100 protein-coding genes, 3 tRNA genes and 4 pseudogenes (2 of these 107 cut by a window edge) are annotated in these 114,343 nt (G+C 70.4%); 64 read left to right on the top strand and 43 right to left on the bottom strand.

The window, feature by feature from the left end; genetic code table 11:
- Window positions 1–415: the 3' portion of a pyridoxal phosphate-dependent aminotransferase gene (locus OG504_RS36205; protein WP_405996530.1), read on the top strand. Its footprint begins 1,196 nt before the window's first position; only the last 415 of its 1,611 coding nucleotides appear in the window; its start codon lies beyond the left edge, outside the window; the stop codon is at window positions 413–415.
- A 55-nt stretch (window positions 416–470) separates the two neighbouring features.
- Here the strand turns inward: OG504_RS36205 and OG504_RS36200 are convergent, their stop codons facing one another.
- The 4 genes from OG504_RS36200 to OG504_RS36185 form a co-directional block, all read right to left on the bottom strand.
- The gene (locus OG504_RS36200) at window positions 471–2,078 is read right to left on the bottom strand and encodes a methyltransferase (RefSeq protein ID WP_405993564.1); all 1,608 of its coding nucleotides are present in this window, start codon (window positions 2,076–2,078) and stop codon (window positions 471–473) included.
- 61 nt (window positions 2,079–2,139) lie between these two features.
- A complete protein-coding gene (locus tag OG504_RS36195; protein ID WP_405993563.1) occupies window positions 2,140–3,336 on the bottom strand; it encodes a 4-hydroxybenzoate 3-monooxygenase in 1,197 nt (398 codons plus the stop codon).
- Between the two features lie 109 nt (window positions 3,337–3,445).
- A complete protein-coding gene (locus tag OG504_RS36190) occupies window positions 3,446–4,789 on the bottom strand; it encodes a DUF3500 domain-containing protein (RefSeq protein WP_405993562.1) in 1,344 nt (447 codons plus the stop codon).
- Window positions 4,732–5,295, bottom strand: a complete 564-nt coding sequence (locus OG504_RS36185; protein WP_405993561.1) for an ATP-binding protein — start codon at window positions 5,293–5,295, stop codon at window positions 4,732–4,734. The genes OG504_RS36190 and OG504_RS36185 overlap by 58 nt, the downstream gene beginning before the upstream one ends.
- 130 nt (window positions 5,296–5,425) lie before the next feature.
- Here OG504_RS36185 and OG504_RS36180 point away from each other — a divergent pair, with 130 nt between their 5' ends.
- The gene (locus tag OG504_RS36180; RefSeq protein ID WP_405996529.1) at window positions 5,426–6,250 is read left to right on the top strand and encodes a helix-turn-helix domain-containing protein; all 825 of its coding nucleotides are present in this window, start codon (window positions 5,426–5,428) and stop codon (window positions 6,248–6,250) included.
- Complete coding sequence (locus OG504_RS36175) at window positions 6,247–6,423, top strand: DUF397 domain-containing protein (RefSeq protein WP_405993560.1); 177 nt, start codon at window positions 6,247–6,249, stop codon at window positions 6,421–6,423. Before OG504_RS36180 ends, OG504_RS36175 begins: the two co-directional genes overlap by 4 nt.
- Window position 6,424: 1 nt before the next feature.
- Here OG504_RS36175 and OG504_RS36170 read toward each other — a convergent pair whose 3' ends face one another.
- Window positions 6,425–6,796, bottom strand: coding sequence for a MerR family transcriptional regulator (locus OG504_RS36170; protein ID WP_405993559.1), 372 nt, complete (start codon window positions 6,794–6,796; stop codon window positions 6,425–6,427).
- 53 nt (window positions 6,797–6,849) lie between these two features.
- On the opposite strand from OG504_RS36170, the gene OG504_RS36165 reads away from it, so the two are divergent.
- Together OG504_RS36165 and OG504_RS36160 are read left to right on the top strand one after the other, a co-directional pair.
- The gene (locus tag OG504_RS36165; protein ID WP_405993558.1) at window positions 6,850–7,326 is read left to right on the top strand and encodes a hypothetical protein; all 477 of its coding nucleotides are present in this window, start codon (window positions 6,850–6,852) and stop codon (window positions 7,324–7,326) included.
- A gap of 98 nt (window positions 7,327–7,424) precedes the next feature.
- The gene (locus tag OG504_RS36160; protein WP_405993557.1) at window positions 7,425–8,429 is read left to right on the top strand and encodes a catalase; all 1,005 of its coding nucleotides are present in this window, start codon (window positions 7,425–7,427) and stop codon (window positions 8,427–8,429) included.
- 120 nt (window positions 8,430–8,549) lie between these two features.
- Here the strand turns inward: OG504_RS36160 and OG504_RS36155 are convergent, their stop codons facing one another.
- The 3 genes from OG504_RS36155 to OG504_RS36145 form a co-directional block, all read right to left on the bottom strand.
- Complete coding sequence (locus OG504_RS36155) at window positions 8,550–8,885, bottom strand: hypothetical protein (RefSeq protein WP_405993556.1); 336 nt, start codon at window positions 8,883–8,885, stop codon at window positions 8,550–8,552.
- Between the two features lie 113 nt (window positions 8,886–8,998).
- The gene (locus OG504_RS36150) at window positions 8,999–9,910 is read right to left on the bottom strand and encodes an NAD-dependent epimerase/dehydratase family protein (protein ID WP_405993555.1); all 912 of its coding nucleotides are present in this window, start codon (window positions 9,908–9,910) and stop codon (window positions 8,999–9,001) included.
- Between the two features lie 364 nt (window positions 9,911–10,274).
- Window positions 10,275–11,165 carry an alpha/beta fold hydrolase gene (locus OG504_RS36145; RefSeq protein ID WP_405993554.1) on the bottom strand — a complete coding sequence of 297 codons (891 nt, stop codon included), beginning with the start codon at window positions 11,163–11,165 and terminating at the stop codon, window positions 10,275–10,277.
- A 73-nt stretch (window positions 11,166–11,238) separates the two neighbouring features.
- Here OG504_RS36145 and OG504_RS36140 point away from each other — a divergent pair, with 73 nt between their 5' ends.
- Window positions 11,239–11,736 carry a MarR family winged helix-turn-helix transcriptional regulator gene (locus OG504_RS36140; RefSeq protein ID WP_405993553.1) on the top strand — a complete coding sequence of 166 codons (498 nt, stop codon included), beginning with the start codon at window positions 11,239–11,241 and terminating at the stop codon, window positions 11,734–11,736.
- 213 nt (window positions 11,737–11,949) lie between these two features.
- Window positions 11,950–12,738: an intradiol ring-cleavage dioxygenase gene (locus OG504_RS36135; protein WP_405993552.1), complete on the top strand. Its 789-nt coding sequence runs from the start codon at window positions 11,950–11,952 to the stop codon at window positions 12,736–12,738.
- 76 nt (window positions 12,739–12,814) lie between these two features.
- Here the strand turns inward: OG504_RS36135 and OG504_RS36130 are convergent, their stop codons facing one another.
- Window positions 12,815–13,468 carry a DUF4360 domain-containing protein gene (locus OG504_RS36130; RefSeq protein WP_405993551.1) on the bottom strand — a complete coding sequence of 218 codons (654 nt, stop codon included), beginning with the start codon at window positions 13,466–13,468 and terminating at the stop codon, window positions 12,815–12,817.
- Window positions 13,469–13,736: 268 nt separating this feature from the next.
- Here OG504_RS36130 and OG504_RS36125 point away from each other — a divergent pair, with 268 nt between their 5' ends.
- Entirely contained in the window at window positions 13,737–14,594 is an 858-nt protein-coding gene (locus OG504_RS36125; RefSeq protein WP_405993550.1) for an intradiol ring-cleavage dioxygenase, read from the top strand.
- A gap of 43 nt (window positions 14,595–14,637) precedes the next feature.
- On the opposite strand, the gene OG504_RS36120 is transcribed toward OG504_RS36125, so the two are convergent.
- The 3 genes from OG504_RS36120 to OG504_RS36110 form a co-directional block, all read right to left on the bottom strand.
- The gene (locus OG504_RS36120) at window positions 14,638–15,561 is read right to left on the bottom strand and encodes a sulfite exporter TauE/SafE family protein (protein ID WP_405993549.1); all 924 of its coding nucleotides are present in this window, start codon (window positions 15,559–15,561) and stop codon (window positions 14,638–14,640) included.
- A 74-nt stretch (window positions 15,562–15,635) separates the two neighbouring features.
- Window positions 15,636–16,205, bottom strand: a complete 570-nt coding sequence (locus OG504_RS36115; RefSeq protein WP_405993548.1) for a TlpA family protein disulfide reductase — start codon at window positions 16,203–16,205, stop codon at window positions 15,636–15,638.
- 44 nt (window positions 16,206–16,249) lie between these two features.
- Window positions 16,250–16,723, bottom strand: a complete 474-nt coding sequence (locus OG504_RS36110; protein WP_405993547.1) for an RrF2 family transcriptional regulator — start codon at window positions 16,721–16,723, stop codon at window positions 16,250–16,252.
- A gap of 118 nt (window positions 16,724–16,841) precedes the next feature.
- On the opposite strand from OG504_RS36110, the gene OG504_RS36105 reads away from it, so the two are divergent.
- Window positions 16,842–19,817: a glycoside hydrolase family 35 protein gene (locus tag OG504_RS36105; RefSeq protein ID WP_405993546.1), complete on the top strand. Its 2,976-nt coding sequence runs from the start codon at window positions 16,842–16,844 to the stop codon at window positions 19,815–19,817.
- A gap of 26 nt (window positions 19,818–19,843) precedes the next feature.
- On the opposite strand, the gene OG504_RS36100 is transcribed toward OG504_RS36105, so the two are convergent.
- Window positions 19,844–21,358, bottom strand: coding sequence for an alpha-N-arabinofuranosidase (locus OG504_RS36100; RefSeq protein ID WP_405993545.1), 1,515 nt, complete (start codon window positions 21,356–21,358; stop codon window positions 19,844–19,846).
- Between the two features lie 341 nt (window positions 21,359–21,699).
- On the opposite strand from OG504_RS36100, the gene OG504_RS36095 reads away from it, so the two are divergent.
- From OG504_RS36095 to OG504_RS36080, 4 genes are read left to right on the top strand one after another with little or no spacing between them, the layout of a single operon-like run.
- Complete coding sequence (locus tag OG504_RS36095; protein WP_405993544.1) at window positions 21,700–23,037, top strand: DUF6545 domain-containing protein; 1,338 nt, start codon at window positions 21,700–21,702, stop codon at window positions 23,035–23,037.
- Window positions 23,038–23,075: 38 nt separating this feature from the next.
- A complete protein-coding gene (locus tag OG504_RS36090; RefSeq protein ID WP_405993543.1) occupies window positions 23,076–23,606 on the top strand; it encodes a toxin in 531 nt (176 codons plus the stop codon).
- Window positions 23,603–24,808, top strand: a complete 1,206-nt coding sequence (locus OG504_RS36085; protein WP_405993542.1) for an MAB_1171c family putative transporter — start codon at window positions 23,603–23,605, stop codon at window positions 24,806–24,808. Before OG504_RS36090 ends, OG504_RS36085 begins: the two co-directional genes overlap by 4 nt.
- Window positions 24,805–25,992, top strand: a complete 1,188-nt coding sequence (locus tag OG504_RS36080) for an MAB_1171c family putative transporter (RefSeq protein WP_405993541.1) — start codon at window positions 24,805–24,807, stop codon at window positions 25,990–25,992. The genes OG504_RS36085 and OG504_RS36080 overlap by 4 nt, the downstream gene beginning before the upstream one ends.
- A gap of 95 nt (window positions 25,993–26,087) precedes the next feature.
- Here OG504_RS36080 and OG504_RS36075 read toward each other — a convergent pair whose 3' ends face one another.
- From OG504_RS36075 to OG504_RS36060, 4 genes are all read right to left on the bottom strand, one after another.
- Entirely contained in the window at window positions 26,088–26,930 is an 843-nt protein-coding gene (locus OG504_RS36075) for an SMP-30/gluconolactonase/LRE family protein (RefSeq protein WP_405993540.1), read from the bottom strand.
- Window positions 26,927–27,700 carry an IclR family transcriptional regulator gene (locus OG504_RS36070; RefSeq protein ID WP_405993539.1) on the bottom strand — a complete coding sequence of 258 codons (774 nt, stop codon included), beginning with the start codon at window positions 27,698–27,700 and terminating at the stop codon, window positions 26,927–26,929. The genes OG504_RS36075 and OG504_RS36070 overlap by 4 nt, the downstream gene beginning before the upstream one ends.
- 144 nt (window positions 27,701–27,844) lie before the next feature.
- Window positions 27,845–29,086, bottom strand: a complete 1,242-nt coding sequence (locus OG504_RS36065; protein ID WP_405993538.1) for a helix-turn-helix domain-containing protein — start codon at window positions 29,084–29,086, stop codon at window positions 27,845–27,847.
- A gap of 4 nt (window positions 29,087–29,090) precedes the next feature.
- Window positions 29,091–29,243 carry a hypothetical protein gene (locus tag OG504_RS36060; protein ID WP_199811161.1) on the bottom strand — a complete coding sequence of 51 codons (153 nt, stop codon included), beginning with the start codon at window positions 29,241–29,243 and terminating at the stop codon, window positions 29,091–29,093.
- A gap of 360 nt (window positions 29,244–29,603) precedes the next feature.
- Here OG504_RS36060 and OG504_RS36055 point away from each other — a divergent pair, with 360 nt between their 5' ends.
- The 10 genes from OG504_RS36055 (at window position 29,604) to OG504_RS36010 (ending at window position 41,692) form a co-directional block, all read left to right on the top strand.
- Window positions 29,604–30,599 (top strand): DUF3068 domain-containing protein, encoded by a 996-nt coding sequence (locus tag OG504_RS36055; protein ID WP_405993537.1) that lies wholly within the window; start codon window positions 29,604–29,606, stop codon window positions 30,597–30,599.
- 260 nt (window positions 30,600–30,859) lie between these two features.
- A complete protein-coding gene (locus OG504_RS36050; RefSeq protein WP_405993536.1) occupies window positions 30,860–32,011 on the top strand; it encodes a glycosyltransferase family 4 protein in 1,152 nt (383 codons plus the stop codon).
- 71 nt (window positions 32,012–32,082) lie between these two features.
- Entirely contained in the window at window positions 32,083–32,835 is a 753-nt protein-coding gene (locus OG504_RS36045; protein ID WP_405993535.1) for a class I SAM-dependent methyltransferase, read from the top strand.
- Window positions 32,832–37,100, top strand: a complete 4,269-nt coding sequence (locus tag OG504_RS36040; protein ID WP_405996528.1) for an alpha-(1->3)-arabinofuranosyltransferase family protein — start codon at window positions 32,832–32,834, stop codon at window positions 37,098–37,100. The genes OG504_RS36045 and OG504_RS36040 overlap by 4 nt, the downstream gene beginning before the upstream one ends.
- Complete coding sequence (locus tag OG504_RS36035) at window positions 37,097–38,398, top strand: condensation protein (RefSeq protein WP_405993534.1); 1,302 nt, start codon at window positions 37,097–37,099, stop codon at window positions 38,396–38,398. The genes OG504_RS36040 and OG504_RS36035 overlap by 4 nt, the downstream gene beginning before the upstream one ends.
- Window positions 38,395–39,126 carry a class I SAM-dependent methyltransferase gene (locus tag OG504_RS36030; RefSeq protein ID WP_405993533.1) on the top strand — a complete coding sequence of 244 codons (732 nt, stop codon included), beginning with the start codon at window positions 38,395–38,397 and terminating at the stop codon, window positions 39,124–39,126. The genes OG504_RS36035 and OG504_RS36030 overlap by 4 nt, the downstream gene beginning before the upstream one ends.
- A 23-nt stretch (window positions 39,127–39,149) precedes the next feature.
- The gene (locus OG504_RS36025) at window positions 39,150–40,055 is read left to right on the top strand and encodes a hypothetical protein (RefSeq protein ID WP_405996527.1); all 906 of its coding nucleotides are present in this window, start codon (window positions 39,150–39,152) and stop codon (window positions 40,053–40,055) included.
- Window positions 40,052–40,261 carry a Trm112 family protein gene (locus OG504_RS36020; protein ID WP_019060261.1) on the top strand — a complete coding sequence of 70 codons (210 nt, stop codon included), beginning with the start codon at window positions 40,052–40,054 and terminating at the stop codon, window positions 40,259–40,261. The genes OG504_RS36025 and OG504_RS36020 overlap by 4 nt, the downstream gene beginning before the upstream one ends.
- The gene (locus OG504_RS36015) at window positions 40,258–41,214 is read left to right on the top strand and encodes an FkbM family methyltransferase (RefSeq protein WP_405993532.1); all 957 of its coding nucleotides are present in this window, start codon (window positions 40,258–40,260) and stop codon (window positions 41,212–41,214) included. Before OG504_RS36020 ends, OG504_RS36015 begins: the two co-directional genes overlap by 4 nt.
- Window positions 41,102–41,692 (top strand): hypothetical protein, encoded by a 591-nt coding sequence (locus OG504_RS36010; protein WP_405993531.1) that lies wholly within the window; start codon window positions 41,102–41,104, stop codon window positions 41,690–41,692. The genes OG504_RS36015 and OG504_RS36010 overlap by 113 nt, the downstream gene beginning before the upstream one ends.
- A 3-nt stretch (window positions 41,693–41,695) precedes the next feature.
- On the opposite strand, the gene OG504_RS36005 is transcribed toward OG504_RS36010, so the two are convergent.
- Window positions 41,696–42,574 carry a RimK family alpha-L-glutamate ligase gene (locus OG504_RS36005; protein WP_405993530.1) on the bottom strand — a complete coding sequence of 293 codons (879 nt, stop codon included), beginning with the start codon at window positions 42,572–42,574 and terminating at the stop codon, window positions 41,696–41,698.
- A gap of 156 nt (window positions 42,575–42,730) precedes the next feature.
- Here OG504_RS36005 and OG504_RS36000 point away from each other — a divergent pair, with 156 nt between their 5' ends.
- Genes OG504_RS36000 through OG504_RS35990 form a run of 3 tightly spaced genes read left to right on the top strand, consistent with a single transcriptional unit; the run spans window position 42,731 to window position 46,915 of the window.
- On the top strand, window positions 42,731–43,771 hold the full coding sequence (locus OG504_RS36000) for a MerR family transcriptional regulator (RefSeq protein WP_405993529.1): 1,041 nt from the start codon (window positions 42,731–42,733) through the stop codon (window positions 43,769–43,771).
- Window positions 43,772–43,830: 59 nt separating this feature from the next.
- Window positions 43,831–45,276, top strand: coding sequence for an acyl-CoA synthetase (locus OG504_RS35995; RefSeq protein ID WP_405993528.1), 1,446 nt, complete (start codon window positions 43,831–43,833; stop codon window positions 45,274–45,276).
- Entirely contained in the window at window positions 45,269–46,915 is a 1,647-nt protein-coding gene (locus OG504_RS35990) for a carboxyl transferase domain-containing protein (RefSeq protein WP_405993527.1), read from the top strand. Before OG504_RS35995 ends, OG504_RS35990 begins: the two co-directional genes overlap by 8 nt.
- A gap of 48 nt (window positions 46,916–46,963) precedes the next feature.
- Here the strand turns inward: OG504_RS35990 and OG504_RS35985 are convergent, their stop codons facing one another.
- Complete coding sequence (locus OG504_RS35985; protein ID WP_405993526.1) at window positions 46,964–50,605, bottom strand: S8 family serine peptidase; 3,642 nt, start codon at window positions 50,603–50,605, stop codon at window positions 46,964–46,966.
- A gap of 318 nt (window positions 50,606–50,923) precedes the next feature.
- On the opposite strand from OG504_RS35985, the gene OG504_RS35980 reads away from it, so the two are divergent.
- The 3 genes from OG504_RS35980 to OG504_RS35970 all read left to right on the top strand — a co-directional run bounded on the left by OG504_RS35980 (window position 50,924) and on the right by OG504_RS35970 (window position 54,496).
- The gene (locus OG504_RS35980; RefSeq protein ID WP_262057666.1) at window positions 50,924–51,964 is read left to right on the top strand and encodes a rod shape-determining protein; all 1,041 of its coding nucleotides are present in this window, start codon (window positions 50,924–50,926) and stop codon (window positions 51,962–51,964) included.
- Window positions 51,961–53,412, top strand: a complete 1,452-nt coding sequence (locus OG504_RS35975) for a GAF domain-containing protein (RefSeq protein WP_405996526.1) — start codon at window positions 51,961–51,963, stop codon at window positions 53,410–53,412. The genes OG504_RS35980 and OG504_RS35975 overlap by 4 nt, the downstream gene beginning before the upstream one ends.
- Before the next feature lie 241 nt (window positions 53,413–53,653).
- Window positions 53,654–54,496, top strand: coding sequence for a DUF1932 domain-containing protein (locus OG504_RS35970; protein ID WP_405993525.1), 843 nt, complete (start codon window positions 53,654–53,656; stop codon window positions 54,494–54,496).
- 7 nt (window positions 54,497–54,503) lie between these two features.
- Here the strand turns inward: OG504_RS35970 and OG504_RS35965 are convergent, their stop codons facing one another.
- From OG504_RS35965 to OG504_RS35950, 4 genes and pseudogenes are all read right to left on the bottom strand, one after another.
- Window positions 54,504–54,989 (bottom strand): hypothetical protein, encoded by a 486-nt coding sequence (locus OG504_RS35965; protein WP_405993524.1) that lies wholly within the window; start codon window positions 54,987–54,989, stop codon window positions 54,504–54,506.
- 69 nt (window positions 54,990–55,058) lie between these two features.
- Window positions 55,059–55,313, bottom strand: a complete 255-nt coding sequence (locus OG504_RS35960; RefSeq protein WP_405993523.1) for a hypothetical protein — start codon at window positions 55,311–55,313, stop codon at window positions 55,059–55,061.
- Window positions 55,314–55,863: 550 nt separating this feature from the next.
- Window positions 55,864–56,268 (bottom strand): annotated as a pseudogene (locus tag OG504_RS35955) (PIN domain nuclease); the annotation flags it as partial.
- Window positions 56,265–56,462, bottom strand: coding sequence for a type II toxin-antitoxin system VapB family antitoxin (locus OG504_RS35950; protein ID WP_405996525.1), 198 nt, complete (start codon window positions 56,460–56,462; stop codon window positions 56,265–56,267). The pseudogene OG504_RS35955 and the gene OG504_RS35950, both read right to left, overlap by 4 nt.
- Window positions 56,463–56,732: 270 nt before the next feature.
- Between OG504_RS35950 and uppS the strand changes: the two genes are divergently transcribed.
- The 17 genes and pseudogenes from uppS to OG504_RS35865 all read left to right on the top strand — a co-directional run.
- On the top strand, window positions 56,733–57,446 hold the full coding sequence (uppS, locus tag OG504_RS35945; RefSeq protein WP_405993522.1) for a polyprenyl diphosphate synthase: 714 nt from the start codon (window positions 56,733–56,735) through the stop codon (window positions 57,444–57,446).
- On the top strand, window positions 57,443–58,933 hold the full coding sequence (locus tag OG504_RS35940; RefSeq protein WP_405993521.1) for an oxygenase MpaB family protein: 1,491 nt from the start codon (window positions 57,443–57,445) through the stop codon (window positions 58,931–58,933). Before uppS ends, OG504_RS35940 begins: the two co-directional genes overlap by 4 nt.
- Window positions 58,934–59,043: 110 nt before the next feature.
- Window positions 59,044–60,315, top strand: coding sequence for a cytochrome P450 (locus OG504_RS35935; RefSeq protein WP_405993520.1), 1,272 nt, complete (start codon window positions 59,044–59,046; stop codon window positions 60,313–60,315).
- A 181-nt stretch (window positions 60,316–60,496) separates the two neighbouring features.
- Window positions 60,497–61,741: a cytochrome P450 gene (locus tag OG504_RS35930; RefSeq protein ID WP_405993519.1), complete on the top strand. Its 1,245-nt coding sequence runs from the start codon at window positions 60,497–60,499 to the stop codon at window positions 61,739–61,741.
- Window positions 61,742–61,943: 202 nt separating this feature from the next.
- A complete protein-coding gene (locus tag OG504_RS35925) occupies window positions 61,944–63,080 on the top strand; it encodes an acyl-CoA dehydrogenase (protein ID WP_405993518.1) in 1,137 nt (378 codons plus the stop codon).
- Window positions 63,081–63,115: 35 nt separating this feature from the next.
- On the top strand, window positions 63,116–64,336 hold the full coding sequence (locus tag OG504_RS35920) for a GNAT family N-acetyltransferase (protein WP_405993517.1): 1,221 nt from the start codon (window positions 63,116–63,118) through the stop codon (window positions 64,334–64,336).
- Window positions 64,324–64,839, top strand: coding sequence for a type II toxin-antitoxin system RatA family toxin (locus tag OG504_RS35915; protein WP_405993516.1), 516 nt, complete (start codon window positions 64,324–64,326; stop codon window positions 64,837–64,839). The genes OG504_RS35920 and OG504_RS35915 overlap by 13 nt, the downstream gene beginning before the upstream one ends.
- A complete protein-coding gene (locus tag OG504_RS35910; protein WP_405993515.1) occupies window positions 64,836–66,095 on the top strand; it encodes an aspartate aminotransferase family protein in 1,260 nt (419 codons plus the stop codon). The genes OG504_RS35915 and OG504_RS35910 overlap by 4 nt, the downstream gene beginning before the upstream one ends.
- Window positions 66,096–66,144: 49 nt before the next feature.
- Window positions 66,145–66,450 (top strand): acyl carrier protein, encoded by a 306-nt coding sequence (locus tag OG504_RS35905; RefSeq protein WP_405993514.1) that lies wholly within the window; start codon window positions 66,145–66,147, stop codon window positions 66,448–66,450.
- On the top strand, window positions 66,447–67,706 hold the full coding sequence (locus OG504_RS35900; protein WP_405993513.1) for a beta-ketoacyl-[acyl-carrier-protein] synthase family protein: 1,260 nt from the start codon (window positions 66,447–66,449) through the stop codon (window positions 67,704–67,706). The genes OG504_RS35905 and OG504_RS35900 overlap by 4 nt, the downstream gene beginning before the upstream one ends.
- Before the next feature lie 56 nt (window positions 67,707–67,762).
- On the top strand, window positions 67,763–68,791 hold the full coding sequence (locus OG504_RS35895) for an SDR family oxidoreductase (RefSeq protein WP_405993512.1): 1,029 nt from the start codon (window positions 67,763–67,765) through the stop codon (window positions 68,789–68,791).
- Window positions 68,792–69,152: 361 nt separating this feature from the next.
- Window positions 69,153–70,250, top strand: coding sequence for an ATP-binding protein (locus tag OG504_RS35890; RefSeq protein WP_405993511.1), 1,098 nt, complete (start codon window positions 69,153–69,155; stop codon window positions 70,248–70,250).
- A 20-nt stretch (window positions 70,251–70,270) separates the two neighbouring features.
- Complete coding sequence (locus OG504_RS35885) at window positions 70,271–71,098, top strand: roadblock/LC7 domain-containing protein (protein ID WP_405996524.1); 828 nt, start codon at window positions 70,271–70,273, stop codon at window positions 71,096–71,098.
- Window positions 71,091–71,477 (top strand): DUF742 domain-containing protein, encoded by a 387-nt coding sequence (locus OG504_RS35880; RefSeq protein WP_405993510.1) that lies wholly within the window; start codon window positions 71,091–71,093, stop codon window positions 71,475–71,477. Before OG504_RS35885 ends, OG504_RS35880 begins: the two co-directional genes overlap by 8 nt.
- A 4-nt stretch (window positions 71,478–71,481) precedes the next feature.
- Window positions 71,482–72,042, top strand: coding sequence for an ATP/GTP-binding protein (locus OG504_RS35875; RefSeq protein WP_033280170.1), 561 nt, complete (start codon window positions 71,482–71,484; stop codon window positions 72,040–72,042).
- An 8-nt stretch (window positions 72,043–72,050) separates the two neighbouring features.
- Window positions 72,051–73,427: a cytochrome P450 gene (locus tag OG504_RS35870; RefSeq protein ID WP_405993509.1), complete on the top strand. Its 1,377-nt coding sequence runs from the start codon at window positions 72,051–72,053 to the stop codon at window positions 73,425–73,427.
- A gap of 267 nt (window positions 73,428–73,694) precedes the next feature.
- Window positions 73,695–74,080, top strand: a pseudogene (locus tag OG504_RS35865) (enoyl-CoA hydratase/isomerase family protein); the annotation flags it as partial.
- A gap of 617 nt (window positions 74,081–74,697) precedes the next feature.
- Here the strand turns inward: OG504_RS35865 and OG504_RS35860 are convergent.
- Window positions 74,698–75,591 (bottom strand): LysR family transcriptional regulator, encoded by an 894-nt coding sequence (locus tag OG504_RS35860; RefSeq protein ID WP_405993508.1) that lies wholly within the window; start codon window positions 75,589–75,591, stop codon window positions 74,698–74,700.
- 109 nt (window positions 75,592–75,700) lie between these two features.
- On the opposite strand from OG504_RS35860, the gene OG504_RS35855 reads away from it, so the two are divergent.
- The 3 genes from OG504_RS35855 (at window position 75,701) to OG504_RS35845 (ending at window position 78,808) form a co-directional block, all read left to right on the top strand.
- A complete protein-coding gene (locus tag OG504_RS35855; RefSeq protein ID WP_405993507.1) occupies window positions 75,701–76,681 on the top strand; it encodes an FAD-dependent oxidoreductase in 981 nt (326 codons plus the stop codon).
- Between the two features lie 193 nt (window positions 76,682–76,874).
- Window positions 76,875–77,876, top strand: a complete 1,002-nt coding sequence (locus OG504_RS35850; RefSeq protein WP_405993506.1) for a WD40 repeat domain-containing protein — start codon at window positions 76,875–76,877, stop codon at window positions 77,874–77,876.
- Between the two features lie 50 nt (window positions 77,877–77,926).
- On the top strand, window positions 77,927–78,808 hold the full coding sequence (locus OG504_RS35845) for a hypothetical protein (protein WP_405993505.1): 882 nt from the start codon (window positions 77,927–77,929) through the stop codon (window positions 78,806–78,808).
- A 185-nt stretch (window positions 78,809–78,993) separates the two neighbouring features.
- Here OG504_RS35845 and OG504_RS35840 read toward each other — a convergent pair whose 3' ends face one another.
- The 9 genes from OG504_RS35840 to OG504_RS35800 all read right to left on the bottom strand — a co-directional run bounded on the left by OG504_RS35840 (window position 78,994) and on the right by OG504_RS35800 (window position 88,065).
- A complete protein-coding gene (locus OG504_RS35840) occupies window positions 78,994–79,227 on the bottom strand; it encodes a hypothetical protein (RefSeq protein WP_405993504.1) in 234 nt (77 codons plus the stop codon).
- Window positions 79,228–79,992: 765 nt separating this feature from the next.
- Window positions 79,993–80,616, bottom strand: a complete 624-nt coding sequence (locus tag OG504_RS35835; RefSeq protein ID WP_405993503.1) for a class F sortase — start codon at window positions 80,614–80,616, stop codon at window positions 79,993–79,995.
- 101 nt (window positions 80,617–80,717) lie between these two features.
- Window positions 80,718–81,110 carry a sortase-dependent protein gene (locus OG504_RS35830; RefSeq protein ID WP_405993502.1) on the bottom strand — a complete coding sequence of 131 codons (393 nt, stop codon included), beginning with the start codon at window positions 81,108–81,110 and terminating at the stop codon, window positions 80,718–80,720.
- 123 nt (window positions 81,111–81,233) lie between these two features.
- The gene (locus tag OG504_RS35825; protein ID WP_405993501.1) at window positions 81,234–83,315 is read right to left on the bottom strand and encodes a sensor histidine kinase; all 2,082 of its coding nucleotides are present in this window, start codon (window positions 83,313–83,315) and stop codon (window positions 81,234–81,236) included.
- Window positions 83,302–84,072 carry a response regulator transcription factor gene (locus tag OG504_RS35820; RefSeq protein WP_405993500.1) on the bottom strand — a complete coding sequence of 257 codons (771 nt, stop codon included), beginning with the start codon at window positions 84,070–84,072 and terminating at the stop codon, window positions 83,302–83,304. Before OG504_RS35820 ends, OG504_RS35825 begins: the two co-directional genes overlap by 14 nt.
- A 46-nt stretch (window positions 84,073–84,118) precedes the next feature.
- Window positions 84,119–85,021 (bottom strand): glycoside hydrolase family 125 protein, encoded by a 903-nt coding sequence (locus tag OG504_RS35815; protein WP_405996523.1) that lies wholly within the window; start codon window positions 85,019–85,021, stop codon window positions 84,119–84,121.
- A gap of 280 nt (window positions 85,022–85,301) precedes the next feature.
- Entirely contained in the window at window positions 85,302–85,877 is a 576-nt protein-coding gene (locus OG504_RS35810) for a hypothetical protein (protein WP_405993499.1), read from the bottom strand.
- Window positions 85,874–87,331, bottom strand: coding sequence for an ATP-binding protein (locus OG504_RS35805; protein ID WP_405996522.1), 1,458 nt, complete (start codon window positions 87,329–87,331; stop codon window positions 85,874–85,876). The genes OG504_RS35810 and OG504_RS35805 overlap by 4 nt, the downstream gene beginning before the upstream one ends.
- A gap of 41 nt (window positions 87,332–87,372) precedes the next feature.
- The gene (locus tag OG504_RS35800) at window positions 87,373–88,065 is read right to left on the bottom strand and encodes a response regulator (RefSeq protein ID WP_405993498.1); all 693 of its coding nucleotides are present in this window, start codon (window positions 88,063–88,065) and stop codon (window positions 87,373–87,375) included.
- A gap of 168 nt (window positions 88,066–88,233) precedes the next feature.
- Here OG504_RS35800 and OG504_RS35795 point away from each other — a divergent pair, with 168 nt between their 5' ends.
- From OG504_RS35795 to OG504_RS35765, 7 genes and pseudogenes are all read left to right on the top strand, one after another.
- Window positions 88,234–89,208 carry a hypothetical protein gene (locus OG504_RS35795; protein ID WP_405993497.1) on the top strand — a complete coding sequence of 325 codons (975 nt, stop codon included), beginning with the start codon at window positions 88,234–88,236 and terminating at the stop codon, window positions 89,206–89,208.
- Window positions 89,205–90,695 (top strand): peptidoglycan-binding protein, encoded by a 1,491-nt coding sequence (locus OG504_RS35790; protein WP_405993496.1) that lies wholly within the window; start codon window positions 89,205–89,207, stop codon window positions 90,693–90,695. Before OG504_RS35795 ends, OG504_RS35790 begins: the two co-directional genes overlap by 4 nt.
- 47 nt (window positions 90,696–90,742) lie before the next feature.
- A complete protein-coding gene (locus OG504_RS35785) occupies window positions 90,743–91,450 on the top strand; it encodes an ABC transporter ATP-binding protein (protein WP_405996521.1) in 708 nt (235 codons plus the stop codon).
- A gap of 80 nt (window positions 91,451–91,530) precedes the next feature.
- The gene (locus OG504_RS35780) at window positions 91,531–92,733 is read left to right on the top strand and encodes an ABC transporter permease (protein WP_405993495.1); all 1,203 of its coding nucleotides are present in this window, start codon (window positions 91,531–91,533) and stop codon (window positions 92,731–92,733) included.
- Window positions 92,734–92,832: 99 nt separating this feature from the next.
- A complete protein-coding gene (locus OG504_RS35775; RefSeq protein WP_405993494.1) occupies window positions 92,833–92,979 on the top strand; it encodes a hypothetical protein in 147 nt (48 codons plus the stop codon).
- A 106-nt stretch (window positions 92,980–93,085) separates the two neighbouring features.
- Window positions 93,086–95,098 carry an ABC transporter ATP-binding protein gene (locus OG504_RS35770; RefSeq protein WP_405996520.1) on the top strand — a complete coding sequence of 671 codons (2,013 nt, stop codon included), beginning with the start codon at window positions 93,086–93,088 and terminating at the stop codon, window positions 95,096–95,098.
- Window positions 95,099–95,385: 287 nt separating this feature from the next.
- Window positions 95,386–95,598: pseudogene (locus OG504_RS35765) on the top strand (helix-turn-helix transcriptional regulator); the annotation flags it as partial.
- Between the two features lie 95 nt (window positions 95,599–95,693).
- On the opposite strand, the gene OG504_RS35760 reads toward OG504_RS35765, so the two are convergent.
- A complete protein-coding gene (locus tag OG504_RS35760) occupies window positions 95,694–95,822 on the bottom strand; it encodes a hypothetical protein (protein WP_263986803.1) in 129 nt (42 codons plus the stop codon).
- Here OG504_RS35760 and OG504_RS35755 point away from each other — a divergent pair.
- Window positions 95,787–96,704, top strand: a pseudogene (locus OG504_RS35755) (ISAs1 family transposase); the annotation flags it as partial. The gene OG504_RS35760 and the pseudogene OG504_RS35755 sit on opposite strands and share 36 nt — an antisense overlap.
- Window positions 96,705–97,196: 492 nt before the next feature.
- Here OG504_RS35755 and OG504_RS35750 read toward each other — a convergent pair.
- From OG504_RS35750 to OG504_RS35740, 3 genes are all read right to left on the bottom strand, one after another.
- Window positions 97,197–97,270: transfer RNA gene (locus tag OG504_RS35750), tRNA-Ile, on the bottom strand.
- 178 nt (window positions 97,271–97,448) lie between these two features.
- A tRNA-Asn gene (locus OG504_RS35745) sits at window positions 97,449–97,521 on the bottom strand.
- Between the two features lie 6 nt (window positions 97,522–97,527).
- Window positions 97,528–97,600 (bottom strand) — tRNA-Asn (locus OG504_RS35740).
- A gap of 177 nt (window positions 97,601–97,777) precedes the next feature.
- Here OG504_RS35740 and OG504_RS35735 point away from each other — a divergent pair.
- The 4 genes from OG504_RS35735 (at window position 97,778) to OG504_RS35720 (ending at window position 103,539) form a co-directional block, all read left to right on the top strand.
- Complete coding sequence (locus OG504_RS35735; protein WP_405993493.1) at window positions 97,778–98,083, top strand: YtxH domain-containing protein; 306 nt, start codon at window positions 97,778–97,780, stop codon at window positions 98,081–98,083.
- 173 nt (window positions 98,084–98,256) lie between these two features.
- Window positions 98,257–99,714: an FGGY-family carbohydrate kinase gene (locus OG504_RS35730; RefSeq protein ID WP_405993492.1), complete on the top strand. Its 1,458-nt coding sequence runs from the start codon at window positions 98,257–98,259 to the stop codon at window positions 99,712–99,714.
- Window positions 99,715–99,877: 163 nt separating this feature from the next.
- The gene (locus OG504_RS35725; protein WP_405993491.1) at window positions 99,878–101,611 is read left to right on the top strand and encodes an ABC transporter ATP-binding protein; all 1,734 of its coding nucleotides are present in this window, start codon (window positions 99,878–99,880) and stop codon (window positions 101,609–101,611) included.
- Complete coding sequence (locus tag OG504_RS35720; protein WP_405993490.1) at window positions 101,611–103,539, top strand: ABC transporter ATP-binding protein; 1,929 nt, start codon at window positions 101,611–101,613, stop codon at window positions 103,537–103,539. The genes OG504_RS35725 and OG504_RS35720 overlap by 1 nt, the downstream gene beginning before the upstream one ends.
- 184 nt (window positions 103,540–103,723) lie before the next feature.
- Here the strand turns inward: OG504_RS35720 and OG504_RS35715 are convergent, their stop codons facing one another.
- From OG504_RS35715 to OG504_RS35695, 5 genes are all read right to left on the bottom strand, one after another.
- Entirely contained in the window at window positions 103,724–105,034 is a 1,311-nt protein-coding gene (locus OG504_RS35715; RefSeq protein WP_405993489.1) for an RNA polymerase sigma factor, read from the bottom strand.
- An 81-nt stretch (window positions 105,035–105,115) separates the two neighbouring features.
- Window positions 105,116–107,020 carry a DNA primase gene (gene dnaG, locus OG504_RS35710; RefSeq protein ID WP_405993488.1) on the bottom strand — a complete coding sequence of 635 codons (1,905 nt, stop codon included), beginning with the start codon at window positions 107,018–107,020 and terminating at the stop codon, window positions 105,116–105,118.
- Window positions 107,021–107,067: 47 nt separating this feature from the next.
- Window positions 107,068–108,333, bottom strand: coding sequence for an NAD(P)/FAD-dependent oxidoreductase (locus tag OG504_RS35705; protein WP_405993487.1), 1,266 nt, complete (start codon window positions 108,331–108,333; stop codon window positions 107,068–107,070).
- 93 nt (window positions 108,334–108,426) lie between these two features.
- The gene (locus tag OG504_RS35700) at window positions 108,427–109,770 is read right to left on the bottom strand and encodes a deoxyguanosinetriphosphate triphosphohydrolase (protein WP_405993486.1); all 1,344 of its coding nucleotides are present in this window, start codon (window positions 109,768–109,770) and stop codon (window positions 108,427–108,429) included.
- Between the two features lie 148 nt (window positions 109,771–109,918).
- The gene (locus tag OG504_RS35695; RefSeq protein ID WP_405993485.1) at window positions 109,919–110,698 is read right to left on the bottom strand and encodes a sirohydrochlorin chelatase; all 780 of its coding nucleotides are present in this window, start codon (window positions 110,696–110,698) and stop codon (window positions 109,919–109,921) included.
- Between the two features lie 221 nt (window positions 110,699–110,919).
- Between OG504_RS35695 and OG504_RS35690 the strand changes: the two genes are divergently transcribed.
- Entirely contained in the window at window positions 110,920–111,606 is a 687-nt protein-coding gene (locus tag OG504_RS35690; RefSeq protein WP_405993484.1) for a vancomycin high temperature exclusion protein, read from the top strand.
- 34 nt (window positions 111,607–111,640) lie between these two features.
- On the opposite strand, the gene OG504_RS35685 is transcribed toward OG504_RS35690, so the two are convergent.
- Window positions 111,641–112,069, bottom strand: a complete 429-nt coding sequence (locus tag OG504_RS35685; RefSeq protein ID WP_405993483.1) for a gamma-glutamylcyclotransferase family protein — start codon at window positions 112,067–112,069, stop codon at window positions 111,641–111,643.
- A 131-nt stretch (window positions 112,070–112,200) separates the two neighbouring features.
- On the opposite strand from OG504_RS35685, the gene OG504_RS35680 reads away from it, so the two are divergent.
- Complete coding sequence (locus OG504_RS35680; protein ID WP_405993482.1) at window positions 112,201–113,844, top strand: M4 family metallopeptidase; 1,644 nt, start codon at window positions 112,201–112,203, stop codon at window positions 113,842–113,844.
- 112 nt (window positions 113,845–113,956) lie between these two features.
- Window positions 113,957–114,343: the beginning of an aminoglycoside phosphotransferase family protein gene (locus OG504_RS35675; protein WP_405993481.1), read on the top strand. The gene runs 519 nt beyond the window's last position; the window shows 387 of its 906 coding nt (coding positions 1–387); the start codon lies at window positions 113,957–113,959; its stop codon lies beyond the right edge, outside the window.

The following is a 114,343-nucleotide window of genomic DNA, read 5'->3' as shown; positions in this document are numbered from 1 at the left end:
GGGGGTCGGCATGCCCATGCCGGTGCCGATGCCTGCGGCGGCTCAGATGCCGATGCAGCCTCAGCCGGTGCCCATGCAGGTGCCGCAGCCGCAGCCTGTGCCTCAACCCCAACAGCCGCAGCCTCAGCCGCAGTTCGAGCCGATGGTGGCTGCCGCGCAGGTTCAGCAGATGCCGATGCAGCAGGCTCCGCCGCCGCAGATGCCCCAGCAGCCTTACGGTGTCCCCGCGCCGGCGCCCATGCCTCCGCAGGGGCCTACGCCTACCGGTGTGCCTGCGCGTAATGGGCTTACTGCGGCGCAGGTTCGGGGGGCTACCAGTCCTAATGGGATGCAGAACTTGGCGCCGGCGCCTGCGACCGGGTGGCCTAATGCGCAGAGTTGGCCCAATGCTGCGGGGATGGGGCAGGCGGGCTGAGGGGTCGTTGCCGGGTGCGGGTGCGTGGGGACTGGTCGCGCAGTTCCCCGCGCCCCTAGAGGGCATCGCTCCTTACCGCGTTTAGAAGTGAGGCTCCTAGCGGTAGCGGCCGGCAGCCCTGTACCTCGAAGCCTGCCTTCTCCAGCAGCTGCCGGTAATGATGCTCGTCGCGCTCTTGGCCGCCTACGTTGCACAGCATGTGGACGTCCCAGGCGACCGCTGTCGGTGTGGGCAACAGGCGTTCCACCAGCAGGAGTTGGGCGCCCGGGCGCATTGCCTCCGCACACCTGCTGAGGATCGTCAGGCAGCGGTCGTCGTCCCAGTCGTGCAGGACTCGGGACAGGAGGTAGACGTCTCCGCCTTCCGGTACGGAGCGGGTGAAGTCGCCGGCTACGAACGAGCAGCGTTCGGTGAGTTGGGTGCGGGCGGCTTCCAGGGCGCCGGGGCGTTCGTAGAGGACGCCCTCCAGGTGGGGGTGGGATCGGAGCAACCGGCCGAGCAGCGCGCCGTTTCCGCCGCCTACGTCCACCACTCGGCGTGCCTTCGAGAAGTCGATCAGTGTCGGTACCGGGGTGAACATCTCCGCGCTGGCCGCCATCGACCGGTGGAACAGGCTTCCCAGTTCGGGGTGTTGGGCGAAGTACGCGAAGTGGTGCTGGCCGTTGCGGTGGGCGAAGGCTTCCTCGCCGGTGCGGACCGAATGGGTCAGGCCCGCGAAGGAGTCGTAGAACGGGCCCGCGTAGAGCTTCGCCAGCGGGGCCAGTGAGAACTCCGTTGCTGTGCGCAGGGGTTGGCCTGCCGCCGTCAGGTGGTAGGTGTCGTCTGCCGCCGTCAGCAGGCCGAGCGTCGTCAGGTAGCGGAGCAGGCGGCGTAGTGCGTCCGGGTTCGTCGCGGTGAGGGTTGCCAGGCGTTCGGCGGGCATGCCGGGGTGGTCTGCCAGGTGGTCCGCGATGTTCAACTCGGCCATGGTGGCGACCGCTTGGGTGGCCCAGGCTCCGGTCATCACGGTGAGCAGGGTTGTCGTCGGGTCGGGGAGCGGGTCGTGGCGGCCGGGGAGGCGGAGTTCGAAGCGGCGGTGGGTTGTCGTGCGGTGGTAGAGGACGGTGACGTTCTCGTGGCCGTTGTAGCCGCCGCCGTCCGGGACCGCGCCGCCCCGTTCCTGGAGGAGGAGTCGTAGGCCCGCGGGGACCACCGGGCCGGGGGCCGTGACCGCGAAGGCGTGGTGGGACTCGTGGTCCGCCTCGCGTTCGTCGGCCGCCACCGCCTCCAGTGCCGAGTCGGGGGGTACGGGAAGCGCGAAGATCTCCACGCTGCGGGTGCCGACCGCCACGTGCACGATGCCCACCGGGATGTCGGCGAGTTCCGGGCCGTAGCGGCGGGTCAGGCGGTCGCGGACCACGACGCTCGGGGTGACCGGGCCCGGTTCGAGGCCCAGCCGGCGGAGTTCCTCGCAGAGGCCGTCCAGGGAATCGGGGAAGACCAGGACCGCCGTGTGGTCGAAGACCAAGTGGCGTGCCACGTCGGCCCGTTCGGCCGGTGTGAGGGCCGGGAGGAGTTCGGCCAGGACCTGGTCCGTGTCGTGGGTCGCGACGTAGGCCGCCGCGCGCTGGATGCGTGCTACGTCGGCTGCGGCGAGGCGTGCCTGTACGACGGGGAGGTTCATGAAGGGGTTCCCGGTGAATCGTGGGGACGGGAGACGGGAGACGAGCGAGCGGGACACGGGGTCAGATGCCCGTGTAGTTCTCGGCGAAGAAGTCCTGGTGCGTGCGGGATGTGCGCAGGCTGTCCAGGCGGGCGTACTGGAGCGCGCGGCCGTAGCGGGCGTGGGCCTCGACGGTGTGGTCGGCGTCCTCGGCGGACGGGCCGTGCAGCAGGCCGCTCATCCAGTGCGAGAACTCGTGGGCCCGCCAGACGCGGGGCAGGCAGTCGGCCGCGTAGCGGTCGAGGTCGCTGTCGTCGGCGTGCTTCAGGGCCAACGTCAGTGCCCGGGCGAGGCGTTCGGCCTGGAGTACGGCGAGGTTGGCGCCCTTCGCCGCGGAGGGGCTGATGAGGCCGGCCGCGTCGCCCGCCAGCCAGAGGTGGCCGGTGCCGGGGGTGTCCAGGACGTCGGAGCGCAGGTCCACGACCGCCTTCTCCAGGACCGGGCCGTCCTTGAGCTGGCCGAACTCGTCCACACGGAGCCGGGTCGCCAGCTCGGTCCAGACGCGGTCCTCGTTCCAGTCGGCGGGGTCGGTTCCGCGCGGGCACTGGAGGTAGTAGCGGGTGACGGTCGCCGTACGGGCCATGTGGCCGGCGAATCCCCGTTCGTGCAGGGCGTATCCGACGGCTTCCATGCTCGGCGGGGCCTCGACCAGGACCGCAAGCCAGCTCACGCCGTGGTCCCAGCGGGCGGTGCGCGTCCCGTGGGCGGTCATGGTCGCGCGGGCGACTCCCCGGTGTCCGTCGCACCCGGCGACGTAGCGTCCGGTGATGTCCGTGCCGTCGGACGTCCGTACCCGGCCGCCTTCGGAGATCTCCTCGGCCTCCGTGTCGAAGCGGATCTCGCCGCCGCGTCGGAGGTACTCGGCGAGGAGGTCCCGCACCAACTCCTGCTGGGGGTAGACCGTGTGGACCTCGCCGCGCCCCAACTCGCCGTAGTCGAGGGTGAATTCACCTTGCTCGCTACGGAAGAGGCAGGTCCGGTGGGTGTGACCCTTGGCCAACAGCCCGTCCGCGAGCCCGTGTCGGGTGAGGACGCGGACGGAGTGGGCGGCCAGGAATCCCGCTCTGGCCCGCCCCTCCACCGCCTCGCGTCCGCGCCGTTCCAGGATCACGCAGTCGATGCCCTGGTCCAGCAGCAGGTTCCCCAGGACGAGCCCCGCCGGGCCCGCCCCGACGATCACCACCCCGGTCCGTGCCCCGGAGTCGAATCGTTTCCCCACATCCACCCCTGATCTTGCTTTTTCGGCCAAGGGGTTTCATATCAGCCAGATCAGGGTGATGAGGAATCGAAAGCGGCTTCTTAGCCCATAAGGGCCAACTGGGCATATGTCAGTGGTCGTTGTCCAAGTGCAGCTTGAGCAGGTCCACGCCGTAATCGCCTCCGTTGGGGGTCCGGATGATGGTGTGGATGTGCTGCTGGGTCGGCGTTCCATTGGGACCCCCCATTCCACCCTTCGTGCCGTAGGCCAACGGCGACTGGGCGTCGTACTCGATGAGGACGACCGGGCTGTGCACGCGGTAGTAGAAGGCGGCGGAGTCCTTCGTCTCGCCCATCCAGTAGAAGTAGGTCGAGTCGAGGTGGTCCTCGACCTCCGACATCTTCACCTCGGCGTGGCCGTCGTTCATGTTGCCGACGTAGACGCGCACCAGGTCGAGCAGGTGCTGCTTCTGGGCGCTGGTGAACTCCTTTGCCACCAAGCCCTGATAGGCGAGCTTGGCGTTGTCCTGCCCGGCCCCGGCCTTCATGTCGTCGCCGGACTTCTTGGTGCTGGAGATCACCTTGGCGCACTGGGCGGCGGTGAGGGAGCGCAGGAGGGTGAGACCGGCCTTGGTCTCCGTCTTGAAGAGGGTGATCTTCTCGCCCTTGTAGGTGGCGGAGGTCGGCTCGGACCCCATGAAGGTCGGGGTCATCACGACCTGGTCGCCGAGTACGAAGAAGTTGATGGCCACGTGGTGACCCTCGTACTGGAAGCCCCACGGCTTGGTGGTGGACGGCGTGCCCATGAAGGTGAAGAAGTACGCGCCCTCGGTGAGCGTCTCCCGGTTGCCGCCGCTGTAGTCGCCGAGGAAGGCGTTGAGCTTCATGATGTTGCGGGTCTGGGTGAGCCCGTCGGCGGAGAGGGCGGCGCCGAGCAGCGCGTAACCGAGGTTGCGCTTCGTGGCCGTGATGTCGCCCATCCGGACACCCTTGCGCTGGTACCCGTCGACGTTGCTCCAGGCAAGCCACTCGTCGTTGTCGACGTCGAACGTGCAGGACTTGCGTTCCTTGGCGCTGAGCCCGTCGAGGAAGGCCTGCGCGGCCTTGACGATCCCGTCGGTCGACACGTCGGTGGAGTGGATCGAGTAGAGCCCGTCGGTGATCGTGCCGTTGGTGGTCACGCCTTTGAAATCGGCGTACTTGACCTCGCTCTGTCCGGGACCCATGCCGCTGCCGCCCCCTCCCCCGGGCCCGCCGGAAGGCATCGCGCCGGTGGGCATGCCACCGCCGGGGCCGCCCGAGGGGGCGCCGTTCGGGGCGCCGGAGGACGAGGACGCGGTGGCCGTGCCGGAGGCGTCCGACGAGCAGCCGGTCATGGTCGCGAAGGCGGCGACTCCGCCGGTGAGCAGCGCCGTGTTCATGAACCAGCGGCGGCTGCGGTCGGCTTCGGGGGTGCGGGGGCGGTGTCCGTGCATACCGGCCAACCTCCCGCACCAACCTGAGCCGAACCTGAAGCGTCGTCCAGCCGCCTGACCAGTGCCAACCACCTGGGCAGGTCGATTTCCGCCCTTACGGTCTTGCCCGGCGGCGGCACCCGTTCCACCACCTCCCACCGGTCCGCGAGCGCCTCCACGATCACGAGCCCCCGCCCGTTCTCGTCGAGCGGATCAGGCTGTTCTACGGCACCGGGTGCGGGTGGACGTGGTCCGGTACGGGTGTCGGTGACCTCGATGCGGACACTCCCGGTGACGAGGGAGAGCCGGAGTTCGAAGTCCCGCCCGGGTACGCGGCCGTGGGTGACGGCGTTGGCGGCGAGTTCGGCGACGATCGCGCCGGCGGTGTCGGAGGCGTCGCTGCCGTGCGGGATGCCCCAGGCGTGGAGTTGGTGCAGGGCGAGGTGCCGGGCGAGGCGGGCGCCTCGGGGGGTGGGGCTGAAGCGCTGGGTGAACGTACGTACGGTGACGGGGGGTTGGGTGGTCATGTGCCCAATGTGGCGTTCGCGAGGGCCAGTTCACCAGCACCTCGGCCCGTACGCTGCGGCAGCGTACGGGGTCACACGCTGGACAGTACGCGCTACGTTCCGTAACCATGTCCGGGGGAGGTGGGTGACCATGGTCGAGGGCAGCGGTGAGCCTGAAGTATCCGACAGCCTGCGAACGTTCGGGGCGATGTTGCAGGCCCTGCGCGAGCATGCGGGGCTGAGCCGGGAGGAGTTCGGGCGGCAGATCCAGTACTCCAAACACACCGTGGAATCGGTGGAGTTGGGGCGACGGATGCCGGACACGCTGTACGTGGAGCGGTCGGAGCCGGTGCTGGGCAACACCGGGGCGGTGCGGCGGGGTGCGGAACATCTGGAGCGGCGGCCGGGGTTGGCGGCCTGGTTCCGGCAGTGGGCGCTGAAGGAGAAGACGGCGATCACGCTGTACACGTACGAATGCCGGTTGATTCCTGGGCTGTTGCAGACGGAGGCGTACGCGCGGACGCTGTTCACTGAGCAGTTGCCGCCGTTGAACGACTCGCAGATCGAAGCGCAGTGGGTGGAACGGGAGAAGCGGCAACGGCTGCTGTGGGACCGGCCGAACACGGCGTTCAGCTTCATCCTGGAAGAGGGGCTGTTCCTGCGCCGCACAGGCGGAGTTGAGGTCACGCGGGGGCTAATCGACCATGTACTGACGATCGCCGCGTTGCGGAACGTCGAGGTCCAGATCATGTCGCAGGTCCGGCAGAGCCATGCAGGGCTGGACGGCCCCATGCAGCTACTAGAAGAGCCCAACAACCGTTGGTACGCCTACTGCGAGGGACAGGAGAGCGGGCTGCTCGTAGCTGATCGAAAAGTGGTGAGCATGCTCCAGATGCGATATGCCAGAATGCGATCGCAGGCTCTCACCATCCAAGACTCCTTGAGCCTGTTGCAGCGCATGCGAGGAGACCTATGAGCACCACTGAGCTGGCCTGGTTCAAGAGCAGCTACAGCAGCGGCGGTTCCGGTGACTGCGTCGAGGTGGCTGCCTGCCCCACCACCATCCACATCCGCGACTCCAAGAACACCCAGGGCCCCCAGCTCGCCCTCACCCCCACCACCTGGACGGAGTTCATCCGCACCGTCTGAGTCAGCTCGGGGATCGTGACCGCTGCCTGCGCAGGGGGCACTCCGTCCCGGCGCGGGCGGTCAACTCGGCGCGGAGTGCGGCCAGTTCGGCCATGCGGGTGTCGATGACGCGGATCTTGTCGGCGAAGAGCGCGGACAGCGCCTCCGCCTGGTCCGGCGCCCCGCTCAACTCCTCGCCGTGCTGCGCTATTTCGGCCAGCGAGAAGCCGAGCGCCTGCGCCGTACGGACGTATTCGAGCCAGGGCACCGCCTCCGGTGGGTACTCCCGATAACCGTTCGCCCGCCGCTCGCTGGTGAGGATCCCCACCTGCTCGTAGAACCGCAGGGCATCCCTGGTCAGCCCCACCCGCTCCGCCAACTCCCCGATACGCATGCCCTCATGATGACTTGACCTTGGACCCCACTCCACTGTTTAGCGTGAGCGGCATGACAACCAGCCCCCACCCCACCGGCCTCCCTCATCTCCGCTATCTCCGCGTCGTCCGCGCCAGCGCCTGGTACGACCTCGTCGTCACGGCGGGCTTCGCGACGCCGTGGACGTACGCGCTGGTGCACGACACTCTGTCGTCGCTGGGAAGGGCCTGGGGGCTGGGCGTACTGCCCGAACTCGACCCGATACAGACCCTGTACGCGAACCTGATGGGCTCGGTGGTGGTCGTCTGGGCCGTCCTGCGTCTGGTCCGGCCGCTGCCTCTGCACGGTCTGCTCGACGGTGTCGCCCGCACCCTGTTCACGGCCTGGCAGGCCTACGCCCTCACCCAGGGCGCCCCGCGGTTCCTCTGGCTGTTCCTGTGCGTGGAGGCGGTGTTCGGAGTCCTCCAACTGGCGCCGTGGTGCCGCCCCGGAGCCGGCCTGCCCCACGCGGCGAGGGCGGCCTGGGCCGACCGCCCGGGCGCACGGTGACGGAACCTGCCCACCTCCGCCGATGAGTCGACCGCAGACGCGACGACCGCGCATGCGCCGCTCCCGTGTGCGACACCCGCGGATGCGATGATGCGGCCATGGCACAGTCACCGCAGGAACCGCAGGACTCCTCGGTCACCGAGGACGGAATGACCGCGGCCCAGGCCGTCGACCGGATCGAGGCCGCCGCGCACCCGCGTCCGCACGATCGCCGCCTGCATGCCCGCGGGGCCGTGTACGACGCGCGGTTCGTGCCCACCGGGCGGATCGCGAAGTGGACGACGGCCGCCTGTCTCACCGCCGAGTCCGACGCGGTCATCCGGTTCTCGAACGGCTCCGGCAACTTCGCCGCCGACGACCGGGCGCGTGGCGTGCGCGGGATGGCGGTGAAGTTCCTTGCGGGCGACGGCAGTAGCGATGACACCAAGGCCGTCATGGACCTCGTCGCCGCGAACTTCCGGGTCTTCCCCAGTCACAATCCCGAGGGGTTCATCGAGCTCGTCGAGGCGCTGGGCATGGCGGGCACGGAGGGCAGGTTCGCCGACCGCGCGAAGGGGAAGCTTGCCGCCGCAGGGAAGTTCGCGACCGTCCTGGCCCAACACCCGGAAAGCCGGGGCGCGTTGAAGTCCTTCGCCGGGCAGCAAGCACCCGTCAGTTTCGCCACCACCCGCTACGACGGGCTGCACGCCTTCGTCCTCGTCGACGAGTCGGGCGTGCGCCGTCCCTTCCGCTACCGTCTCGTGCCCCAGCTCGGCGAGGTCGAGATCGATCCCGCGTACGCCGCGACCCTCGCCCCCGACTTCCTCATCGGCGACCTCGACTCCCGCCTCGAGACCGGGCCAGTCACCTTCACCGTGGTGTACCAGCTCGCGGAGCCGAACGATCTGACACATGACCCCTCCCAGGCGTGGCCGGAACACCGCCCGCTGATCCCGGCCGGCCACCTGCACGTGACGGCCCGCTCGCCGCGCGAGGACCACTGGCAGCACCAGGTCTTCGACCCCACCCGCCTCGCCCCCGGCGTCGAAGCCTCCGACGACAAGATGCTGGCCTTCCGCCGCCACGCGTACTCCGTCTCGGCGGAACGCCGACTCGCTCCCTGACTCGACCTCGAGCTGTACCCCTCTTTTCCCGTGCCCCCGAAGGACCCTCCCCGCAAAAGTGTGACACTTCAGCGAAAACTGTCACACTTCCGCGCCCCACCTCCCTCCCGCCGAGCATCCTCACTTCCCTGACAGGGCACCGGCGAGTTCCCCCACGACCGCGAGGTCATGACAGTCACCCGCGGGACCACCCCGGCACCACCACATCAGACGCCCGCTCCAGCCCTCGTCGTCCCAGTCCCAGTCAGCCGGCGTCCCCTCGGGGCGAGGATGCGTACCGAGCCTGTGGACCGGACAGACCGGCCACGCCAGCCAAAGCCGGTCGGCCATCGTCTCCTGCGCCGCGTCCACGACGGGGCCGAGGTCGTCAGGGGCGTCGTCGTCCGGTTCCTGGAGACCGTTGTGGTGCCAGGAGCCGTCGGACACGGCGACGTAGACCTGCTCCTCCCAGACCATCAGCCTGAGTGGCGGCTGGTCGGGCAGGGTTGCCGCGAAGTCGCGGTTGACCGTGTCGAGGGCGGCCTCAAGTCGCGGGTACCGGCCGGAGACCGCTTGTCCGAGTTGCCGGGTTACCGAGTGCTGACGGGCTGAGCCGCCTTCCAGGCACGGTAGTGGCGGGTCGGCGCATCGGTGAACGAGATGTGGCACGGGGTCCAGCCCAGAAGGCGGCGGGCCTTGGCGCTGGTGACCAACTCGTCCTGATCTGCGGCCAGTTGCATCATGCCGCCCGCCTCCGCGCTCTCCAGGGTGATCTCGCCGGTGTGGCCCGCGGCGCGTACGGCGGTGCGCTGCATGTCCAGGGCGGTGAGGCGCTGGTCGTCGGCGATGACGAAGGTCTCCCCGCCGACAGCGGCCGGGTTGTCGAGGATGCGGACGTAGGCGTCGGCGAGGTCGTCGACGTGCACCCAGCTCCAGCGCTTGGCGGGGTCGCCGTAGAAGACGGGGTTGCCCGCCTCGGCGGCGGCGAACCACTGGGCGGTCATGGACGTGGTCGCGGGACCGCCGTACATGAACCCCGGGCGGACCACGGTGTGAGCGAGGCCGGACGCACCCAACTCCCGTTCCAGCGCGAAGCGGAAGCCGATCGGGCTCTCGGGGTCGCCGGGGGTGTTCTCGTCCATGAGGGGCAGGCCGGTGCGGCCGTAGGAGGAGATGCCGGTGGTGTAGACGAGGTGGCGGCTGCGGCCGTCGCGCTCCTGGGCGGCGAGCAGTTCGGCGAACAGGCGCCGGTCGCCGCCGATCGGGTCGCTCATGTCCATCAACAGGTGGACGACCGCGTCAGTGCCGTCGAGGTGGTCACGCCAGCTCTCCGGCTTGCCGAAGTCGCCCTCGACCGGGGTGACTTCGTCCGCGGCGAGCGCGTGGGCCGCGGACGCGGAGGTGTCGCGGGCCAGGCCCAGGACGGTGTGCCCGGCACGGGCAAGGGCGGCCGAGACACGACGGCCGGCGTAGCCGGTGGCGCCGATGACGAGGATCTGCATGAGAAGTACTCCATGTGCTGTGTCGTGCCGCACGTCGGGCGGCGGGGTCAACTGATGGGTTCGGGTGGGGAGTTCAAGGGGGGGGTGGAGAAAAGGCGGGCGAGGCGGTCCGGCGTCCGGGCCGGGCTGCCGGCCGCAAAGGTGCGCGCGACCCCGGGGAACGATGTCGTGCCGCCCGTCAAACGGCGGGCCCAACAGGCGGGCTCGGGTGACGAGTTCAGGTAACGGGATCAGGTGGCTGGGGGTCGCGGTGAAGGACCGAGCCAGACGGCCCACCGTCCAGGCCGGACTGTCGGCCGCGAAAGTGCGCATCCCCGGGAACGGAGTCGTCGTGGACGTCAGGCCGCCAGGTCAAGTGACGGGTTCAGGCGGCCGGAGTGGTCGTGAAGAAGCGGGCCAGCCGGTCCGCCGTCCAGGCCGGGTTGTCCGCCGCGAACGTGTGCGCGGCGCCCGGGACCGTGTCGTAGGAGACGTCGGTCGCGGCTTCGCGGGCTCCGGTCAGCAACACGTCCTGGGGCAGGCCGTGTTCGCCGTTCAGGACGAGGACGGGCATGGTCAGGCGGTCGCCGGAGCCGGCCGACTTCCCGTCCTCGACGAGCGTGGCGTAGTGCTCGAAGCCGCCGCGCATCGCGTCCGGGCGGGTGTAGGCGCGCAGCAGGTCGGCGCGCTCGGTGTCGGCGATGCCGCCGCCGGTCATCATCGACCAGAAGCCGGAGAGGTACTGCTCCTCCTTGCCGGCCGTGAGCATCGCGGCCAGCTCGGTCTGGGCGTGGAAGCCGAAGTGCCAGGAGCCGCCGGTCGCGGGGTTCATGTGCTCCTCCAGTCCGTAGCCGGGCAGGAACGCCTCGCTGAGCACCAGCCGGGCCACGTCCTCGGGGTGGGTCTGGGCCCAGGCGTGCGCGGTCATCGTGCCGACGTCGGTGCCGACCACGAAGGCCCGGTCGTGACCCAGGTGCCGGAGAAGGCCGTGCAGGTCCTCGGCCTCCTCGCGCTTCGTCCAGCGGCCCGGTGGGATCTCTGAGTCGCCGGACCCTCGCAGGTCAGGCGCGATGACTGTAAAGCCGTGCGCCGCGAGCAGGGGCAGCAGCGCCCGCCACTCGATCCAGCTGAACGGCCAGCCGTGGAGGAGGACCACGGCGGGGCCGGATCCGCCGACCACGTAGTGGAGTTGGATGCCGTCGACGCCGTCGACGCCGTCGCCTACATCGGCTACGGCGTGCTCGAATCCGGCCGGTGCGGGTGCTCCGGGATGCATGCGATCACCTCATGTTTAATTAGTTAAGCAACCATTGCACCCACTTGCTTAACTAGTCAAATACAGTGGTCGCATGGAGCCCACCGCCACCGACCCCACTCCCCCCGTCGACCCCCTGGCCTCCGACGAGCTGCTGCTCTGGCAGAGCCTGGGCCGCCTCGTCCACTCCCTGCCGCGCACCCTGGAGCAGGACATGGCCCGCACCGGCGTGACCATGACCGAGTTCGCGGTCCTGCTGCTGCTCAGCGAGGCACCCGACCGCCGTATGCGCATGTCCGCGCTCGCGGCCGCGTCCGGCGTCACCGCGCCGCGCGTCACGCGCATCATCGACGGGCTCTCCCGTCACGACCTGGTGCGCAAGGAACGTCACGGCCAGGACGCGCGCGGCAGCGAGGCCGTCCTCACCGATGCCGGGCTGCGCGCCATGCACGCCGCCCAGCCCGCCCACCTCGCCAGCGCCCGGCGCCGGGTCCTCGACCACATCCCGGCCGACCTCCTGCCGGCCATCGCGGCGACCCTCGCCGAACTCGCCGAGCTCACAGAGGGCGGGCGCCGCCGGCAGTCGCCGTAACCCAGCCGGCTCCAGCCCCTGTACCGCCACCGCCACCGGCTCCAGCCCCCGCGCCCCCACCGGCCGAAGCCCCCACAACCCACCGGCCCCAGCCCGCACAACCCCACCGACCGCAGCCGCCGCAACCCACCTGTCCCGCAATGAACTTGACGGCCCGTCACTTTGCCGTTCGCACAGCCGGCCGACAGCTTCCGCTTCTACGGTGCCGTGTCCATGACAGACTCATCCTCACACGGCACAGCCGGAGTCACCCCCACCCCGATCGGGCGTCGCACCGTCCTGATCGCCACCGGCACCACGGCCGCCGTACTGGCCGTCGGGGCCGCCGCTCCCCACACCCCCACCACAGCCACCGCCGCCGACTCAACTCCCGTAGCCGCGGCGGCAGTCTGCACTCTCACCAAGGAGATGACCGAAGGCCCCTACTACCTCGACGGCGCCCTCGTCCGCGCCGACGTCACCGAAGGCAAGGCCGGTATTCCGCTCAAACTCGCCCTCACCGTCGTGAACGACAGCACCTGCGCCGTCATCCCCAGCGCGCTCGTCGAGATCTGGCACTGCGACGCGCTCGGCGAGTACTCCGGCTACGTCGGCAACAACGGCCACAGCGAACCGGACGACCGCACCTTCCTGCGCGGTGGTGTCCTCACCAACTCCGCCGGGCTCGCCAACATCACGACGATCTACCCGGGTTGGTACCGCGGGCGCTGCGTGCACATCCACGTGAAGGTGCACACCGGCGTCACGCTCACCTCGGACGGCTCGTTCACCGGCGGCCAGGAACTCCACACGGGCCAGCTCTTCATCGACGAGACCATCACCACGGCCGTCGCCAAGATCTCCCCGTACTCGACCAACACGGTCACCCGCACGACCCTCGCACAGGACTCGGTCTACGACGACGGAGGCGCCGCGTCCGGCCTCATGACCCTTACGGCGCTGGGCAGTTCGACCTCGTCCGGCTACACGGGCACGCTCACACTCGGCGTCCAGCAGAGCTGAGCCCGCCCAGCCGAAGGGGTGGCCCGCGGTGCGACACGGGCCACCCCTTCCTCAGGTCACCTCACAGCACCGCACGTCAGGAGCCCGGGCAGTGCTCCCACGCCATGTGGTAGATGGTGCTGATGTCGCCGTCCGTCGAGTCCATCGTCATGAAGCTGACCGCGCCGGGCGCCGAGGTGCCGGCGCTGACCCGCAGCTCCGTGTTGATGTTGAAGTTGCGCTGAACTCCGCAGGGCGCCCAGACCAGTTGGGCCACGTCCGTGCTGTCGTTCGCCTGCCAGTTGTCGTCGTAGGGACCGTTGAACGGATGGTTCTTGCTCGTGGTGTTCGACGAGCCCTGGAAGTAGTACGAGGCCTTCTGCGCACCGCTCGCGCCGCGCTGGAGCGAGGCGAAGCCCCGGTAGTCGGCGCTCGCGATGGCGTAGGTGAAGCCCGACGGGACGTGGACGACCAGGTTGAGCTGGCAGTTCTTGCGGAACGCCGTGGGGTCGGAGTTGCCGCCGACCTGGGCGAGGTAGGCGCTATAGGTCACCGTGAAGGCGGTGTTGTCCTCGGAGACGGCGACCGCCGTCGTGCCCTGCGGGCAGCCCGAGCCGTTCACCGTGGCGACGTTGATGACGATCTTGTCCGGGGGCGGGTCGTCGAACACGGGTGAGGACGCGTGCTGCATGGGCAGCGCGGTGGTGAGAAGAGCGGCGACGGCGCCGCTCAGGAGGAGCCCACCAGGCATGGTTTCTCCTTGGGGTTGGGGGGTGGCTGCGCCCCAAGTCTTTGAAGAACCAATGAAGTTCCTGTGAAGACCGACGGCGCGCTCGCATCGTAGGAAGCCGCACACGAAACGGTCAGGGCGAACTCAGGCCATTCACAGACGCGTCTTTCACACTCTCTCCACAGTGTGTGAACTCTGTTGAAATAAGCGGCCGTTGACCGTTCCGTCCCCAGGCCCTTCACAGCCGCACATCAAGGAATCCTTCAGGTACGGCCCTAACTTCCTTGCCATGACGGGAAATGAAGAGAACGACCGGCAACTCGACCAACGGCCCGCCCGGCACCGCCGGGACAAGGGCCTCCAGCGCCGCCGCGTGCTGATCGGCGGCGGCACCGTCGCCCTGGCGGGCGGTCTCGCGGCGGCCGGCCTCGCCTCGGCCGACACCCCCACGACCACCACCGACGCGTCGACCTCCACCGAGACGTCGACGACCACGGTGACCACCGACGCCTCCGCGTCGGCCACGAGCGGCGTCTGCACCCTCACCGCCGAGGTCACCGAGGGTCCGTACTCGCTCGACGGCGCCCTGGTCCGCGAGGACATCAGAGAGGAGAAGGAGGGCGTCGAGGTCCAGTACACCTTCACCGTCGTCGACCAGGACAACGACTGCGCGCCGCTCGCCGACGCCCTCGTGGAGCTCTGGCACTGCGACGCGCTCGGCGAGTACTCCGGGTTCGTCGGCAAGAACGGCCACACCGAGGACGACGACGGCACGTTCCTGCGCGGCGGCGTCCTCACCGACTCCGACGGCGAGGCGAAGCTCATATCCATCTGGCCGGGGCACTACGTCTCCCGCGCCGTCCACGTCCATATGCGGGTGCACACGGACGTGACGATCGCCGACGGCACGTACACCGGCGGCACGCTCGTCCACACCGGCCAGCTCTTCTTCGACGCCGACCTCAACGAGGAAGTGCAGGCCACCTCCCCGTACTCGGACAACACCACCGCCGAGACATCCCTCGGCGACGACACGATCTACGACGACGGAGGCGCCGCGTCCGGTCTGCTCACGCTGACCGCGCTCGGCTCCGACGTGTCCGACGGCTGCACGGCGACCCTGACCGTGGGCGTGAGCACGAGTTGACCAGGAGGCGGATGACCAGGACGCACTGATCGGGGATCGCCGATCACACCCCGAGCGGCTGCCGTCCTTCGGCGGACTCGGACTCGGTCCGCGTCTCCAGCGCCCTCTCCCGGCGATGGGCGCGGACCGAGTACGCCAGGGCGGCAGCCCACATCCCGTACAGCACGACGTACACCGGAGTGCTCACCGCACCCGACGCACCGATCCAGTCGCTCCTCAGCAGCGTACGGACGTTGGTCACGACGATGATCCCGCCGACGGCGGAACCCAGCACCCGCGGCGGAACCAGCCGCACCAGCCAGGCGGCGACCGGCGCGGCGACAACTCCCCCGAGCAGAAAGGCGATCACCCAGGTCCACTTGAGCCCCTGGGACCCGAGCGAGAACAGGAAGCCGAGACTCGCGGCCACCGCCACCAGGAACTCGCTCGTGTCGATCGACCCGATGACCTTGCGCGGCTCCATCCGTCCGCTGGCCAGCAGCGCGGGCGTGCCGACGGGCCCCCAGCCACCCCCGCCGGTCGCGTCCAGGAACCCGGCGACCAGCCCGAGCGGCGCCAGGAACCGCTTCCGCAACGGCTTGCCGAGCTGCCCCTTCGGCAGCCCCTTGAAGGTGAACCGGGACATGACGTACACGCCGAGTCCGAAGAGGATCAACGACATCACCGGCTCGGCGACCTCGGTGGAGAGCTTCGACAGCACGGTGGCCCCGAGGAACGACCCGATCGCGCCGGGGACCCCGATCCTCACGACAACCCTCCAGTCCACGTTCCCGAACCGCCAGTGCGAGGCGCCGGACATCAGCGTCGTACCGATCTCGGACAGGTGGACGGTGGCGGACGCGGCGGCCGGGTTCGTCCCCATGGCCAGCAGCAGCGTCGTGGACGTGACCCCGTAGGCCATGCCGAGGCTGCCGTCCACGAGCTGGGCCCCGAGGCCCGCGAGGGCGAGCAGTATCAGCGTGCGCATGGGAGGCGACGCTAGGCGGCCAATCTGAGCGGAGCCTGAGACCCGGATGAGGACGACTCACAAGGTCAGGCCCCCTACGCGAGCAGCAGCGGTTCCACGACCTTCGCGAGCTGCGTCCGCGTCACCGCTCCCATCCGGGTCGCCGCCACCTTCCCGGCTCGGTCGACGACGATCGTGAACGGCATCACCTGTGTGTTCACCAGACCGCGCGGCAGCCGCAGGGCCTGCTTCCCCGAGGGATCGTGCAGGGACGGGTAGGCCAGGTGGAAGCTCTTCTGGAAGGCGAGACCGGCGGCGCGGCTGTTGTCGTTGTCGAGCCCCAGGACGCGCAGTCCACGGTCGCCCCACGTCTCCTGGATCAACTTCAGCTGGGGCGCCTCCGCCCGGCAGGGCCCGCACCAGGACGCCCAGGCGTTGATCAGGACGACCTTCCCCCGGTAGTCCGACAGCCGGATCGCGTCCCCGTCCAAGGAGGTCCCGGCCAGATCCGCCACGGCGGGACGCTTCCCCTCCTCGAAGGTCCGGGTGAGCGGATCGCCGGGGCTGGCGTGGCTGATCGTCTCCGGGGACGAGCAGCCCGCGAGGATCACGCAGGAAGCGGCAACAGCCGCGTACGCGCGTCGAGTTGTCATCATCATCGTCATCGCGGTCATTCTCCTCACCGCGCTGCGACGACAGGACTACGGGGCTACGGGTTCTCCCAGGCCGCCGGCTCCGCGGCCAGTGCCCGTACCGGTTCCGGCAGTGCGTCTGCCGCGATGTCCGCGAGGGTGACGCCCTCCAGGATCTTGCGGACGTTGGCGCGCAGGGCGATCCAGAGAGGGAGGAGGGGTTCGGCGGTGCCGGTGTAGGCGAGGCCGGTGGGGCGTTCGCCGCGGACCGAGACGATCGGGCCGTCGACCGCGCGTATGACGTCGGCGACGGTGATCTCGGTGGCCGCGCGGGCCAGCCGGTAGCCGCCGCCCCCGCCGCGCCGGCTGTCGACGATCCCGGCGCGCCGGAGGTCGCCGAGAATTCCCTCCAGGAATTTGTGCGGGATGTCCTGCGCGGTGGCGATGGTCTCGGCCTTCACCGGACCGTCCGCCGCAGGGCCGTCGTCACCCCGTACGGCGAGCTCCAGTACCGCCCGTACCGCGTAATCCGCCCGTGCCGAGATCCTCATGCGTCCATTGTGGTCCGTTCTGGCGTAGAGAATGGCCCCGCACGACGGCCTCCTGGGACGACCACGGAAAATGGCTTCGCACGTGCCGCCGACGGACCGGACCCGGGAGGAGCTTCCAGTGGAGCTGAGCAGGCGTACCTTCAGCACCCTCGCGGGCACGGCCGCGCTCGGATTCGCGCTGGGGGGTGGCAGCGGCGGCAGCGGTGACGCGTACGCCGCGCATGTCGTACCGACCGGCCCGGCCCCCGCGCCACCGGCCGCGGACGGGCAGTCGCACACGATCGGGTACGACCGCTACTCCCTGATCGTCGACGGAAAACGCCTGGTCCTGTGGTCGGGCGAGATGCACCCCTTCCGGCTGCCGAGCCCGTCCCTGTGGCGTGACGTCCTGCAGAAGATGCGCGCCTTCGGCTACAACGCCGTCAGCATCTACGTCTCGTGGAACTACCACTCCCCCGCCCAGGGCAGCTACGACTTCACGGGCGTCCGGGACCTCGACCTGTTCCTGCGCATGGCCGCCGAGACCGGCCTGTACGTCATCCTGCGCCCGGGCCCGTACATCAACGCCGAGATCGACGCGGGCGGTTTCCCCGGCTGGCTCATCGCCACGAAGGGCACGGCCCGCACCGCCGACCCGACCTATCTCTCGCACGTCGACGAGTGGCTCACCCAGGTCGACTCCATCGTCTCCAAGCACCTGTTCACCCAGGGCACGGGCACGGTCCTGCTCTACCAGATCGAGAACGAGTACGACGGCCAGCTCACCCACGCGTCCGGCGGCGACTACATGTCCCACCTGTACAAGAAGGTGCGCGCCGACGGCATCGACGTCCCCCTGTTCCACAACGACAAGGGGCGCAACGGGTATTGGACCCCCGGGTCGTTCGACACCGGCGGGGACAAAGGTGGTTGGCTGTACGGCTTCGACGGGTATCCCTCGCCGTCCCAACTGCCGCCGGACTGGGGGCACTACGGGATCGGCGGGGCCAAGGGCGGGGCCACCGCCAGCCCCAAGACCCCTGGTTTCGTGCCGGAGTTCGGCGGGGGCTGGTTCGATCCGTGGGGCGGGTCCTGGTTCGACGGCAAGGGGTACGCGGAGTCACGCCGGACGCGTGACGCGGCGTACGAGCGGCGTTTCTATCTCACCAACCTCGCCAACGGACTCACCCTGCACAGCGTCTACATGACGTTCGGCGGCACCTCGTGGGGCTGGCTGCCCGCGCCGGTCGTCTACACGTCGTACGACTACGGCGCCGCCTTCGACGAGGGCCGCAACGCGACCGCGAAGCTCGTGCCGATGCACCAACTCGGCCATCTGCTGCGGACCGTGCCCGACTTCGCCAAGCTGGACCGCGCGGCGGACGTCAAGGCGGACGGCCTGAAGGTCTACCACCTCACCAACGCCGACACCGGCGCGCACGTCTACGTCCTGCGCAACGACGGTACGGCGGCGGTCACTTCGACGCTGCCGACCACGACCGACGACATCGAGGTCACCGTCCCTGCCCAGGACGCCCGACTCCTCCTCACCCAACTTGCCCTCGGCGGCCGTAAGTTGAGGTACTCGACGGTCACGCCGATGATGTCCCTCACCACCGGCCGGCAGGACATCGCCGTGTTCGCAGGGACGCGCGGCGAGATGGCCCACGTCGTCGTCGAGTGCCCGGAGGAACCGGTGGTGACCCGGCTCGACGCGCAGGCCGCCTGGGTCTGGGACCGCGGCCTCCTGCACGTCACCGTCCCGCTCGGCATCGGCGGCCTGACCCGCGTCCTGGTCCAGGGCGGCGGCGTCGACAACTCCCTCCTGCTCGTCTTCGCCGACGAGGCCGGCTCCGTACGCCTGTGGCCGTACGAGACCGGTTCGGGCACCGCGCTGGTCTACGGCCCGGCGCTGCTCCGCGAGGCCACGGTCAGCGGGACGACCGCCCACCTCACCGGCGACACCATCGGCGAGACCGGCCTGGAGGTGTGGGGCCCGCGCGGCATCACCGACGTCACCTGGAACGGCCGGGCCGTGCCCTCGACCGTCACCAACGCGGGCAGCCTGCGCTCGAACCCGGACGCGCTGCTGCCCGGGGTGCCCGCGGTACCGCTCCCCGCACTCGACGGCTGGCGGCGCAAGGTCGAGAACCAGGAGGCCGCGGTCGCCTTCGACGACTCCAAGTGGGCGACGGCGGACCGGACTTCGACGTTCAGTACGACGGCCGTCCCCTCCGGGCAGCCGCTGCTCTTCGCGGACGACTACGGCTTCCACTACGGGGACGTCTGGTACCGGGGGCGGTTCACGACCGGCACCACCGACGCCCTGGAGTCGGTGACCCTCGCCTACAGCACGGGTACCCAGGGGCTGCTGATGGCCTGGCTCGACGGCGAACCGCTCGGCACCCACCGGATGCCGGTGCCGACGAACAGCAGTGTGCGGCAGGGCAGTTGGGCGGCGAAGGCGACGCTCGCGATCCCCGAGAAGCAGCGCGCGGCCGGTTCGCATGTCCTGTCCGTGCTGGTGCGGCGGATGCAGCACGACCAGGACGGCAAGGCCCTCGACACGCACAAGGTAGCGCGCGGTCTGACGGCGGCGACCTTCAAGGGCGCCTCCCCGAAGGTGAGTTGGCGGCTCCAGGGTGAGACGACACCCGATCCGGTGCGAGGGCCGCAGAACAACGGCGGGCTGTACGGCGAGCGGGAGGGCTGGCACCTGCCGGGGTACGCGGACGCCGGCTGGGAGGCGGTGACACTCCCCCGCGCCGACAAGCGGCAGGGCGTGGCCTGGTACCGGACCAGCTTCAAGCTCGCCGTGGACACCGGCATCGACGCCTCGATCGGCCTCGTCCTCGACGACGACCCGACGCGCGCCTACCGGGTCCAGATCTTCCTCAACGGCTGGAACATGGGCCAGTACATCAACGACGTGGGCCCGCAGCACACCTTCGTCCTGCCGAACGGGATCCTCCGCACCCGGGGCACCAACACACTCGCCCTGGCCGTCCTGTCCGACGGCACCACTCCGGCGGGCCCGAAGGACGTACGGCTGACGCTGTTGGGGAGTGCGGCCGGAGGAGTACCGGTTTCGCCGGTGGACTCCCCCGGCCGGTAGTTCTTCACGGGACCGGTTTTGGGGATCTACGCGAGCCTGATCATGTTCCAGGACAGCGGCTCCAGTACGGCGGTCAGGATGCCGTCCTGGAGGGTGGTGCCCTCGACCTCGTGCGGGGCCACCCGCTCCGGGTCGGCCAGGGTGTTGCGGGCGTCCGGGTCCGCGTCCGCGAGGGCGCTGTGCTCGACGACCGACGTCAGGTCGAGGCCGTTCAGGCCGACTTCGAGCGGGAGCGACTCGGTGCGGCTGCGGTTGACGGCGAACACCGTGACCGAGCCGTCCTCGCCGCGCACCGCGGTGGCGTGCAGCAGGTCGGCCTCGCCGTACTTCCGCGTCTCGTGCTTCGGGGAGTCGACGCGGACGTCGAGGACCTGGCCGCGGCCGTGCTTCGAGGCCTGCGCGAAGGGGAAGAACGTCGTCTGGCGCCAGGCCGGGCCGCCCGGCTCGGTCATGATCGGCGCGATGACGTTGACGAGCTGGGCGAGGCACGCGACGGTGACGCGGTCGGCGTGCCGGAGCAGGGCGATCATGAGCGAGCCGAAGACCACCGCGTCCATGACGCTGTAGTTGTCCTCCAGCAGACGCGGCGCCTCCGGCCAGTCGGCCGGGTCGGCGTTCTTCGTCTGCTCCTCCCAGTCCGACGTGTACCAGACGTTCCACTCGTCGAAGGAGAGGTTGATCCTCTTCTTCGACTTGAGGCGGGCGCCCACGTGGTCGGCGGTCGCGACCACGTTCTCGATGAAGGACTCCATGTCGACGGCCGAGGCGATGAAGGAGTCGAGGTCGCCGTCGGTCGGCTGGTAGTAGGCGTGCAGCGAGATGTAGTCGACCAGGTCGTACGTCTCCTGGAGGACCGTCGACTCCCACTCGGCGAAGGTCGGCATGGCCTGGGAGGAGGAGCCGCAGGCGACGAGTTCGACACCGGCGTCGATCTGGCGCATCGCGCGGGCCGTCTCGGCGGCGATCCTGCCGTACTCCTCGGCGGTCTTGTGGCCCGTCTGCCAGGGGCCGTCCATCTCGTTGCCGAGACACCAGACGTTGATGCCGAAGGGGTCCTTGTCGCCGTGGGCGATCCGCTGCTCGGAGAGGGTGGTGCCGGAGGGGTGGTTGGCGTACTCCTGGAGTTCGAGGGCCTCTGCCACGCCCCGGGTGCCGAGGTTGATCGCCATCATCGGTTCCGCCTGCGGGCCGAGCTTCTTCAGGAACGCGATGTACTCGGAGAGGCCGAAGCGGTTGGACTCCGTCGAGCGCCAGGCCAGGTCGAGGCGGCGGGGACGGGTCTCCGCGGGGCCCACCGAGTCCTCCCACTTGTAGCCGGAGACGAAGTTGCCGCCGGGGTAGCGGATGGTGGTCACGCCCAGTTCGCGGACCAGGTCCAGGACGTCCTGGCGGAGGCCTTGCTCGTCCGCGGTGGGGTGGTCGGGTTCGAAGATGCCGGTGTAGACGCAGCGGCCGAGGTGTTCTACGAACGAGCCGAAGAGGCGGGGGTTGACTTCGCCGACGGTGAAGGCGGGGTCGAGGGTGAAGCGGGCGGTGCGCATGCGGGCCTTTCGGGGTTGAGTTTCGTCTGCGGGTGCGTCGTGGCTGGTCGCGCAGTTCCCCGCGCCCCTAAAGACAAAAGCCTTGGCCAGCCGGTACTGCCCAGTACTGCCTGTTCGAAATATCGTATATCGGCCGCATTCTCGAACGTGACCGTAAAATCTTGCCGCCTCCGCGTCAATGGGTTGGCCACTCTGCACTGTGCATTCTCGGGGGCGATTTCCGGACACAGCGGTCGTTCCCGGTCCCACAACGGCCACCGGATGACATGACGTTGGCAGTTGTGGGCGCGTAACCTCGGACCGGCTTGTGCAGCGGACGGCGGGAGGGGGGCGCGTACGACGTGGTGACGACCTTCCTCGGCGAGCTGTACACGTCCTTCGTGTGGGTCCCCACGGTGGTCCTCGGTGCCGCCCTCGCGCTGAAGCTGCCGGCGATCATCCGGCTGTGGCGGGACCCGCTGCTGCGGGCGGTCGGCGGGCTGCTGCTGTTCGCCTGCGCGCTGTTCGTGTCCGTGACGCCGTCGGTCATCGGCTGGATCAACCGGGTCACCGGTGTGCCCAACTTCGCGGCGCCGTGGGCGTATTCGCTGCTCACCGCGTTCAGCGGAGCCGGGTTACTGCTCATCGTGGCCTGGCGCAACGGGCTGTCCGACCGTTCGAACGCGACCCGGCGCGCCAGACGGTGGGTGATCTCCGTCTACTCGGGCGTGATCGTGGCGCTGTGGGTGCTGTTCGCCCTCGCCGACGTGCCGGTGGAGCGGGTGCGGGACCTGGACACGTACTACGCCGACACGCCCTTCATGCGTGAGGAGATCCTGCTCTATCTGCTCGCGCACACCGTGGCCGTGGTGATCACCGTGCGGCTCATCTGGAACTGGGTCCGCGCGGACGGCCTGCACGGCTGGCTGCGCTGGGGACTGACGTTCCTGGGCGCCGGTTACGCGCTGAGCCTGGTCTTCGATCTCGCCAAACTCACGGCGGTGACGGCCCGTTGGACCGGGCACGATCTCGACGCGCTCAGCACGGACGTCGCCCCGTGCGCGGCCTGTCTCGCCGCCGTCCTGACCGCCGTCGGTTTCATCCTGCCGCACACCGGCCAGTACCTGCACGGCCGCCTGCGGGTACGCCTCGCCCATCACCAACTCCGGCCGCTCTACGTCCTGATGCGCTCCGTCGACGGCGACGGCGTCCCCTTCCTGCTGTGCGCGGCACCCGAACTGCGCCTGATCCGGCGGGAGACGTACATCCGCGACGTCCTCCTGCCCCTCGCCCGCCACCTCGACGAGGACCTCCGCACCCGCGCCCACCTCGCCGCCCTCCGCCTCGGCTGGACACCGGCCCGGGCGAAGGCCCTCGCTGCGGCGGTGGCGATCCTGGACGCCATCGACTCCGGCCAGGACGATCCCAGCGGCCATCCCGACACCGCCGACCTCCTCCAGGAGATCGGGCCCGTCTCCCGCGCCCTGCGCCACCGCGACGCGATCGACGCGGTGCGGGTGGCGGTGCGGGGCGGGAGAACGAGGGCCGGCGCGGCGGAGACCGTGGGTGTCGTTCAGGCCAATTCCGCGGCTCGGGCCAACTCCGGGACGGGACCGGCAAGTTCGGCCGACCCGGTCCGCCGTACTCCCCCCGTCCATCCCGCGGAAGCGCCCCGCTTCCTGCTGCCGCGGCGACGGTGAGGTGGCTGAGTCGGCGTATGTCCTGGCATATTGCAGCGGTGCGCACGAAGAAGGAGATGCGCCGGTTCGCCGGTGCCCTCATCGATCCCATGCGCGTCCCGGTCCCGGCCGACCCCGAGGCCCTGTTCGACGCGCTGGTCGACTCCGTCACGCGCTGGCGGGGGCGTGAGGTCGTCGTCCGCCGCGAGGTGTTCCCGCCGCACACGGCCAGCGGACTGTGGCTGGAGGGCGACACCTACGACGTCATCGTCATCGACAAACGGGCCGCCGCCTGGCACCAGATCGTGATCTTCTGCCACGAGGTGTGGCACATGCACCAGCGGACCGCGCAGCCCGCGCCGACCGGCGACGGCAGCCCGCGCCCCGTCGCCGCCCGTACCGACTTCAGCCTCGCCGACGAGCAAGAGGCGGACAGGTTCGGCATGTTGATGAGCGGCCGGCTGCGGCCCTGGCTCCAGACGGCGGCCACGGCGAACCCCGCGCACGACCCCGCCGTGGCCGACGACGGCACACAGGGTGTCGCCGGGCGGATCGGCGCCGCCCTCAACTACCGCGGGACCAGAAAATGAGCAGCCTGATCGACTACCTCAGCTGCGGCCTGCTGTGGCTGGGCGTGCTGGTGAAGACCCCGGACCTGATACGCCACTGGCACGACCCCTATCTCCGGGTCATCTGCGTGTTCCTCGGCCTGGCCGGGGCCTGCTTCCTCCTCGGGGCGCCACCCACCGTCGGCGCGATCAACCACCTCAGCGGCATCCCGAACCTCGCCGCGCCCCTGACCTACGCGTCGGTCACCGCGTACGGCGCCTCGTCCCAGGTCCTGATCGTCTACTGGCGGGGCGGACCCAACGTCCACCGCACCGCCCGCCGCTGGATCGTGGCCTACGCCATCATCCTCGTCGGCATCGCCGTGACCTTCGCGCTGGGCCGCACCCCCGTGGAGCGCCGCACCGACCTGGACACCTACTACGCGACCACGCCGTTCATCGCCGAGATGATCGTGCTGTACCTGGCCGGGCACCTCGCCGCCGTCAGTGTCACCGCGGTGTCGGCGCTGCGCTGGGCGCGGCAGGTGCACGGCTGGCTCCGCGCGGGCCTGATCACGCTGGGCGTCGGCTCGCTGTGCGGCGCCGGGTACAGCCTGACCAAGTTCGCCGCGGTCATTGCCCGTTGGTGCGGCCGGGACTGGACACAGCTCGGCACGACGGTCTCGCCGGTCGCCGCGGGACTGGGCGCGGTGCTGACCGTCGTAGGGGTCCTGATCCCGCTGACCGGCCCCCGGCTGACCCAGTGGCGGCAGGCCCGGCGGGCGTACGCCGGTCTCGAACCGCTGGAGCACGAGCTGGCCGAACTCCTCACCCGCCGCGCGCTACGGCTGCCCCGGCCGCGCTGGTCCTCCCCCGCGACCCGGCTGGTGTGGCGGCAGACGAGCATCCACAACGCGCTCGGCCACCTGGACGCGTTCTTCGACCGGGCCCTGTACGAACGGACGTTGGAGGCGGCGGCCCGCACGACGGGCGACCCGGAACAGGCCGAGGCGACGGCGTGGGCGGCGGTCGTGGCGGCGGCCGTGGCCCAGGAGCGGAGGCACGACGTCGAGGAACCCGACAGCAGCCCGCACCTCGCGCCCGCCGACGAACCGGACCGGCTCCCCGACCGCGCCCCCGGCACCGCCCTCCTCGTGCCCATCGCGGACGCGCTGACCCGGTCCCCGCTCGTCGCCGCAGCCCGGGTCCGCACCGGCACGACGGAAGGGAGCACCCGGGCATGAGCCTCATGGTGTATCTCGCCGCCGCCGTCTTCGGGCTGTCCTGCACCGTGCTGCTGCGCCGCCCCTGGCGGATCCCGCGCGACCCGCTGACCGTGTCCACCTGCGCGGCGATCGTCCTCGGCTCGCTGGCCCTGGTCTGCTCGGCACCGCTGACCCTGCGCGCGGTCAACCGCCTCACCGGCGTCCCCAACTTCGGCGCCCCGCTGACCTACGGGATGCTCTCCGCGTACAGCTGCTCCCTGCTCGTCCTGCTGATCCACTGGCGGGGCGGCTCCCCCGCCCGGATCCGACGCATGGTCCTGCGCAGCATGGCCGCCTACGGCGCGCTGATCGTGACCATCGTCGTGCTGTTCACGCTGGCCGACCCGAGCACCGAGCGGCTCACCGACCTCGACACGTACTACGCCGAGACGCCGTACATGCGCGAGATGATCGTGCTCTACCTGCTCGGGCACAGCGCGGCCACCCTGGCGCTGTGCACCGTGTGCGTCACCTGGGCCCGCGAGGTGACGGGCCTGCTCAGGACCGGCCTGCAGCTGATCCTCCTCGGCACCCTGCTGGACGTGGTGGGCTTCCAGCTCGTCAAGTACACGGCGCTGGTGGCCCGTTGGACCGGCCACGACCTGGACTTCCTGTCCACCGGGGTGGCCCCGCCGATGGCTTCCTTGGCCGCTCTGACCTGTTCGGCCGGCTTCGCCCTTCCGCGGCTCCTGCCCATGGCCCGAGCCCACTGGCGCGACCTCAACGACCTGCGCGGCCTGGGCCCGTTGTGGTCGGAGGTCCGCTTCGCGTCCATCGCCCCGAAGCCCCCCAGCGCCCTGCGCCAGCTCCCCCGCATGCGCCTGCACTGGCGCGAAGTCTCCATCCATGACGGCCTGTTGGCCCTCACCCCGTACTTCGACGACCACCTCCGCGAACGCACCCGCCACGCCGCCCTCCACGACGGCCACTCCCCCCACGAGGCCCGAGTGACCGCCGAAGCAGCCATGGTCGCCGACGCGGCCCGCCGAGCCGCCGCCCAGGAACAACCCTTCAACACCCCGAGCACGTACCGCCTTTACGCCACGGAAGTCTCCGACACAGGCGGCTTGGTCGAGCTGGCAAGGGCCCTGGCCCGATCACGTCTCACGGCAACACCGGCGGAGAGCAAAACGCTGGCCGACTTGGACAACACGGGCGCCTGAAGGTCTTTGTCTTTAGGGGCGCGGGACTGTATCAATCTGCGGCTCCGCCGCGCGGGCGCGACCAGCCCCCACCGGCCCGCGGACAAAACTCGACCTCACCCAGCAAAAGCAGGCTGCGCCACTCCCTTCCCAGCCCCCGGCACAACCAACAGCGAACCAGCCACCGGATGCGGCGACTTGAGCCCCACCCGAGCAGTCGTAACGTACAGGTCACTCAAATCCGCACCCCCGAACGCACACGCGGTGACCAGCGAGGCCGGCACCGAAACAACCCGCTCCAACTCCCCGTCCGGCGTGTACCTCCGCACCGCACCCCCACCCCACAACGCCACCCACACACACCCGTCCGCATCGACGGTGAGCCCATCAGGAAACCCGGCGCCGGCCTCGACCTCCGCGAACCGCCGCCGCTTCGACACCCGCCCGTCCGCGTACTCGAACACATCGATCCGACGGGTGGGCGAGTCGACGTAGTACATCAACCGCCCATCAGGACTCCACCCCGTCCCGTTGCTCACCGCCACGTCATCAAGAATCAGCTGCACGGAACCGTCCCCGGAAACCCGGGACAACGTCCCCCCGCACGCCGCCTCGTCGTACCGCATCGTCCCCACCCACAACGCCCCGTCAGGCGCCACGGCCGCGTCATTGGCCCGCCGCCCGGCAACCGGCTCCCGATGCAACCACCGGAACTCCCCATCGGGATCGACAAGCCCGACCCCGTCCCGCAGATTGAGAACGAGCCCCCCACCGACACGGGGCTTCGCGGCCCCCACGTGCTGCTCGGTCACCCGCACAGTGCGCACGCCCGACGAGGGATCGTACGTATGCACCCGGGACCCAAGGATGTCGATCCAGATCAACCGCCCCGCCGCCGCGTCCCACGTCGGCCCCTCACCCAGCGTCGCCTCGGCCCGTACAGCCACCTCGTACGTCATCCCACGCTCCTGTGCCCAAGCCGCTCAGACAGTTCGACCGCACCCTTCGCGGCAAGCTGCTCCAACTCCACCCGCCGCTCATCGCTCCACCGGATCATGGGAACGGAAATGGAAAGCGCGGCGACAACCTGCCCGGTACGGTCCCGCACGGGCGCCGCGACACACGACACATCCGGATTCGACTCACGACTCTCGACAGCGACCCCCCGCTCCCGAATCTCGGCGAGAGCCTCCCGCAGCGCCCCCGGCTCGACAATGCTGTTCGGCGTCATCGCGACCAACGACACATCGGCGGGGATCCGCGCGCTCAGCTCCGGCTCGGGCAGCGAGGCGAGCAGCATCTTGCCCACGGACGTGCAGTGCGCGGGCAGCCGCCGCCCCGCCGCCGACACCATCCGCACCGCGTGCGTGGAGTCGACCTTGGCGATGTAGATGACGTCGGTGCCTTCGAGGATGGCGACGTGCACGGTCTCGTCGCAGGTCTCGGCGACGGACCGGGCGACCTGCTGCCCCTCGGCGGCGAGGTCGAGCTGCTCGGCGTAGCGGCTCCCGAGCTGGTACGGACGGACTCCGAGCCGGTAACGTCCCGGTTGTCCGGGCACGGGCACGATGTACGACCGCGCGGCGAGGGTGGTGACCAGTTCGTGCACGGTCGTGCGCGGCAGTTGCAGCTTGCGCACGATGTCGGGGGCGGAGAGCGTCCCGTCCCCGTCGAGGAAGAGCTCGAGAATATCGAGAGCCCGGGTCACGGCAGGTACGAGTCGTCCCACAACCGGCCCCCTTCTAGGTGTCTGCGAGTGGCTGTATGGGGTGTCGCACCGAGCGTCGTGTTCGAGATTTCAACTGACGATCGGCATGACGAACACAGGCTAGCCATAGAGGGTTGCACGGGCAATGGTCGCGTGACCATGTGACTACCGAGCGGCCCTGGGATCGCCCAGTTCACCACGCAACCGCTGGGCGCGCAGCACGAGTTCGAGCTCGAACCGGCGGTCCGGGTGGTCGATCTCGTCCCCCCACAGTTCGCGGATCTGCCGGAGCCGGTACCGCACGGTCTGCGGATGCACCCCGAGCCGCGCGGCCACCTCCGGCGCCCCGCCCCGCGTCTCCAGCCACGCCAGCAGGGTTTCCGCGAGCCGCCGCCGATGCGTCGGCCCGGAGTGCGCGAGCGGCGCGAGACACCGCAGCGCGAGATCGTCGATCAGCTCCTCCGGCTGCAACAACACCAGCGCCTCGGTGTGCTCGGTGCAGTACAGAACGCCCCCGCCCGGCAACAGCCCCCGCTCCATCAGCCCTACGGCCGCCTCGGCCCAGCGCGCCGACTTCACCGCGTCGGCCAGCGGCACCGGCGGCCCGATCGCCCCGGCCCAGCCGGTCAGCGCCCGGTGCAGCAGCTCGGGCCGCCCGGCGGCATCCGGCTCGGGCACGACCATGCGCGGCTGCTCGTACTCCATGTCGAGCAGCACTTCCTGCCCTACGGCGGGGGCGACGGCCTCGCGGGCCGGGCGCAGCAGAACACCCACGGCGACCTTGTCGGGGAGCGGCCAGCCGATGCGGGCGGCGCGTTCGGCGAGGGCCTCGGTCGGGTCGCCCCGGTGGTGCTCGGCCAGGAGGAGTTCCATGAGCCGCCGCTGAAGCCGCAGCCGCTCCCCCGCCTGCCGTGCGGCGGCCTCCGCGTACCCGCGCACGGACTGGTCGACCAGCCCGTCCAGATACTCGTAGCCCGCGTCGACGAGCGCGTACATCGCGGGTGGCGGGATCTCGACCCGCTGCCCGATCTCGGCCAACCGCCGCCAGGCGAGCCGCACTCCCATCCGGTAGATCGCCTGGAGCGAGTCGAGGCTGCGGCCGTGCAGACCCTCCCCACGCCCGAACTCCTGGAAGACGCCCGGCGGTACGGTCGGGCGCCCCTCGGCGGTCTCCAGGTGCTGGACGAAGACCTCGATGGCACGCCGGATGCCGACCAGAGCCATCGGCTCACCCGAGTCGTCGAGAACCAGGGGCAGTTGGGGGTGCTCGCGCCGGATCTCCCGCAGGATCTCCTCGGCGAGCGCGGGCGCCTCGGCCATGGCGATCGCCGCGAACTCCCGTACCTGGAGACGCGGTACGTCGTGCCACGCCGAGCGCGGCGTCACGGTCGCCGGTGGTGCGGACACGGGGTCAACTCCCCTGGTCCGCTTGCTCGTACGTGACCAGGGGCGTGTTCGGCTGGGCCGGTCTCGCGTCCAGCAGCGCGACGACACCGAGCGCGGCGCCCACGGCGAGGGCGGCGGCCAGGACCATGGTGAGTGCGGCGGCGAGCAGTCTGGGCATCGCGGGGTCAGCCTCTCTGTCCTGAGGTCCGTGCGCCCTGCCCCTGCCCGTCGGCCCAGTGTCGGCAGACATTGACACTCCGTCAAGGGGCGCCTACGGTTCCCGGCCCAAGGGCCCTGTCGTCACACTCCCGCCTGCCCCACGGCGTCTGGCACGCACTCCCCCCCGGCCTTAAAGGCGTGGGGGGACCCCCAGCGGCGTTGTCGTCGGTCGCCGACGCTCCGCGTCGACTCCCTCCTCCGCCTTGCAGCTGCACGCACCAGACGCCGCGGGGCCCGCCCTACGGGCGGACGACGGGAGTGTGACGACAGGGCCCAGAGCGGCCCGAACTCCGTCACCAACCTTCACTGGAGTGTCCGGATGCGCCGTACGACCTCTCCAATTTCCTTGATCCTGCTGGGACTTGGCACGTTTCTGCTGGTCCTGGCGCCGCTGCTGGCGTGGTACGTCGAGCCGCGGGCGGCCGTGACCCCGATCGACATCGACACGACCGCCGTCTACCGGGGCACCGGAAGCTACTTCGACACCGGCGAGCTGCGGACCGTGGACGACCAGCGGATCACCGTCACCCAGCAGGTGCGCGGCGATGTCGCGGACAGCGAGAAGAGCGGGGACGCGGTCTGGGACGTCACGACGACCGTCGACACCGACAAGTCGCTGCCGGCCGCCGATCCGCACGACGCGCTGGAGTTCTTCCCCAACCGCTGGGTCACGGACCGTAGGACCAACAAGCCCGTGCACTGCTGCCACGAGAACCCCTACTTCGAGGGCGACGCCTTCCTGAAATTCCCGTTCGACGTGCGGAAAAAGCCCTACCAGTGGTGGGACAACTCCCTTGGCGCGACGGTGACTTTGCGTTACGCGGGGACCAAGAAGGTGCAGGGCTACTCGGGTTACGTCTTCAAGGGCACGGTCCCGCCCACGAAGATCGGCACCCGGCTGGTCCCCGGCAGCCTCGTCGACCAGCCCAACTCCCCGCAGATACTGGCCGAGGAGTGGTACTCCAACCACGGCATCGAGCTGATCGTCGACCAGCGCACGGGCCGGGTGATCTACGCCCGGACCGGTCCGCGCCGCACCCTGCGCGCCCCCGGTCACGCCTACGACGCGGTCCTCCTGCTGGACGCCGACAAGCTCGCGTTCACCACCGCCACGCAGCAGGAACAGGTGAAACTGGCGAAGCAGGAGAGCGGCCAACTGCGCCTGGTGGGGTGGTCGTTGCCGATCGGTGCGGCTGTGGCCGGATTCGTCCTCGCCGTGGCGGGAGGCGTTTTGGTGCTACGCGGCCGTCGGCACCCCGAATCACCCGCTTCACCCGCTTCACCCGCTTCACCCGAGTATCCGCCCACGATGTGACGTGACGTCAGTTCTAATAACCCCGGAAATTGTCATGCGGGTGAGTAGCCGTCAGGAACGCCGGGGCGAAAACTGTCCAACCCACCCCGGCACAGCCCACCCACAGAACTCCGCACCGCGCCCCGCCCCATCCCGCACCGACCCCGGGGAGTTCCGCCAGAGTTCCGCGATCCGATCTGCCCGAGTCCACACCCCGATCTCCCCGAGTTCCACACCCTGATCCGCCAACGTTCCGCACCCTGAGACGAGTTGGAGCACCCATGCCCCAGCACGTGCCCTACTCCCTGCGCACCACGTTCCCCCCGGTCGCGCAGCACCCCCCGGCGCCGGTGCCGCAACCGCGCCGGATCGTCTTCCTCGCCCACCGCGACCTCGGCAATCCCCAGGCCGGCGGCTCCGAACTCCTCGTGGACAGACTCGCCGACGGCCTGACCCGACTCGGCCACCAGGTCACCCTGTTGTGCGGCGGGCCCGCGTCCTACCGCGACTACCGGGTCGTCTCGGCGGGCGGCGCCTACGGCCACTTCCTGCGCGCCCGCAGCGCGTTCACCCGACAGGTCGGTGACTGCGACCTGTTGGTCGAGGTGTGCAACGGGATGCCGTACTTCGCGCCCGTGTGGCATCACGGGCCGACGCTGCGTCTGGTCAACCACGTTCACACCGACCTGTGGAAGATGCGGTTCGGCGGGCCGATGGCACCGGCGGCGCGGATCGGGCGAAGACTCGAACACTGGGCGTTGACCGGGACACGGCATCGTGGGCTGTTGGTCGCGGTGTCTCCCTCGACTGCGGACGCGCTGCGCGGAATCGGGGTCGAGCGGGATCGGATCCGGGTCGTCCACAACGGAGTTGAGGAGCCCGGCCCTCGTTCCGAGCGTTCCGCCGAGCCGCTTTTCGTGGCGGTGGGGCGGTTGGTCGAGTACAAGCGGATCGATCTGTTGCTGCGGTTGTGGGAGCGGGTGCGGCCCGTGACCGGGGGGCGGCTGCTGATCGTCGGTGACGGTCCTGAACGTGAGCGGCTTGAGCAACTCGCCGGGCCCGGCGTTGAGTTCACCGGGCATGTCTCGGAGGCTCGGAAACACGAACTGCTGTGTGCGGCCTGGTTGTTGCTGCATCCCTCTGCGCTTGAGGGGTGGGGCTTGGTCGTGACCGAGGCTGCCGCCCGTGAGACTCCGGCGATTGCGTTTGACGTGCCCGGGTTGCGGGACTCGGTTGTTGACGGGGAGACGGGTGTCTTGGCTCGGGGGGAATCCTCCTTCGCCGCTGCCTGGTGTGCGTTGGCTCTGTCCGCGCGTCGTCGTGAGGTGATGGGCAAGGCTGCGTGTGATCTCGCGGGGCGTTATCGCTGGGATCGGACGGTCAGACAGTTTCGATTGGTGGCCGGTGAGGCGGTGAAGGGCTGGAGGTCGTGAGTTGGCTGCGGGTGCGTGGGGGCTGGTCGCGCCCCGCGGCGGAGCCGCATATAGACACAGCCCCGCGCCCCTTGAGGGGCGCTGCACCTCAGCGGCGATTCAAGGACCCGTCTCTCCAGCGCTCCCTTGCCCTGTTTCGCGCTTTCCTGCATGAACAGGACGACCCGGAGTTCTGCTACTCGCTGCTCGCCCGCGATGCTGCCGATCAGGTCGAGGCCTACTACGGTCCCGTCGCCGGTCGGACCGTCATTGATGTCGGCGGTGGGAGCGGGTACTTCACCGAGGAGTTTCGGCGGCGTGGCGCTCACGCCTACCTCTTCGAGCCGGACGTAAGGGAGTTGGGGCGGAAGCCGTCGGACGGGACCGTGATCGCGGACGGGTATTTGCTGCCGCTGTCCGACGGGATCGCAGACGTCACCTTCTCCTCCAACGTTCTTGAGCATGTGGCCGATCCGGAGACGTTTCTCAGTGAACTGACCCGGGTGACGCGGCCCGGTGGGCTGATCTACGTGGCGTTCACCAACTGGCTGTCCCCGTGGGGCGGTCACGAGTGGGCGCCCTGGCACTACCTCGGTGCCGAACGGGCGCGCGCCCGCTACCGGCGCCGTACCGGAAAGCCGGCCAAGCACACGCTCGGCGAGAACCTGTTCGCCGTGCACATCGGCGCCACCCTGCGGCAGGTGCGCGCCCGCGACGACGTCATGGTCGTCGCGGCGCGTTCCCGCTACTGGCCCTTCCTGGACCGAGCCGTCGTCAAGGCGCCCGGGATAAGGGAGTTGGCCACCTGGAACCTCCTCCTCATCCTCCGGCGGTGTCCACCATGACGGCGACCACGGTCCAGGCCCCGCCCCCGGCGGCCGACCCCACCACGACGACCATCGCGGGCCCCCCGGAGGGCCCGAGGTCGTGGCGCTGGCTGCTGGGGTTCTGGGCCGTGGTGTTCGTGCTGTTCCTCGCGGTGCACCCGGGCCGGCAGACCTTCGACACCAAGCTCGGCGTCACCGTGGACCCCGGCCAATTCCTCTCCGACCTGGGCCAGTTGTGGCACGACCGGGGTTCGTTCGGCGGTATCCAGGACCAGTACGCGGGCTATCTCTGGCCGATGCTCCCGTTCTACTGGCTGGCCCACGCCGTGCAGTTGCCGGTCTGGCTGGCGGAACGGCTGTGGCTGTCGCTCGTCGTGTCGGTCGCCTTCTGGGGCGCGCTGCGGCTGGCGGAACGGCTGCGCGTCGGCAGCCCCGTGTCCCGCCTCCTCGGCGCCGTGACGTACGCGTTGTGGCCGGTGTTCACGATCGTCGTGGGGTCGACCTCCGCTGCCGCCCTCCCCGGGGCCTTCCTCCCCTGGGTGCTGCTGCCGCTCACCAACGAGCGGTATACGGCGCGCATCGCAGCCCTCCGCTCGGCTCTGCTCGTCCCCTTCATGGGCGGCGTCAACGCGGCCGCGACCCTCGCCTCCCTCCTCCCCGTCGGCCTGTATCTGCTCTCCCGGCCGCCGGGGCCCCGGCAGCGCAAGCTGATCGCGTGGTGGGTGCCGGGGGTGATCCTGGCGACGGCGTGGTGGTGGATCCCGCTGCTCATGCTCGGCGTCTACGGCGAGAACTTCCTTCCCTACGTGGAGACTTCGCAGACCACGACGGACACCATGTCGGCGACCGAGGGCCTGCGCGGAGCCGGTGACTGGGTCGCCTATCTGCATCTCGGGGAGGCCTGGATCCCGGCCGGCTGGACGGTCGCGTCCTCGGTGATCGTGATCGTCTGCTCGGCGCTCGCGGCTGGGCTCGGCCTCGCGGGACTGGCCCGCCGGGACATGCCGGAGCGGCGCTGGCTGGTGCTGACGGCCGTGACGGTCGCGCTGATCCTGTTCGCCGGGTACGGCGGCGCGTTCGGGGCGCCCTTCCACGGGCTGGTGCAGGACTGGCTGAACGGTCCGCTCGTCCCCTTCCGCAACATCTACAAGTTCCAGGCGGGGCTGGCCCTCGTACTCGTCCTGGGCCTGGCCCACCTGGTGGGCGTGGCCGCCGAGACACGCGGAGCCCGCCCGGTGCCGGGCCGCCGACTCGCCCCGCTGATCGCGGTGATCCTCGTGCTCCCGGGCCTGGCGTGGCCGTATCTCAACGGGTCGATCCTGAACCCGGGTTCGTTCCAGCAGCTCCCCAAGTACTGGCAGTCCACGGCCGACTGGCTGCACAAGTACTCCCCCGACTCCCGCGCCCTGGTCGTCCCGGCGACCGCGCACGGCATCTACACCTGGGGCTCCCCCATCGACGAACCCCTTGACGTCCTCGCCAACTCCCGCTGGGCGGAACGCGATTACGTCCCGATGGGCACCCCAGGCAACCGGCGCGCGATGGACGCGGTCGAGCAGGCACTGGCCAGTGGCGGCGAAGTCCCGGGTCTGGCCGACTACTTGAGCCGGGCGGGCGTCTACTACGTCGTCGTCCGCAACGACCTGGATCCCGACCAGATCGGCTACGTCCCGACGACCACCGTCAAACGCACCCTGGAACAGTCCGGCTACCAACGGGTGACGGGCCTCGGTCCCGTCATGACCGGCGGCCGCATCGCCAACGACACACCGCTCCAGGTCGAGGGCCTGTATCCGCGCCAGCGAGCAGTGGAGATCTACGAGCCGACGAGCAAGGACGTGATCCGCCCGGGCCAGGCAGGCCTGACGCCGGTGGCCGACACGGCGGTGGTCTCCGGCGGCCCGGAGTCCCTCCTCCCCCTCGCCACCGAACTCCGGGGCAGGGCAACGGTGTTGACGGGCGACAACCACCCGGGCCTGGGCTCACCCGCGCTCCAGGTGGTCGGGGACGGGCTGCGCCGCGCCGACACCCGGTTCGGCCTGGTGGACGCCAACACGTCGTACACGTACACACCCGACGAACGCAACGCGCCCGACGCGGTCCAGGACGCGGGCAAGAAGCCGAAACAGATCCTGCCGACGAAGGGCATCGCCCATCAGACGGTCGCGCAGCTACGCGGCGCCCGTTCGGTGACGGCGTCTTCGAGCGGCAACTGGCTGTTCTCACTCCCCCAGTTCGACCCGGTGAACGCCTTCGACGGCAACCCGGACACCGCGTGGGCGGAGGGCGCGGCGGGTTCACCGAACGGCCAGTGGCTGCGCATCGCCTTCGCGGGCGGGTCGTACGACATGCCGGGTTCGTTCAAGGTCACCCCGCTCCCGCAGGAGAGCGTGCGGGCGGCGGCGACAGAGGTGCGGGTGGAGACGGCGAAGGGCTCGGCGACCAGCTACCTCCAGCCGAACGGCATGCCGCAGACCATCAAGGCGCCTACCGGCTCCACGAGTTGGATGAAGCTGACGATCGTCGACTCGGTCGCCCGCCACACCGGCCTGACCGGCGCGGGCTTCTCCGAAATAGCCCTTCCCCACGTCCAGGTAACCCGGCTCCTCAAGCTCCCCACCGACGCGAACACGACCGACGCCTCCGCCGAGATCATCTCCCTGCACCGCACGGCCGACCCGACGGGCCTCTCCCCGACGGGCACGGAGGCGGGCCTGCACCGCACGTTCTCGACGTCGACGGCGGGAACGTACGAGATGAAGGCGAGCGCGGTGGCAACGCCGGGTGAGGAGCTGGACAAGCTCCTCTACGAGGTGGCCCCCGCCCAGCAACACCGCATCACGGCAACAGCGGACTCCACAGCGGCACTTGGCACTGGCCTCGCCGCCCGCAACCTCACGGACGGCGACCTGACGACGGGCTGGATGGCGGGCGACCGCCCGACCATCCACCTCACCTGGACCGGCAAACAGTCAGTGGGCGAAGTGGTGTTGGCCCCCGCGGGCGGCCTGTCGACGCGCCCGACCGAGGTCGACATCACCTCACCGGACGGTTCGACGATCGCGGGCGTGGACGATAACGGCGTAACCCGCTTCGACCCGATCACGACGGACAGCCTGACCATCACCGTCACGAAAACGGCCCCCCTGACCCTCCACAACCCGATAGCGGACGACAACCTCCAACTACCGGTGGGCCTGACCGAGGCCTACATCCCGGCCCTGGACCAGTACCGCACCCCCCAGCCAAACCCGTCCCGCCCCTTCACCCTCCCCTGCGGCAAGGGCCCGGTGGTGGCGGTGGACGGCGAGCTGTACGAGACGAGCGTGAAGGGGACGGTAGGCGACCTGACGGAACGCCGGGAGGTGGAGGTGACTCTCTGCCAGCAAGGCAAGACAGACGGGGCGTTGGAGCTGCCGTCGGGAACACACCGGGTGGAGGCAGGCGACGCAGGCCCACTGACCCTCACGGACGTGACGCTGACCCGGGGAACGGTCACCGAACCCACGCCACAGTCCCGCGAGTTGACGATCAAGGACTGGCTGGGTGACCGCCGAGAGGTGACGGTCGGCTCGGGCACAGCCTCGTACCTCACCACGTACGAGAACTACAACACGGGTTGGCAAGCCACCCTGCACGGCAAGAAGCTGACCCCACTCCGCCTGGACGGCTGGCAACAGGGCTGGCGCGTCCCGGCAGGCGCGGGCGGCACGATCAAGCTGACGTACGAACCGGCGACGACGTACGAGGCCGGCCTCATCGGCAGCGGAGCCGCACTGGTCATCCTCCTGGCGTTGGTGATCTGGCGCCGAGACGAACCAAATCCCGACGAGGTGCAACCACCCCCACCGTTGCCAGGCCTATGGCTCGGCACGGTGGCCCTGACGCTGGTCGGAGTGGTGATCGCGGGCTGGTTCGCCCTACTGATCCCAGCACTGGCGCTGTTGGCCTACCGCAGACACGCGTTGCTGGTCCCGATCGCCTTCGCGGCACTGGCAGGGGCGGCCATCGCGGCGGCAACGGGAGCGGGCGAACCAGTAGGCGCAGGCGAGGGAGCATTCGGCCGCGCGGCCCAACTCCTGGCACTGATCGGCTTGTTCGCGGCACTGGTAAGCGTCCGCGAGTGGAGCGCCCCTTCAGGGGCGCGGGGAACGGCGCGCTCAACCCCCACCGGACCTGAGGCCGGCAACGACCCGACGCCCCACGGCGAAGACCCGCTGGGGGCGCGGGGAACGGCGCGACCAGCCCCCACCGACCCGCACCAAAAGGACGCCCCCCAATGACCACACTCGATCACCCTCGCTCCCCCACCCGCATCCCCTTCCCCACAGTCGACGAAATCGCCCGCCACTGCCACCAGTCCGCGGAACCGGAAACCGTCCACATAGAGGTCCACCTTCCAGGCACCGTAAACCCGGACCGGCTCCGCACCGCATTCACCGAGGCCCTGCACCACCATCCCCGCATCCTCATGCGCGAGGCCCCGGGCCCCTGGTACCGCCGCCGCTACGAATGGGAGCTGACCGACACCCCGGACCTGGAGGTGGTGACCTTCCCACCCCCCACCCGGGACGCCCTGAAACAGGCCCGCACCCGCTCCCTCACCCACTCCCCACCCCTCACCGCATCCCCACCCATCCGCCTCGAAGCAATCGAACTCCCCCACGGAACCGCCCTGATCCTCACGGTCAACCACACCGCACTGGACGGCCCCGCCTGCCTCCGCGTCCTCGCCACCGCAGCGGAGCTGTACGGCGGTCGCACCAACACCCCGACCGCCCCTCCAACCCGCCCCCCGGACACCCCCGAACCCCCCATGCACACCCCGTCCGTATGGACCCCGCCCGCCCGAGTAGCCCCCGGCACCCCCGCCCCAACCCCCGGCGGCAACGGCCTCCTCCTCACCGAACTCCCGGTCCCGCACCGTCCCCAGGGCTCCCCGTACACGGTGAACGACCAACTCATGGTCACGACGGCCCTGATGATCGCCCACTGGAACCGCGAACACGGCGCACACCCCCGCCCGCTGCGCATCACGATGCCGGTGGACGACCGCCCCCGAGGCACGGACATGCCGATAGGCAACGGCACGCGACTGGTCGAAGTCACCTTCGCCCCAGCCGAGTTGGCCACCACCCCCGACCATCACATGGCCGAACTGCTCCACCGCACGGCAACCCGAACCCGCGCCCTCAAAGCCCTCCCCCGCCCCCAACTGGGCTACGGGGCAACCCTGTTGACGACCCCGGTCGTCCCCGTCGCCTGGCGGGCCACCCTCACCCGAGGCCTGCGCAAGGCAGCCGCCCCCTGGACCTCGACCACCCTCCTCAGCAACATCGGCCGCATCCCGTACACCCTGGACTTCGGCGACCCGGCGGGCCGCGCGCACGCGGTCTGGTTCTCCGCCCCCGCCCGCATGCCCCGCGGCCTCACCGTGACGACGGCGTCCACCGCGGGGAAACTCCACGTCGCCCTCCGCTGGTCCCGCACCCTCCTCGGCCCGGGCGACGGAGCCCACCTCCGCGACCTCTTCGAGCACTACCTGCACACGACGGAACAGACGGAGGAGCACCCGGCATGACGACCACGACCCCGCGCCCCACCGGCCTCCGCGACTTCTACGAGAACCCCGCCGTCCCCGTAGCCTCCGGCCCCTCCCGCACCCTCCGCCAGGCCCGCATCCTCGCCACCGCCCTGGGCCCGGCCACCGCCGAACACTCCCGCACCGTCCTGGACATCGGCTGCGGCGACGGCACCGCGGCCGCCACCGCCACACCCCTCCTTACGGGCCATCGCATCATCGGCGTCGACTGGTCCCAGGACGCCCTCACCCGAGCCCGCACCCACCTCCCGTACACGATCCGCGGCGAACTCACCGCGCTCCCCCTCCACTCGGCCTCCGCCGACGCCGTCCTGTTCAGCGAAGTGATCGAGCACCTCGTCGACCCGGACACGGCGCTCGCCGAGATCCGCCGCGTCCTACGCCCGGGAGGCCATCTCATGCTGTCCACCCCGAACTTGGCGGCCTGGTACAACCGCGCCCTGCTGCTCGCCGGCGTCCAGCCCGTGTTCTCGGAGGTGAGCCTGCGCGCGATCCACGGCCGCCCCGGCAAGGAAGTCGTAGGACATCTGCGGCTCTACACCCCACGTGCGCTACGGGAGTTCGTGGCGGCGGCCGGCTTCGAGGTCGTAGGACTCAAGGGCGCGCCCTTCCACGGCGTACCGCGACCGCTCCGGCCCCTCGACCGACTGGCCTGTGCCAGACCGCAGTTGGCGTCGATCCTGCTGCTGCACGCGCGGAAGACGTAGGGGGCGCGGCCGTGTGGTGGGGAGTGGCGGCGGCCCTGTTGGCGAACGTGCTGTACAGCACCGGCTTCGTCCTGGAGAAACGGGCGCTCGCCGCCCTGCCCGAGGTGACGGTCCGTCAACCGGTCAGGCTGCTGCGGCTGGTGCTGGGCAGCCCGTTGTGGATCGGCGGGTCCCTCGCGCTGGCGTCCGGGTTCGGCGCGCAGCTCGCCGTGTACCGGACGCTGCCGATCGCCGCCGCGCAGGGCATCTTCGTGTCCGGCCTGGTGCTGCTCGTGCTGCTGTCCGCCCGCGTGCTCGGCGAGGAGACCAGCGGGCGCGAACGGTACGCGCTCGGGGCGATCCTCGTCGCCCTGTTGATGGTTGTGCTGTCCCTCAAAGAAGGCTCGGACCACGTCAGCCGCAACGCTCCCTACCCGCTGATCCTGTTGGTCTGCGTGCCCTCGCTCGCCGCCGGCGTCTGGCTGTACCGGTCCACCGAGCGCAGCACCGGCCACCGGCACCGGCTGCCCACCACGGGCGTCGAATACGGCGTGGCGGTGGGCCTGTTGTACGGGGTCAGCTCGCTCGCCATCAAGGGTGTGTCGAGCTATCTGACGACAAGTGACCTGGGCGGGGCGGTAGTTGGGCTGCTCCGGTCGCCGTATCCGTATCTCCTCCTCTTCACCGGCGCGTTCGGCCTGGTCATGTCCCAGGCGGCGCTGCAGCGTTGCCGGGCCTCGCTGATCGTGCCGGTCTGCACGACGGTGACCAGTCTGTTCACGGCGGTGCTCGGCACGCTCGCGTTCGGCGAGGCCCTGCCGCACGACCCGCTGCGGCTGGGCCTGCGGATCGGGGGCACTCTCCTGGCGGTCACCGTTCTGCTGACCATGCCGAAGCACGACGACGCGCCTCAACCACCGGCCGAGGCGAAGGAGTTGACACCCCCATGAACCCGGACGACCCCCTGCTGAAGATCCTGGCCTGCCCGCTCGACAAGGGTCCGCTGCACCTGCTCCCCACGGACGCCCTCTACAACCCGCGCCTGCGCCGCCGTTACCCCATCGTCGACGGCATCCCGCAACTGCTGCCCTCGTCCGGCGAGCAAGTGACCGACGACGCCGAGCACTTGGAACTCCTCAAACGGATGGCCCCATGACCCCCACGAACCCAACGGGCCCCGCTCCCCGCACCCTCACCGCCCGCCTCGCGCCCCTCCTCCCCACCCGCCTGGTCGCCGCCACCGCCCGTGCCGTCTACCCCCGCTTCGAGCCCGAACTGGCCCGCCTGACCGACCTGTTGCCACCGGACTGCGGCACGGCGGTCGACGTCGGCGGCTGGTACGGCCCCTGGACGCACCGGCTCTGGAGGCACGCGCGCGAGGTGGTCACCGTAGAACCGGTCCCGCACCTGGCGCGGCTCCTCGAAGCCGCCGCGCCCGCGCACGCCCGGGTGATCCCGGCCGCCGCCTCCGACCGCCCCGGCACCGCCCGCCTGTGGCTGCCGCCGGACGACGAGGGCGACCGGGGCGTGTCCTCCCTGGTCCGCCGGGACATCCACGCCCGCGCCGTGCACGTCCCCTGCGTCACGCTCGACGGCCTGAACCTCCATGACGTCGGCTTCATCAAGATCGACGTCGACGGCAGCGAACTGGCCGTCCTGCACGGCGCGACCGGCCTCCTGACCCGCGACCGCCCCGCGCTCTTCGTCGAACTGGAGTCCCGTATCCAGCCGATCGCCCCGGTGGTGCGGTATCTGTCACTGCTCGGCTACGAGGGCTGGGTCCTCCCGGACCGGAACCGGGACTGGGTCCGGCTCGCGGCCTTCCCCCTGGAGGAGCATCAGGCGCAGACCTCGTACGTCGTCTCCCAGGGGCTGCTGCGCCGGGTGCTGCCCTTCGCGCGCGGGCCCCGTTACGTCAACTCGGTGCTGTTCTTCCCCGACGGCCGCAGCCCCGGTGTCGGGCCCGATGTCAGTGCCGTGCGCGACGATGGATCGCATGCCCGAAGCGAACCGTCCCGCCCGCCCCTTCAGCCCCCTCGACTTCCAACTCGTCCTGCTGCGCCGTATGGCGGACCACAACCCGGACCTGGTCGAGAACGCCCGTCATGAGCTGGGCGTCTCGATCGCCGACATGCGCGAGGCCAACAAGCGCTGGCAGGCCATGCTGCACTCCCCGCGCGGCCGGGCCGCCGCGTCCCGGTACCGGTCGATCCTCGGCACCCCCGAGTCGACGGTGAAGCGCAGGATCGGCGACCTGGACTGCGAGGCGTGGCAGTGGCCGGTCCCCCTCTGGCCCGACCTCCGCTTCGAGGTGCTCACCGCCCCGAACGGCGCCGTGTGGAACGAATGGCTGGTCCGCGCCCCGGGCGCCACGCCCCCGCCCCTCCACACCCTCGACGACCTGACCCCCTGGTCCTGCACGGTCGACGAGGCGGCCCGCGCCTTCGCTCCCGCCCGCCCCCTGGAGGGCACGGCCCCCACCCGCTGGGGCCTCGCCTTCACCGCCCCGGACGCGCAGGGCGTACGCCACCAGTGCGCCGCCGAGTTCACCTGGGGCCTCCTCCAGCGAACGGCGGTCAACGACTGACGATCAGCGACTGGCGGCCGCCCCCAGAATCGCCTCGACCACGGCAGTCAACGACGACTCCGGATGCAGATCGAGGAAGAGGTTCGGCTCGACGAGTTCCAGCTCCATCACACACGGCGCGCCGTCCGGCCCGTCGACGAGGTCCACGCGCGCGTACAGCAGCTCCGGAGCGTCCGGTACGGCGGCCAACGCCCGCTCGGCGACGGAGAGTTCGGCCTCGGTCGCGGTCCACGGCTCCAGGTCCGGGTGGGACACCTTGTCGTCGTCGTACGCCGTCCCGCGCGCCAGCACGGCCCCCTTCCGAGAGGCGTGCACGAACCGCCCGCCGAAGAACAGCAGCGCCCGCTCCCCGCTGACGTCCACATTCGTCAGATACGGCTGCACCATCGCGGTGAGCCCCTCCGCGTGCATGCGCTCCAGCTGTCGTACGGCGGTCCCGTGCTCGTCGGGCGTGTAGCGGGCGGCGAAGCGCGCGCCCGCGCCGGAGGTCGGCTTGACCACGTACTCGTGGTCGTCGGGGAGGTCGGCCGGGTCGCCGGGGGCGAGATAGCGGGTCGGCACGACGGGCACGCCGGCCGCCGCGAGGTCGCCGAGGTAGCGCTTGTCGGTGTTCCACCGCACGACCTGCACCGGATTCGCGAGCCGTGTCGCCTTCGCGGCCCGCTCGGCCCAGGCCACGAACTCGGCGGGGCGCCAGCTGTAGTCCCAGGTGGAGCGGATGAGCACGAGGTCGTACGTGCCCCAGTCGGTCCCGGCGTCGTCCCACGGCACCCCGACGGCCTCGGCCCCGGCCGCCCGCAACGCCTCCACCAGCACCGGGAGGTCACGGTCCTTGCTGGGCTTCGGTCCGGGGTCGTAGGTGGCGAGCGCGATTCGCGGCACGGGGCCTCCATCGTCGTACGGACTGCGGACAGATCCGCAGGTTAACCGGCCGCCCCGCAACCGCGGCAACCGGATTGACCTTCCCCTTTGGTGAAGCCCCAGCATCGGTGACGGAACCGAAACGAGGTCGAGGCGCACATGGGCGGTACGGGAGACATGCTGACGATCGGGGCCTTCGCGCGGGCGTGCAGGCTCTCGCCGAAGGCGCTGCGGCTGTACGACGAGCTGGCGCTGCTGCGGCCGGCCCGCGTGGATCCCGACAGCGGATACCGGTACTACGCGGTGGCACAGCTGGAGCGGGCGCGGCTGGTCGCGTGGCTGCGGCGGCTGGGCATGCCGCTGGCGGACATCCGCGCGGTGTGTGCTCTCGAACCGGCCGCCGCCGCCCGCGAGATCCGTGCCTTCTGGGCCCGGGTCGAGGCGGAGACGGCGGTGCGGCGGGATCTCGCCGGGTTCCTCGTCGACCATCTCGCGGCCGCTACAGCCGTACCGGGAAAGGACACCACCATGCTGGAACTGCGTTACGCCGCCCACTCGGACCGCGGCCTGGTCCGCCCCTCCAACCAGGACACCGCGTACGCGGGCACGCGGCTGCTCGCGGTCGCCGACGGGTTCGGCCCGGCGGGCGCGCCCGCGAGCGGCGCGGCGGTGGAGGCGCTGCGCTTCCTGGACACCGAGGAGGTACCGGCGGGCAATGTGCTCAACCTCCTGGAGGAGGCGGTACGGGGCGCCACCGACGCGGTCCGTGACGTGGCCGATCCCGCCGAGAACGGCACGACCCTGACCGCGCTGCTGTGGACGGGCTCGAAGCTGGCGCTCGTGCACATCGGGGACTCGCGCGCGTATCTGCTGCGCGACGGCGGCCTGTTCCGGATCACCCACGACCACTCGGTCGTCCAGTCGCTGATCGACGAGGGCCGGCTGACGCCGGAGGAGGCCGGCTCCCACCCCCAACGCGCCATGCTGCTCAAGGCGTTGACGAACGGCACCCCCGATCTGAAACTCCACGACACCCGCCGCGGCGACCGCTACCTCCTGTGCTCGGACGGCCTGACCGCGGTCGTCCCGGAGCACCGGATCCGCGAACTCCTCACCGCGAGCCCGGAACCGGAGGAGGCGGTACGGGCCCTGGTCGACGCGGCGAACGAGGCCGGGGGTCCGGACAACGTCAGCTGTGTGGTGGCGGACGTGGTGTAGGAACGGGGGTGTCCCCGGCACCTGGGGACCGTTGCCCCGACGGCTAAGGAGTGCGCCGCGTGTCCACCCTCTTCCCGGCCCTGACCAACCCGGGCGAGCAGCCCGCTCTCCGGTTCGGCGACCGGTCCCTGACCTACGCGGAGCTGGCCGCGGCGGCGGACGCCCTCGCGGCCCGGTGCGCGGGTACCGGCCGGGTCGCCGTCTGGGCCACCCCCTCGCTGGAGACGGCCGTAGCCGTGATCGCCGTGCTGCGGGCGGGAGTCGCGGCCGTCCCCCTCAACCCGAAGTCGGGCGAGAAGGAACTCGGCCACATCCTCTCCGACAGCGCCCCGACCCTGATCCTGGCCGCACCGGGTGATGAACTCCCGTCTCCGCTACGGCACTTGGAGCGCGTCGACGTCGAGGTGCGGGCTGCCGGGGTGGACGGTCCCGACGTCTCCCCCGACGACGACGACCCGGCTCTCGTCGTCTACACCTCCGGCACCACCGGCCCGCCCAAGGGCGCCGTCATCCCGCGCCGGGCGATCGCCTCCACTCTGGACGCCCTCGCGGACGCCTGGGAGTGGACCGGCGACGACGTCCTCGTGCACGGGCTGCCGCTGTTCCATGTGCACGGGCTGGTGCTGGGGATCCTGGGCCCGCTGCGGCGCGGCGGTTCGGTGCGGCACCTCGGCAGGTTCAGCACGGAGGGCGTGGCACGGGAGTTGAACGACGGCGCGACCATGATGTTCGGCGTCCCGACGATGTACCACCGCATCGCCGAGACCCTCCCCGACGACCCTGAACTCGCCAAGTCCCTAGGCCGCGCCCGCCTGTTGGTCTCCGGCTCGGCCGCGCTCCCGGTCCACGACCACGAACGCATCACGTCGGCGACCGGCCGCCGCGTGATCGAGCGCTACGGCATGACGGAGACCCTCATGAACACCAGCGTCCGGGCGGACGGTGAGCCGCGCGCCGGAACGGTCGGAGTCCCCCTGCCCGGTGTGGAGTTGCGGCTGGTCGAGGAGGACGGCACACCTCTTCCCTTGTACGACGGTGAGAGCGTGGGCGAGATCCAGGTGCGCGGCCCGAACCTCTTCACCGAGTACCTCAACCGGCCCGACGCCACGGCCGCCGCCTTCACCGCCGACGGCTGGTTCCGCACCGGCGACATGGCCGTGCGCGACCCCGACGGCTACGTCAGGATCGTCGGCCGCAAGGCCACCGACCTGATCAAGAGCGGGGGTTACAAGATCGGCGCGGGCGAGATCGAGAACGCGCTCCTCGAACACCCCGGCGTCCGCGAGGCCGCCGTCACCGGCGAACCGGACCCCGACCTGGGCGAGCGGGTGGTGGCCTGGATCGTGCCGAGCGACCCCCAATCCCCGCCACAGCTGGCCGAGTTGGCCGACCATGTGGCAAGCCGCCTCGCGCCGCACAAGCGCCCCCGCGTCGTCCACCACATCACGGAACTCCCCCGCAACGACATGGGGAAGATCCTGAAGCGTTCCCTGACCCATGACTGACCGCCTGTCCGCGCGCGAGACCCTGGCCCTCGTCACGGACGACACCACCTTCACCGAACTCCCGTACCCGGCAAGGGAGTCCAAGCCCGACGGCCCTCTCGCCTGGCAGGGCTACGACGCCTCGCGCGCCCGCGCCGCCGACCGCACGGGTGAGTCGGAGTCGGTGATCTGCGGCACGGCGACGGTGTCGGGCACGCAAGCGGTGCTGATCGCCTTCGAGTTCGGCTACCTCGGCGGCTCGCTCGGCGAACGCACCGGGGACCGTCTGGAGGCGGCGTACACGTACGCCCGTGAACACCGGCTGCCGGTCGTGCCGTTGGTCGCCACCGGTGGCAGCCGGATGCAGGAGGGCATGATCGCCCTCACCCAACTCCAGCGCGTGGCACGCCAGTCGGTACTCACGAGGGAGGCCGGCCTCCCCCAGATCGCGGTACTGCGCGACCCGACCACGGGCGGCGGCTGGGCCACGCTCGGCGCGGGCGCCGATGTGATCCTGGCCCTGCCGGGCGCCCAGGTCGGCTTCGCGGGCTCCCGCGTCCGACCCCCGGACGCGGACCCGACGGCCTACACCGCCGAGGCCCAGGTGGCGGCGGGCGCGGCCGACGCGGTCGTAGAACCGGAGCAGTTGAAGGAGACCCTGGGGAGGTGGTTGCGGCTGCTGACCACGCCGTGGGGCGGGCAGGCGCCGGTGCCTGCGGCGCTCGACCGGTCGACTCAGCACACCCTGGCCGGTCCATCGACGACCGCGCGGGACGCGGTGCAGGACGCCGGATCGGCCCAGCACACCAACGTCGACCTCCCGAGCACCGAACGGGACGCGGTGGAAGACTTCGGACTGGCCCAGCACAGCGGCACCGACCTCCCGGAGAGCGCGCGAGGCGCGGCAGAGGACTCCGGACCGGCCCGGCATGCCGAAGCCGACCTCCCGGGGATCGGGCGGGATGCAGAGCGGCGCGACCGGTCGACTCAGCGCACGCCGGCCGGCCCACCAGTGCCGGCGCAAGAGGCCGTGCAGCGCGTCGCGGCCGATCTCCCGGCCACCGGATGGGAGGCCGTGCAGCGCGCCCGTTCGCCTCAACGCCCCCGCGCGGCAAGCTACTTGGATGCCTACTTCACTCACCGGCTCGCGATCAGCGGCGACCGGTGCGGGGGCACCGACGCGGGCATGCTGTGCGGGTTCGGGGAGCGGGAGGGGCGGACGGTCGCGTATGCCGCGCAGGCGGGGACGGCGACCCGTCCCGCCGGTTATCGCACCGCCGCCCGGCTGATCCGGCTCGCGGGCCGGCTCGGCATCCCGGTGCTGACGCTGGTGGACACCCCGGGTGCGGCGAACGACGCCGAGGCGGAACGGCAGGGCGCGGGCGCGGCGATCGCCGACCTGTTCGGCGCGGTGGCGTCAGCCCGGACTCCGCTGACCACTCTCCTGATCGGCGAGGGCGGTTCCGGCGGCGCGTTGGCGCTGGCCGCGCCGGGCAACACCTGGGCCACACCGGACAGTTACTTCTCGGTGATCGCCCCGGAGTCGGCCGCCGCGATCCTGAAGCGGCCGCCGGAGGAGGCGGCGTCGACGGCTGACCAACTCCACATCCGGCCGCAGGACTTGGCGGAGTTGGGCGTGATCCGGACGCGGCCGGTGTGAGCGGCGGCGCCGTCTCCCCTCCCAAGGAGACGGCGCCGCCCGTCTGCGTTACCGGACTCCCACCGCCCGGATGATCTCCTGTCGGACCGAACCGCCCTGGTCGTCGGTCGCGGTGGCCCGCAGCGAGATGTACTGAGCATCCCGGGGCACGGTGAGGGTGCCGCGCCACGACGCATGGCCGCCGGTGAGCTTCACCGTCCGCCACGACTTCCCGTCGTCGTACGACACTTGGAGCGTGCCGCCGACGATCGTCCCCGTGTCCGGCGCGCCCACCACGTACGCGGCGCTGATCCCGACCGGCACCCGGCCGCCGCCCCGCACATCGCCCGCGAGGTCGGTGTCGATGTCGAAGGCGAGGTTGAGGAGGGGCAGGAAGGTCCAGCGATCGGCAGGCGTGGCCAAGGAGTTGAAGGTCCACTCGGCGTGACCCCGCGTGGAGAGTTCCCAGCGGGCGGGGTCGAGGGCGGTGTCGGTGACGACCTTGTAGGTGTGTTCGTCGGCGGGCGCGTCCCAGTCGTAGGCGCCGGAGCTCGTGCGGCTGTCGACCAGGGTGCCGTCCCGGTACACCTGGGTGGTCTGGGTCATGCCGCTGTCGGCGCTCCACGCATCGCCGAATCCGGTGTGGTCGGGCCCGGAGTCGCCCCAGCCCGGAGTGTTGAACTGGAGCTGGTTTCCCGACCGTTGCTGCCCCCACCCGAGCCCGGTGCCGAGCCATGGATGCCACACGGGCTTGAACCAGTCGAGGGTGCGATGCGTCCCGCCCGTGTACTGGACCAGCCCGCTGCGCTCCTCCAGCGTGCCGTCCCCGACCGTCACGGACTCCGACCAGCGCTGGCCGGGGCCGGTCGACACGTAGTCCGTCCGCTCGGCCGGATAGTCGATCCGCTCCCGGAAACCGAGCCCGATGGGGAAGGCATCGGTGATCGAGTAACGGAACTCCCCGCCGCTCATCGGCTTCGCCGCGTGGAACTTCGTGTCCAGGACCGCGAGTTGACGACTGCTGGGCGCGTAGGTCAGGTCGGCGTCCGGGATCGCGCCCTGGTGTCCCGCTGAAAGGTCGTACGTGTAGGGCGTGTTGCGCGTCCCCGTCATGTCGACCGTCTTCGCCGCCCGCAACCGTGCCGCGTCGGCCGCGTTCACCGAGGCGATCTGGAGCGTGCGGTCGGAACCGTCGTCCGCTCCCCACCAGGCGCTGAGCCGCCCGGCCATGTCGTCCGTCACGAACAACGCCTTGGCGCCCGCGTCTTGGGCGGCCTGCGCGAGCGCGACCGGATCGGCGCCTTCGCCATCGCCGTCGGCGAGGTGGGCGAGCACCGCGCGTCCCCGGACGGCACCGGTGACGGGACCGTCCCCCACATCCACCAACGGCAGCCGACTGTGCCCCTCGATCAGCGTGCCACCCGACTGCACGACGGCCTCACCGACCCCCTTGACCTCCAGCAGCGGCTTCCCGAGCCGCCACACGGTCCGGAACTCGAAGCTGCCCTGGGTGACCTTGTCCGTCGGGGCCGCGAACACGCTGTCGTACATCACCGGCACCTGGACGGCGCCGAAGAGATCGGAGCCGTTCGCGTTCCGGTCGTACTCCATGACCAACTGCCGTGTCTCTGTGTGCTGTTGGACCCTCGCGGAGACCTCTCTGAGCCGCCGCCCGTCCAGGGTGACCTCGCGATCCCGGTCGAGGGTGATCTGCGGCGCCGCGAGGAAACCGAGCCCGAGCGAGTCGGCGCCGTGGCTGCCGCGCACGTCGAGGAACGAGGTCAGGCTGTAAGTCCCGGGCTGGAGGCGGAGTTTGAGCGTCCCGGAGTCGCCGACAGCCTCCGGGTACGGGTCGTAACCCTGCGCCAGCCGCTGCACCACCAGGTCGGCGGCCGTGGCAGCCCCGTCCCGGTCCTTCACGTGGACGGTGAGCGTGTACCGCTCCTCCTCCTTGACCAGCCCGAACGCCGTGTGGGCTACGGGAGTTCCGGCGATGGAGGCGGCAACCTGCCCGCTGGTGTTCCCGACCTCGGCCTTCGCGCCGTCGCCGGTGAGGGTGGTGGAGGCGGTGCCGTGCGCCGGCACGGTGAGGGTGGAGTCGGCGAGGGTGGCGACACCGGCCGGGGCGCCCTGGACGGCAAGGCTCAAGTGGGCATCGGCGTCAGATGAGTTGGCGTAGGTGAGGGTCTTGGTGACCGGCTTGTTCGCGTCGTACGGCCAGCTGTAGAAGCCTAGGCCGGCGCTGCCGGTGGCGGCGATCCGGGCGTCCACGGCATCGGGCACGTTCACCCGCCCGGCGCCCAACTCGTACACGGACGCGTCGAGTTGCCTGGACGTGGACATCAACGCGTCCTTGAGCCGCGCGCCGGTCCAGTCGGGATGCTCCTGGGCGAGCAGCGCGGCCACCCCCGCCACATGCGGCGTCGCCATCGACGTACCGCTCATCGAGGTGTAGTACCCACTGCCGTCGACGAGTTGGGAGCGCGCGGCGAGGATGTCGACGCCGGGTGCGGAGAGGTCGGGCTTGAGGGCGTTGTCGCCGTAGCGCGGTCCGGTGCTGGTGAAGTAGGCGGCCTGGTCGTTCGCGTCGACGGCGCCGACGGTGAGCGCGGAGTCGGCGGCGCCGGGTGAGCCGATGGAGGAGGGGGTGCCGGTGTTGCCCGCAGCGATGACGAAGAGGGCGCCGGTCTCCTGGGAGAGGGTGTTCACGGCTTGGGCCATGGGGTCGGTGCCGTCGCTGGGTTCGGTCGAACCGAGGCTCATGGAAACGACCTTGGCGTGCACGTCCCGCGCGGCCCACTCCATCCCGGCGATGATCTGCGACTCGCTCCCGGACCCCTGGTCGCTGAGCACCTTGCCCACGGCGAGGGTGGCGTCCGGGGCAACTCCCTTCTCCTGTCCGGCGGATGCGGCTCCGCTGCCACCGACGGTGGAGGTGACGTGCGTGCCGTGTCCGTTGCGGTCGGCGACGTCCTCGCCGTCGATGAAGCTCTTGGTGACGGAGACCCGTTGGGCGAGGTCGGGATGCGAGAGGTCAACTCCCGTGTCCAGTACGGCGACTGTGACGCCCTTGCCGGTCAGCCCGGCCTCCCAGGCGTGCGCCGTACCGATCTGCGCGTTGCTCTCGGCCATGTCGGCGGTCACCCGCCCGTCCAGCCAGACCTTCCGCACCCCGTCCTGCCGGGTGAACGCGCTCCAGAACCCGCGCCCCTTGTCCGCGTCGACGGCGGCCCCGCGCACACTCGCGAGCGTCCGCGTCCGCTCGGCGCCGCGTGGGGTCGCGGCCTGTGCCACCTTGTCGTACGTCACGATCAGCGGCAGTTCGGCGGTCTTCTGATCGGCGAGCCCCTGCCGCAGCAGCTCGCTCACGTCGAAGAGGCGCCGGTCGAGGGTGCCCGCCCGCAGATAGGGGAGAGCCTCGTCCGGTACGACGGTTATGGCGCCGTTCGCCATCTGGGTGCGGACGGCTCCGGTGGCGCCCTGGGCGCGCTCGACGCTCACGGTCTTCCGGCCGCCCGTGAGGTCGGTGACGGTGACCTTGTCGCCGGTGACGAGGGTGACGGTACGGGTGGGACTCGTGGTGGGGGTGGTGTTCGTGGCCGGGGTGGCGGTGGCCGCCTGTGCCTGTGCCGCCGGCAGCAGTGCGACCACGAGCCCGGCCGACAGCAGTACCGCCCCGCGTCTGACTGGTCCTCTGCTTCCTCTGCTCATGCACGCCCCTCTTCGTCGAACCGCCGAGTTGTCGAGTCGTCGAGTGCTGCGAAGAGTGTCGTGTCCCTTGTGGCGCAAGGGAGTTGAATGGGGCTGGCGGATTGACGCCCCGGCGGTTTCCCGCCAACGCGGTGTCACGAGGACGTCCCCCACTGCCCCTTACGCGTTCTTTAACTCGGTGATTACGGACAAATACCCCCATTCAGCGGCACCCCACCCGGCCCACCACAAGGCGCGCCCGCTCCCTCACCCCCGCACGATGCGAAAGAGGCCCGCCGCCCGGCGAAGCCCCGGTCCGCGCTCTCGGGAGAACCTGCCATGACCGTCAGTCTGGAGCAGTTGCGACGCTGCCATTTCGCCGTCGACCTGGGTGCCGCCCGTACCCGTGTCTACGTCAAGGGCGCCGGGCTCGTCGTCGACCAGCCGTCCGCCGCCGCCGTGAACACGCGGACCGGCGCGCTGATCGCCGTAGGAGAGTTCGCGGAGAAGATGACGGGCCGTACGCCCGACTACATCCGGGTGGTCCGGCCCGTGTCCGGCGGGACGGTCGTCGACATCGAGATGGCGCAGCGCATGCTGCGGCACCTGATCGGCGACAAGGTGCGCCGCGCGCTGCGCCGCAAGCCCCGGCTGCGGGCCGCGGCCTGCACCCCGCACGACGCCGATCCGCTGGCGCAGCGGGCAGCGATCGAGACGCTGGTCGGGCTCGGGGCGCGCCGGGTGGAGCTGGTCGACACGCTGATCGCCGCCGCGGTCGGCTGCGGGCTGCCCGTCGAGCGGCCCGAGGCGACCATGATCATGGTGTGCGGGGCCGCCGCGACGCAGGTCGCCGTGCTCTCCCTCGGCTCGATCGTGACCGCCGAACGCATCCCGGTGGGCGGTGAGGCCGTGGACCACGCGATCGTCCAACACCTGCGCCACGAGCACGAGTTGATGCTCCCGAGCCAGTCCGTACGACCGCTGCAGGTCGCCCTGTCCGGCAACGGTCTCACCCCGCACGGCCCGACCACCACGGAGATCCACGGGCGGGACGTGGCGAGCGGTCTCGCGCGTTCCGTACGGGTCGACACCGCGGCCGTACGGGACGCGATCGAGACCCCGCTGACCGCCGTGCTCGACGGGATCGGCCGGGTGCTGCGCAACTGCCCGCCGGACCTGGTGGCCGACCTCGCGGACCGCGGGATCATGATGGTCGGCGGCAGCGCGCTGCTCCCCGGCTTCGACCAGATGCTGCGCGCGGCGACCGGGATGCCGGTGCACATCGCCGAGCGGCCGGACGTGTGTGCCGTACAGGGCCTGGGTTACATGCTGGAGGGCAAGATCGAGCCGCTGGTCCTGGACCCGCTGGCCACCACCTGAGCCGGGACCGGGCCGATCCGCGTGACGGCGTCCCCGACCTCTCCCGCCTCCTCGAAGCCGTCCTGAGCGTCGGTTCCGAGCTCGAACTGCGCACCACGCTCCAGCACATCGTGGACGGCGCCGCCGAGCTGACCGGCGCGCGGTACGCGGCGCTCGGCACCACGGACCCCGGGCAGGACGGCCTCACCGAGATCCGCACGGGCGGGGCCGAGCCGCCGCCCGCGGGGGTGCTCAGCGTGCCGATCCACGTTCACGACGAGGTGTTCGGCCACCTCCACCTGGCCGGTAAGCACCACTCCGCCCCCTTCACCGCCGAGGACGAGCAGCTCCTGCACGTCCTCGCCGCCCAGGCCGGCATCGCGATCGGCAACGCCCGCCTGTACGAGACGGCCCGCCAGCGCGAACGCTGGATCGAGGGCGCGGCGGCCGTCACCACCGCCCTGCTCACCGGCGAGACCGCGGCCGACGCGCTGAAGACGGTCGCGGAGGGCGCGCGGGCCCTCGCCGACGCCGCCGCGGGCGTGATCCTGCAGCGCACGGCTGCCGGCGGCATGGAGATCGTGACCGCGTCCGCCCACGACGACCCGGGCGACATCGTCGGTACGACCATCGAGCCCGGCAGCCCCGTCCTGGTCCAACTCCTGGGCGGCGAACCGGTGTTCATCGACGACTCGGCGACCGACCCACGCATGACGACGCATGTACGGCACCGGTTCGGCCCCAGCATGATGCTCCCGCTCCAGGCGGACGGCCGCCTCATCGGCACCCTGGCTCTCCCGCGCCGCCCGGGCGACCGCCCCTACACGGCCGTAGAACGCCTGCTGGCAACGCAGTTCGCGTCCCAGGCCGCGCTCGCGCTGGTCCTGGCCGACGCGCAGCACAGCCGGGAGCGCCTCGCGGTGTACGAGGACCGCGACCGCATCGCCCGTGATCTGCACGACCTGGTCGTCCAACGCCTGTTCGCCACGGGCATGTTGCTGGAGTCCACCCAGCGCAGGACGGATGAGACCGACCAGGCCCACGAGCTCCTCGGACGTGCCGTGGACGAACTCCAGTCGACGATCCAGGAGGTCCGCACCGCGATCTTCGCCCTGCAACAGCCCCCGGCCGAGGCCCCAACGGGCGTACGCGGCAAGGTACTTCGCGAGGTGGCCGGCGCGTCGGCCGTGCTCGGCTTCCAGCCCTCCACCCGCTTCGAGGGCCCGGTGGACACCGTCGTCCCCGACCAGGTGGCGGCCCACCTCCTCGCCGTCCTCCGCCGCGCCCTCACCACCGCGTCCGGCCGCGCCGACGTGTCCCGTCTGGAGATCACGATCGACGTGACGACGCCCCTGCCGGACGGCCGGGACGCCGTACGACTGAGGGTGTACGACGACGGAGGGACCGGTGACGGCAGCGGCGGCGGTGGCGGTGGCGGCACGACGGTCCGTTGGCAGTCGCCGCTGTGAGAGCGGCGCCGGAGGGGTGTCGGTAGGGCAGGAAGCGGGGTGTCAGTAGGGCAGGATCCGCCCCGACGGCGTCCTGCGGTCGATGGTGTCGTCGCGAGGCGTGATGGGCCGGCGACTGACGCGAACGCGGATCTGTCGGTTCATGGCGCCCTCCCGAGGCTCATATCTCCTATGCCCCTCTCCTATGCCCCACACTCGTCCTCGCGACTCCCAACAACATCAAGTCCGTACGGTGAGACCCATGACGACCACCTTCACCCTGCTGCATCCCGGCGCCATGGGCGCGAGAGTCGGCGGCGAGGCGACCCGTACGGGCACCCGGGTCCTGTACGTCCCGACGGGCCGAAGCCCCGCCAGCCTCCAACGGGCCCGCGAGGCAGGCCTGGAGCCCGCGGAGTCCCTCGAATCCGCCCTGGCCGTAAGCGACTTCGTCCTGTCGGTGTGCCCGCCGCACGCGGCGGAGGAGGTGGCGCGAGAGGTCCTCGGTCACCCCTTCCGGGGCGTGTACGTCGAGGCGAACGCGATCAGCCCGGACCGCACGAGGCGTATCGCGGCGGCGTGCGCGGAACGCGGTGTGCTGATGCTGGACGGCGCGATCGTCGGCGGCCCGCCCGGCCCGGGCAGCGCGCCACGCCTGTACCTGAGCGGCGACGGGGAGCAAGTCGCCCGAGTGGCGGGGTCGTTCGAGGACACGCAGGTCGCGGCCCGCCCCCTGGACTCGGAGGTCGGTGCCGCGTCGGCGCTGAAAATGGCGTACGCGTCGTACCAGAAGTCGGCGCGCGTCCTGGCCGCCGTATCCCACGCCCTTGCCGCGCACCACGGCGTGGCCGCCGAACTCGCCCGTGAGGCAGGCTCGTTGACGTCCAACATCCTCGCCGAGACCGACCAGCTCCCCAGCGTCGCCGCCCGGGCCTGGCGCTGGGCACCGGAGTTGGAGGAGATCGCGGCGACTCTGCGCACGGCGGGACTGCCGGCGGACATGGCGGAGGGCGCGGCGGCGGTGCTGCGCCGGTGGACGGACGACAAGGACGACTACGACCTGCCGCTGGAGGAGGTACTGGCGCACCTGAGGACGGAGGACTGACTCAGGCTCAGGACCCCACGGTGGGTCCCATACTCCGCAGCTCCTGCACGGTCCCCCCGAGCCGGGACCGGAACCCCTCCAGCAACTCGGGCACCGCACTGACGACCCAGCGGGTACCGACGAGGTACTTGCCGCCGTAGATGGCGGCACTGTCCAGCCAGGTCACCTTGAACCGCTCCTCGGGGAAGGTGGTGATCCGGTACTCCCCTTGCTTGGTACGGCACAGCCCCTCGCGCAGTTCCTCCGCCTCGATCCGGATCTCGGCGGTGCAGCCGGTGAGACCGGCGATCACCTCGACCTTGGCGGGGGCCACAACTCCGGCCTCCGGGGCGGCAGTCACGGCGGTCGGGGTCGCCTTCCGCCTTCCCTCGGCGCTGTCCTCACCCCCGCCGCAGGCCACGGCCAGCGGGAGCAGGGCGAGCGCGGCGCCTTGGCGGAGGCGGGAGGTGTGTCCTCGGCGGGGTGACGACTGCGGTGTCTGGTGGTGGGTCATGACAGGGGGTACGGGGGTGGTGGGGCGGCTGTTCAAGCGGTTCGCCGCGCCGACGCGTCGGCGCGGGACTCAGTTCCGCCGACGCCGTTCCTGCCCGTACGGGCCACGCCGGTCATACGCCCGCCACTCCTCCTCCGCCGGGTCCCGGTCCCCACGCCCGGACCGCTCCCCCGCGGCCGCTATGTGCTGCCCGCTGGAGATCTTCGCCAGCAGCAGCTTCATGGGGTCCGCGTACTCGTCGCCGTAACGCTCGCGCTCCCGCTCGGGGAGCGGCCCCGGGCCGGGCGGCCGGAGGGCTGTCTGCCGGACCTTGGGCCGGGGCACGGAGACCGAGGCGGGGGCCTGGACGAAAGACGGATCGGCGACTCCACGGGCCGCCCCATCGCGTGCCGCATCTCGCGCGGCATCGGCCGCACGCGGCTTTCGCGCTTGGCGTTGCGCGGACTGCACGGATTGCACGGATTGCACGGCCTGAGCCCGCCGCGCAGCCTTTCGCTTCCGCCGACGTCCACCACCGCTCCCACCGGCGCCCGCACTCGCGCCCGCGGCTGCGCCCGTGGCTGCCGGAGCCGGTTTCCCCTCGGGTTGCGGAGGCCGTGGCGCCTTGGCGTCAGCCACCCGGACAACCGCCCCGTTGGGGTACGTCCACGTCTTCCCACTCACCAGCAATCCCCCCGGACAGCCGAGCCAATTGGGCATCGATGGAAGGGAGTTGCCCCTTGCGACCGTCATGGAACCGTCGGGATCGGGGTTGGCGGGGAGTTACGCCGATTGCCGTAGTCGCCTACGGGAGTAGATCTTCTCGCAGCCTCGGGAAGGCGACTTGGGCAACGGTGGACGACCGGCCGACATGCGGGCCGCTCCCACGCGGTCGGGCCCGCACATCCCGCTGCTGCACTTCCTTGAGCACCCCGGCCACCGTCTCGGAGTCGTTGTTTACATGGAGAACGGTGTGCCCGTGATGCACCGCCGTCGCACACAGCAGCAGATCGATCGGCCCCGCCGCGCGATGCCGGCCCTGCTGGGTCAGTTTGTACTGGGCGGTGTCGACCCAGCGCCATGCGTTCTTGGGGACCGGTGAGAGCTGGCAGAGCGCGTCCAGTTCCTCTGCGAGCTCGTCCCGATGGGACGGGCTGGTCGCCGAGTAGAGGAACTCGGTGCGTGTCGGCTCGCAGATGTGGAACACCCCGGCGGCGATGTGTCCCTCCCAAGGGCGCAATGCGCCCGGGGCGCGGAACAGGTGCCACAGAGCCGAGGTGTCCACCAGATATGTGATCACTCAAAGCCCTCGCGCCGGGCACGCCTGCCCGCGTCGTGCGCCGCCGCGGCCTGTTCGAACTCGCCCCGCGCACCGCGCGCCGCCAGCTTCTCCGCGGCCTCAAGCCTCTTGATCCGCGCCACGTAGTCCCGAAGGGCCGCGTTGACGGTCTCCTTCTTCGTCGTGGCACCCATGAGCCGCACGGCCTCGGCCAGCGCCTCGTCGATCCGGGCCGTCGGTCCTGGCCGTCACCCCACCCCGATTCGGACGGAAGTACCAAGAGTGAAGTCCCGGAACTCCCACCTGGCACAACCCCGGTCGCTGACACGCTGGTTGAGGTGATCGCTGATCGAGGTGATCGCTGGTCGGGGTGATCGGATCAGCTCGATGAGCTGTGCTGTCGGGGGGCGGGCGTGGCAGTTCGGCAGGTCGTCGGGGGTTCTGGTTCCGGTGTTCGGCGGGCGGGCGGTGAGGGGCCGCGTGCGGTGCCGCGGCATGTCGCGTGTGTGATGGACGGGAACGGGCGGTGGGCGGCTCAGCGGTCGTTGCCGCGTACGTCCGGGCACCGTGCCGCGGAGACGACCGCGATCGACGTCATCGAGGCGGCGCGGGCGGCCGGAGTCGAGTGGCTGAGCATGTACGCGTTCTCGACCGAGAACTGGGGGCGCCCGAGCGCCGAGGTCGATTTCCTCATGCGGCTGGTGCGCCGGGTGGTGCGCAAGCACGCCCCGCTGCTGCACGCGCGGGGGATCCGCTGCCGCTTCCTCGGTGTCACCGATCCCCGTATTCCCCCGGCGCTGGCCCGGGACTTCGCCGACCTGATGACGCTCACCGCCGGCAACCGCGGCCTGACACTGACCGTCGCCTTCGATCACGGCGGGCGCCGGGACATCGTCGAGGCCGCGCGCTCGCTGATCCGCGACGGCGTGCCGGCCGACGGCGTGACCGAGCAGACCTTCGCCGCCCATCTGCCCTTCCCCGACACCCCCGATGTGGACCTGGTCATCCGCACCTCGGGTGAACAGCGCATCTCCAACTTCATGCTGTGGCAGGTCGCGTACGCCGAATGGGTCTTCCCCCCGGTGCTGTGGCCCGACTTCCGCGCCCCGCACTTCCTGGAGTGCCTGCACACCTACCGGCAGCGCGAACGCCGTTTCGGCGGTGTCCCGCCCCTCCCGAACGGAGAACTTCGATCGTGACCGACGCAGGTTCCGGCATCCCCCAACAGCCGCGTACGGCTGAAGACTTGGCGCCCGTGTTCGGCCCGGGCTCGCAGTTCGACGAGTCCTTCAACGATCCGCGCTGGGCGCTGGCCGTGGTGCGGGCGACCGTGCTGGAGGCCGCGCATCCGCAGATCGGCGCCGCCCTGATCGACAGCTCCACGTTCGTGGCCCACCCCTGGCGCAGGCTGTACAACACCCTCCTGAGCCTGCAGCGCATGTTCGGCGCCGACGACGTACGGCACCGGGAGGCCGCGCGGCTCAACCGGCTGCACGCGCGGCTCAACGGGGCCGACGCCCACGGCCGGCCGTACGACGCGCTGGACCCCGAGGCGCGCGCCTGGGTGGTGGCGACGCTGTTCGAGAGCACCGTCACCATGTTCCGGCTGAGCGGACAGCCCCTGGAACAGCGGGCCATGGAGCGGCTGTACACCGAATTCCAGGCGTTCCTCGTCGTGTTGGGGGACGACGCCGGTCAACTGCCTCCCACGCTGCACGAGTTCTGGCGGTACTACGACCGCGTGGTGGAGGAGGAGCTGGAGAACACGGAGGCGATGCGCATCATCCTCTACAAGCTCTTCGACCACCTTCCCGCTCCGCCGCTGCTGAACGGTCTGCCCACCCTGTGGGCACTCGGCCGCGCGGTCGGCGGTCCGGTCATGGGAGCCATCACCGTGGCCTCGCTGCCCGAGCCGTTCCGGCGCCGGGCGGGACTGCCCGAACTGCCCGGCGCCCAGACGCTGATGCAGAGTGCGTACCTGACCGTAGGACTGGCCCGTTTCCTGCCCGACGGCTGGATCCGGGCCGAGAACATCGCCGACCTGCTGTCGCTCTCCCCCGACAGTGACGACCCCCGCGCGCGGACCGTCCGTGCCCTGCACGACAAGATGAAGCGAGCCGGCGCCTTCCTCCGGCTCGTCACGCCCTTCGCCCCGGAACCGGGACCGGAGCCCGGCGCGCCCGGAGGGATCCGGCGCGACGCGGAGGAGTTCTTCCGGGAGGTGCTGGACCAGACCGGTGACGGCTACCTGGACTGGCCGGACCTCGCCGCCATGGCCCGCGAGCTGTCCACCCGCCTCGACCTCGGCGAGCCCGAGGAGACCAGGCTCTACAACGCCTACGCCGACTGGTGGCGGGAACTCCAGAGCGCCCTCGACACCGACGGCGACGGCCGCGTCAGCGCCCAGGAGTACGCCGCGGCCACGCCGTCCCTGGCCGGACCCGCATTGATCAGGGTGGCCGAGGTCCTCTTCGACGTCACGGACAAGGACGGCAACCAGCGCATCGACGCGGACGAGTACCGGGCCCTGTTCCGGACCGCGTTCCACCGCGACATCACAGGCACAGGCACAGGCACAGGCACAGGTGGCGCGTACACCCGCAGCGCGTTCGTCAAGGACTTCCTGTCCTTCATGTCCGGCCGACAGCGCTCGACCCCGTACGACCCGCTGCTCGCCCAGGCGTGACCACCCGCCGCGCATTCCCGGCAAATGTGTCGGCCGACGTATACCGGCCGACACATGGATAGTGGCGGACAGATGCCGGTCGGACAGTTCCGGCCTCCGGGAAGGAATTCATGACGCATCGGGCCAAGAACACCGCCGCCAAAGCCACAACCGCCACGGCCACGGCCACCGCGATCCTCGAAAGCCTGCTCAGCGATGAGGGATCGGCCGACCCTTTTCCGCTGTTCGAGCGGGCCCGGGCGCTGGGCCCCGTCCTGCCGACCGACGACGGCACCCTGCTGGTGACCGGCTACCAGGAGGCGGAGCGGCTGACGCGCGACCGCGCCTTCGGGATCCTGAGCAGCGAGACGTACGAACCGACCGGCCCCGGTCCCGGACTCACCGGGCATCTGTCGAAGCGGATCGTCAGCGCCTCCCTCCTGGAGACCGACCCACCCCAGCACACCCGTCTCAGGGCCCTGGTCGCGTCGTTCTTCGCGGCCCGCAGGATCCCCGCGCTCGAACCGCTGATCGCGGCGGCGGTGGACGACCTGCTCGACGAGACGGCAGACCGCGCGCACCCCTCCGGCACCCTCGACTTCATGGAGGCCTTCGCCTCCCGGCTGCCGATGAGTGTGATCTGCGAGCTGATGGGCGTACCGAAGGAGGACCGGCACAGGTTCCGCGCCCCCGCGTCCGCCCTCACCCGTTCGCTGGAGATCGTCACGCCCCCCGAGGTCGTACGGACGGCCGACACCGCGGCGGCCGAACTCGTCGAGTACTTCTCGGAGTTGGCCGTCCGGCGCCGCGCGGATCCACGGGACGACCTGGTGAGCGCGCTGGCCGCGGCAGCCGCGGGGACGGACCCCCGGCTCAGCGAGCACGAGATGCTGTCCATGTTCGTCCTGCTTCTCGTGTCCGGTTTCGAGACGACCTCCCATCTGCTCGGCAACGCCCTCGCCCTCGCCTTCCAACACCCCCTGGCGGCGGACGGGTTGCGCGGCGGCGGGATCCCCGCCCTCGGATTCACCGATGAAGTGCTGCGCCTGGAGGCCTCCGTCCAGTACGCGGCCCGGGTGCCGCTCCGCGAAGGGCTCGACGTCGGCGGGGTACCCGCGCCGCTCGGCACGGTCGCCCTGGTGTTCCTCGGGGCCGCCAACCGCGACCCGAGACGCTACGACCGCCCGGCGGAGTTCGACCCTCTGCGCACCGGCCCCCAGCCGCTGGCCTTCGGCGGCGGCGCCCACTTCTGTCTGGGCGCCCCGCTCGCCAGGCTGGAGGCGAGCGTCGCGCTGCCCGCGCTGCTGCGGCGCTTCCCCGGGCTGCGCCTCGCCGGGGAGCCTGTCCGGCGGTACGGATTCATGCTGCGCGGTTACGAGGAACTGCCCGTCGCGTTCGGCTGATATTCGCACTGTCGTTCCCCACCTCCTTCGTTACGGGCACGCATTGCCACCCAAACCGCACACAAGCAGACAGAACACTCAGAGTGCGCTTGAGGGGATAGTTAAGCTGCAATGCACTAATAGGCCGCATATCGAAGCATTTCTTTTCTCTCCTCCACAAGGAAGCGACGAAAAGGAAGAGATGAAAAGGACCGGAGAGGCCCAGGTGGATCCGGAAACACTGTTGTTCTCGATGTTCACCCCGGAGGGCAGGGTGAATCCCTACCCCGCACTCTCGGAGTTACGGCGGACCGAACCCGTCTATTACCACTCCGGATTCAACACGTATTTCCTGACGCGATTCACGGACTGTCAGTCCGTCCTCACCGATCCCGAATTCCTGGTGCCCGATCTCGACTGGTGCGCGCGCGAGGTACCCGACTGGCGTGACCGGCCGAGCGCGGAATTCTTCTACTCCTCGCTGCTGCGCAGCAACGGCACGGACCACGCGCGGCTACGGCGGCTCGTCGGCGGCGCGTTCAGCGCGCGCCGGGTCGCCGGGCTGCGGCACACCGTGCGGGACATCACCGCGCGCCTGCTCGACGACTTCGCCGACGCCACCTCGGACGGCGGCAGCGCCGACTTCCAGGAACTGGTGGGCTATCCGCTGCCCGTCACCGTCGTAGGCCATCTCATCGGGGTGCCCGTCGAGGAACAGCGGCAGTTCCACGGGCTGGGGCAGGACGCCGGGCGGCTGCTCGAACCCGTCCGCTCCCCCGAGGACTGGGAGCGCGCCGACCGGGCCGTCGTGGCGCTCCGTGCGTACTTCACCGGCCTCATCGCCCTGCGCAGGGCCCGGCCCGCCGACGACCTCACCTCGATCCTGCTGGCGGTACGGGACACCGACGACGGCCGGCTCTCCGAGACCGAACTCGTCGACATCCTCGTGCTCGTCCTGATCGCCGGTTTCGAGACCACCGCCGGGCTCCTCGGGCTCGCGGTGCACGCGCTGCTGGCTCACCGGGACCAGTGGGACCTGCTCGTGAGCGGACCCGAACTGGCCGGGCAGGCAGTGGAGGAGAGCCTGCGCTGGGACACTCCGGTGCAGATGACCGAGCGCATCGCCGCCGGGCCCGTCGACGTGGCCGGTGTGACCGTCCCCGAGGGCGCCAATGTGACCACCGTGCTGGCCGCCGCCAACCGCGACCCCGAACGCCATGCGGACCCCGACACGTTCGACATCCGGCGCGACGACATCAAGGTGCTCGGCTTCAGCGCGGGACTCCACTACTGCCTGGGCGCGGCGCTCGCCCGCGTGGAGGCCGCCGAACTCCTCGAGCAACTCCCGAGACGCTTCCCGTCCTTGACCGCGTCCGGCCCACCCCGCCGCCGCGAGTCCATCAGCCTGCGGTCCTTCGAGGAACTGCCGCTGACGACAAAGCCCTGACGCCCGTCCCGCCACCCGGATGCGTCCTCACCCTCCAGTTCCCCCCACCCCAATCCCCTAAGGGGCGCGAGGCTGTTCCAATTTGCGGCTCCGCCGCGCGGGCGCGACCAGCCCCCACCCACCCGCACCCCGCACACCCCCCACCCCCGCCCCGGCCATCCACCCCACCGGCCCCCGCCCCCGCCGGACGAGAGGCACCCCCGTGAAGTTCCTGCACCACGAACGCGCCGCCGTAGAAGCCCTGTTGCCAGGTCTGGACGCGGCGCTGGCCCGCCGCCCGCTGGCCGAGTTGGAGAGCGCACCGAGCCCCGCCATCGCCGAGTTCCGCACGGCGGGCGGCCCCGCCCTGCTGGTGCCCACCGAGAACGCGGGTCTCGGCGCCGGACCGCTCCAGGCCGTACGGGTGCAGCGTGCCGTCGGCTCGCGCTGTCCCTCGCTCGCGGTGGCGACGACCATGCACCACTTCTCGATCGCGGGACTCGTGCAGGCCGCCGCGTACGGCAACGGCAGCGGCGCGGAAGGCCTGCTGCTCGAAGCCATCGCCAAGGAAGGGCTGTTGCTCGCGTCCGGCTTCGCCGAGGGCAACACCGGCCAGAACATCCTGGGCCCGCACATCACCGCCCGCCGCACGGACAGCGGGACCATCGTGCTGAACGGCAGCAAGATGCCGTGCAGCCTGTCCCGTTCGATGGACCTGCTGACCGCGTCCGTGATGATGAAGGACGAGGACGGGGTCGACCGGCTCGCCGTCGCCCTGATTCCCGTCGGCTCACCGGGACTTGAGGTACGGCCGTTCTGGAGCTCGCCGGTCCTCGCGGGCGCCGAGAGCGACCAGGTCGTGCTGACCGACGTCGAACTCGACCCCGCGATGGTGGTGTTCACCCAGGTCACCGCCGACGCCGTCCCCGACGAGCTGAACATCGCCGGCTTCCTGTGGTTCGAACTCCTGCTGACCGCCGGGTACATCGGGGTCGCCAGCGCCCTCGTCGAGCGGGTCCTCGACAAGGCGGGCGGCCCGCAGGACCCGACGCCCTTCCTGGTCGACATCGAGGCCGCGATGCTCGGCGTCGAGTCGGTGGCCCGGGCCATGGACACGGAGGCGTGGAGCGAGGCGCTGCTCGTCGACGCCCTGTCGGCCCGCTACGCGGCGCAGGACGCCATCGCCCGCACCACCACGGCCTGCCAGGCGGCGCTCGGCGGGATGGCGTTCATCACGGCGCCGGACAGCACGTACCTCGCCTCCGCCGCCACCGGGCTCACGTTCCACCCGCCGTCCCGGTCCCGTATGGGCGCCCCGCTGCGGGAGTTCCTGAACGGCGCCCCCCTGCGGATCGGCTGAGCGCGGTGCTGACGACGAACAGGAGCGGGCTGCCCATGGAGCCCGCCGCCGACACCGCCTGCCGGGTCGAGGTGCTGCGCTCGATCGACTTCCTGCCGGAGTCGGTCTGGCGCGAACTCGCCCCGCCCCACGACCCGTTGTGGTCCCGTACCGTCTTCGAGGCCATGGAGGCCGGCGCCATCGGCCCCGACGGCTACGCCTACCTGGTGGTCCGCAGGGGCCCGCGCACCGAGGCCGTACTGCCCCTGGCGCTCTTCCGGAACCTGCGTCTCGACGACATCGTCGGCCCGCGCGAGCGCCAACTCCTCTCCCCTGTAAGGAAGGTGACGCCCGGCCTGCTGCGGGTGCCGATGCTCTTCTGCGGCAACTTCCTCGGCCAGGGCCATGTCCTCAGCGCCGGGCCGCTCAGCGACGAGGTCAGCCGATCGCTGGTCGACGGTGTGCTCCGGTTCGCGCGGGCCGAACGCCTCGGCACCGTGGTCTTCAAGGACTTCACCCCGGCCGGTCTCAACCCGCTGCGCACCGCCCTCGGTTCGGCGGGCTTCTTCCCCGCGCAGAGCATGCCCGACACCGAACTCCCGCTGTCCGCAGCCTCGTTCGACGCACACATCGAGCAACTCCCCGCCAAACCACGGCGCAACGCGCGCAGCAACCTCCGTAGGTTCGCCGCCCACCCGGGACTGCGGATGGAGACCGTCGAGGACTTCCGCCCGCTCGTACCGCAGATGCTCGGCCTCTACCGGCAGGTCATGGACCGGGCGGACCAGCGGCTCGACGTCCTCGACACCGGCTTCCTCACCGCCCTCGCGGCCTCCCCCGGACCGGACCGACAGCTCGTGGCCTGCTTCGACGGCGAACACGGCGACCGTCTCGTCGCCTTCCTGCTCTGCCTGTTCAGCGGCTCCGGCGCCACCGGCGCACGCATCGGCCTCGACTACACACTGGCGCACGAGGCACGGCTCTACCACAACGTGCACTACGCGGCGATCCGCCTGGCCCTCGACGCGGGCTGCCGCCACATCCGCTTCGCGCAGACCGCGTACACCCCGAAGATCGAGTTCGGCTGCCGGCTGGTCCAGCAGTCGTACGCGATCACTCATCTGCGTCCGCTGCCGCGCGCGGTGCTGCGCCGGCTGCTGCCCGCCGCCCTCGCGGCGGCACGGACCCAGGCGCTCGGCCCGCATGTGCCCGCGCGGGCCACGCGTCCCCCGAGCCGCCCCGACCAGGAAGGTGCCCCCTCCGCATGCCCCGAGTAGAGGTCGAACTCCCCATCGCCGTACCGCCGGAGACCGCGTGGGCCGCCGTCGTGGACGTGGAGGCCTTCCCCGCGTGCATGGACAGCGTGGACTCCGTCACGATCACCCGGCAGAGCGACGACCGGCACCGGACGAGCGCCTGGGCGGTACGGCTGAAGGGATCCGTGCTCCAGTGGACCGAGGACGAGGTCCTCGACCCGGTCGCCCGGCGCTTCGACTTCCGCCAAGTCACCGGCGACCTGGGCGAGTTCGTGGGCCACTGGGCCGTACGGCCCGCGCCCGGCGGGCACAGCACGGTCTCCCTGGACGTCACCTTCGACATCGGCATCCCGCTCCTGGCCGACCTGCTCAACCCGGTCGCGGCGGACGCCCTGCGGGAGAACGCCGCCCAGATGCTGTCGGCGCTGGAACGCCGACTGCTGGGCGCCGACGCCCAGTTGAGCTCCCCGGTGAGCGTCCTGCCTCCCATCCGTGAAGCCGAAGAGGAACCCGACCTCGTATGACCACAGCAATCGGTGCCCCCTCCGACACCTTCGACCTGATCCGGCGTCACCTCTCCCCCCGGCTCGCCCTGACCGGTTCGTTCGCGGGCCGGGGCGCGACCGAGGTGTCCGGCGACGGCTGCCGGGTGACGCTGTCCGACGGGCGTACGGCGCTCGACTTCGGTTCGTACGCCGTCACCCTGCTCGGCCACCGGCACCCGGACGTGCTCGCGGCCGTACGCGAACAGCTCGACACGATGCCCACCTCGACCCGCAGCCTCGCCAACCCCACGGCAGCCGGCGCAGCGTCGCACCTCGCGGAGTACTTCCAACAGGCCCTGCCCAAGGTGTACTTCGGGCTCAACGGCGCCGACGCCGTCGAGGTCGCCGTCAAACTCGCGCGCCTCGCCACCGGACGCGGCAGGGTCGTGGCGGTGCAGGGCGGCTTCCACGGCAAGTCGCTCGGCGCGCTCGCGCTCACCCACAGTCCGCTGTACCGGCGGGGGCTGCTGGGCACAGCCGTCGACGTCGTCCACGTCCCGGCCGACGACCCCGGCGCCGTCCTGCGCGAGGTCAGGGGCGGGGAGGTCGCCGCGGTCGTCTTCGAACCCGTCCAGGGCGAGAACGGCGCGGCCGTGCTGTCCGTCGAGGTCCTGCGCCAGTGGTGTGCCGACGCGGCGCGCTACGGCACGTTCACCATCGCCGACGAGATCCAGTGCGGGCTGCGCCGCTGCGGGGAGCGTTCCGTCGCACTCGCGGCCGGGCTGCCCGTCGACGCCGTGCTGGTGGGCAAGCCGCTGGGCGGAGGAGTCGTACCGCTGTCGGCGCTGGTCTGTTCCGAGGAGTTGTACGCCCCGCTGAGCGCCGACCCGTTCCTCCACTCGGCGACCTTCGGCGGCCACCCGCTCAGCTGCGCGGCGCTGCCCGCCGCGCTCACCGCGATCGAGGGGGCGGCCGAACACGGCGGGCGACTCGCCGCCGCGCTGGACAGCGCCATGGCCGAACTCGCGGGGAGGCACGGCGAGTTGATCGCCGGGATCCGCGGCAGGAGCCTGCTGCGCGGTATCGACTTCACCAGTTCCGGGGTGGCCGGCTCGGTGGTGATCGAGCTGGCCGGCGCGGGACTGCTGGTGTCGCCGTGCCTGGGCCGCCCGGGCACCGTACGGCTGCTGCCGCCGCTGGTCAGCACCGAGGCGGACATCGCGGAGGCGGCCGACATCCTCGACACGGCGATCGGCGTGGCGGCACGGCACGGCACGCCGAGTGACCGGCCGTAGGGCTCCGCACGTCGCCAACTCCCCCACAGCGCAGAGGAAAGAGACACATATGGACCGCATGGATCTGAAGGACATGGATCTGGAAGACCAGGACGCACCGGTGCTCGGCCGGGCGGAGCTGTCCCTCACCGTCAGGACGGCGGTGTCGGACGTCCTCGGCACCGAGGTGGACGACATCGACGAGACGACCGATCTCGGCAACGACTTCGGCATCGACAGCCTGGAGTTGATGGATGTCGGCGCCCGGCTGGAGAACGTCCTGCGGGTCAAGATCCAGATCTCCGACCTCGTGGAGGCCAGGACCGTCGGCGACGCCGTCGACCTTCTGGAGCGACGCCTGACGGAGTCCGTATGAGCGGCACTTCCTCCTCCGCGCGGACCCGGGTCGTCGTCACGGGCCTCGGGGTCAGGTCGCCCGCGGGCAACGACGTCGAGGCGGCGTATGCGCGGCTGCTCGCCGCCGAGTCGACAGCCTCCGTAGCCAAGCATCTGGTGGAGGCGGAGCCCGAGGTCGCTGTCGAAATGGCCTGCCTGGTGCCGGAGTTCGACATCGAGCCGTACATCACCCGGCGGGAGCGGCGTCAACTCGACCGTGCTGCCGAGCTGTTGCTCTGCGCCGCCGTGGACGCGGTGTCCGACGCGGGCGAGTTGGCCCTCGCCGACCTGTCGTCCTCGCGGGTGGGGGTCCAGGTCGGTACGGGGATGGGTGGGCTGGGGACGATGGAGGGCACCACGTTCGACCACGGCGCGAACCCGATGGCGATGCCGGTGCACACCGTCCCCCGGACCATGGCGAACTCGGCGGCCTGCCGGGTGGCGATGCGTTACGGCTTCCGCGGCAACTGCGCCACCTACGCCACCGCCTGCGCGAGCGGCACCACCGCCATCGGCGAGGCCGCCCGCCGTATCCGGTACGGCGAGTTGGACGCCGTCGTGGCGGGCGGCGTCGACGCGCCCGTCACGACCACCATCGTGGGCGCCTTCGCCAAGATGCGGGCCCTGTCCCGGCGTTGCGACGAACCGGACCGGGCCAGCCGCCCCTTCGACACCGACCGCGACGGCTTCGTCATGGGCGAGGGCGCCGCCGTACTCGTCCTGGAGCGACGCGATCTGGCCCTGGCCAGGGGAGCCAGGATCTACGGCGAGATCACCGGCTACGCCGCGAACTGCGACGCCTTCCACATCGCCGCGCCGGACCCCGAGGCGGCCACGGCGGCCGAGTGCATGCGGCTGGCCGTCGCGGACGCGGGGCTCGCGCCGGCCGACATCGGGCACATCAGCGCGCACGGCACGTCGACGGTGCTCAACGACAGGTCGGAGGCGACCGCGGTCCACCGGTGCTTCGCGGGACAGTCACCGCCGCTGACCGCCGTCAAGGGCGTGAGCGGTCATCTCATCGGCGGATCAGGCGCGTTGGAGGCGTTGCTGGGCCTGCTCTGCGCCGAGCGGGGTGTGGTCCCGGCGATCGCGAACACGCTCGGCAGCCCGGAGGCCGACCTGGTGGACGTGGTGATCGGCAGGCGCCGCACGATCGCACCCGGGCCCGTGCTCTCCAACTCCTTCGGTTTCGGTGGGCAGAACGCGTGCCTGGTCCTGACGCCACCGACGTGACCGGCGACCGCTGAAAGCTCCCTGCTCCCCACTCGACTCACGGAACGGCCAACACCATGCGAACCCTTGTCACCGGCGCCACCGGTGTGGTGGGCACCGAAGTCGTCGACCGGCTGCGGGCGGACCCCTCCCGTCCCGGGTCACTCACCCAGGTGGCCAGACGGGCGCCGGACGCGACGGTGACGGCCTGGAACATCGGGAGCGAGCCGCCACCGGCGGAACTGTCGGGACACTGGGACGCGATCGTCCACACCGCCGCCTCCACCCGCTGGACGATGAACAGGGCGGAGGCCGTGGCGGCCAACGTGGACCCGCTGCGGGCGGTGCTCGCGCTGGCCGACGCGGACACCCATGTCGTCCATGTCTCGACGGCGTACGTGGCGGGGGCGCGGGCCCCGGAGGACCTGCGGGGCCCGGAGTTCGAGGGATACCGCAACGGCTACGAGTGGTCGAAGGCGGCCTGCGAGTCGCTGGTGCGGGAGGAGCACGCGGGGCCGCTGACGATCGTGCGGCCACCGCTGATCGTGGGCCGGCGCGACGACGGGCGGATCGCCCGCTTCTCCGGGCCGTACACGATCATCCACGCGCTGGTCTCCGGCCTCGCCGCGGTCGTCGTCGGCGACCCGGACGGCTACGCGGAGATCAGTCCCGTCGACGATGTGGCGGAGGCGGTCGCTGCGGCGGTGCTGGCCGCGCCTCCGGCCGCTCCGCGCGTCGAGGTGGTCGCGGGCGGCGGCGGGAGTCTGCGCCTCGCCGAGATGATCGGCATCGCGTGCCGGACCCTCAACGAGTTCCGCGCGCGGCACGGCGTCGCCGGCATCGAGCAGCCGCCGTTCGTCCCGCCCGACACCTGGAACCGGTTCTTCCTTCCCCTCGCGAACCAGTACCTGTCCCCGTTCCAGCATCACGCGGTCCAGCTGCTGGCCATGTTCCAGAGCTACACCAGCATGTCCTCCCCCTTCGAACCCACGCGAACGGTCCACGATCCGGGGGCGGTCATGGAGACGGCGGTACGCCACTGGGCCGCGCGCAAACCGCGGCTGGCGCTGGCTCAGCCGAATCCGTGGACTCTGCTCGCGACGTGAGAGGGCCTCTCCGCACGGCGTCCGGGACATCGGCATGTCGACACGGTCAACACCCCTTACGGAGCGCACATGTTGACTCCGTGTTAACCCGATGGAGTGACCTCTGGGACCACGGTTGACGGTGATAGCATTCCGCCGTCTGCGACCTTGATCCACTTTTGTTCAGGCCCTGAGCCCGAACGTACTCATCTCCTCGCGTAGATCAGTCATGCAGTCCCCTGGACGGGTTGCGGATCCCTGCAAGGCGTACTCGACGACGCCTGCATGCCACGCGCCGGGAAAGGTTTCCATGACTCAAGACGTGCTTCTTTGGTGCCTGGTTGCGATAGCGGTGATAGCCATAGCCGCGGTCGTCGCACTCATGCTCCGCAGCAGAGCCCTGGGGAGGAGGAAGAAGGAATCCGAGGCCGCGCTCGAAGCGCGGCTGCGGTATGCCCAGGGTGAACTCGACCGCGCTCAGGCCGCCTTGGTGAAGATGCGGGACGAGCAGGACGATGTCATCCGCGAGGCGGGACAGGCCGCCGAGGAGAACACCAAGGCGGTCCTCAAGGGCGCCGCCCGTTTCCTGCAGAGCCTCGCGGCCGAGCAGACCACGCTGCTGGACGGGGTCCAGCGCGAGTACGGCGGCCACGCGGTCCTCTCCGACCTGATGGACATCACCCACGCCAACGCCCAGATGGCCCGCAAGGCACAGGGCATCGCCGTCATGTGCGGCGCGCCGCTGGGCCGCCGCAACCAGCCCGCCAGCGTCTACGACGTCGTCCGCAGCGCCCAGAGCCAGATCCGCAACTTCCAGCGGGTCGAGATCATGCAGCCCAGCGGCATCGCGCTGAAGGCCTCCGCGGTCGCGCCGGTCGCCCTGGCCGTCGCCGAACTCCTCGACAACGCCGCCAGCTTCTCCCAGGCGGACGCACCGATCGAGGTCACGTTCCGCCAGGCCCAGAAGAACCTCTGCATCGTCATCGACGACGCCGGCGTCGGCATGGGCGACGAGGACCGGCAGCGGGCGAGCGCGCAGCTGTCCGGGGAGGGCCTCCCCCGGCTGTCCCAGCTGGGCACCCAGCCGAAGTTCGGCTTCCCCGTCATCGGACTGATCGCCCGTCAGCACGGCTTCACGGTGGATGTCACCGGTGTCTCCCGATACGGCGGCGTGCGCGCCGTCGTCCTCCTGCCCGAGGAGCTGTGGACCATGGAGGAGACCCTGCCGCCCGCCACCGAGGCGCCCGTGAGCAGCATCCGGCCGATGGACACCGGACGGTCGGCGCGTACGGCGGGCGGCCTGCCGAAGCGTGGCTCCCGTACCTCGCCCACCGGTGTCACCACGGGTGGCGAGCAGGCGCCCCGCCGCAGTGCCCGCCGCGGCTCCGGCAGCCTGGCGGCCCTGCAGCGCGGTACGCAGTCCGCGCGTGACACGGCCTCCTTCGACACCCAGACGCCCGGAGGGTCCGAAAACGCATGAGTACAGGAGACCTGTCCTGGATGGTCCAGGACATCGTGGACAACGTGCCGAGGGCACGGCACGCCGTGGTGTTGTCCGCGGACGGCATCCCGCGCGGGTCCACGGACGACCTGACCGGCCAGGACGTGCGAACCATCTCCGCGGCCATGGCGGGGATGCAGTCGCTCAGCCGGGCCACCGCCCACTTCGCCGGGCTGGCCCAGGACCGGCAGTGGATCCAGACGGTCATCGAGTTCCAGCACGGCTGGGTGTTCCTGATCGGGGCCGGGCAGGGGGCGTACCTGGCCGCCGCCGCGGAGCCCGACGTCGACATGGAGCAGCTCTCGTTCCGTATGAACCGGCTGGTCTCCCGGCTGGGCAACAACCTCACGGCCCCGCCGCGGGTGACCGCCGGTGAGGCGGCCCAGAGCGGGGACACCTCCTCGGCGCTGCGGGACGGCGGGGGCGGGAACGTCTTCCTGCTCGCGGAGCTGGACAAGGCGGTGGCGTCGGTTCCGGGCGCCCTGCACGCTCTGCTGCTCGGCGCGGACGGTCTGCCGCGCGGGGCGAGTTCGGGGATCGGCAGGAACCTCGCGGACACCATCTCGGCGGCCATGACGGGCATCCACGCCTACAGCCGGGCGACCGCGCCGTTCGCCGGTGGGCAGCAGGACGACGAATGGATGCAGACGGTCATCGAGTTCGAGCACGGCTGGGTGTTCCTGATCGCGGCCGGCGAGGGGGCCTTCCTCGCGGCGTCCGCCGAACACAGCTGTGACATCGAGGAGTTCACCGTACGACTGGGCGACACGATGGCGGGGCTCACCGCCGGGTCGGCCACTCGCGGAGGAAGGACGGGCGATGAGTGACGAACTGGACGGCGAGCTGGAGCTGACGGCTCCATTAGTCCCACTCTTCGTCATCGCGCAGGGTCGCGCGCTGCCACGGGAGACCGAGTACGAGCACACCACGATCATCACGGCCCAGGAGGGTGCCCTGGCGGCGGCCCGCACGCTGGCCCCCGAGGCCCGTACGGTCATGGATCTGATCGCGGACGGGTTCCTCTCGGTCGCCGAGGTCGCCGCGCACACCCGGCTGCCCCTGGGCATCGTCCGCATCCTGCTGGCGCAGATGGCCGAGGACGGTCTGATCCATGTGCGCAATCCGGTGCCCCACGCCGAACGCCACGACCCCGTCCTGCTGACCGCCGTGCTCGACGGCCTGATGCGAATTCGAACCGGAGCGTAGTCCCGTGTATCTGGATCCCGACGTCTCCCGCTCCGTGAAGATCCTGGTCGTGGGCCACTTCGCGGTCGGGAAGACCACGTACATCGGAAGTGTCTCCGAGATAGAACCGCTCCAGACCGAGGAGGAGATCACCGAGGCCAGCGAGGGTCTCGACGACCTGTCGGAGACCCCGGACAAGACGACCACGACCGTGGCGATGGACTTCGGGCGGCTCACCCTCGGCGAGGACCTGGTCCTCTACATCTTCGGAACGCCCGGGCAGGAACGCTTCAAGCAGATGTGGGAGGGGCTGTCCCGGGGAGCGCTGGGGGCGCTGGTCCTGGCGGACCCCGAGCGGCTGGAGGAGACGTTCCCCGTCCTCGACCTGGTCGAGGCGTTCGGTCTGCCCTACGTCATCGGCGTCAACACGTTCGAGGGGAAGCACCAGTTCCCGCTCGACGAAGTGTGCGAGGCACTCAACATCTCGGAGGAGACCCCGGTCATCCACTGCGACGTCCGTGACCAGGACTCCTCGATGCAGGCACTCATCACGCTCGTGAAGCACCTCTTGTCCTCACTCGGCTAGGAGCCAGCATGCAACAGCCCTTCGACACGTCCGGGGCGCCGGCCGGCTGCCCCGCGCACGGCAATGTCCCGCTGTACGGGCCCGACTTCGGCTCCGACCCCGAGAACACCTACGCCCGGCTGCGCACGCTGGGGCCCAGCGCCCCGGTCGACATCGCGCCGGACGTCGAGGTCGAGCTGGTGACCAGTTACGACGCGAGTCTGTACATCCTGCAGAACCCGACCCTGTTCGTGCGGGACTCGCGCCGCTGGAACGCCCTGAACGAGGGGAGGGTACCCGCGGACAGCCCGGCCGTGCCCATGATGGGTTACCGCCCCAACGCCATGTTCAGCGACGGCGCGGCGCACGCCCGCCTGCGGCAGGCGGTCACGGACAGTCTCGCGACCGTCGACCAGAGCCGGATCGTCCGGCTGACGCAGCAGTCGGCGGACTACCTGATCAGCCAGTTCGGCTCCGAGGCCTTGGGGCAGGCGGAGTTGATGTCCGCCTACGCCCAGCCGCTGCCCCTGCTGGTCTTCGGTGAGCTGTTCGGCTGCCCGCCCGAGCTCGGCGACCGTGTGATCGCCGGAATCACCGGCGTCTTCCAGGGCGTCCCGGGTTCCGACGAGATACTGGGCGGCTCGGTCGCCGAACTGATCGCCCTCAAGCGCCGGCAGCCGGGCGAGGACATCACCACCCGGCTGATGGTGCACTCCTCCCGGCTGACCGACGAGGAGGTGCTGCACCAGCTGGTGACGCTGCTGGGCGGCGGAACCGCACCCCTGGCGGCCGCGATCGGCACCAGCGCCGCGCTGTACCTCAGCGACGACTGGCCGACCGGCCTGCCGGTCGAGGACGCGGTCGTGAAGACGTTGTGGAACTACTCGCCGATCGCCAACTACGCGGGCCACTACCCCACGCAGGACGTCGAGTTGGGCGACCGGACCCTACGGGCGGGCGACCCGGTCGTGATCTCCTTCGCGGCGGCCAACACCGACCCCAAGCTGACCGCTCACCGCGAACAGCTCAGCTCCAAGGCCCATCTGGCGTTCGGCGCCGGCCCGCACGGGTGCCCGGCGAAGGACCCGGCGTTCATGATCACGGCCACAGCCGTCGAGTCCCTGCTCAACCGGCTGCCCGACGTCGAGATGCGCGTCCCCTTCAAGGAACTCTCGTGGGTGCCGGCGCCGTGGAGCCGCCAGCTGGTGACCGTGCCCATCCGGTACACCCCCCGCGCCGTGCCGTCCGCGACCAGGGCCCGGCCGGCCCGGCCGTCGTCCGCTCAGGTCGCGCCGTCGCCCGCCGCCATGCCGCAGACGGCGACGGGCGGCCGGCCGTCGCACGCCGCTCCTCGCCCCAAGGGCGGGATGTTCAGCCGCTTCCGGGCCTGGGTGAATGGCGAGTGACGTGAACAACCTGCGAAAGCACTGTGTTGTCGGATGATCCAAACACCCCACGGGTACGGATGGCGGCCGGCAGACAGGAGCCACCGTCGTGGGAAGCCTCACGACTCCGGCATCGGACCGTCGGGCCACCACCTCCCTCCTCTCCCGTCTTCGGACGGCTGAGGGACAGGCCGATCCCTTCCCCGTCTACGCGGAACTCAGGGCGCGTGGCACAGTCGGCCCCGCGCCCTGGGGCGGTCACCTCGTGACCAGCTGCAACGCCTGCGGGCCATCCACTGCGATCTGCGCGCGGGCGCGGACACCTGCCGATTCCGTATGCCGGAGTCGGCCTCGGACTCGCACCCGCCTGGGGCGGCGCCATGGGACGTCTGATCACGGAGGCCGGTGCCGCCCGGGTCCGCGAACTCCTGCTCACCCGCGACGAGTTCGACGCGCCCACGGCCCAACGCCTGGGCCTCCTCCACAAGTCCGTGCCCCTCGACCAGCTGGACGACAGCATCACCGCGTGGACCAAACCCCTCGCCCGGCGCTCCCCGGAGGCACTCGTCCTGACCAAACGCATGCTCGCCGGCTACGCGAAAGCCGCCCGCACCAGCGACACCGCCCTGCTCGACTCCCACCTCCTCGCCGCTCAGCTCGCCCAACCTCGCTGACCGGTACCGGCGGGTGACGCGGCAGGCCTCCCGCGGAACCCCTGTGACAGAGTGCCGGCCCGCCGCTTACCCCCGTAGCGGCGGGCCAGGCAGCTGCGGGACAGCTCCACGACGTGTCAATCCAGCGCCCGGCCCTGGTTGGTGGAGGCGCCCGCCCCACGCGGAGCGTCCTCTCCGAAGAGCAAGTTCCACCAGCTCAGAACGATTTTTCCTGGGGTCACTGGTGGGGCGGGTGGGACTCGAACCCACGGCCGACGGATTATGAGTCCTTCGAGGATCTTGGCGGTCCTTGTCGATCAACGCTCATCCATGGCGTTTTTGCAGTTCAGACGCCATGAACCGTGTCGGCCCATCTCTGCCTTGCCTGTCTGTTCCTATCCTTGCGTCCCGAACGCGTCCCGAATCCGCCGCAGATGAAGAACGGCACAGGCCACCGAGCCGATCGCGCCGGCTCAGAGCGGTGCGTCGATCTCGCGCGCGGCGGATTCCCTTTCCGATACACGGAGGATGCGGCCCACTTCGCTGTGCGAAGCATTTGTGGCTGTTGGGTTTGAGGGGCCACGGCGTCGAATTGTCCACGCCGGGTTATGAACGGGCTGATCGGGCGGTGGCCGACTTCAGTCGGCCGACGGCCCGGGCAAGGTGTCGACGAGGCCGAGGAGCCCTTTCAGTGCCGGCGCGGCGCTTGCCGGGTGGTGGGCCAGGGCGAGGTCCACGGTGGGCATGGGCGCGGTCACCCGCTTGAGCCGCACCCCTGGTATGCGTAGCGCACGAGCACGCCCCTCCGGCACCGGGGCGATGCCGGTGCCCGCGGCGACGCTGAGGAGAAGCTGTTCGTCGTCGGGTTCCTCCCGCACGATGCGCGGCCCGCCGTCGGGCCACAGCTGCCGGGTGATCAGGTCGTGCATTCCGGGGGCGTTCTCGCGCGGCCAGAGAATCACGGGTTCCGCGACGATGTGCCTGCGGGTGACCCTTCGCGCGTGCGCGAGGGAATGATCCGTGGGGACAGCCACGAGAAGTTCCTCGCGGGCGATGTGCCGGCACTCCAGGCCCGCATCGTCCAGCGGGGGGCGTACGAAGGCGGCATCCAGCCTCCCGGCCAGCAGCTCGGTGATGTTGTGCGCGGTCCACCCAGTCCGTACGACGAGATCCACGTCCGGATAGAGCGTACGGAACGCGGCGAGGAGGACGTCGACGGGGCCGCCGCGGGCGGAGCGGGTCAGGGCCAGGCGCAGTTGTCCCTGCCGTCCGCCGACGGCCGCACGGATCCGTTCCTGCGATGCGTCCGCGTGGGCCAGCAGTTCGCCGGCTTCACGGGCCACGACCTCACCGACGACGGTCAACCGGCAGCCCCGGCTGCCTCGTTCGAGCAGTGGAGCGCCGATGTCCCGTTCCAGCGCCCTGATCTGCTGGCTCAGAGCGGGCTGGGCGATGTGCAGCCGCTGCGCGGCCCGGGTGAAGTTCAACTCCTCGGCCAGCACGAGGAAGTACCGCAGCCGCCGCAAGTCCATCCGTCAACTATAAGCACGGCTTATGGCATTGAACATGGCTGGTCTTGGACAGGTCGTCAACTCCCCGCCGACAGTGGGAAGCACACGGTTCAGCGATCAAGGGGGAGACATGGGCGACAGGTTCGACGCGGTCGTCGTCGGCGCCGGGGTCATCGGGCTCACCACCGCGCTGCGCCTGCAGCAGGCCGGTGCCCGCGTTGCCGTAATCACGGCCGAGCAGTCCGCCGAGACGACGTCCTCCATCGCTGCGGCCGTCTGGTACCCGACCCACACGCGGTTCGAGCCGCGCGTACTGGAGTGGGCCACCCGCACCCACGACGAGTTCGCCCGTCAGGCGGCGGAGGGGGTGTCCGGCGTGGTCATGCGCCCCACCCGGATGCTGCTGCGCGGCCGGCCCCATGACATCCCCTGGTGGGCCGCGGCCCTTCCCGACTTCCGCATCCTGCGCGGGGACGAGGTACGGGCCCCGTTCACCAGCGGCTGGGCGTTCACCGCTGCGACCGTCGAGATGTCCCGCTACCTGCCCTGGCTCCAGCAGGCTTTCTCCACGGCGGGCGGCACACTGATCCGTCGCCGTGTCGACGCCCTGGAACAGGCAGGCGTATGGGCTCCCGTGGTGGTGAACTCATCCGGCCTGGCCGCCCGCACCCTCTGCGGCGACACCGAAGTACGGCCGGCGCGAGGACAGTTGGTTCTCGTCGCCAACCCCGGGCTGCGCACATCCGTGCGCGACGCGGACAACGCCGACGGCTACACCTACGTCCACCCCCGCAGCACGGACGTCGTCCTCGGCGGCACCTTCGAGCTCGGCGAGTGGGACACCACCCCGTCCCCGGCCACCGCCGCCGCGATCCTGCGCCGCTGCACCGAACTGGTGCCGGAACTGGCAGGCGCCCCGGTCCTGGGCCACCGAGTGGGCCTACGGCCCCATCGGGACAGCGGCGTCCGCCTCAATGCCGATCCACGCCCGCCCGGCCGGATACGACAGCTGGTGCACAACTACGGCCACGGAGGCGCCGGAGTCACCCTGACCTGGGGCTGCGCGGACGCCGCAACCGCCCTTGCCGCCGGGGCCGTTCGGCCGGGATGAGCCTCCGCCACCGCAACTCCCCTTCGTACGGCCCCGCACATACCCCTGCACCACCGTCTGTACTGCTCCCTCCTCAAGGACTGGGTGTGCACCGATGGACTCCGTCGAACCCGCAGAGATCAACACTCCCGCCACAGCGCCCAGTGGGACGCAACCGCAACCCGGCGGGCCGCCGGTGAAACCTCCTGGCAGGGTGCGCCGCCGCACGCTGCTGCTCACCGCGCTCGGAGTGACAGCCGTCGCCGTGCCGTTCGCGGTGCTCGCGTCGAGAGCCGACGACGCCGCACCCCGCAAGGTCGTGTTCACCCTCCCCGACGGCTACGCCGGCTGCGTAGCGTTCAGCCCGGACGGAAAGACACTGGCCGCCGGGCTGTCCGGGGTCCGGGGCACAGACAGCACGCTGTGGTTGTGGGACGTGGCCGAGGGCACCGCGACCGCGCCCTGGCCCGACCAGATCGAAGACGTGACGAAGATGGCGTTCAGCCCGGACGGCAAGACCCTGGCCACGGTCGACGGAACCCTTCAGGTGTCCCTCTGGGACCGGGCGTATCGGACCCGCAGCCTCCTGCCCCATCCCGAGCTCCCCCTGGACCTGGCGTTCGCCCCGGACGGCAGGACCCTGGCCACCGGTGGCCGCTACGGCGCGGCCTGGCTGTGGGACCTGCCGACCCACACCGTCACCGCCACACTGACGACCCGGGGCGTGGCCGTGGTCAACTCCGTGGCGTTCAGCCCGGACGGAAGGACCCTGGCCACCGGCAGCGCGGACCTGGCCATCAGCCCGGTCCGGTTGTGGGACGTGCTCACCCGTACTGTGCACGTCACCCTCGACGCCCCGCTCTGGCACGGCTTCAAGCCCGTCGCGTTCAGCCCCGACGGCGGAAGCCTGGCCACCGGCAGCGCCGACGACATCGTGCGCGTGTGGGACACGTCGACAGGCACCGTCGACGCCACGCTCACCGGCCACACCGGCCCGGTGAGGACGGTGGCGTTCAGCCCGGACGGGAAAACCCTGGCCACCGGCAGCGAGGACAGGACCGTGCGGTTGTGGGACACGAGCACGCTCGACGTCGTCCCCGTCGACATCCTTACCGGCCACACCGACGAGGTGACATCAGTGGCCTTCAGCCCGGACGGCAGGACCGTGGCCTCGGCAAGCCTCGACGGCACGGTGCGGCTGTGGCCGAACCAGTGACCCCGACTCCCTTGGAAACCACGTCAGTCGACCATGGGAAGGACCCCGTCATGGCTGTCAGAGACGCGGAGCCCGCAGCCGGAACGATGTTGCGCGGCAGAGGCGGAACCGCATACCTGGAACGCGAGAGCGTCGAGCTGGACCGGGCAGGGATCCGGCTGGTCATCCCCCTTGACGCGATCGAGACCGTCCATGTCACCAGGGACGGTCGCCCGACCGCCGAGATCCGGCTGAACTCGGCGGCCGCCCGAGCCGAACCGGCAACGGTCTACGCGATCAGCTCCCGCCGTGCCGAGGAAGTGAAGGCCTTCGCGTACGCCGTCAACGCGGCGCTCCCACGACAGGACAAGGCGGAAAGACGCATCGACGGCGCGGCCCTCGTGACGGCCAGGGAGCACCCCTGGCCGTCCAGGCCACGGCCCAGAGCATTCCTTTCCCCGGGCCGGTGGTGGGCCTGCGCGACGCTCGCCTGCCTTTTCGCCGCCGGGCTGCTGCTCCCTGTGTCGGCATGCGACGGGCGCCTCGCCCAGCTCTGGGCCGACACCTTCCCGGGGTTCGTCCTCGGCTGCCTCCTCGCCCGCAGCACGTGGCGTGCCGCGGTGGCCTGGTGGCTGCTGCACCGTTACGGCGTGACGACCGTCGCCACGATGGCGGGCTACTGCAGCGGGCCCGAGAACACCGAACCCGGAACCGTCGTGTTCGCGTTCACCGACACCGGCGGAACGTCTCACCAATTCGAACGCACGGGCTACCAGTCGTCGCCCGCCAGGAGGATCTCGTACGACCCGGCCAGACCCGACTTCGCCGTGGGGTCGGCACAGCCGTGGGTCAGGACCCTGGCCCTGCTGATCCGCCTCCTCGTCGGCGTGCCCGTCGTGCTCGCCATGGCGGCCTATCTGCTGTGGTACTTCACCACCGCGATGCACGCGTAGCAGGCGCAAGCCCTCCGCCACCGACCGCCGAACGATCGGCCCGTGGCTCGGCCGCCGGCAACCGGCCCGCACTCCCGCCGAAGGCGAAGCCGCCACCCGTTCGGGGAAGACGGCGAGGGCGGACTCACCCAGTTGTTTCCATCAGAAGCCACCGCCAGGCGGACAACGTGAACCGGCCCCGGAGATCAGGCTCGCACGTCTCGCTGCTGAACTTCCTTGAGCCCACCGACCACCATTACGAAGTCGCTCGCGGCGACCTTGCTCATGACCATCCCCGTGGCACTGGTCTTCTTCGCCTCCCAGCGGCACTTCGTCCACGGCGGCACGGCAGGCAGCAGCGGCTCGGTGAACAGGGGAGCCCAGGCCCAATCTCGCACCACCCCACCGCTCGGATGCCCCTGCCCAGCCTTGGTGGGCATCGACGACACGGCATCGGAACAGCCACGCTGCTGAACCCACTACCAGCGGATTCAGTCCGTTCAGGCAAAGTTGACGCTCCGCCACCCAAAAATGAACGTTTCCGCAGGTCAGAGACCTGCACAGGTGGGGCGGGTGGGACTCGAACCCACGGCCGACGGATTATGAGTCCATTGGGGATCTTGGCGGTCCTTGTCAATCAACGCTCATCTTTGACGTTTTCGCAGGTCAGATGCGGTTATCCATGTTGGTGCTCGTCAGCCCTTGTCGGTCTGTTCCTGTCCTTGTGGCCTCAACTCGGCCTCAATGAGGCCCGGCAGGGTCGAACTGAAGAGATGGAGGACGATCGCGCCAGTTCAAGGACAGGGTTCGAACCCGCGCGCAGCGGAATTCCCTTCCGATACGCAGAGGCTCCACCCCGAATGTCGGGGCGGAGCCTCTGTGGCCGTTTCCGCAGGCCAGACGTTGTCTCGTCAGCTTATCCGGCTCGCTCTCCTTCTTCCAGAGCGATCGATGGACGACGGACTGCTGGCGAGCATCTCCCTGGCGCACCATAAGACGGTGTCGCCGCGCATCCACATCGCCCGGCGGTGGTCGCTGGCGGCGCAGGCGAGAGCGGTGACGGCCTCCAGGCAGTCGCGGCGGATCGCCTCGCCGTGGCTGACGCGTACCGACCGTTCGGCGGCGCGCTCCTGGAACCGGCCGCTGACGATCGAGCCGCGGACGCTACTCGTGACGACAGGGCGAAACGGACACGCCTACGGCCCTCAGCTCGCTGTCGCGTACACGATGAGGTTGTCGACAGGGTGCCCCTGCGCGTCGAAGTCGCCGTCGCACGTGATGAGCCGTAGAGCACGTTCCTGGGTCGGCCCGTAGACCTTCTCCGTCGGGAAGGCGTTCTTGGCGACGCTCTCCTTGGCCGTGACGGTGAAGTGGAGGGCTTTTCCCGTCTTGTCGGTGACGGTGATGTCCGCGCCCTCCTTGATCTTCTTCAGGTCGTGGAAGACGGCCTTGCCGAAGCGGGTGTCGTTGTGGCCGATGATGACGGCCGCGCCGATCTCACCGGGCACCGCACCGCCCGTGTACCAGCCCGCGGTCATCCCCTCCTGGGCCGGCGGGACCTGGACCGTCCGGTCCGTGTTGAGGCCCAACTCCATCAGCGAACTGGTGATCCCCACGGAGGGAACGGCCACCTCGGCAGGGGCCGCCGGAGCGTCGGCCGCAGGCCGCTCGGACTTCGGAGCGCCCGACGCGGCGGCGGGGGCGGTTGGGGTGACCCGGACCGTCGGGTCGGGGCCGGACGAACAGCCGGTGAGCAGGGTGACGAGGGTCAACAGGGTGAGGGTCGCGAGGCTGGCCCGGGACAGGGCCGGACGGTGTGCAGGGGGCAACTCGGGCTCCAGAACAGGGTGCGAGGGTTCGCCGGAACGCACAGGGCGCCGCCTGGTGAAGGGCGGCGCCACCGTTTCGTACGAGAGGCCGTGCTGCCGGGTCAGCCTTCGCGGCGGGCGGTGGTGCGGCGGCGCAGTACGTAGGTGCCGGCTCCCGCGAGCAGCAGCGCGCCGGTGGCCGAACCGATGAGCGTGCCGGTGTTGTCGTCCTGGGCGGGGGCCTCGCCCGCTGCGACACCGCCACGCGGGTAGCCCTTGCCTCCGGTCTTCTGGGCTTCGGCGGCCTTCTTGGCCTCGGCCTCCTTGCTCGTCCCGGCGGCCTCGGCCTTCTTCTTCGCCAGGGCCTCCTTGTCGGCCGAGGTCGGGACGGTCGCGCCCGGCGTCGGAGTCGCGTCGGTGGCGAAGGCCGCGGTGGCCGGGACGAGCAGCGCGCCGGCCGCGACGCCGGTCAGGACAGCGATACGCAGCGGGCGCAGGGTGAGACGGCGGGACATGTGAGGGCTCCAGTTCCAGCCCGGCTTGGTCGTTCCTGGTTGCCGATCCGCACCAGGTTCCGGGCATGGCTTCACCCTGGCGGCCACTTGTGAGGAAACTGTCAGAGCGCTGTCGTCATCCCATCAGGGTCGACCGGGGCCCTCCGGCTTCCGTGACTCGGCTGTCGGCAGCCGCAGGGTGAAGGTGGCCCCCTCCCCCTCCGTGCTCGCCGCGTCCACCGTGCCGCCGTGGGCCTCGGCGAGCTTGAGGACGATCGCCAGGCCGAGGCCGAGGCCGCTGCCGCCGGTGCCGCGATTGCGGGACTTCTCCGCCCGCCAGAAACGGTCGAACACGTACGGAAGGTCGCCCGCCGGAATACCACTGCCGGTGTCGGACACCTCCACGGCGAGTTCGTCCCCCGGGTCGGTGACGTACCGGCGCAGGGTCACCCTGCCACCGGCCGGGGTGTGGCGCACCGCGTTGGAGAGCAGGTTGCTGACGGTCTGCCGCAGCCGTACGGGGTCGGCGTCGAGGAGCGGTGGGTGAGGGGTGCCCGGCGGCGGTGTCAGGACCGTGAGGGTGACGCCCGCCGTCTCGGCCAACCCCTGGTAGGCGGCGGCGACCTGGCCGAGCAGCTCGTCGATCCGTACCGGCTTCCGGTGCAGCCGCAGGGCGCCCGCGTCGGCCGCGCCCAGGTCCTGGAGGTCGTTGATGAGGTGCTGGAGCTGCACCGCCTCCTCCAGGAGCGAGGAGACGAACGCGGGGTCCGGCACGGCCAGTCCGTCGTGGGCCGCCTCCAGCCAGCCCCGGATGTTGCTCAGCGGCGTTCGCAGCTCATGGGCGACATCGCTGACCATCACCTTGCGCTGCTCCTCCAGGCGGGCCCGGTGCGCGGCCATGTCGTTGAAGGCCGCCGTCAGCCGTCCGATCTCATTGTCGGAGACGACGGGCACGGGCACCGGCGTCGCGTCCAGGCCCTCCCGCATGCGCTGGGCGGCGCCGGTGAGCGCGTGCAACGGGCGCACGAGCCTGGCTCCGGCGAGCACCGAGGCGCCGACGGTGAGGGCGAGTACCAGGGCGGTGACACCGGCGATGCGTGCGGTGTTGGCGCGGGAGAGGTCGAAGCCAGGCACGCCGGCGGCACCGGGGCCGTCGATGAACAGGAGTGCGGGCTCGGCGACATAGCCCGTGAGCTGTTCCCGGCGGGCGCTTTCGACACAGTTGGCCACGGCCCGGTCGTACGCGCTGTCGCGGATCTCGGCGGGGGCGTAGTCGAGTGCGCCGCCGGAAGCCGCTTTGCGTTCGGCCGTCGCGGCTTCCTCCGCCTTCTTGGCGGCCAATGCCTTCGCCTCCCGATCGCTGAGGCCGTCCTCGGCGCCGGAGACCGCGTCGTCCCGCCCGTATGCGTAACTCCGGTCCCAGGACAGGTCCAGGTTCAGTTTCACGGCGGTGCGACCCTGTCGTTTCAGACACGCGTCAGCCAGTTGGTTGAGGGCGCTCAAGGCCTTCCGCTCGGTCGCGGTGGGACCGACCGGGAAGGACGCAAAGCACTTGGCCTCCATGCCACGGTCGGTGACGCTGCCGGTCCCCCCCTCGGTCTCGTCGCTCACGAACTGGACGCCGGGCCGTCCGCCCGGGCTCTCGACGACGTCGGCGGCGATACCCACCTGGCTGAGGCACTCCACCCTCCCGGCGGCGGCCTTCCGCAGCTCGTCGTGTTCCTTCGCGGGCAGCCGGAAGGGCCCCACGGCCCGTGGATCGACGCGGTCGGCGCCGGCCTTGGCCGCGTCGGGCACCAGCACGGTGTCGACGGAGCGTGGATCCACGACCGCCGAGGCCTGCTGAGCGAGCAGATCGTCGGACGAACCGCCGCCCGCTGAGCGCGAGTCGGCCGAGTCCACGATCGGGCGTCGGCCCGGCGTGGTGAGCACGATCCGGCGCCCGGACTCCTGGGCCAGATCCCGCACGGTGGTGTCGACGCCGTCCCAGTCGGGGTGGGTGGCCGCGTAGCCGAGGAGGGTGTTGTAGATCTTCGCGTCGGACTTGAGGTTCTGCCCCTGCTCCTGGCGGATCGCGACGGAGGTCGTCTGCACGGCCAGCCACGCGGTCGCGGCGACCGAGCACGAGGCCACCAGCGCCGTCACGGTCAACAGCCGCCCCGCCAGGCTCTTGCGCAGCGGCAGCCGGGCGGCCCCCGCCGCACCTCCCCTGTCAGGACGACGCATGGCGCACGTCCTTCGCGGGGTCCGTGAGTTTGTAGCCGACGCCGAAGACGGTGATGAGGCGGGCCGGCCGTCGTGGGACGCGCTCGATCTTCTTGCGCAGGTTCATGACGTGCATGTCGACGGTCCGGCCGCTGATGTACTTGTCGAAGCCGTGCAGCTCGTCCAGGAGCCGTGCCCTGGTGAAGACCCGGCCGGGCTCGGCCGCCATCGCCGCGAGGAGACGGAACTCACCGGGCGTGCACTCGACGGGCGTCCCGGCGACCGACACCTCGTGCCGCGAGGGATCGACCCTGAGCACGCCGACCGTCAACACCTCGTCGTCCGGGGCCGCTTCGGGCTCCGAGGCGGGAGCGGGGGCGGGTACGGTCGCCGGAGCCGGGCCGGGGCCGCGCCGGTTGCGGCGAAGCAACGTCCTTACCCGGGCGGTGAGTTCACGCGGACTGAACGGCTTGGTCATGTAGTCGTCGGCGCCGAGGTCGAGGCCGAGCAGCAGATCGTCCTCGGTGCTGCGGGCCGTCAGCATCAGCACCGGCACCTCCCGGCGTTCGGCGCGCAGGATCCGTACGACGTCGAGACCGTCGGCCCCAGGCATCATCACGTCGAGGACGACCAGGTCGGGTTCCTGGTGCCGGACCGTCTCGAGAGCCGTCCGGCCGTCCTCGACGACCGTGACGGCGTGACCCTCGTGCTCCAGGTAGCGGCGCACCAGTTCGGCCTGCTTCGCGTCGTCTTCGGCGACCACAATGTTTGCGCACACGCCGCAGATCGTAGCGACCGCCGGCGCCGGGAGGTCGGAAGTGCCCTTACCGTGAGGGCGGTTCGGTGGTGGACAGGCGAGGGTGCAGGGCTGCCGTCGAGCGTCCCGTGAGGTCGAGGAGCAGCTCGGCGAAGAGGGCGTCGCCCCACCCGAACCAGGGGCGGGTGGAGGTCGCGGGGTCGTCGACGTGGAAGCTCTCGTGCATGGAGCCGGTGCCCCCGTCGGTGCGCAGCAGCAGCTCCGCTGGGCGGGTCCGCTCGGCCTCGTCGTCGCCGGTCAGCGCCTGCATGGTCAGGGAGAGCGGCCAGATGTGGTCGGGCGGGGTGTGCGGGCTGCCGATGCCGGACGCCGAACTGCCCGCGTAGTAGAAGGGGTTGGCGTCGCTGAGGACGAACTCGCGGGTGCGCGGGTAGAGCTGTTCGCCCGGGTCGCACCAGCCCAGGTAGGGCAGCGGGAGGAGGCTCGGGATGTTGGCGTCGTCCTTCAGCAACTGCCCGCCGAGACCGTCGACTTCGTACGCGGACACCGTCGGGTCTGCCCCTGCGGTCACCCCGTGCGTACGCACCCCGGTGGCGATCTCGGCCGAGAGGGCCGTGGCGTCGGCGGCGAGGCCGGGGCCACCGATCGCCGTCGCCAGCTCGGCGAGACCGCTCAGCGCGGCGGCCGCCATGGCGTTGGACGGGACCAGGTAGCCGTGGTGGCAGCGGTCGTCGCTGGGGCGGAAGCCGGCCCAGGTCATGCCGGTGGGCGCGACCGGCGCGCCCCGGCCGCCGCGCGGCAGCGAGTCGAACGCGTCGTCGCCGAGGCGCCGGAACTCGTACGGTGAGCGGTTCTCGTGGTCCTGCTCGACCCGCCACAGGGCGATGATGCGGCGGGCGGCGCGGACGAAGCGGTCGTCGGCGGTGAGATGGCCGAGACTGCCGGTGGTCCGCCAGATGCCGTAGGCCAGCTGGAGCGGGGCGCGAGACCATGTCGAAGGAGAGGAATGCCTGCTGCTTGTCGTGGACGCTGCTCAGCGCCGTCGCGACATCCTGCTCCGAGAGGCGTGCCGCCGCTGATGGGCACGGCTCCGGGGCCGAGCGTCACCATTGCGGCTGCCCTGGCGGCCGGTGACCATGGCGTTCCGGCTGCCCGGGACAAACGCTTTCGTGAAGACTCCGCTCCGGCGGTGAGGTCGGGGCCAGTGCCACCGAAACAGCCCGGTTCCCAGGCGTAGGGCAGCGATACGTCTATCCGGAACGGGAGGCGGCGGCAGACCTCCGGGCCTGGGCGGGGCAGGTCGCGTCGCGTCCTTCGGCGCTCCAAGGGCTCTTGGCGCCTCTCACGGTGGCCTTGATGACCACCTCCACCGATACGACGTCCGGGTCTTCGGCGTGGCGGGCGCCGGCGGCCGTACAGACCACCTGGGCGAGGGCATCTCCGAACAGTGGTTTGACAGTGGCGGGGAAATCCGCCGGGTCGTCGAAGCGCAGCTCGATCGACACCTTGGCGCCATCGGTCCGGACCGTCGGATCCTTCTTCAGCTTCCGCAGCAGGCTGCCCATGCCCACGCTCAGTTCGGATCTGGTCGGGCCCTGGAACAACAGTCGTACGGCCGCTTCGACGCGGGGCCGCTGGGGGATCCTGCGGGGGGCCGCGACCAGGCCGCCCTTGCCCGTGAAGTAGAGCGTGATGGTCGACCGGATACCGGTGGCGGGTTCCCCCGAGCCCACCACACCGGTCGTGGGGATGCCGCAGGCGCCGAGCAGGAGCGCCCCCGCGAGAAGAAGCAGCGCGGGCCGGACGGCCCGGTGGACAGGGCTCACCGATGGCTCCCCTCGGCCGGTTCGGCCGGTACTGGTGGTGGCTCGTCATGTCTCAGAGGGAGCTCTACGGTGAAGACGGCGCCGCCGTGCGGACCGTTCGCCGCCTGGATGGTGCCGCCGTGCAGGTGGACGTTCTCCGCGGTGATGGCGAGTCCGAGGCCGCTGCCCTCGGTCCTGGTGCGGGCCGTGTCCGATTTGTAGAAGCGGTCGAAGACGTGGGGCAGGACGCTTTCGGGGATGCCCGGTCCGCTGTCCAGCACTTCGATGACCGCCCGCCGCCCGTCGTCCGGGTGTTCCCACTCGAAGAGGTGCAACCGTACGGGGCGTCCGCCGTGGCGGAGGGCGTTCCCGACCAGGTTGGCGACGATCACGTCGAGGCGGCGCGGGTCGAGGCTGCCGCGGAGTGTGCCCGGCGGTGGAAGCCGTGCCTCGACCGTCTCCAGCCAGGCGCGGGACGCGAGGGTGCGCCGGATGGAGTCCGCGAGGTCGATCTCGTCCAGGTGCAGACTGGCCGCGCCCGCGTCGAAGCGGGACATCTCCATCAGGTCCTCGACCAGGCGGGCCAGCTTGACGGTTTCCTCGCTGATGAGCCGTACGGCGGTGGCGGTGTCGGGGTCGAGCTGGGCCGCGTCCTCGTCGAGGATGTCGGTGACGGCGGACATGGCGGCCAGCGGAGTGCGCAGTTCGTGGGAGACGTCAGCGGCGAAGCGGCGGGCGCGGGTCTCCATGCGGCGCAGTTCGGCGACCGACTCCTCCAGGGCGGCGGCGGTCTCGTTGAAGGTGTGGGAGAGGTCGGCGAGTTCGTCGGAGCCGTTGACGGTGAGCCGGGTGTCGAGGTGGCCCTCGGCGATGCTGCGGGTGGCCCGGCGCAGCTCGCGTACCGGCCGCAGTACGCCACGGGCGGCCAGCAGCGCGAGCAGGACGGCCAGGATCAGCGCGGGCACCGTGGCGCGCTCGACGGCGGGGACCAGGGCCTGGACGTAGGCCTGTTCGGTGGTCTGCGGCACCGTCAGGAAGACGGCGAGTCCGGACGGGTCGGACGTGGGCCGCTCCGCGGTGCCGAAGGTGACCGGCACGCCGACGACGAGTGCGGGGCTGCCGTGTGTCGTCACCCGCTGGAAGACGGTGTTCTCGCCGGAGGCCACGGCCTTGCGCAGGTCGGGCGTCAGCTGCTCGAACGGGTCCTGCGGTGAGGAGGTGGCGCTCAGGCCGTCGTAAGTGGCCAGCACACGCCAGTTCTTCGACGGTTCGGAGCGCGCCAACTGCTGTGCGAACAGGCTCAGTTGGTTCTGGTCCGGGGGAAAGTCGAGGTCGGCGGCGAGGTCGTCGACATGGTCGCGGAACTGCCCGATCACTCCGTCCTGGCTCTGCTGGAGCACCCCCGTGCGCGCCTCCCGGAACGTCAGGGCGCCGGTGGTCAGGGTGGCGACGCCGGCGACCAGCAGGAAGGCCATCAGTAGTCGGCCGCGCAGGCCGCGCAGCGGCGGGGGCGCCTTCACCGTGATCTGAACTGGTAGCCGAAGCCGCGCACGGTCTGTATGTAGCGCGGCTGTCCCGGAGGCTCACCCATCTTGGTGCGCAGCCGTTTGACGCAGGCGTCCACCAGCCGTGAGTCACCGTGGTAGCTGTGCTCCCAGACGGCTTCCAGCAGTTGCTGCCGGCTGAACACCTGACCGGGCGAGGCGGAGAGGGTCAGCAGGAGCCGTAGTTCGGAGGGAGCGAGGGCGACCGGTGCGCCTTGGTGGGTGACGGTCAACGCGGCCCGGTCGATGGTCAGTTCTCCATGGGTTTCTGTCTTCGGCGTGGTTCCGTCGGAGGGTGTGCCGCCAACCCGTCGAAGGACGGCACGGATACGGGCTTCGAGCACGCGGGCCTGGACGGGCTTGACGACGTAGTCGTCGGCTCCCGCTTCGAGTCCGACCACGATGTCCACGTCGTCGCCCCGGGCGGTAGCCATGATGATCGGAACCTGGTCGTCGGCCCCGCGGATGCGGTGGCACACATCGAGCCCGGACATGCCGGGCAGCATCAGATCGAGGACGACGACGTCCGGCCGGAACGACCGCAGCTGTTCCAGCCCGTCCTCACCCGTCCCGGCGGCGGCGACGTCGTGTCCCTGGCGGCGCAGCGCGAGTCGGACACCCTCACGCACGGCGCGGTCGTCTTCGATGAGCAGGACACGTGGCATGTGCTCAGTATCCGTACAACACCAGGCCAGGCCGGTGCTGTTACCGGACGATCACATACTCGCGGGCGGGTGGGCGGACCCGGCGTCCTGTCGCCGCCCATCGGCTGTTGCCGTTTGATCACACTCCGGGCCAGTTCCCATCACACCGCGGGTCCAGCCTCATCCACCATGAACGCACACAAGAGCATGCCGAAGAGGGTCCGCGTTTGCGTGGCGACCGCCCTGGCGATCGGCCTGCTGCCGGTCCTGACCGCCTGCGGCGGTTCGAGCGACAAGACCGGCGCGAGCTCCGACTCCACGGTCGGCGGAGCGAACGCGGCGAACGACAGTACGACGAACGCCGACGGGGCAGTGCAGCTCACCGTCCCGGACGGCGCGGACGCCGAGACCAAGAAGACGTACATCCAGCAGAACACCCTCGCGGCCTGCATGAAAAAGCAGGGCTTCACCTACACACCGCACGTGGTGACGGCGAGCGGCGACGACTCCTTCGCCGGGCTGGACGCGGAGGACTACGCGGCGGCGAAGAAGTCCCGGGAGAAGTACGGGTTCGGCAACTACGCCGCCGCCGTCTACCCCAACGACCCCAATGCCCCCTTCAGCAACCCCGGAGGGAAGGCGGGAGAGAAGCGGGCCGACGGCGTCGCCGACGACGACGAGAAGGGGTTCACCCCCGCCCAGCAGAAGGCGTACGAGGAGGCGCTGGTGGGCCCCCAGGCCAAGTCCAAGGCGGACGAGAAGGTCGGCGGCTGCGAACTCAAGGCGTCGATAGCCGTGAACGGACACGCGCTGAGCGCCGCCGAGCAGAAAAAGGCGGAGAACGCCAAGGCGGAGGCGAACCGCGCGAACGGTCTCGAGCTCAACGGCGACGCCCAACTGGTGCAGCTCGCCCAGGGGTACGCCACCTGCCTGAAGGCACAGGGCATCCCGGTCAGCACCACCCAGCCGACCGGTATGTCTGACATGGTGCGGATGGAGCAGAACGTGCCGGAGAACCACTTCAGCATGTCCAAGGCGGAGGCGCTGCCGCTGCTCACCAAGGAGATCGACCTCTCCCTGAAGGACCTGGAGTGCGGCAAGAAGTTCCGGGCCGCGTACTTCCCCAAGGAGAAGGCCCACCCGTACTACGGCGACAACGCATGAGCCGGTTCAGCAGCCGTAAGCACCTGGGCGCGCTGGTCGGCGCGGTGGTCCTGGTCGGCGCGGGCGGCTGGATCGCCGGTACGCAGGTGCGCTCGCCCGCCGACGCCGCCGCCGCGCACACCGCGCCGAAGGCCGGCCCGGTGACCGTGGCCGTCCAGCGGCAGTCCCTCACCGCGACCGTGGTGGCGTCGGGGTCCGTCGAGTTCGCCTCGCCACGTCCGCTCGCGCTGGCCGGTGCGGTCGGCACCGGAGCGTCCGCGACCGCCGGCGGCGAGGGCGCGGAGCAGCGGATCACCAAGGCACCGGTCGCCGGTACCAAGGTCAAGGAGGGCGACGTACTGATGGCGGTCAACGGCCGTCCGGTGCTCGCGCTGAGCGGAACCGTACCGATGTACCGGGCGCTGGGCCCAGGTGCCTCCGGCGACGATGTGAAGCAGCTCCAGAAAGCGTTGCACCGGCTCGGATTCTTTTCCGGATCGATGAGCGGCAACTACGGCCAGGGCACCGCGGCGGCCGTCACCAGCTGGTACACGAGCAAGGGGTACGAGGCCCAGAAGCCCAGCGCGGACGACGAGCAGCAACTGGGCCAGCTGCAGCAGGCGGTGTCCGCCGCCCAGCAGACGCTGCTCACGACCAACAGCGCGAGCAGCAGCAGCGGCGACGAAACGGAGACAGGGACAGCGGCGGGGACGGAAGCGGGCGCGAGCGGCAGTACGAGCTCGCCGAACCCGCAGTCCAGCACCGACGCACAGATCCACCAACTGCAGCTCGAATCCGCGAGGACGGCGCTGAACATGGCGAACGCCGCGCTCAGCACCTTCCAGGCCTCCTACGGGACGAAGGTCCCGGCCGGCGAGGTCGTCTTCTTCCCGAAGCTGCCCGTACGGCTGAACAAGGTGACGGTGAAGACGGGGGACACCGCGTCCGGCCCGATCGGCACCGTGACCAGCTCCGACCTGGAGGTGCAGGCGGTCGTCCCCGGCGCGGACGCCCAACTGCTGCGGAAGGGCATGGCCGTCGAGATGACGACGACGGACGGCAAGAAGGCGACGGGCACCGTGTCGGCGCTCGGCGCCGGCGCCGCGTCCTCGACGACCACGGCGACGGGCTCGGACGGGGACAGTGAGGGATCCACCGGGACGACCTCGGGGGGCACCGGGAGCGAATCCGCCGGCACCTCCGCTACCGACTCCTCGGCCCCGGTCCAGCTGCGGATCTCCGTACCCAACTCAGGCGAGCTGGCCGACGAGGCCGAGGCCGCGGTGAAGGTGACCATCAAGATCGGTGCCTCGGACGGCAAGGTGCTGGTCGTACCGCTCGCCGCGATCCGCACCTCGTCCGACGGAAACGTCCGGGTGCAGGTCGAGCGCGGCGGCAGACTGAGCGACGTCCATGTCACCGTCGGGCTCTCCGCGGCCGGACTCGTCGAGGTCAAGCCGACCAGCGGCACGCTGGAGCAGGGCGACAAGGTGGTGGTGGGCGAGTGACCCCCGGCCCTGTCCCGGTCCCCGGCCCCGACCTCGCCACCGTCCCCATCCCCGTCGTCTCCGATGCGACCGCCGTCATCGAACTCACCGGTGTGGAGCGGACCTTCGACTCCGAGCCCCCGGTACACGCGCTGCGCGGTGTGAACCTGACCGTCCGGCGCGGCGAGCACCTCTCGATCGTCGGCCCTTCCGGCTCGGGGAAGTCGACGCTGCTCAACACGCTGGGCCTGCTCGACCGTCCCACCTCCGGTACCTACCGGCTCGACGGCGTCGAGACCACCGGGCTCGGCGACCTCGAACGCACCGCGCTGCGCGGCAGTCGTATCGGGTTCGTGTTCCAGTCCTTCCACCTCCTGCCGTACCGCACCATCGACGAGAACGTCATGTTGGCCGAGGCGTACCGCAGGCCACGCCCGGGGCTCGGCCGCGGTACCCGTCTGGCCCGCGCCCGGGAGGCGCTGGACCGGGTCGGGCTCGGGCACCGGTCCGGCTTCAGGCCCGACCGGCTCTCCGGCGGCGAACGCCAACGCGTCGCCATCGCACGGGCGTTGATCAGCGATCCCGCGCTGCTGCTCTGTGACGAACCGACCGGCAACCTGGACAGCGAGAACACCCTCTCCGTGCTGGAACTCTTCGACGACCTGTGCGCCCAGGGCATGACCCTGGTGCTCATCACCCACGACGAGACCGTCAGCCGCCGCGCGGGCCAGCGTGTCCGCATCACCGACGGCCGCCTCACCCTGGAGACCGAGTGAAACTCGCGACGAGGGGGCTGACGAGGGCGGGGACGAGGGCGAAGGCGACACCAGCCGGGACCCGCATCGAACGCCCCTGGATGGACCCCCGGGACCTGTGGACGGAAGCTCTCGCGGGCGTCATGGCCCGCCCCGTACGGTCCGCCCTGACCACACTCGGCACCGTGCTCGGCATCACCACGCTGGTGATCACCATCGGGGTGGCCTCCACGGCCGGCAACCAGATCGTCGGCCGGTTCGACGCGCTCAGCGCGACCTCGGTGACCGTGACCGTGCCGCCTGTGGCGGCCGGTTCGGACGACGAGCCGCTGGTGGACTGGTCGGGGACCGACGCCGTCCGGCGGCTGGCCGGCGTGGACTCGACCGCCGCCCTCGCCGACTCCCCGCTGACCAACAGCGTCCAGGTGCGGTCCAACGACGTGAAGGCGCCCGGCGACGTCTCCGGCCAGACCCTGGCCGTGGTGGCCGCCTCGGCAGGCCTGCCGGCCGGGGTACGCGGTGCGATGACTTCGGGACGGTTCTACGACGCCGGCGACATCGCCCGGCACGCCCAGGTGGCGGTCCTCGGCGACCAAGCGGCACGGCTGCTCGGCATCAAGCGGGTGGAGGACTCCCCGGCGATCTTCTTCCAGGGCCAGTCGTACACCGTCATCGGCATCCTCGGCGGCATCAGGCGCGAGCAGCGCCTGTCCACTGCGGTGATGCTCCCGCCCACCACCGCGGCGGACCGCCTCGGCCTGGAGGGCGTCACCCAGGTACTCATCAACACCGCGCTCGGCGCGGCCCGGCAGGTGGCGCGCCAGGCCCCGATCGCCCTGGCCCCCGGGCAGCGGAACTCCCTCGCCGTGGCGGCGCCGGCCGACCTGTCCAAGGCTCGAAACGGTGTCCAGAACGACGTCAACGGCCTTTTCCTCGTCCTCGGCCTGGTCTCGCTGGTAGTGGGCGCGATCGGCATCGCCAACGTCACCCTGGTGACGGTGATGGAAAGGGTCGGCGAAATCGGGCTGCGGCGCGCGCTGGGCGCCTCGCGACGGCAGGTGGCCGGCCAGTTCCTCCTTGAGTCGACGACGATCGGCCTGCTCGGCGGCATCGTCGGCGCGGCCCTGGGCATCGCCGTCGTGGTGTGTGTCGCCGTCTTCAAGGAGTGGACTCCGGTCCTGGACCTGAACCTCGCCCTCGGCGCCCCGCTCGCCGGAGCCCTTGTCGGCCTGCTCGCCGGTCTCTACCCGTCGCTGCGCGCCGCCCGGATGGAACCGGTGGACGCGCTCCGGGCACCTTCCTAGACCGGCACCCTCCCCAAGTTTGTCAAAGCCGAATGGCCGAGGCAGAAAAAGAAATTCCGTGTTCAGTTCGAGAAAAAGAAAAGAATGAGGAGAATTTCCATGGCTATCAGCAGGATCATCACCCCCGCGGCGGCTGCCAGGCGCGCGGCGCAGGCGCGGCGGAACGCCGTCCTGGAGCGTAAGCAGCGGGCGGCCGCCCGGGCCCGCATGCTGCAGGCCGCTCGCCGTCGCCCCATCGGCGGCTGATGAATTGACACCGGAGAGCGGGCCTTCGGCATTGCGCCGGGGCCCGCCCTTGGTGGTTGCGCGGATTCCGCAGGCAGCGAAATGGAACGAGGGAAGAACGTTGACCATGCTCGGAGACCAGCCGACCATGCAGTTCCGCGTGGTCGAACCGGAGCCCGCCCGGTCGACCGGGCGGCGCGTCGGCTCCTCGCGCAACCGTGTGCACGGCCGTCACCGGCGCCCCGTCATGGACAGCGCCGACCACGGTGGGGCCGACCGTGACGGGACCGCGCACGACAGGGTCGGCCACGGCAGCGCCTACGAGACCGTTCCGGATCAGGAACAGCCCCGGGCGGAGCCGGCGGTCCACGCCGGCGTCCCGGTCCGCCAGGCGGTCAGCCGTTTCTGGCCGCTGACCAAGGGGGACCGCGCCTGGCTGGTGCTGATCTGCGTCTGTGTGGTGCTTGCAGCCCTCGCCGAGACAGCGTCGATCCTGCTGTTCAGCGAACTGACCGACAACGCGCTCCAGGCCGGTTCGCTCTCCGCGTTCTGGGCCCCAGCCGGCATGTGGTTCGCCGCGGCGCTGCTCGGCGCGTTCGTCGGTTACATCGGCAACTCGCTCGCGGTCTGGACCGCCGAACGCTTTGTGATGCGGCTGCGGGAGAAGGTCTTCGCCCACGTTCAGACCCTCCCGCCCGACTTCTTCAGCCGTCACCGCACCGGCGATCTGGTCGAGCGTCTCACCGGGGACGTCGAGTCGATCGAGCAGATGGTGGTCTCCGGTGCGGTCGGTACCGTCTCAGCCGTCTTCAGCACGGTGCTCTTCTCCGCCGCCGCGCTCTATCTGCGCTGGGATCTCGCGCTGGCCACCTTCACGCTGGCCCCGCTGTTCTGGCTGGCCGCCAAGCGGTTCTCCGGTCGCATCAAGATCGTCGCCCGGCAGGAGCGGGTCGCCGACGGTGCGATCACCTCGGTGGTCGAGGAGTCACTCGGCCACATCGTCCTGACCCAGGCCTACAACCGAGGTCGGGCCGAGGAGAAGCGGCTGCGCCGCGAGGCCCGCGCCTGGATGCGCGCCTCGGTGACCGGCGCCCGCCTCAGCGAGCTCTACGAACAGCTCGTCGAGGTCGTCGAGACGCTCTGCGTGCTCATCGTGATCGGGCTCGGCGCCTGGGAGATCTCCAAGGGCCGGATGACCATCGGTCAACTGCTGGCCTTCGCCGCTTTCCTGGGCTACCTGTATCCGCCGATCCGCTCCCTCGGCCAGCTCGGCCTGACCCTGACCGCCGCCACCGCCGGCGCCGAGCGGCTGCTGGAGATCCTCGACGCCCGGGCCGCCGTCACCGACCCGGCACCCGGCAGCGCGGTCGAGCTGCGCCGGGTGCGCGGCGAGATCGAGTTCCACCAGGTCGGCTTCCGCTATCCCGGAGCTGCCAAGGACTCCCTCAGCGCACTGTCGTTCACGGCCCGGCCCGGCGAGCTGGTACTGGTCACCGGCGCGAGCGGGGCCGGCAAGTCCACCGTCTCCAAGCTGCTGCTGCGCTTCTACGACCCGGCTGCCGGGCTGGTCCGGCTGGACGGGGTCCCCCTGGCCCGGCTGCCGGTGGAGTTCCTGCGGGAAAACGTCGCCCTGCTGCCTCAGGAGACGATCATCCTGCACGACTCCATCCACGAGAACATCGCCTGCGGCCGGCCGGGCGCCTCCGACACCGACGTCGTCCAGGCCGCCCGCGACGCCGACGCGCATGAGTTCATCGCCGCCCTCCCCGACGGCTACGGCACGCCGATCGACCCGCACACCGCGGAACTCTCCGGCGGCCAGCTCCAACGCATCGCCATCGCCCGCGCGATGCTCCGCGACGCGCCGGTACTCGTCCTCGACGAGCCCACCACCGGCCTGGACGCGCCGACCGCACGCCGGGTCGTCGAACCGCTGCGCCGCCTGATGCGGGGCCGTACCACTATCATGATCACTCACGATCTGAACCTCGCCCGGGCCGCCGACCGTATCCTCGTACTGGACCACGGTCGCCTCGTCGAAGCCGGCACCCACCACGAGCTGATGGCCCACGGCGGCACATACACCTACCTCCACCGCTCGCAGGACAACAGCACCGGGCAGCTCACGGAGTCGCGGTAGCCCTTTCCGTCCGTGGGCGTTCGGTGGCCGATCGCGGTCGATTTCCAGTGCTGCGGGGCGCCGTTGAAGGCCGTCACCCCGTCGGGCCGTGGCCTGTTGTCCCTGCTTGATCTTGACTGGGTCCGTCCGGTACGACGACGAGGCTGATGACACGACGAATGCGGCCGCCATCCCTGGCGCGGTCGACCCGGGCGAGGACCGCGGCCTCGATCTCCCCGCCCCGTACCGCGAACTCCTCTTCGGTCAGCCACACCGCTGCCTGCCGGTAGAACACCGTCCGAGGAGCCACCTACCAGCAGACCGCCCTCGACATGTTCATCTCCGTCAAGACCGTCCAATACCACCTGACCCACATCTACGCGAAGCTCGGCATCCGCTCCCGCAGCGAACTCGCCGCCCGCTTCCGGGAGACACAGCCCCAGGACGACTCACGGCAGCGCCCTCGGGCGGTGGGCCCCGTGCCAGGGCTTCGGCGTAGTCGCCGGGTATCCGGTTCATGACGGTCCGCCAGGTAGAGCGGAACAGGCACGGCTTCCAAGATCATGGAGTTCTCGACGCCCCGTGACCTGCCTGGAAGACCGTGCCTGCCGAAGCATCATCGCTGATCCCGCCTGCCCTTGACCAACTCCGCGAGCATCCAGAGGCCGCGCCGGAAGAAGTGCCCGGACTGCTGGGCCGCCTCGCCCAGGTGCCCGATCCGCGTGATCCCCGTGGAGTGCGCCACGCTCTGGTGGGCGTCCTTGCCCTGGCCGCGTGCGCGGTGCTGGCGGGGGCAACGTCGCTGTCGGCGGTCGGCAGATGGATCACCGACGCTCCACCCCACGTACTGGAACACGTCGGCGTGCGGCTCGACCCCCTGTTCCCCAAACGGTCCTTGCCTGCGGAAACGACGGTCCGACGACTGCCGGCCCGGATTGACGGCGCCGCACTGGACCTCGAGGTCGGCCGCCGGCTCGCCGGCCGCCGCAACCGAACCCAGGGCCGGCTGCGCGGCCTGACGGTCGACGGCAAGAGCCTTCGCGTAGCGGCCAAAGCGAAGGGCCGCAAGATCCACCTGCTCACCGCCCTGGAGCACACCACCGGCCTGGTCCTGGCCCAGCTGGACGTCGGCGAGAAGACGAACGAGATCACCTGCTTCAAGCCGCTGCTGGAGACCATGGCCGACCTGGTCGGGGTGGTCGTCACCAGCGACGCCGTGCACGCCCAACGCGAGCACGCCGACTGCCTTCTCGGCCGTGAAGGCCACTGCAGCGTGATCGTCAAGGGCAACCAGAAGAAGCCCCGCAAGCAGCTCAGATCCCTTCCGTGGACAGAGATCCCTCTGCAGGGCCGCGTGCGGGGCATCGGCCACGGACGCTCGCAGATCCGACGGATCAAGGTGGTCACGGTCAACAGCCTGCTCTTCCCCGGAGCCCGGCAGGCCGTGCCGATCAAGCGCCGTCGCACCGACCGTAAGACCGGCAGGACCACCGTCAAGACCGTTTCCGCCGTCACCAGCCTCACCGCTGAGCAAGCCAACCCCGCCCAGCCGGCGACCCTGATCCGTGATCACTGGCAGATCGAGGCCCTGCACCACGTCAGAGACACCACGTTCGCCGAAGACGCCCCACAGCTGCGAACCGGCAACGCGCCCCGGGCGATGGCCACCTGGCGCAACCTCGCCATCGGCGCCTTGCGGCCGGCCGACGCGACCAACATCGCCGCAGCCCTGCGCCACAACGCCCACAACGCGGACCGCCCGCTCGCCCCGCTCGGCCTCAAGTGATCACGAAACAGACGCCCGCCGACTACGCCGAAGCCCTGGCCCCGGCCGTCACACGAAACGCCTTGATCCACCGGTAGACGACTCGCCGGACAACGCATCCGGCGTACTTCGCAAGTACCTCCGGCCTCAGGACGGCCTCAATTCATGCCCAGTCGCAGGGAAGCCAGGCAGAACACCACTCGGTTGATGCACATCCACGCAGGTCAGAAGGACATCAACCTACGCAGGCCAACGTGGCACGAACTCACGAGCAGCGGATTCAGTCCGTTCAGGCAAAGCTGACGCTCCGACACCCAAAAACAAACGTTTCCGCAGGTCAGGGACCTGCACAGGTGGGGCGGGTGGGACTCGAACCCACGGCCGACGGATTATGAGTCCGCTGCTCTAACCGGCTGAGCTACCGCCCCATTACGGCGCGTCGCGCACATTTGTACGCGCCGTCTGCCGCAGCATAGCCGCTCATACGATCTCCTGCTTCGGATGGTCGACTTCGCACGACCATGAGGACTGCGGCCTGCCGCGAGCGGTTCCGGGGGACATGAAAAAGGACCCCAACGGGGTCCTCATCACTGCTTCCTCACTGCGCTCTCCCGACTGGACTCGAACCAGTAACCTGCCGGTTAACAGCCGGCTGCTCTGCCAATTGAGCTACGGAAGACCGAAGCTCCCCCGACTGGACTCGAACCAGTAACCTGCCGGTTAACAGCCGGCTGCTCTGCCAATTGAGCTACAGGGGAATGCCTCGTTGCATCGAACGTACCTCCCTGGGTATTCGCCAGGGGGCGTGTGCTCGCTGCGACACATACATTAGCGCAAGCAGGGGGGTGCTCCGCCAATCGGTTCCCCGGTACCGATGCCGCGCCGGAGCCCCGGAGCCCACGCAAGGGAACCTACGCAAGGGAAGGATGGCCGTCATGCGCTACAAGCTCACGTTCGTCGTCGGACTGGCTCTGGGTTACGTGCTGGGCACGCGGGCCGGACGCGAGCGCTACGAGCAGCTGAAGAAGTCGGCACGCCAGGTCGCGCAGAACCCCGCCGTCCGCAACACCGCCGAGACGGCGGCGCAGCAGGGCCGCCAGTACGCGGGCAAGGCGTACCACGCGGTCAGCGAGAAGGTCGGCGACCGCGTCCCCGACTCCGTCGCGGACCGGGTCCGCTCGCTCCGCGACCGCAACGCCAACGGCACAGCTGGGGACGACTGGGGGACAAGCAATACGTAACGGCGTATGTCACCAGGAGGGCGAGTGCGCGCCCTGAGGGGTGCGGGGCTGTGTTCATTTGCGGCTCCGCCGCGTGGCGCGACCAGCCACAACGGACCCGCACCCGCCCCGCGACACACACCCCTACGGCTTCACGGCCAAACCCAGCGGAGTGATGCGGCAGAATTTCCGCCATGGGGATAGTCGCCGGGTTGGACAGTTCGCCCGATTTCACTCGTATCGTCGTCTGCGACACGGACACGGGGTCCGTGCTCAGGCAGGGATACGCGCCGCATCCGGTCGAAACCGAGACCGAGGGCGGCGGGCGGCCCTCCGATGTCGATCCACAGGCCTGGCTGCTGTCGCTGGGCGAGGCGGCCGGCGGAGGGCTGCTCGAGGGTGTGCAGGCCATCGGTGTGTCAGCGCAGCAGAACGCGCTCGTACCGGTGGACTCGCAGGGCAACACCGTGCGGCCCGCGATGGTCGGCGGTGACAAGCGGGCGCAGGTCGCGGCGGCCGACCTCATCGACGCGCTCGGCGGGCGTGAGGCGTGGGCGCAGGCGGTGGGTTCCGTACCGCAGGCCGCGCAGCCCGTCACCAAGCTCCGCTGGCTGAACAGGACCGAGCCCGACAACGCACGGCGTACCGCTGCGCTGCTGCAGGCTCATGACTGGCTCGTGTGGCAGCTTCTCGGGCGGCCCGTGCGGAGGACGACCGACCGGGGCGGAGCCTCCGGGACCGGGTACTGGTCCGCCGCCAGCGGTGGCTACCGGCCCGATCTCGTCGAACTCGCCCTCGGCCACCAGGCCATGCTCCCCGAGGTGATCGGTCCCTCGGACGCGGCCGGTACGACCCCGGAGGGCCTGCTGATCTCCGCCGGTACCGGCGAGACCATGGCCGCCGCATTCGGGCTCGGGATCGGGTTCGGGGACGCGGTCGTGTCGCTCGGGGCCTCCGGGTCCGTGATGGCCGTGCACCACGAGGCGCTCGTCGACCAGAGCGGGATGATCACCTCGCTGGCCGACGCGACCGGGATGCACCTGCCGGTCGTCACCACACTCAACGCCGTACGGACCCTGCGCGGCGCCGCCGAGCTGCTCGGGCTGCCCGATCTGGAGAGTCTGTCCGAGCTGGCGATGAAGTCGACGCCCGGGGCGCACGGGCTCGTGTTCCTGCCGTATCTGGAAGGTGAGCGGACGCCCAATCTGCCGCACACCGCCGGGACGTTGGCCGGGCTGCGGCGGGAGTCGATGAAGGCGGAGCATCTGGCGCGGGCCGCCTTCGAGGGCATGCTGTGCGGGCTCGCCGACGCGCTGGACGTGCTGCGCGGACGCGGTGTGGCCGTACGACGGCTCTTCCTGCTCGGGTCGGCCGCCGAGCTGCCCGCCGTGCAGGCCGCTGCGCCCGCGCTCTTCGGGACCCAGATCGTCGTACCGCAGCCCGCCGACTACGCCGCGCTCGGCGCCGCCCGGCAGGCCGCGTGGGCGCTCGGGGTCTCGCAGGGCACCCTCGACCCGCGCAACCCGCCGCCCTGGCAGGGACCGGTCGCCCAGGTCTTCGAGCCCGGTGACGAGTTGGCCGTAGGACAGGCCGTGCGGCAGCAGTACGTGTCCGTACGGGAACAGACCCATCCGGGCGCGTTCCGCTCGTAGGTGCGCACAGTCGTCGGCCTGAATAAGGCACTCAAGGGTGCATAAGGGGCCGTAGCGCACTGCTGTTGGCTTAATCGGTTGAGGTAACGCGGGTGGAGTGTCCGACGATAGGGGCGAGGGGCACACCGCCCGCCCTCCACCCGCCGACTCCGAGAGACCCAGCGTGCTCATACGACTTCTGCGGACCTATCTCAGGCCCTACAGGAAACCCATCCTTCTGCTGGTGCTGCTGCAGTTCCTGCAGACCTGCGCCACCCTCTACCTGCCCACCCTGAACGCCCACATCATCGACAACGGCGTGGTGAAGGGGGACACCGGTTACATCCTGTCGTTCGGCGCCCTGATGATCGGGATCTCGCTGGTCCAGGTCGTGTGCAACACGGGTGCCGTCTACTACGGCGCGCGCACCGCGGCGGCCGTCGGCCGGGACATCCGGGGTGCCATCTTCGACCGGGTGCAGTCGTTCTCGGCCCGCGAGGTGGGTCAGTTCGGCGCGCCCTCGCTGATCACCCGGACGACCAACGACGTCCAGCAGGTCCAGATGCTGACCCTGATGACGTTCACCCTGCTGGTGTCGGCGCCGATCATGTGCGTCGGCGGGATCATCCTGGCGCTCGGTCTGGACGTGCCGCTGTCCGGGGTGCTGATCGCGGTGGTGCCGACGCTGACTATCTGCGTGACGATCATCGTGCGGCGGCTGCGGCCGCTGTTCCGGGCCATGCAGGTGCGGCTCGACGCGGTGAACCGGGTGCTGCGCGAGCAGATCACCGGCAACCGCGTGATCCGCGCCTTCGTCCGGGACGAGTACGAGAAGGACCGGTTCCGGAAGGCCAACAGCGATCTCACCGAGATGCAGCTGAAGACCGGCAACCTGCTCGCGCTGATGTTCCCGGTGGTCATGACCACGGTGAACCTGTCGTCGATCGCCGTCGTGTGGTTCGGCGCGCACCGGATCGCCAGCGGCGGGATGCAGATCGGTGATCTGACCGCGTTCCTCGCCTATCTGATGCAGATCGTGATGTCCGTGATGATGGCCACCTTCATGTTCATGATGGTGCCGCGCGCGGAGGTCTGTGCCGAGCGCATCGAGGAGGTCCTCGACACGGAGTCCAGTGTCGTGCCGCCGCTCGCGCCCGTCACCGAACTGCGCCGGCACGGGCACCTCGAGGTCCGCGGGGTCGGGTTCTGCTACCCGGGCGCCGAGGAACCCGTACTGAAGTCCATCGACCTGGTGGCCCGCCCGGGCGAGACGACGGCCGTGATCGGCTCGACCGGCAGCGGAAAGTCCACCCTTCTGAGTCTGGTCCCGCGCCTGGTTGACGCGACCGACGGCGAGGTCCTCGTCGACGGTGTCGACGTGTCGACCATCGACCCGGTGCTGCTGGCCAAGACGGTCGGCCTGGTCCCGCAGAAGCCGTACCTCTTCGCAGGCACGGTCGCGACCAACCTTCGCTACGGCAATCCCGACGCGACCGACGAGGAGTTGTGGCACGCGCTGGAGGTGGCGCAGGCCAAGGGCTTCGTCGAGGGGCTGGAGAACGGCCTCGACTCCCCCATCGCACAGGGCGGCACGAACGTCTCCGGCGGTCAGCGGCAGCGGCTCGCGATCGCGCGCACGCTGGTCCAGCAGCCGGAGATCTACCTCTTCGACGACTCCTTCTCCGCCCTCGACTACGCGACCGACGCGGCGCTGCGGGCGGCGCTCTCGCAGGAGACCGCCGAGGCGACCGTGGTGATCGTGGCCCAGCGGGTGGCGACGATCAGGGACGCGGACCGGATCGTCGTACTCGACGAGGGACGGGTTGTGGGGACGGGGCGTCATCACGAACTGATGGCGGACAACGAGACGTACCGGGAGATCGTTCTCTCCCAGCTGACGGAAGCGGAGGCTGCCTGATGGCCGGGCCCATGGGGCGGATGATGGCCGGGACGGGCCCCGACGCCCGTTCGATGGACTTCAAGGTGTCCGGCAAGCGGCTGATCGGCCAGTTCAGGCCGGAGCGGCTGACCATCGGCATCCTGCTGATGTGCGTGGTGGTGAGCGTCGGGCTGAACGTGGTCGGGCCGAAGATCCTCGGCAACGCGACCGACCTGGTCTTCGCCGGGATCATCGGGCGGCAGATGCCGGCCGGGACGACCAAGGCGCAGGCCCTCCAGGCGATGCGCGACCGCGGCCAGGGTTCGGTCGCGGACATGCTCAAGAGCACGGACTTCACGCCGGGCAAGGGCATCGACTTCACCTCGGTGGGTCATGTGCTGCTGCTCGCGCTGGGCACGTTCCTGGTGGCCGGGCTGCTGATGGCGGTGGCGACCCGGATGGTCAACCGGGCGGTCAACCGGACCATGTTCCGGCTGCGCGAGAGCGTGCAGACGAAGATGTCGCGCCTCCCCCTGTCGTACTTCGACAAGCGCCAGCGCGGTGAGGTGCTGTCTCGCGCGACCAACGACATCGACAACATCGGGCAGACCCTCCAGCAGTCGATGGGCCAGCTCATCAACTCGCTGCTCACGATCATCGGCGTCCTCGCGATGATGTTCTGGGTGTCATGGCTGCTGGCCCTGGTCGCGCTGGTGACCGTGCCGCTGTCGTTCCTCGTCGCCACCCGCATCGGCAAGCGCTCGCAGCCGCACTTCGTGCAGCAGTGGCGCTCGACGGGCAAGCTCAACGCGCACGTCGAGGAGATGTACACCGGGCACACCCTGGTGAAGGTGTTCGGCCGCCAGGACGAGTCGGCGCAGCTGTTCGCCGAGCAGAACGACGCGCTGTACGAGGCGGGCTTCAAGGCGCAGTTCAACAGCGGTGTCATGCAGCCGCTGATGATGTTCGTGTCGAACCTCAACTACGTGCTGGTGGCGGTGGTCGGCGGCCTGCGGGTGGCGTCCGGCTCACTGTCCATCGGTGACGTGCAGGCCTTCGTGCAGTACTCGCGCCAGTTCTCCATGCCGCTGACGCAGGTCGCGTCGATGGCGAACCTGGTGCAGTCCGGCGTCGCCTCCGCCGAGCGGATCTTCGAACTCCTCGACGCCGAGGAGCAGGCACCGGACCCCATGCCGAGCGAACGCCCCGCCGAACTGCGTGGCCTCGTCGCCCTGGAGCACGTCTCCTTCCGCTACGACCCCGACAAGCCGCTCATCGAGGACCTCTCGCTGACGGTGGCACCGGGCCACACGGTCGCGATCGTCGGCCCGACCGGCGCCGGCAAGACCACCCTCGTCAACCTCCTCATGCGGTTCTACGAGGTCTCCGGCGGGCGCATCACCCTCGACGGCGTCGACATCGCGCGGATGTCCCGGGACGAACTCCGGTCCGGGATCGGCATGGTGCTCCAGGACACGTGGCTGTTCGGTGGCTCGATCGCCGAGAACATCGCGTACGGGGCCTCTCGCGAGGTCACCCGGGGCGAGATCGAGGAGGCGGCGCGGGCGGCGCACGCCGACCGGTTCGTCCGTACGCTGCCCGACGGCTACGACACGGTGATCGACGACGAGGGTACGGGCGTCAGCGCCGGTGAGAAGCAGCTCATCACCATCGCGCGGGCATTCCTGTCCGACCCGACGATCCTGGTCCTGGACGAGGCGACGTCCTCGGTCGACACCCGTACGGAGGTGTTGATCCAGAAGGCGATGGCCAAACTCGCCCACGGGCGTACGTCGTTCGTGATCGCGCACCGGCTCTCCACGATCCGGGACGCGGACACGATCCTCGTCATGGAGAACGGCTCCATCGTCGAACAGGGCGGGCACGCGCAGCTGTTGGCGGCGGACGGGGCGTATGCGCGGCTGTACAAGGCGCAGTTCGCGCAGGCGGTGGCGGAGGTCGACTAGCTGCGCTGCGGTGAGTGCCACGAGGGGTCGTCGTGTGTGTGACGGCCCGTCGTGGCTGGTCGCGCGGTTCCCCGCGCCCCTGAAAAGACGCCAGCCGAGGTGCCTTTGGGGGCGCGGGGCTGTATCTGATTTGCGGCTACCGCCGCGTGGGCGCGACCAGCCCCCACCGGGCCCGCACACGGCATCAATCCAGATAGCCCCTCAGCTGATCCGCAAACGCGTGATCCCGCAGCTTGTTGAGCGTCTTCGACTCGATCTGCCGTATCCGTTCCCGGGTCACGCCAAAGATGCGGCCGATCTCCTCCAGCGTGCGCGGACGCCCATCCGCAAGCCCATACCTGAGCTGTACGACCTTGCGCTCACGCTCCCCCAGCGTCGACAGCACCGCTTCCAGGTGCTGCCTGAGGAGGATAAACGCGGCCGACTCCACGGGGCTGGTGGCGTCCCCGTCCTCGATCAGATCGCCGAGGGCAACGTCATCCTCCTCCCCCACCGGCGCGTGCAGCGAAACCGGCTCCTGGGCAAGGCGGAGCACTTCGCTGACGCGCTCGGGCGCGAGGTCGAGGTGGTCGGCCACCTCTTCCGGCGTCGGCTCGTAGCCGCGCTCCTGGAGCATCCGGCGTTGGACGCGGACGACCCGGTTGATCAGCTCGACGACATGCACCGGGACGCGAATCGTGCGGGCCTGGTCGGCGAGGGCGCGGGACATGGCCTGGCGGATCCACCAGGTCGCGTACGTCGAGAACTTGTACCCGCGGGCGTAGTCGAATTTCTCAACTGCCCTGATCAGGCCGAGGTTTCCCTCCTGGACGAGGTCGAGCATGGTCAGCCCGCGCCCGACGTACCGCTTGGCGACGGAGACCACCAGGCGCAGGTTCGCCTCGATCAGGCGGCGCTTGGCCATCCGGCCCATGACGACCAACTTGTCCAGGTCGAGGGCGAGTTGGCTGTCCAGATCGGTGGCGCCGCCGAGCTTCTCCTCGGCGAACAGGCCGGCCTCGACGCGGCGCGCGAGGTCGACCTCCTCGGCCGCGGTGAGCAGCGGAATGCGGCCGATCTCGCGCAGGTACTGGCGGAACAGGTCCGAGGAGGGCGCGCCGTTGTCGGCGGCGACCCGGCTGCGGGTCCGTACGTCGGGCTCGGGGGCCTCGGCGGTCTCCACCGCTTCGGCCGCCGGTTCTTCGAGCTCGGGCGGGCTCTCCGGGTCCGCGGTCTCGGGGTGGTGCGCGGCACGGCTCTGCGGGGGGACGGTCGCGAGGACATCGGTCTCCGCTTCCGCTTCCGCGCCGTCCGTCGTGCTGGTCTCGGTCTGGTCGAGGGTCTGGGTCTGCACGGGGGCGACCTCCAGGATGATCGCTGCCAGGGGGTACGGCAGCGGTACTTCAGGGGCGGAGACGACGGCCTCGCCGCTGTCCGTCCCGTACTCGATGAGCGGAACCGCGGGGGTGAAGGACCCGCTGGGGACGGATCGGCCGCGCTCCGAGGACTCAGGCACCGGAACCCAGTGTGGAGTACGACACATCGCCGCCACGAGGGGCGTGCGGTGACTTTTTGAGTCCGTTCCGTGACTACGTGCTCAGAGCGCTGTGGCGCCGTGCACCTGGAGTGCCTGGTCGTACTGCTGAAGTACCCACAACTCGTTCTGTACGGCGGCCAGTTCGGCGGAGTCCCCGTGGCTGCCGAGGCGGGTGAGCGTGCCCTGGATGTCGCCGATGCGGCGCACCACGGCTCTTCGGCGGACGGTGACGAGCTGCTCGCCCGCGTAGTTCTCGTCGACCGTGCGGCGCATGATCGCCTCGACGGCCAGCTCGGTGACCATCGCGCGGACCGCGTCGTCCGGTGCCGCCTCGCGGACCCGGACCAGGTAATCCTGGGCGTCCTGGAGGCCGTACTCGGCGCCGCCCGCCTCGATGATCGCCTCGCGTACGGCGGCGTAGGGCGGGGCGGTGAACTCGTCGACGCCGTACGCGTCGAAGGCCGGGGAGACCAAGTCGGGGCGCTGGAGGGCGAGTTTGAGGAGTTCGCGCTCGGTGGCGAAGACCGGGTTGCGCAGGGTGAGGGCCGGGCCGCCTGTGGGAGGGCGGGCCGTGGTGTCGTACTGCTGCTGCGCGGCGCCCCTCGCCGGTGCCGGGCCCTTGCCGCCGCGGTCGCGGGCCCAACGGGCCAGCTGGGCAACGCGCTTGACCACGAACTGGGTGTCGAGGATGCCGAGCATGCCGGCGAGCTGGACGGCGACCTCGTGCTGCGCGCCGCTGTTCTTGATGCGGGCGACGATCGGGGCGGCCTCGTCCAGGGCGGAGGCGCGGCCCGCGGGGGTGTCGAGGTCGTAGCGGACGACGATCTGGCGGAGCGCGAACTCGAAGAGCGGGGTGCGGGGTTGGACCAGGTCGGCGACCGCCTCGTCGCCCTTGGCGAGGCGCAGCTCGCAGGGGTCCATGTTGTCCGGGGCGATCGCGATGTACGTCTCGGCGGCGAACTTCTGGTCGTCCTCGAAGGCGCGCAGGGCCGCCTTCTGGCCGGCCGCGTCGCCGTCGAAGGTGAAGATCACGCGCGCGCTGCCGTTGTCCATCAGGAGCCTGCGGAGGATCTTGATGTGGTCGGTGCCGAAGGCCGTGCCGCAGGTGGCGATCGCCGTCGTCACCCCTGCCAGGTGGCAGGCCATGACGTCCGTGTAGCCCTCGACGACGACCGCGCGGCTGGACTTGGCGATGTCCTTCTTGGCGAGGTCGATGCCGTAGAGGACCTGCGACTTCTTGTAGATCGCGGTGTCGGGCGTGTTGAGGTACTTCGGGCCGTTGTCCGACTCGTAGAGCTTTCTCGCGCCGAAGCCGACGACCTCGCCGCCGATGTCGCGGATCGGCCACATCAGGCGGCCGCGGAAGCGGTCGATGGGGCCGCGGCGGCCCTCCTGGGCGAGGCCGGAGAGGAGGATCTCCTTGTCGGTGAAGCCCTTGCCGCGGAGGAAGCGGGTGAGGTGGTCCCAGCCCTGCGGGCTGTAGCCGACGGAGAAGTGCTCGGCGGCGGACTGGTCGAAGCCGCGCTCGGCGAGGAACTTGCGGCCGGCGTCCGCCTCGGGGCTGACGGCGAGCTGCTCCACGTAGTAGTCGGCGGCGACCTTGTGGGCCTCGACCAGGCGGATGCGCTCGCCGCGCTGGTGGGCGGGGTTGTACCCGCCCTCCTCGTACCGCAGCGTGATGCCGGCCTGGGCGGCGAGGCGCTCGACCGACTCGGAGAACGTGAGGTGGTCGACCTTCATCACGAACGTGATGGTGTCGCCGCCCTCCTGGCAGCCGAAGCAGTGGAAGAGACCCTTGCTGGGGCTGACCTGGAAGGACGGCGACTTCTCGTCGTGGAACGGGCAGAGACCCTTGAGGTTGCCGCCGCCCGCGTTCCGCAGCTGGAGGTACTCGGACACCACGGCGTCGATCGGGACCGCGTCCCGAACCGCCTTCACGTCCTCGTCGTTGATCCGTCCTGCCACGCGTGAATTCTACGGGGCCCGACTGACACCAGTGACGACGAGACGGTTCAGACGCCCAGGCTGTCCAGTGGAACGTGTGGGTCCGCAAGGGCCTCGGTGTCCACCTGTGCCCGGGAGCGGATGAGCTGCTGGATGGGCTCTGTGACGTCCCACACATTCACATTCATCCCGGCCAGCACGCGGCCCTCCTGCAGCCAGAAGGCGATGAACTCCCGCTTGCCCGCGTCTCCCCGGATCACCACTTCGTCGTAGGAGCCCGGGGGCGCCCAGCCGGAGTACTCCATACCCAAGTCGTACTGGTCGGAGAAGAAATAGGGCACGCGGTCGTAGGTGACGTCCTTGCCCAGCATCGCGCGGGCCGCCGCCGGGCCGCCGTTGAGGGCGTTCGCCCAGTGCTCCACCCGGAGGCGGGTGTCGAACAGGGCGTGGTGGAAGGCGGCCACGTCGCCGGCCGCGTAGATGTCGGGGTCGGAGGTGCGCAGCCGTTCGTCGACCGCGATGCCGCCGCCGTGCGCACGGTCGGCCAGCTCCAGGCCCGCCGCCTCGGCGAGCGCGGTGCGCGGGGCCGCGCCGATCGCCGCGAGGACGTCGTGCGCGGGGTGCTCCTCGCCGTCGTCGGTGCGGGCGGCGAGCACCATGCCGTCCTGGCCGACGATCTCGGTGAGCCGGGCGCCGAAGTGGAACCGCACGCCGTGCTCGGCGTGCAGGTCGGCGAAGAGCTGGCCGAGTTCGGGGCCGAGGACGCCGTGCAGCGGCGTCTGGGACGGTTCCACGACGGTCACCTCGGCGCCGTACTCCCGGGCCGCCGCCGCGACCTCCAAGCCGATCCAGCCGCCGCCGGCGATCACCAGATGGCCGTTGTCCCGGCCCAGGGACGTCAGCACGTTCTTCAGGCGCTCCGCGTGGGAGAGGCGGCGCAGGTGGTGGACGCCCGCGAGGTCCGTGCCCGGGATGTCGAGGCGGCGGGGCTCGGAGCCGGTGGCGATGAGCAACTTGTCGTAGCGGACCAGGGTGCCGTCGTCCCCGAAGCGGACCGTCTTCGCCGTACGGTCGATGGCGTCGACGGTCTGGCCGAGGTGCAGCTCGATGTCGTTCTGCGCGTACCAGGCGGGTTCGTGCACGAAGACGCTGTCGCGCTCCTCCTTGCCGAGGAGGTAGCCCTTGGACAGCGGCGGGCGCTCGTACGGGTGGTCGCGTTCGTCGCAGATCAGTATCACGCGGCCGGTGAAGCCCTCCGCTCGGAGCGTCTCGGCCGCCTTGGCGCCGGCCAGGCCTCCTCCGATGATGACGAACGTCTGATCCGCGTCGACCACTTGATGCCTCCTCGTAAGGGTGCCGCCATATGCGAGCGTCCCGCACGCAGTGTGATGCGGGAAGGGGGTGTGACCCGATCAGGCCACGGAGGGTCACATTCGGGCTTGTTTCGCGTCACTGTGCCCCAGCGACGTGAGATGCGCGTGAAGAGACCGCGCCGACGCGTCTGTGAGTGACGCGATCTGATCCACGATCACCCGCTTGCGGGCGCGGTCGTCGGGCGCCTCGTCGAACTGCGCGCGGAACTGCGGCTCCAGACCGTCGGGGGCGCGACTCGTGAGCACCTCGGCCAGCTCGGCGACCACGATGCGCTCGTCGGCGCGGATGCGCTCCTGCTCCGCGCGCTGCATCACGTACCGGTCGGCGACCGCCTTGAGGACCGCGCACTCCAGCCGTGCCTCGTGCGGTACGACCAGTTCGGCGTCGTAGCGGGTGAGGCGGCCGGTGCCGTACGCCGCGCGCGTGGCGGACTCGGCGGCCAGGCAGAAGCGGCCGATGAGCTGGCTGGTGGCGTCCTTCAGGCGGGCCTGCGCCACCGCCGAACCGTCGTAGCCGTGCGGCCACCAGTCCTGGTCCTGGAGCCGGTCGAGGGCTTCGGCGAGTTCGGCGGGGTCGGTGTCCGCGGGCACGTAGCGGCCTATGGCGACCGTGAAGACCGCCTGCCGTTCGGGCTCCGCGTGCAGGCAGTTGGGGTCGATGTGGCCCGCGTGCAGGCCGTCCTCGACGTCGTGCACCGAGTACGCCACGTCGTCCGACCAGTCCATGACCTGGGCCTCGAAGCACGTGCGCGTGCCGGGGGCGCCCTTGCGGACCCAGTCGAAGACGGGCCTGTCGTCCTCGTAGACACCGAACTTCGGGGACTTGGGGTCGGTGGGATGCGCTCCGCGCGGCCAGGGGTACTTGGTGGCGGCGTCCAGGGCGGCGCGGGTGAGGTTGAGGCCGACGCTCACCATCTCGCCTGTCGTGTCGCTTCTTACGAAGCGCTTCGGTTCGATGCGGGTGAGGAGTCTGAGGGATTGTGCGTTGCCCTCGAAGCCGCCGCAGTCGTCGGCGAATTCGTTGAGTGCCTGTTCGCCGTTGTGGCCGAAGGGGGGGTGACCCAGGTCGTGGGAGAGGCAGGCCGCTTCCACCAGGTCCGGGTCGCAACCCAGGGCTGCGCCCAGTTCCCTGCCTACCTGGGCGCACTCCAGGGAGTGGGTCAGGCGGGTGCGTGGGCTGGCGTCCCAGGCCTGGCTGCGGGTTCCTGGGGTGACGACCTGGGTTTTGCCGGCGAGCCGTCGTAGGGCGGCGGAGTGGAGGATTCGGGCGCGGTCGCGTTGGAAGGCGGTGCGGCCGGGGCGTTTGTCGGGCTCTGTTGCCCAGCGGGCGACTGACGTCGGGTCGTAGGGGTGGGGTGCTGCTGTGCGTGTACCTGTGGTGCCTGCTGTGCCTTCCATGCTTCGACAGTAAGCGGCGGTAGTGACAATTCGGGAGTTGCGGGGCGCCTATGCGGTTGCCGGGTGCGGATCGGTTGCGTCTGCGGGTGCGTGGGGGCTGGTCGCGCAGTTCCCCGCGCCCCTTAAGGGGGTGGCCCCGCCGTGGCTTTCAAACCGAGACCAACTCCGGTTCCATGGGCGCCCTTGTTTCCAGCGTCTGGTCGTAGCGGTGGAGGACCAGCCTCGCCATCGCGGGGTGGGCTCCCAGGGGCGCTGACGCGATCCACGAGGCCTGCTCCGCGCACTGGGTTGCGAAGCGGCCCGGAGCCGTGAAGCAGGACGCCACCGCCACCCTGTGGTGGCCTCTGGACGTCAGGGTGCGGATCGCCTCGGAGACCGTGGGGGTCGCCGCCGAGGCATAGGCCGGGATCACGGGGACGCCCAGGCGGGCGGCCAGGAGGTGGGCCGTGCGGGTGGTGTCGAGCCTTGAGTCCGGGTCTCGGGAGCCTGCCGCTGCCAGGACCACGGCGCTCGCCCTGCGGGTTCCGTCGTCCATCCTTGTGCGCCAACCCGCCTCCACCAGGCGGTCGTAGAGGGTCTCTACGAGGAGGGGGTGTGGGCCCAGAGGGGGTGCCACGCGCGTGCGTGCCTGTGCGTTGGCCGCCAGTTCGGGGATGTCCTGCTTCACGTGGTAGCCGCGGGTCAGGAGGAGCGGGACCAAGACGGCTTCCGCGGGGCCCAGTTGGGTGAGGGTGTCCGGGAGGCGGGGCTCGTTCAGTTCGATGTGGCCCAGGTGGACGGGGAGGCCGGGGCGGAGGTCGCGCACTCGGTCCGCGAGGGCTTGTACGGTGCTCAGGGCTCGTGGGTCGCGGCTGCCGTGGGCCACCAGGACGAGGGCGGGCGTAGTGCCGAGGGTGGACTCCTCGTGGGGTGGGATCGACGCCGTCATGGAGTGATGGTGGCAGGGGGAGGTTGCCACCCCGTTGCACTGGAATCACGGGTCTTTTCCGGGGGTTCACGGTGGGGTGCGGGGGTGTGTGAGGCGATGTGACCTGCCGTTTCCGGGTTCACAGTGAAGCCGGTCACACTACGGGCGGCGAACCGGAGCGGGTCACGGCGCGTCTGTGACTGTCGGAACCGAACGCGGAGGGGCCCCCGTTGATACGTCTGATGCGCCGCCTGAGACCTCGCCGGCCGCGACTGCCACGCACGCGTGCGGGATGGCGACAGTTCGTGCAGGTGGTGGCCGCCGGGTGTGTCGTCGCGCTGCTTCCGGCGACCTGGCTGTGGGTGTCCACGGCCGACCGGCTGCGGACCCTCCAGGACGCGCCGCGCACCGATGTCGCCGTGGTGTTCGGTGCCGGGCTGTGGGACGGCGAGCCGTCGCCGTATCTCGCGCACCGGCTGGACGCGGCGGCGACGCTGTACCGGGAGGGGCGGGTGAAGGTCGTCCTGGTGACCGGCGACAACAGCCGCAAGGACTACGACGAGCCGGACGCGATGCGTGTCTACCTGGCGAAGCACGGGGTGCCACGCGCACGCGTGGTGACCGACTACGCCGGTTTCGACACCTGGGACTCCTGCGTCCGCGCCAAGAAGATCTTCGGCGTCGACAAGGCCGTACTGATCAGCCAGAACTTCCACATCCGGCGGGCGGTCGCCCTGTGCGACGCGGCGGGTGTCGACTCGTACGGCGTCGGTGTCGACGACACGCACGACGCGACCTGGTACTACGGCGGCACCCGCGAGGTGTTCGCGGCGGGCAAGGCGGCGCTGGACCTGATGTTCCACCCCGACCCGCACTTCCTCGGGCCGAAGGAGAAGGGCATCACGCGGGCGTTGGCCTCCGGCAACTGAGGCCCGCGCCAACCGCGGCCCGTCAAGCGGTGGTTCAGCGCCGGTTGAGCCAGTCGCCGCCCTCGATCAGCTTGCCGTGGGTGCGGAGGCGGGCGGTGACGGTGGGGGCGGCGAGGTACACCCAGGCGCGTACGGCCGTGCCGTCGGTGTCGCGGGTCACCTGGCGTTCGACGCGTTCGTAGAGGTTGGCCGGGTCGCCGGGGGCGTAGTCCTCAAGTCGGTCCAGTTCCCTGAGGAGTTGGGGGTAGGCCTCGGGGCGGGCGGTGACGAGTTCGCCGACGATCACGGAGCCTGGGGCCTCGACGGCGTACGGGTAGCCGGGGCCGTCGTAGAGGGCTGCGCCGTGGAGGCGACCCCGCTCCTCCGACTCCGTGCGGCCGCGCAGGAAGAGGTCGTGGTTGGACTCGCCGGGGCGGAGGGTGCCGTAGACGAAGAAGGGGAGGGACTTCGAGGGGGTCGTCATCGCTCTCCTTGGTCCCGTTGGTCCCGGAAGTCTTTGCACGCGCTATGGACATGACATGTCATGGGCCCTTTAAATCTCATTCAACATCAACGCAGCCCCCACGCCCCCCACTTGCGTTCTTGAGGAGACCCATGAGTCGGACACGGCACATTCGAGGTTCCCGTCTCGCCACGGCCGGTGTCGCCGCCGGCGCCGCGACCCTGTTGGCCGCCACGCTCGCCCCCACCGCCCACGCGTCCGACCGGCCGTCCCGGAGCACCGCGATCGCGAACGCCGCGTCGGCGCTGGTGGCCCATGCCGCGGGCCTGGGGCTTACGGCCGCGGAGGACACGTCCGTTCGCGACGTGATCGTCGACGCGGACGGCACCCAGCATGTCCGCTACGACCGGACGTACCGTCAGCTCCCGGTCCTCGGCGGTGACTTCGTGGTCCATCTGACCCCGAACGGCAGTTACCGGAGCGCCGACCGCGCGACCCGGAGCTCCATATCCCTGGCGTCCGTGACGCCGAAGGTGGCCGCTCCGAAGGCGGCGGACCTGGCGGTGAACGCGTTGCGGGCGGCGAACCTTGGGGACGTACTGAAGGGGGTAACCGCCAAGCCCCAGCTGATAGTTGACGCCCTGCACGGCGCCCCGAAGCTCGCCTGGCGGACGAACGTGGTCGCCAAGGACTCGCTCGGCAACCCGGTCGCGCGCACGGTGCTGACCGACGCCCGTACCGGCGCCCAGATCGACGCCTGGGACAGCGTGGAGACGGCGACGGGTGACGGGCAGTCGCTGTACAGCGGGACGGTGCCGTTGGAGACGACGCTGTCGGGATCGACGTATCAGCTCAAGGACGCGACGCGCGGCGGGACTTACACCGGTGACGCGGCGAACAAGACCGACCTGTGCATCCTCGGCATCTGCATCAGCCGCGCCCCGTCCACGGTGTTCACGGACGCCGACAACCACTGGGGCACGGGGGCGAGTTCGGACCGTTCGTCGGCGGCGGTGGACGCGCAGTACGGCACGGACGAGACCTGGGACTACTACAAGAACGTCCACGGCCGGAACGGCATCGCGGGCGACGGCAAGGGCTCGTACAACCGCGTCCACTACGGCAACGGCTACAACAACGCCTTCTGGGACGACAGTTGCTTCTGCATGACGTACGGCGACGGTGACGGGACGCAGCTCGGTCCGCTGGTCGCGCTGGATGTCGCCGGGCACGAGATGACGCACGGTGTGACGTCCAAGACCGCCGCGCTGACGTACTCGGGCGAGTCCGGCGGGCTGAATGAAGCGACCTCGGACATCATGGGCACGCTGGTGGAGTGGTACGCCAACAACTCGTCGGATCTCGGGGATTACCTCATCGGCGAGAAGATCGTGCGGTCGGGATTCGGCAAGGCGGCACTGCGGTTCATGGACCAGCCGTCCAAGGACGGGAACTCCGCGGACTGTTGGAGCTCGTCGGTCGGGAATCTCGACGTGCACTACTCGTCGGGCGTCGCCAACCACTTCGCGTATCTCCTCGCAGAGGGCAGCGGCGCGAAGACCATCAACGGCGTCAGCTACAACTCGCCCACGTGCAACGGCACTTCGGTGAGCGGCATCGGCCGGGACAAGCTCGGGGCGATCTGGTACCGGGCGTTGACGGTCTACATGACGTCCTCGACGAACTACGCGGGGGCGCGGGCTGCGACGCTCAGCGCGGCCAAGGACCTTTATGGAGTGGGCAGTTCGGAGTACGGCGCGGTGGGCGCGGCGTGGAGTGCGGTGAGTGTGGGGTGAGTTGAGGCTCAGAGTCGGCCGTTCAGCGGAGTAACTGATACGGAGTAATGCCGTGGCGATGGCTGGGCGGCGCTGACTAGGCTCCGGTGCCGCCTCACAGACCCGGAGCCCCATGTCGTCCAACGCCAAGATGCACGCCGACGAACTCGACATCGACGGGGAGCTGGTGGGCCGGCTGGTCGCCGAACAGTTCCCGGAATGGGCGGAGTTGACCGTCACTCGGGTCACCTCCGCCGGGACCGACAACGCGATGTTCCGGCTGGGCGAGGACATGGTCGTACGGCTGCCCCGACTGCCGGGCGGGGCACGGCAGATCGAGACGGAACAGCGCTGGTTGCCGCGCCTGGCACCGCACTTGCCGCTGTCCGTACCGGTGCCGCTGGCGATGGGTGATCCGGGGCGGGGGTACGGGCTGCGGTGGGGGGTGTACGGCTGGCTGGACGGGGAGAACGCGTACGACTCGCCGCCGACCGAACTCGCCGATACGGAAGTCGAGTTG

It is taken from the genome of Streptomyces sp. NBC_00986, assembly GCF_045162565.1.
Lineage (GTDB): Bacteria > Actinomycetota > Actinomycetes > Streptomycetales > Streptomycetaceae > Streptomyces.
The sequence above is the reverse complement of the archived record's forward strand: the minus strand, read 5'-3'. Positions and strand labels throughout refer to the sequence as shown.

What these genes read in the sequence shown, in the direction of transcription:
- OG504_RS35845 (WP_405993505.1), top strand. Translation starts at nt 77,927, where the DNA reads ATGGCTGTCAGAGACGCGGAGCCCGCAGCCGGAACGATGTTGCGCGGC.
- OG504_RS36115 (WP_405993548.1), bottom strand. Translation starts at nt 16,205, where the DNA reads ATGACGATGATGATGACAACTCGACGCGCGTACGCGGCTGTTGCCGCT.
- OG504_RS35825 (WP_405993501.1), bottom strand. Translation starts at nt 83,315, where the DNA reads ATGCGTCGTCCTGACAGGGGAGGTGCGGCGGGGGCCGCCCGGCTGCCG.
- OG504_RS35935 (WP_405993520.1), top strand. Translation starts at nt 59,044, where the DNA reads ATGACGCATCGGGCCAAGAACACCGCCGCCAAAGCCACAACCGCCACG.
- OG504_RS35915 (WP_405993516.1), top strand. Translation starts at nt 64,324, where the DNA reads ATGCCCCGAGTAGAGGTCGAACTCCCCATCGCCGTACCGCCGGAGACC.
- OG504_RS35965 (WP_405993524.1), bottom strand. Translation starts at nt 54,989, where the DNA reads ATGACCCACCACCAGACACCGCAGTCGTCACCCCGCCGAGGACACACC.
- OG504_RS36010 (WP_405993531.1), top strand. Translation starts at nt 41,102, where the DNA reads ATGCCCGAAGCGAACCGTCCCGCCCGCCCCTTCAGCCCCCTCGACTTC.
- OG504_RS35860 (WP_405993508.1), bottom strand. Translation starts at nt 75,591, where the DNA reads ATGGACTTGCGGCGGCTGCGGTACTTCCTCGTGCTGGCCGAGGAGTTG.
- OG504_RS36035 (WP_405993534.1), top strand. Translation starts at nt 37,097, where the DNA reads ATGACCACACTCGATCACCCTCGCTCCCCCACCCGCATCCCCTTCCCC.
- OG504_RS36190 (WP_405993562.1), bottom strand. Translation starts at nt 4,789, where the DNA reads ATGCACGGACACCGCCCCCGCACCCCCGAAGCCGACCGCAGCCGCCGC.
- OG504_RS35735 (WP_405993493.1), top strand. Translation starts at nt 97,778, where the DNA reads ATGCGCTACAAGCTCACGTTCGTCGTCGGACTGGCTCTGGGTTACGTG.
- OG504_RS35840 (WP_405993504.1), bottom strand. Translation starts at nt 79,227, where the DNA reads ATGCCCACCAAGGCTGGGCAGGGGCATCCGAGCGGTGGGGTGGTGCGA.
- OG504_RS36160 (WP_405993557.1), top strand. Translation starts at nt 7,425, where the DNA reads ATGGCACAGTCACCGCAGGAACCGCAGGACTCCTCGGTCACCGAGGAC.
- OG504_RS35685 (WP_405993483.1), bottom strand. Translation starts at nt 112,069, where the DNA reads ATGACGACCCCCTCGAAGTCCCTCCCCTTCTTCGTCTACGGCACCCTC.
- OG504_RS35970 (WP_405993525.1), top strand. Translation starts at nt 53,654, where the DNA reads ATGACGACCACCTTCACCCTGCTGCATCCCGGCGCCATGGGCGCGAGA.
- OG504_RS35890 (WP_405993511.1), top strand. Translation starts at nt 69,153, where the DNA reads ATGCTCCGCAGCAGAGCCCTGGGGAGGAGGAAGAAGGAATCCGAGGCC.
- OG504_RS36030 (WP_405993533.1), top strand. Translation starts at nt 38,395, where the DNA reads ATGACGACCACGACCCCGCGCCCCACCGGCCTCCGCGACTTCTACGAG.
- OG504_RS36075 (WP_405993540.1), bottom strand. Translation starts at nt 26,930, where the DNA reads ATGACGTACGAGGTGGCTGTACGGGCCGAGGCGACGCTGGGTGAGGGG.
- OG504_RS36060 (WP_199811161.1), bottom strand. Translation starts at nt 29,243, where the DNA reads ATGCCCAGACTGCTCGCCGCCGCACTCACCATGGTCCTGGCCGCCGCC.
- OG504_RS36145 (WP_405993554.1), bottom strand. Translation starts at nt 11,165, where the DNA reads ATGCATCCCGGAGCACCCGCACCGGCCGGATTCGAGCACGCCGTAGCC.
- OG504_RS35695 (WP_405993485.1), bottom strand. Translation starts at nt 110,698, where the DNA reads ATGACGGCGTCGATCCCACCCCACGAGGAGTCCACCCTCGGCACTACG.
- OG504_RS35730 (WP_405993492.1), top strand. Translation starts at nt 98,257, where the DNA reads ATGGGGATAGTCGCCGGGTTGGACAGTTCGCCCGATTTCACTCGTATC.
- OG504_RS35895 (WP_405993512.1), top strand. Translation starts at nt 67,763, where the DNA reads ATGCGAACCCTTGTCACCGGCGCCACCGGTGTGGTGGGCACCGAAGTC.
- OG504_RS36200 (WP_405993564.1), bottom strand. Translation starts at nt 2,078, where the DNA reads ATGAACCTCCCCGTCGTACAGGCACGCCTCGCCGCAGCCGACGTAGCA.
- OG504_RS36040 (WP_405996528.1), top strand. Translation starts at nt 32,832, where the DNA reads ATGACGGCGACCACGGTCCAGGCCCCGCCCCCGGCGGCCGACCCCACC.
- OG504_RS35770 (WP_405996520.1), top strand. Translation starts at nt 93,086, where the DNA reads ATGCTCGGAGACCAGCCGACCATGCAGTTCCGCGTGGTCGAACCGGAG.
- OG504_RS35910 (WP_405993515.1), top strand. Translation starts at nt 64,836, where the DNA reads ATGACCACAGCAATCGGTGCCCCCTCCGACACCTTCGACCTGATCCGG.
- OG504_RS36180 (WP_405996529.1), top strand. Translation starts at nt 5,426, where the DNA reads ATGGTCGAGGGCAGCGGTGAGCCTGAAGTATCCGACAGCCTGCGAACG.
- OG504_RS36140 (WP_405993553.1), top strand. Translation starts at nt 11,239, where the DNA reads ATGGAGCCCACCGCCACCGACCCCACTCCCCCCGTCGACCCCCTGGCC.
- OG504_RS36000 (WP_405993529.1), top strand. Translation starts at nt 42,731, where the DNA reads ATGCTGACGATCGGGGCCTTCGCGCGGGCGTGCAGGCTCTCGCCGAAG.
- OG504_RS36165 (WP_405993558.1), top strand. Translation starts at nt 6,850, where the DNA reads ATGACAACCAGCCCCCACCCCACCGGCCTCCCTCATCTCCGCTATCTC.
- OG504_RS35690 (WP_405993484.1), top strand. Translation starts at nt 110,920, where the DNA reads ATGCGCCGCCTGAGACCTCGCCGGCCGCGACTGCCACGCACGCGTGCG.
- OG504_RS36110 (WP_405993547.1), bottom strand. Translation starts at nt 16,723, where the DNA reads ATGAGGATCTCGGCACGGGCGGATTACGCGGTACGGGCGGTACTGGAG.
- OG504_RS35900 (WP_405993513.1), top strand. Translation starts at nt 66,447, where the DNA reads ATGAGCGGCACTTCCTCCTCCGCGCGGACCCGGGTCGTCGTCACGGGC.
- OG504_RS36150 (WP_405993555.1), bottom strand. Translation starts at nt 9,910, where the DNA reads ATGCAGATCCTCGTCATCGGCGCCACCGGCTACGCCGGCCGTCGTGTC.
- OG504_RS35905 (WP_405993514.1), top strand. Translation starts at nt 66,145, where the DNA reads ATGGACCGCATGGATCTGAAGGACATGGATCTGGAAGACCAGGACGCA.
- OG504_RS35855 (WP_405993507.1), top strand. Translation starts at nt 75,701, where the DNA reads ATGGGCGACAGGTTCGACGCGGTCGTCGTCGGCGCCGGGGTCATCGGG.
- OG504_RS35700 (WP_405993486.1), bottom strand. Translation starts at nt 109,770, where the DNA reads ATGGAAGGCACAGCAGGCACCACAGGTACACGCACAGCAGCACCCCAC.
- OG504_RS35680 (WP_405993482.1), top strand. Translation starts at nt 112,201, where the DNA reads ATGAGTCGGACACGGCACATTCGAGGTTCCCGTCTCGCCACGGCCGGT.
- OG504_RS35930 (WP_405993519.1), top strand. Translation starts at nt 60,497, where the DNA reads ATGAAAAGGACCGGAGAGGCCCAGGTGGATCCGGAAACACTGTTGTTC.
- OG504_RS36020 (WP_019060261.1), top strand. Translation starts at nt 40,052, where the DNA reads ATGAACCCGGACGACCCCCTGCTGAAGATCCTGGCCTGCCCGCTCGAC.
- OG504_RS35985 (WP_405993526.1), bottom strand. Translation starts at nt 50,605, where the DNA reads ATGAGCAGAGGAAGCAGAGGACCAGTCAGACGCGGGGCGGTACTGCTG.
- OG504_RS36015 (WP_405993532.1), top strand. Translation starts at nt 40,258, where the DNA reads ATGACCCCCACGAACCCAACGGGCCCCGCTCCCCGCACCCTCACCGCC.
- OG504_RS35885 (WP_405996524.1), top strand. Translation starts at nt 70,271, where the DNA reads ATGGTCCAGGACATCGTGGACAACGTGCCGAGGGCACGGCACGCCGTG.
- OG504_RS36175 (WP_405993560.1), top strand. Translation starts at nt 6,247, where the DNA reads ATGAGCACCACTGAGCTGGCCTGGTTCAAGAGCAGCTACAGCAGCGGC.
- OG504_RS36125 (WP_405993550.1), top strand. Translation starts at nt 13,737, where the DNA reads ATGACGGGAAATGAAGAGAACGACCGGCAACTCGACCAACGGCCCGCC.
- OG504_RS36170 (WP_405993559.1), bottom strand. Translation starts at nt 6,796, where the DNA reads ATGCGTATCGGGGAGTTGGCGGAGCGGGTGGGGCTGACCAGGGATGCC.
- OG504_RS35870 (WP_405993509.1), top strand. Translation starts at nt 72,051, where the DNA reads ATGCAACAGCCCTTCGACACGTCCGGGGCGCCGGCCGGCTGCCCCGCG.
- OG504_RS35790 (WP_405993496.1), top strand. Translation starts at nt 89,205, where the DNA reads ATGAGCCGGTTCAGCAGCCGTAAGCACCTGGGCGCGCTGGTCGGCGCG.
- OG504_RS36080 (WP_405993541.1), top strand. Translation starts at nt 24,805, where the DNA reads ATGAGCCTCATGGTGTATCTCGCCGCCGCCGTCTTCGGGCTGTCCTGC.
- OG504_RS36055 (WP_405993537.1), top strand. Translation starts at nt 29,604, where the DNA reads ATGCGCCGTACGACCTCTCCAATTTCCTTGATCCTGCTGGGACTTGGC.
- OG504_RS35880 (WP_405993510.1), top strand. Translation starts at nt 71,091, where the DNA reads ATGAGTGACGAACTGGACGGCGAGCTGGAGCTGACGGCTCCATTAGTC.
- OG504_RS36085 (WP_405993542.1), top strand. Translation starts at nt 23,603, where the DNA reads ATGAGCAGCCTGATCGACTACCTCAGCTGCGGCCTGCTGTGGCTGGGC.
- OG504_RS35990 (WP_405993527.1), top strand. Translation starts at nt 45,269, where the DNA reads ATGACTGACCGCCTGTCCGCGCGCGAGACCCTGGCCCTCGTCACGGAC.
- OG504_RS35920 (WP_405993517.1), top strand. Translation starts at nt 63,116, where the DNA reads ATGGAGCCCGCCGCCGACACCGCCTGCCGGGTCGAGGTGCTGCGCTCG.
- OG504_RS35800 (WP_405993498.1), bottom strand. Translation starts at nt 88,065, where the DNA reads ATGCCACGTGTCCTGCTCATCGAAGACGACCGCGCCGTGCGTGAGGGT.
- OG504_RS35805 (WP_405996522.1), bottom strand. Translation starts at nt 87,331, where the DNA reads ATGGCCTTCCTGCTGGTCGCCGGCGTCGCCACCCTGACCACCGGCGCC.
- OG504_RS35795 (WP_405993497.1), top strand. Translation starts at nt 88,234, where the DNA reads ATGAACGCACACAAGAGCATGCCGAAGAGGGTCCGCGTTTGCGTGGCG.
- OG504_RS36120 (WP_405993549.1), bottom strand. Translation starts at nt 15,561, where the DNA reads ATGCGCACGCTGATACTGCTCGCCCTCGCGGGCCTCGGGGCCCAGCTC.
- OG504_RS35830 (WP_405993502.1), bottom strand. Translation starts at nt 81,110, where the DNA reads ATGTCCCGCCGTCTCACCCTGCGCCCGCTGCGTATCGCTGTCCTGACC.
- OG504_RS36100 (WP_405993545.1), bottom strand. Translation starts at nt 21,358, where the DNA reads ATGCGCACCGCCCGCTTCACCCTCGACCCCGCCTTCACCGTCGGCGAA.
- OG504_RS35780 (WP_405993495.1), top strand. Translation starts at nt 91,531, where the DNA reads ATGGACCCCCGGGACCTGTGGACGGAAGCTCTCGCGGGCGTCATGGCC.
- OG504_RS36130 (WP_405993551.1), bottom strand. Translation starts at nt 13,468, where the DNA reads ATGCCTGGTGGGCTCCTCCTGAGCGGCGCCGTCGCCGCTCTTCTCACC.
- OG504_RS35980 (WP_262057666.1), top strand. Translation starts at nt 50,924, where the DNA reads ATGACCGTCAGTCTGGAGCAGTTGCGACGCTGCCATTTCGCCGTCGAC.
- OG504_RS36155 (WP_405993556.1), bottom strand. Translation starts at nt 8,885, where the DNA reads ATGGTCTGGGAGGAGCAGGTCTACGTCGCCGTGTCCGACGGCTCCTGG.
- OG504_RS36185 (WP_405993561.1), bottom strand. Translation starts at nt 5,295, where the DNA reads ATGACCACCCAACCCCCCGTCACCGTACGTACGTTCACCCAGCGCTTC.
- OG504_RS36135 (WP_405993552.1), top strand. Translation starts at nt 11,950, where the DNA reads ATGACAGACTCATCCTCACACGGCACAGCCGGAGTCACCCCCACCCCG.
- OG504_RS35720 (WP_405993490.1), top strand. Translation starts at nt 101,611, where the DNA reads ATGGCCGGGCCCATGGGGCGGATGATGGCCGGGACGGGCCCCGACGCC.
- OG504_RS36050 (WP_405993536.1), top strand. Translation starts at nt 30,860, where the DNA reads ATGCCCCAGCACGTGCCCTACTCCCTGCGCACCACGTTCCCCCCGGTC.
- OG504_RS35775 (WP_405993494.1), top strand. Translation starts at nt 92,833, where the DNA reads ATGGCTATCAGCAGGATCATCACCCCCGCGGCGGCTGCCAGGCGCGCG.